Consider the following 114192-nt stretch of genomic DNA (forward strand, 5'->3'; position numbering starts at 1 on the left):
CGCAGGAACTCGATGTACAGCCACACCAGCGTGACCATCAGGCCGAACGCGCCGTACCACTCCATGTGCTTGGGTGCGCCCTGCTCGACACCGCTTTCGATGAAGTCGAAATCCAGCACCAGGTTCAGTGCCGCCACTACCACCACGAACAGGCTGAAGCCGATGCCGACCAGGCCCGAGTCATGGATGAAGGGAATCCGCACGCCGAAAAAGCCCAGGACAATCGTCGCCAGATACACCAGCGCAATGCCGCCGGTCGCCGCCACCACGCCCAGCTTGAAGTTCTCGGTTGCCTTGATCATGCCGCTGCGGTACGCGAACAGCAGCGCGAACATGGTGCCGAAGGTCAGCAGGACCGCCTGGAATACGATGCCGTTGAAGCGTGCTTCGTACACGGCCGATATCGACCCCAGGAAGAAACCTTCCACCAGTGCGTACAGCGGCGCGGTGATCGGCGCCCAGGTCGGCTTGAAGCTGGTCGCCAGCGCGAACACCAGTCCGCCGATCGCACCGGCAATCATGTAGATGCGCGCGGCCGGCAGCGGGACGCCGTCGGCGCCAAGCGATTGCGACCATGCGAACGCGGCGGTGAGGACTGCCATCAGCAACAGCAGGCCGGTCTTGTTGACCGTGCCGTTGAGTGTCATCGCCTGACCATCGCGGGTGACCACCGAGCCGGAGCCGAGGTCGAGGAACGTGGATTCCCGGAGGGCCGGGTTACCGCTACGCATGCGTGTTCTCCATGAAAGTAGGGGCTCGTCGAGTTGGCGAGCGTTGTTGCGAGGATACCGGATCGCCCAATTTACACAGGGTGATTGACAGCGAGGCCAATCGTTCCCAAAATAGCCGACCTTTCCAGCCTTCGGGATTGAAAGGTCCCGCCGGGGTATAGCGCAGTCTGGTAGCGCGCCTGCTTTGGGAGCAGGATGTCGGGGGTTCGAATCCCTCTACCCCGACCATTCCGAGCTCCTGACGGCGTGGGAATGCGAAGTTCGGTCCGGGCGCCCGTAGCTCAACCGGATAGAGCACCGGCCTTCTAAGCCGGCGGTTACAGGTTCGAGTCCTGTCGGGCGCGCCATCGGCGGTACGGTAGGAAGCAGGTTTTCAGTGGTGGCTGTAGCTCAGCTGGTTAGAGTACTGGATTGTGATTCCAGATGTCGGGGGTTCGAGTCCCCTCAGCCACCCCACTGAATGACAGGCAAGTGCAGGAAAGTTTGACCCGATGCGTCGCGGGGTGTTGCAACGAAGCAAAAACGCACATACAATGTGCGACCAGTTTCAGGGCCGTTAGCTCAGTTGGTAGAGCAGTTGACTCTTAATCAATAGGTCCAAGGTTCGAATCCTTGACGGCCCACCAGACAGGCAGCCACTCAGCGCAAGTTGAGTGGCTGTTTTTCTTTACGCGGATGCCTGCGCAGACGCAGGCAATCCTGGCCTGCGTGGCATCCGGCGCGTCTTGCTGTGTGCAACGACCGCCGGCGCGTCGGGCGCCAGAATCAGTGGCGCCCGGCTTTTCATCCTGGCAACGGCATCGTCGCTGTGCAGGCGGCGGCAATGCGCGGCGCGCCGTCCTGGTATTGCGTGCGTCCCGGGCCGCTGTGCGCAAGCGCCTGCGCTCAGCGTTGCTTGTCCAGCAACTGCTGGCGCACGGCGATCATGCAGCTTTCCTTGCTGGCCAGATGTGCCAGGGCATCGTTGTCGGCGGGATCGCCGCTGCCCACATCCACCACCGAGACCTGCGTGCTGCCGCGGCGCTTGAAGGCGTCGATGGCGGTGCTCGCGTTCTTCAGTGGCACGGTGGCGTCATTGGAGGAGCCGCAGAGCAATGTGCGCGTCCGTGGCGTCCAGTCCAGCAGATCGTTGCGCACCAGGTCCTGGCGGAACCGGTTGTTGGGGTTACGCAGGAAGTCCTTGTAGAAGCTCGGCTGGAAATAGCTGCCGACCTTGTCGATCGTCGGCAACAGTCCGCCGACGGCCAGATCGATCAGATCGTTCTTGCCCGGGAAAAGGCCTTCGACTTTTCCCGCCCACGGGTCCTGGAACACCTGTGACGGCGAGAGGTAGACATTCTGGTAGGCGTGCTGCATGCCGACCAGGGCGTAGGTCACCAGCACCAGGCCGAAGGTGCTTTCGCCAACGGCATTGCGTCCGCTCCAGCTGTCCAGGAAGGTCTGGCTCAATGCATACGGGCCGGAAATCGGCGCGCTGGCGGCCAGCTTGAATTCGTTGGGATAGTGCGCCTCGATTTCGCGCTGGGTTGCCATGGCGGCGTGACCACCTTGCGAGTAGCCCGACAGCATCACCTTGCCCGACAGCGGGGTGTTCAGCCGTGCCAGGACCTGGCGGGCGGCGCGCATCGCATCGATGGTCGCGCTGGCTTCGCTGTCCGCGTGCAGGTAGGGGTGGAATGGATAGGTGGACTTGCCCAGGCCCAGATAATCGGTGCTGACCACCACGTATCCCTGGCCGGCCAGTCGGGTCACGAGCGGGTCATCGCCCTTTGCGTCACGAATCTCCTTGGCCTGCTCTGCGGCACGTTGCGGTTCGGTGCCTGGGTCCCAGCTCAGCAACGGATAGGGGCCTGTGCAACTGGCACCACCTGGCACGAGCAATACGCCAGACGCCGTGGTCGGTTCACCCTTCACGCCGACCGTTGCATAGGTGAACTCGGCCACCCTGACATCGCATTTGGGCAGGTCGCTGGCCTTGTCGTTGGGCAGCAATGCAGCAAGCGCGGTGCGGGTATAGCTGGTGAGGAAGTTGCTGTTGAGCAGGGTGCCACGCGCAGGCGATGCCATCGCGATCACGGGCAGGAAGGCCAGCGCAGTTCCAATGGCGGTGAACAGACGTGATGCATTGCGATTTCGTTTGTTTCCCATGGCGGATGTCCTGATGTGCGACCGCAGGTGAATGCGGCTGCGTGGGGGAGTGGTGGGACGCTTCAAGGTGTTAGCTGCCGACAGTGGTGGCATGGATCGCATGCGATCAGCGCTTTGTCCGCGGGGCGTGTGGATCGAGGCAAACGCGGTGCCCTGATCGGCAGTGACGGCGTTGCGACAGCTAATGGATGGGTGCTGGCGAGGCCCTGACTGTTCAGGAGGCCAGACTATGGGCCTGTGGATCAGGGCCGCATTCGGCAACAACGAAGCGCGCACTCCCGGCGCGAATGCGCGAGGTGTCACGCACCCCTTTGCCTCTATCGATTCATCTGATGTTGGGCGCGGCTGCCTGGATGCAGGCCTGCATCAGTGCGCCAGCGGCAGCCGCTTTCCGGGTGCAAGGGCCAGTCGGGACGAGTCGGCGTCACCAGACGGTTCGATCGCCATCCAGGCTGCGCGGCAAGTGACTGGCAAGGCTGCATCCGTCACAAAGTGGCTGGATGACTCTCAGCGCGAGCGCATGTCATCGTTGCAGACGTCCCGCCGACTTCTTGAAGTACATCCGCATGGTGCCGACATGGCCGAGGTAGTGCCGACGGGCGGCAGTAATCGGCCTGTGGCATCGGTGATGCGGTGCGCAACGGTATTCACCGGTATCTCACTTGCTTGCAGCGGGAATGCAGTGCGTCGGCTCCCGCACCCGCCGATCAGATGCTAAGCCTGATCCACGCGTGGAAACGCAAGCAGGAAGCGCGCGCCTTCACCCGGCGCCGAAATGACTTCGACAAAACCGCCTGCCTGCCGCACGGCGCTGTAGACCTGCGCCAGGCCCAGGCCGGCGCCGCGGTCTGCACCCTTGGTGGTGAAGTAGGCTTCGAACAGCCGTGACTGCACCTGTTGATCCATCCCATGGCCATTATCGGCGACGGCGATGGTGACGTAGGCCCCGGCGGGTTTGGTCAGGCTTGCGTCGGCCTCGGTCACGCGTGCGTAGCCCGTCTCGACACGGATGATGCCGCCGCTGTCGCAGGCATCGCGCGCATTGATGACCAGGTTCAAGATCGCGCGTTCCACCGTGTGTCGGTCGACCATCGCGCAGCATCCGCCCGCATCGCTGTGCAATTGCAGCTGCAGGTCCGCGCCGATCACCTGCTCCAGCAGCGGGTTGAGCTGTTCGGCCAGGGCGGCCAGGTCGACCACTTCGGGGCTGTACGGATATTGGCGCGAAAACCCGACCAGGCGCTGCGCCATGACCGAGCCGTGTTGAAGCGCCGCATCGGCGACGGCGAGCAGCTTGGCATCCTGTGCATCGATCTGCCCGCGTTGCACCACCAGATCGATCGCCGACGTGGCGGCCTGCAGCACGTTGTTCAAGTCGTGCACCACGCCGGCAAGCAATTGACCAACTGCCTCGCCTTTCTGCGCCTGCTCGGAAATCTTCTCCGCAGCGCCCTGCGCGGCACGCGCGATATCCAGGTCGCCTTCGGTGCGCTCGTGCAGGTCGCGCAAGGTATGCAGCTCGGTCGACAGCGAATGCTCGCGCGTGCGTGCCAGCATCAGCGCGCCGGTGGAGAATTCACGCTCTGCCTTCAGGGTGCGGTCCAGCGTGTGGAAGGCCGCCTCCAGTGCCCGGCGGTCAGAGATGTTCTTGCTGACCGCCAGGATGGCTTCGACGTCGCCGAACTCATCGAACAACGGGCTGGTGACCACCTGCCAGGTCTGCCGGACGCCAACGAAATTGACGCAGGTCGCCTCGAACTCGTGCACCGCGCCGTCGATCGATGCTGCCATTGCCGCATCCACCAGGTGCACGGACTCCGCCGGCCATAACTCGCGCCATGGGCGGGAGAGCAACTGGTCCTGGTGGCTGGCGCCAAGGACGGTCAAGCCGTTGACGTTGACTGCCGTGATCCGCCCGTCGAGGTCGATCTCTTTGATGCAGTCTCGCGACAGTGCCACGATCTGCCGATACCGATCTCTCATCGCGGCGGTTGTCTCTCTCGGCTGATTAACGGAATTTTCGCAAACATTGCCGTCGCCGTGCGCAAGAACACGGCATTGCTTCATCCTGCAGCAGGGCGCCACGCTGAACCATTCACCGGACTCTAGCGTACTGGTAGATGTCGGGAGCGCTGCGAAGAGGGAGCCAACGGCCGCCAGGTAAGGTCAGAAATGGCGCCAGACCGCCCTGGACAGGCAGCAGCGCTTTTTCTTTGCCAGCATCCCTGCAACAATGGCGGGCGCGTACAGCATTGCGAAAGTGGCGGAATTGGTAGACGCACCAGATTTAGGTTCTGACGCCGCAAGGCGTGGGGGTTCGAGTCCCCCCTTTCGCACCAGTGCAGCGCGGCCGTGAGTGTTCCGGCCGCCGCCGCCCATGTAGACCACAGGTTTTTCTCGCCAGGCGTGCCATTGCACGCATCCCGCTGGCAGCGGCCGCCGTTATCGGCGAAACTACAAGGCTCGGCGGCTTTCTCGCCATCCGTCAACCCGCATCTTCCATCTCGTGCCGACGCCGTGCGCTGTCGGTGGCAGGAGTCAACATGCAAGCATCGATCGAATCCACCGGCAATCTGGAACGCCGCCTGACCTTCACCCTGCCGCAGGAGCGCCTGGAGACGCATGTCGGTGGCCGCCTGCGCGAACTTGCGCGGACCACCCGCATCAAGGGCTTCCGTCCCGGCAAGGTGCCGACCAAGGTCATCGAGCAGCGCTTCGGTCAGCAGGTGCGTGCCGAAGCGATGGAAGGCCTGCTGCGGGAGACCTTCGATTCGGCGGTGCGCGAGCACTCGCTGCGCCTGGCCGGCAACCCGCGGATCGACCAGGGCGAGAGCGACTTCGATTTCGTCGCCACCTTCGAAGTGGTGCCGGATTTCGGCGACATCGACGTGAGCCAGCTGTCGGTGGTGCGTCATACCGCCGAAGTGACCGATGCCGACATCGACCAGATGATCGAAAACCTGCGCCTGCAGCGCCGCACCTGGAACCCGGTCGAGCGCGGCGCGCAGGTCGGCGACCTGGTGGCGCTGGAGACCTGGTCGCAGGCCGGCGACGAGCGTCTGCCCGCCGAAGGCGTGGAGACCGGCAGCAGCGTGCTGGGCTCGGGCGTGATGTTCGACCAGATCGAAAAGGGCCTGGAAGGCCTGACCAAGGGTGAAGACAAGACCCTGACCATCGATTTCCCCGCCGAGTGGCGCGTGCCGCAGCTGGCCGGCAAGACCGTACAGGTGCACGTCAAGGCGGTCGAGGTGTCCGAGCCGGTGCTGCCGGTAGTGGACAAGGAGTTCATCAAGAGCTTCGGCGTGAAGAGTGGCGATGCCGAGCAGTTCCGCGCCGACATCCGCACCAACCTGGAGCGCGAGCTCAAGGGCGCGCTGATGAATCGCCTGCGTCGCGAAGTGGGCGAGCAGCTGATTGCCGCCTATGCGCACGTCGAAATGCCGCCGCGTCTGGTCGAGAACGAAGCGCGTTCGATGCTGGCCCAGCAGGTTGAGCAGGTCCGCCGCAGCGGCCGCGATCCGGGCCAGGTGCCGGACGACGCGCATCAGGGCTTCATGGACGCGGCCGCCAAGCGCGTGCTGGTCGGTCTGCTGGTGGGCGAGGTGGCCCGTCGCAATGAACTGCGTCTGGAATCCAAGCGCGTCAGCGAAACGCTGCGTCTGATCGCCTCGACCTACGAAGAGCCGGAACAGGTCATTGAGATGTACCGCAACGACCCCCAACTGATGGGTGGGCTGCAGAGCCGTGTGATGGAAGAGCAGGTGATCGACTGGATCGCCGAGCGCGCCCAGCACACCGAGCAGCCGCTGTCGTTCCAGGACGCCATTCGGGTCTGAGGCGGTAGCAAGAGAACCGCGCCCTGCCGTCGTCAGGGTGCGGATATCGAACACGGGCGTCGGCACAGGCCGCTGCCACAACAGGAAGACCGATGAGCATTGTGACCAAAGCCCTGAACCTGGTGCCCATGGTGGTCGAGCAGACCAGCCGTGGCGAGCGTGCGTACGACATCTACTCGCGTCTGCTGAAGGAGCGTCTGATCTTCCTGGTCGGTCCCATCGACGACCATATGGCCAACGTCATCGTGGCCCAGCTGCTGTTCCTGGAAGCGGACAACCCGGAAAAGGACATCAGCATCTACATCAATTCGCCCGGCGGCGTGGTCACTGCCGGCATGGCGATCTACGACACCATGCAGTACATCAAGCCGGACGTGAGCACCATCTGCGTCGGTCAGGCGGCCTCGATGGGCGCGCTGCTGCTGGCATCGGGTGCCGCGGGCAAGCGTTACGCGCTGCCGAATTCGCGCGTGATGATCCATCAGCCGCTAGGTGGTTTCCAGGGCCAGGCGACCGATATCGACATCCACGCCCGTGAAATCCTGACCCTGCGTTCGCGCCTGAACGAGATCCTGGCCAAGCACACCGGCCAGTCGCTGGAAACCATCGCGCGCGACACCGAGCGCGACAACTTCAAGAGTGCGGTCGATGCGCAGGCCTATGGTCTGGTCGATCAGGTGCTCGAGCGTCGTCCGGAAGAGTCGATCCAGCCGTCTTGATCGCCAGGTCGCTGAAATTGCAGGAAAAACCGGCAGGGTCGGGTGGGGCGAATGTCCTCCCGACCCTGTGCTATTCTCGAAATCGAACCCCCGTACATCGGGTGGGGTAACTGGGTAACAGAAGCATGAGCGAAGACCGCCAAGGTCGTTCCGGCGACAGCAACAAGATTCTCTACTGCTCGTTCTGCGGTAAGAGTCAGCATGAAGTCCGTAAGCTGATTGCCGGTCCCAGCGTGTTCATCTGCGATGAGTGCGTTGAGCTGTGCAACGACATCATCCGCGAGGAACTCGAAGAGAAGGCGCAGTCGGCACGTTCCAGCCTGCCCAAGCCGCGCGAGATTCTCGAGGTTCTCGATCAATACGTGATCGGGCAGTTGCGCGCCAAGCGCACGCTCGCAGTGGCGGTGTACAACCATTACAAGCGCATCGAGAGCCGCAGCAAGAACGACGACGTCGAGCTGGCGAAGTCCAACATCCTGCTGGTCGGTCCGACCGGGTCGGGCAAGACGCTGCTGGCCGAGACGCTGGCACGCCTGCTCAATGTGCCGTTCACGATCGCCGATGCCACCACGCTGACCGAGGCCGGCTATGTCGGCGAGGACGTGGAAAACATCATCCAGAAGCTGCTGCAGAAGTGCGACTACGACGTCGAGAAGGCGCAGCAGGGCATCGTCTATATCGACGAAATCGACAAGATCTCGCGTAAGAGCGAGAACCCGTCGATCACCCGTGACGTGTCCGGCGAAGGCGTGCAGCAGGCGCTGCTGAAGCTGATCGAAGGCACGGTTGCCTCGGTGCCGCCGCAGGGTGGACGCAAGCATCCGCAGCAGGAATTCCTGCAGGTCGACACCAAGAACATCCTGTTCATTTGCGGCGGCGCGTTCGCTGGCCTGGACAAAGTGATTCAGCAGCGTTCCAACGACGCCGGCGGCATCGGCTTCGGTGCCAAGGTCAAGAGCAGTGAGCGCAAGCAGGAAGTCGGCAAGATCCTGGCCGAGGTCGAGCCGGAAGATCTGATCAAGTTCGGTCTGATCCCCGAATTCGTCGGCCGCCTGCCGGTGGTTGCCACGCTGGAGGAGCTGGACGAGCCGGCGCTGATCAAGATCCTGACCGAGCCGAAGAACGCCATCACCAAGCAGTTCAAGAAGCTGTTCGACATGGAAGGCGTGGAACTGGAGTTCCGCCCGGATGCCTTGTCCGCGATCGCCAAGAAGGCGCTCAAGCGCAAGACCGGTGCCCGTGGCCTGCGCACCATCGTCGAATCGGTCCTGCTGGACACGATGTACGAGCTGCCCTCGCAGGAAAACGTCAGCAAGGTGGTGGTGGACGAGTCGGTGATCGAGCACAAATCCGAGCCGTATCTGATCTACCAGGCGCAACCGGCCCCGGCCAAGGCCGCATCCGGCGACTAAGCCCTGCGGCCGCGTTGCCCGGGCCTGGCCCCGCTCGCGGCTAAAGGCTTTCCGAGCGCTACTTGCAACACCTCGCCGATGGCCCCATAACGGGGCCATCGGCTTTTTTGTGCCTCTAAACCCCCATTCCTGCGGAGCGCCCCATGGCCCAGTCCCAATCAGAAGTTCTCGATCTGCCGGTGTTGCCGCTGCGCGACGTGGTGGTGTTTCCGCACATGGTGATCCCGCTGTTCGTCGGCCGTGACAAGTCGATGCGCGCGCTGGAAAAAGCCATGGAAGCGGACAAGCGCATCCTGCTGGTAGCGCAGAAGTCGGCCGAAACCGACGACCCGGCGGCCGGCGATCTGTATACCGTCGGTACCCTGGCGCAGGTGTTGCAGCTGCTCAAATTGCCCGACGGCACCATCAAGGTGCTGGTCGAAGGCCTGTCGCGCGTCACTGTCGACAAGGTCGTCGAGCAGGACGGCGCACTGCAGGGCCAAGGCACCGAGGTCGAAGCCAGCGATGCCCGTGAGCCGCGCGAGGTGGAAGCGATTGCGCGCTCGCTGATGTCGCTGTTCGAACAGTACGTCAAGACCAACCGCAAGCTGCCGCCGGAACTGCTGCAGACCCTGGCCGGCATCGACGAGCCGGGGCGCCTGGCCGACACCATCGCCGCGCATATCGGCGTGCGCCTGGCCGACAAGCAGCGCCTGCTGGAGATCACCGATATCGGTGAGCGCCTGGAGCTGCTGGTTGGCCTGGTGGACGGCGAAATCGACGTGCAGCAGCTGGAAAAGCGCATCCGCGGCCGCGTCAAGTCGCAGATGGAAAAGAGCCAGCGCGAGTACTACCTCAATGAGCAGATGAAGGCGATCCAGAAGGAACTGGGCGACCTAGACGACGCGCCGGGTGAGCTGGAAGAGCTTGCCCGCAAGATCGCCGAGGCAGGCATGCCCAAGCCGGTCGAGACCAAGGCCAAGGCCGAGCTCAACAAGCTCAAGCAGATGTCGCCCATGTCCGCCGAAGCGGCCGTGGTGCGCAACTACCTGGACTGGCTGCTGGGCGTGCCGTGGAAGAAGCGTACTAAAGTGCGCAAGGACCTCAAGGTCGCCGAAGACACGCTGGACGCCGACCATTACGGCCTGGACAAGGTCAAGGAGCGCATCCTTGAATACCTGGCTGTGCAGTCGCGCGTGAAGCAGATGAAGGGGCCGATCTTGTGCCTGGTCGGTCCGCCGGGCGTGGGCAAGACCTCGCTCGGCCAATCGATCGCCAAGGCGACCAACCGCAAGTTCGTGCGCATGAGCCTGGGCGGCATCCGCGACGAGGCCGAGATCCGCGGCCATCGCCGGACCTACGTCGGCTCGATGCCGGGCCGCCTGGTGCAGAACCTCAACAAGGTCGGCAGCAAGAACCCGCTGTTCCTGCTGGACGAGATCGACAAGATGTCGATGGACTTCCGTGGCGATCCGTCGTCGGCATTGCTGGAAGTGCTGGATCCGGAGCAGAACAACTCCTTCAACGACCATTATCTGGAAGTGGATCTGGATCTGTCGGAGGTGATGTTCGTCGCCACCTCCAACTCGCTGAATATCCCGGGTCCGTTGCTGGACCGCATGGAAGTGATCCGCATCCCCGGCTACACCGAGGATGAAAAGCTCAATATCGCCATGCGGTATCTGGTGCCCAAGCAGATCAAGGCCAACGGTTTGAAGCCGGAAGAGATCGAGATCGGTGGCGATGCGATCCAGGATGTCGTGCGCTATTACACGCGTGAGTCGGGCGTGCGTAACCTTGAGCGGGAAATCGCCAAGATCTGCCGCAAGGTGGTCAAGGAAATCGCGCTGGCCGGCCCGCAGCCGGCGGGCAAGAAAGCCGTGGCCAAGAAGGGCAAGCCAAAGGCGCTGGTAACGGTTAGTTCGAAGAATCTCGACAAGTATCTGGGTGTGCGCCGTTTCGACTTCGGTCGCGCCGAAGAAGAAAACGAGATCGGCCTGGTGACCGGTCTGGCATGGACCGAAGTCGGCGGCGAGTTGCTGCAGGTCGAATCCACGCTGGTGCCGGGCAAGGGCAACCTGATCCTCACCGGTCAGCTTGGCAACGTCATGAAGGAATCGGCATCGGCTGCGTTGTCGGTGGTACGTTCGCGCGCCGAGCGGCTGGGCATCGACGTGGATTTCCTGCAGAAGCAGGACGTGCACGTGCACGTGCCCGACGGTGCCACCCCCAAGGATGGCCCGAGCGCGGGCATTGCGATGGTGACTTCGCTGGTGTCGATCCTGACCAAGGTGCCGATCCGTGCCGATGTGGCGATGACCGGCGAGATCACCCTGCGTGGCCGCGTCTCGGCGATCGGCGGGTTGAAGGAGAAGTTGCTGGCGGCATTGCGCGGCGGTATCCGCACGGTGTTGATCCCGGACGAGAACCGCAAGGATCTTGCCGACATCCCGGCCAACGTCACCCGCGATCTCAAAATCGTGCCGGTGAAGTGGATCGACGAAGTGCTGGACCTGGCGTTGGAGCGCCCGCTGGCACCGAAGAAGGCCGGCAAGGAAAAGGCGCGCAAGACCGCATCGCGCGTTGCCGTCCGCGGTAAGTCGCGCACCACTCCCGGCACGCGCGTCAAGCACTAACGCGCGCTGTCTAGGACATCCCGAAACAAGCCAAAACCCGCGTCGTTATTGGGTTTTGGCTTGCGTGCTGTTGGGGGCGCTGGTATAAATGCACGACTCGTGGGCGCGGCAAAATGTGATGCGTCACGCGATACCACTTGTGTCGGGTTCTTCGCTAACGGCAAGAGCGCCGATTGTCGATTCCGCGGCATCTGCCGCAAAGGGAGTTTCAAGAATGAATAAAACCGAATTGATCGATGGCGTTGCCGCTGCCGCTGACATCTCCAAGGCTGAAGCTGGCCGTGCTGTCGACGCGGTTGTGAGCGAAATCACCAAGGCGCTGAAGAAGGGCGACGCCGTCACCCTCGTTGGCTTCGGCACCTTCCAGGTCCGCGAGCGCGCTGAGCGTACCGGCCGCAATCCGAAGACGGGCGACAGCATCAAGATCGCCGCTTCGAAGAATCCTGCATTCAAGGCTGGCAAAGCCCTGAAGGATGCAGTAAACTAATCGACTCGCTAGGGTGCTTAGCTCAGCGGTAGAGCGTCTCCCTTACACGGAGAGGGTCGGGGGTTCGAAACCCTCAGCACCCACCACTAAGCACCAGGCAAAGTTTCAAGCGCGGAGCGGTAGTTCAGCTGGTTAGAATGCTGGCCTGTCACGCCGGAGGTCGCGGGTTCGAGTCCCGTCCGCTCCGCCAGTTACACCGAAGCCCCTGAGCAATTGGGGGCTTCGTTTTCTCCACAACATTCGCGCTGCGAATGCGGTGGGGAAGATGTCCAAGTTTAAAGCGGAGCGGTAGTTCAGCTGGTTAGAATGCTGGCCTGTCACGCCGGAGGTCGCGGGTTCGAGTCCCGTCCGCTCCGCCAGTTGTACCCGAGCCCTCGGCCTTGTGCCGGGGGCTTTTTTTTGGCGTTTGTCGTGCGGTGGGTTTGGCGGTTGCAGCGCTGCAGACAGATGGCCTGGGCATGGCGGAGTGGGTGCCATGTCTGTCCTTCTCTCCACCACGTCCAGGGCGCCACGGCTTTTGCGCCGGGATCCAGTTTATGCATCGCCTTTATGCATCGCCGCGCTGCGGCAGCGGGCGTCGGGCGTCGGGCTGGGTGCTTGGCGTCAGGCGGGTTACACTGCGCGGCTCGCCCACAGGCCGTGATTTGCCAATGCTGCAGAAACTTCGCGACAAGACGTCAGGCTGGATCGCTACCGCCATCCTGGGGTTGCTGATGATTCCGTTCCTGTTCGTCATCGACAACAGCTACCTGGGCGGCATTGGCGCCAACAACGTGGCCAAGGTGCAGGCGCCACCGACGTGGTGGAAATCGGCACCGTCATGGTGGCCGGTCTCGCTGCTGTGGCAGCACCATGAAATCAGCACGCAGGATTTCCGTGCACGCTTCGAGCAGGCGCGCATGCAGGAACGTCAGCGCCAGGGCGAGAATTTCGACCCGCGCACGTTCGAATCCCGCGAGAACAAGCTGCAGGTGCTCGACCAATTGGTCGACGAACAAGTGGTGCGTCTGGGCGCGGAAGATGCCGGCATCGTGATCGGCGATGCGACGGTGCGCGACTACATCACCAACATCCAGGCGTTCCAGGTCGACGGCAAGTTCAGCCCTGACCAGTACCGCGCCGCGCTGGCACAGGGCACGCCGCCGCGCACGCCTGCGCAGTTCGACGCGCTGGTACGCGACAGCCTGCAGCAGTCGGTGATCCCGCAGGCCGTGGCCGAATCGGGGTTTGCAACCAAGGCCGAGTTCGAGCGCCTGCTCAAGCTGATGGGTGAGACGCGCGATGTGGAGTTGGCAATGCTGCCGGCGCCGGCGGCCGATACCGCACCCGTCAGCGATGCGCAGGTCAAGCAGTGGTACGACACGCATGCGCAAGACTTCCGTCAGCCCGAGACGGTGACCATCGAGTATGTGGAGCTCAATGCCGCCACGATGCCGCCTGCCACGGCAGCCGACGAGGCGACGTTGCGCAAGCGCTATGAGGAAGAGAAGGCGCGCTTCGTCGAGCCGGATCAGCGTCTGGCGTCGCATATCCTGATCAGTGCCGGCAGCGATGCTGCCGCGCAAAAGGCGGCCGAGGCGAAGGCGGCAAAGCTTGCAGCGGAAGCCAAGCATCCAGGCGCCGATTTTGCGGCACTGGCCAAGGCCAACTCGCAGGACCCCGGTTCCAAGGCTGCCGGTGGCGACCTGGGTTGGGTCGAAAAGGGCACCATGGTTAAGCCATTCGAAGACGCACTGTTTTCGATGAAGGCGGGCGACGTGGTCGGGCCGGTCAAGAGCGAATTCGGTTATCACGTGATCCAGTTGCGTGAGGTCAAAGGTGGCCAGGGCAAGTCGTTCGAGCAGGTGCGTGACCAGCTGGCCGCCGAGCAGCTCAAGGCAGACGCCGACAAGGCATTTGCGGACGTGAGCGGCAAGCTGGTGGATCAGGTCTACAAGAACCCCACCGCGCTGGAGCCTGCGGCCAAGCAGGTCGGCCTGCCGGTGCAGACGCTGGGCCCGTTCTCGCGGACCACGGCCAGCGGCATTGCCGCCAACCCGGCGGTGCTGCGTTCGGCGTTCTCCGAAACGCTGGTGCAGGACGGCACGGTGAGCGACCCGATCACCATCGCGCCCAACCACAGCGTGGTGCTGCGAGTGACCAATCACACCGCCGAACAGGCGTTGCCGTTGGACAAGGTACGCGACAAGGTGATTGCCGCGGTCCACGCCGATCGCACTGAAAAGGCGGCTGCTGCTGCGGCCGATGCGCTGCTGGCGCGCGTGCAGAAGGGCGAGACCCTGCAGGCACTGGCTGCAAGCGAGAAGCTGCAGGTGCAGCCGATCCCGGGATTGCCGCGTACCGCGCCGATTCCGACGCCGGCTGCAAACCGCGCAATCTTCAGTGCCCCGCGTCCGACTGCAGGCAAGTCGTCGGCAGGGAAGGTGGAGCTCGATGGCGGTCGTTTCGCGGTCTTCGTCATCAGCAAGGCGACGCCGGGCGACCTCAAGCAGATGCCGGCCGAACAGCAGACGATGCTGCGCGAGCAGCTGAGCCAGATCGATGGCAACAATGCCGCCCAGGCCTATGTCAAAGAAATGCGCAAGCGGTACAAGATCCAGATCGAAGAAGCGCAGCTGTAAGGTCGCGCTTTCGAATGGTGTCAGGAACGAGCCCGGGTAACCGGGCTTTTTCTTTGCCTGTCACTGTGCCGCCCGAACAGTCTGAAGGTGTGGTGGTGTGTTCGCCTGTGCCAGCGTTTGGCGCATGCAGGGTCCGCTGCCTGGATTCGGAAAGACGTTTCCAGGCAAGGCCGTTCAGTGGCAATGGCGCGCATGGCCCGCGCTCGGGCGGCGTTGCAAGCTATCCAGTGCAGGATTGCCGGCACGAGCGGCCGGCCGGGTCGTTACGCACTGCGCGTAGTGTCGTGGTGGTAGTGGCTCTGGCCGCGAGGGGACTGTTCCCGGGAACGTCCCCCTCGCGGCCAGGGCCGCTTCTGCAAGAGCGTGATGGCTATGGCGGTTGGGGAGTTCGGCACCCGGAACGGTGGGGGCGCCCGACCGGTGCGCCCTCAGGGTGCGTCGTTGAACGACAGCACCATGCCCGGCTTCAGTACCGCGCGCTTGTCCAGACCATTGCTGGCAAGCAGGGTGGCCACGGTGATGCCGTAGCGGCGGGCAATTGCCCAGGCAGATTCGCCGTTGCGAACCGTGTGGGTCCGGGCGGGCGCGCTGGACGCCTTGGCTATCGCAGCACTGGTGGTGGCAGCGGCGCCGTTATCCGTTGCCATCATCGGAGTCGTCGAGGCGACGACGGCACCGCTGGATCCGGGTTGCGCGGGCGCTGCCGGAGCCAGGACATGGACGCCCCTGGGGGCCGCGCGCGCTCCTGCCACCGCAGGGTTCAGGCGAGCCAGCAACTGCGGCTCGATGGCACGTTGCCCGGCCCAGGTGTTGAGGCTGGTACCGGCGGGGAGTGCGTGCTCGGTCAATACCGGCACCTGGCGGTCCAGCGAAGTCAGTAACGTGCCCTGTTGTTGCGCGTGGTCCAGGACACAGGCCAGCGCGTGCAGTTTTTCGACGTAGTCGTAGGTGACCTTGGACATGCCGGGCAGTTGCGACGGGCTGGCATTCTGGGCATTCACCCCGGCGCTGCGCATCGCCTGCAGCACGCGGTACTCGCCGGCGTTGTACGCCATCAGCGCCAGTCGCCAGTCGCCCCCGAACATGCCGTACAAGGTCTTGAGATAGCGCACCGCCGCAGTGGTGGAATCCACCGCCGACAGGCGGCCATCGTATTGCGCGCCGACCGGTACATGGTGGTTACGTGCAGTGGTGGCGACAAACTGCCACAGGCCCGCAGGGCCGCTGCCGTTACGTGCACCGGGGCGATAACCGCTCTCGACGAAGGGGATCAGCGCGAATTCCGTCGGCATGTCGGCGGCGCGCAGTTCATCGACGACATAACCGAACAGCGGCAGGACATCCTGTGCATCGTCGGCCAGGCGAGCCGGGGCGCGTGAGAAGTGCTGCTCCCAGCGCGTGTCACTGTGTTCGCTGTCGCAGCCGGGATCGGCGCGGCCGTCCAAGAATGCCGAAAAGATCTCCCGCCCGTTACGCATGCTGGGGGCGGTGGGCGATGCGGTGGGGCCGTCTGCGGGTTTCAGGCGGGCTGCGTCGTTGGACGAGGCCGCCGCCGGTGCAGTGGCCGCAAACGCGGCCAGCACTGCCAACACCAACCGCCTCATGCGCGAAATTCGTCTTTCCAGCGCCGAAGTTCGGCGAATACGTCTACTTCGGAGGATACCGCTGCAGTCGCGCGCAGTGTGACTGCGGCGCGGATCTCGGGGCGGTTGGTGCGTAAGAACGGATTGGTGGCCAGTTCACTCTTGAGCGAAATCGGCAGGGTAGGACGGGCTGCATGACGCATGGCCTGGGCTTCCTGTTGACGGCGCTGCAAGGCAGCGTTGGTGGGATCGACATGCAGCGCAAAGGCCGCGTTGGCCAGGGTGTATTCGTGGCCACAACACACAAGCGTGTCGCCGGGCAGGGAGGCCAGGCGCTGCAACGAGTCGAACATCTGCGGAGCGGTACCTTCGAACATCCGCCCACAGCCTAGGCTGAACAGGGTATCACCGCTGAACAGGTGGGTGTCCGTTGCAAACGCGATGTGGGTGCGGGTGTGGCCGGGAACCTCCAGCACCTCGAATGCCGTCCCCAGTAGCGCCAGGCGCTCGCCCTGACCAACCCGATGCGCGTTGCCGGGAATGCGCTCGTCGTCAGGCCCGAACACCTCCAGGTCCGGCCAGCGCTGCTGAAGCGTGGCCACGCCGCCGACATGATCGGCGTGATGGTGGGTCAACAGGATGGCCGTGGGTACCACGCCATCGTGCTGTGCGGCGGCGATGACCGGCTCGGCCTGACCGGGGTCGACAATGATGGCGCGGCCATCCGCGGCGACCAGCGCCCAGATGTAATTGTCATCGAATGCGGGCAGGGCGATCAGTCGCATAGAATTGGGACCATGCCTGCCCCGCCATTCTCCCGTCAAGCTGGTGTCTCATCCTGGTTTGATACGGGGGCAGGACGCGGCCTGCTCCAGTCCGAGCGTCGCCTGGCACTGGAGGCGCTGCAGACGCGTCCCTCCCAGCCGTGGTTGTGGCTGACGCCGACCAGGGATCTGCCACCACGCGAGTCGCTGGATGGGCGCGGGCTGCGCCTGTTCCGCAGTGCGGGGCGGTTCGCCGGCGATGCCCGCTGCGCCATGCCGTTCCCGCTGCCAACCGAAAGCCTGCAGGCCATCGTGGTGCAACATGCCGTGGTCGGCGGTGCGGCGGATTTCCTGAGCGAGTGCGAGCGGCTGTTGATGCCGGGTGGCCGACTGTGGCTGTTTACGCTCAACCCGCTGAGCCCTTACCGGTTTCATTGGGCGCGCCGCGGCCCGGTGGCCTTGCGGCCGGATCGCTGGCGGTTGCTGGCGCAGCGCGCCGGCCTGCAATGCGTGGAAACAGAGCGCTACCTGGGGCCGATCTGGCGTATCGGGCGCGGCTCCTCCGATCCTGGCCGCGCTCCGTGGCGCGCGGTGTATTTACTTGAAGTGGAAAAGCGCGCCTCGGCACCGATCGCGCCCACACCGATTGCGCTGCCGTCGCGTTGGCCGCAACCGGTGGCCACGATCTGACCTTTGCCTCATTGCAACTCTTGGAAACTGATGAAATCAATTGAAGTGCATACCGACGGCTCCTGCCTCGGCAACCCCGGGCCGGGTGGCTGGGCAGCGCTGCTGCGTTACAACGGCCGCGAAAAGGAACTGGCCGGCGGAGAAGCGGTGTCCACCAACAATCGGATGGAACTGATGGCGGCGATCATGGCCCTGGAAACGTTGACCGAGCCGTGCCAGATCGTGCTGCATACCGATTCGCAATACGTGCGCCAGGGCATTACCGAATGGATGCCCGGCTGGGTGCGCCGCGGATGGAAAACTGCCGGCGGCGATCCGGTCAAGAACCGCGAGTTGTGGGAGCGGCTGCACGCGGCAACCCAGCGCCATCGCATCGATTGGCGCTGGGTGAAGGGGCACAATGGCGATCCGGACAACGAGCGCGTCGACGTGCTCGCCCGCAACCAGGCCATCGCCCAGCGCGGTGGCGCTGCAACTGCGTAAGAGGATTCATGCGTCAGATCATTCTCGATACAGAAACCACCGGCCTGGAATGGCGCAAGGGCAACCGCGTCGTCGAAATCGGTGCAGTGGAGCTGCTGGAGCGACGGCCCAGCGGCAACAATTTCCATCGCTATCTGAAGCCTGATTGCGACTTCGAGCCCGGGGCACAGGAAGTGACCGGGCTGACCCTGGAATTCCTGGCCGACAAGCCGCTCTTCAGCGACGTGGTGGAGGAGTTTCTCGCCTACATCGACGGTGCGGAGCTGGTCATCCACAACGCCGCATTCGACCTGGGCTTTCTGGATAACGAGCTCTCGCTGCTGGGCAGCGGTTATGGCCGCATCACCGATCGCGCCAGCGTGACCGATACCTTGATGATGGCGCGCGAGCGTTACCCGGGGCAGCGCAACTCACTGGATGCCTTGTGCAAGCGCCTGGGCGTGGACAACTCGCATCGCCAGCTGCACGGCGCCCTGCTCGATGCGCAGATCCTGGCCGATGTCTACATCGCGCTGACCTCCGGGCAGGAAGAGATCGGCTTTGCCAGCGCCGATGCCGGCCAACGCTCCGAGGACGGCAGCGGCATGATCACCTTCGACCCGGCCTTGTTGTTGCCGCGGCCGCGGGTCGTGGTCACCGCGTCGGAAACGCAGGCGCACGAAGCGCGCCTGGCGCAGTTGCGCAAGAAAGCCGGTCGTGCACTGTGGGATGCGCCGGTTGAGGAGGTTGCTGCGGCAGGCTAGGACGGCTGCGCCGGGGGCGTCTGCCGTCACGCGCTCGCGGCATACGCCATGGTGGGCCTGTGCCGGGTGCAGCACGGCGCTGTGTTAGGCGATCAGCGCCGACGTCCGAGGCCGACGGCGCGCAGCCTTGCTCAGTAGCTGCGCACCAGGATGGCGGTGATGTTGTCCGAGCCGCCGCCATCCAGTGCCGCGGCCACCAGGCATTCCACGCACTCCTGCGCGCTGCAGTCGGCCTGCGACAGGGTTGCGGCGATGGCGGCATCGTCCACTTCCTCGGTCAGGCCGTCGCTGCACAGCAGTAGCTGCATGCCGGATTTGAGTTCGCCCTGCATGGTGGCAACGTTGAGGTGCGCCGGGTCGGTGACGCCCAACGCCTGGGTCACCACATTGCGATGCGGATGCGCGCGCGCCTGCTCGCTTGTCAATGTGCCCTGGGCGATGAGTTCCTGCACATAACTGTGGTCCTGGCTCAACTGCGCCAGCCGGCCGTCGCGCCACAGATACGCGCGGCTGTCGCCGACCCAGGCCACTTCGAAGCGCTGGCCCAGCACGCGTGCGGCGACCACGGTGGTGCCCATCGGCAACGTGTCGTTGCAGCGGCGCGAGGTCTTGATGATTTCTTCGTCGGCGATGCGCACGGCCTGGGCGAGCGGGGTGCCGGCGCGGACTTCGCGCACGATGGTCTCGCGCGCCAGCGCACTGGCCACCTCGCCGCAGGCGTGACCGCCCATGCCGTCGGCCACCAGCCACAGCCCCAGCTCGCTGTCGCCGTAATAGGTGTCCTCGTTGAGGTCACGGCGCAGGCCGACGTGGGTGAGGTGTCCGAATTCGAGCATGGGGCCGGTCGCCAGGGAGAAGATGCGCCACCATCATCGCGGCCGGGACGGCCAGCAGCAACCGAGCCATTGCCGGTGCCGCAGCGCCGGTTCACGCCGGGCCGGCAGGCGGTGACACCGACGCTGGCCCAGGCCGCTTGTGGCCTGGCGCGTGTGCCCGTATGATGCACGGCCCCAGGACACTGGGGACCATCTGGAGAGGTGGCAGAGCGGTTGAATGTACCTGACTCGAAATCAGGCAGGCGTTTATAGCGCCTCGGGGGTTCGAATCCCCCCCTCTCCGCCAGATTAGGGCGAGCAGTTGTGCCAGTGCCGCGTGAGTTTCGCCGGCGGCGTTGGGGGGGTGAGAAGCCCCGGGTTCGACAGACAGCGCAGCTGTCTGCACGGCGAAGCCGCCCGCAGGGCGAAGGCACGTAGTGCCGAGTGAATCCCCCCCTCTCCGCCAGATTCGCATCAGCCCCCGCAAGGGGGCTTTTGTTTATGTGTCGCAACCGGCTGTGGCTGCGATGACTACAATCCGCTCGATCCCCGTTGGAGGCCTGTCATGTCCGAGATCCTGGTGCCCGTGTCCTTTGGTGAGCTGCTCGACAAGATCGCGATCCTGCAGATCAAGTCCGAGCGCATGAGCGATGCGGCCAAGCTGGCGAATGTGCGCAACGAGCTGTCCGCGCTGGAAAACAGCTGGATGGCGCATCCGGCCGCCGGCCACGACATCGTGCGTCTGCGCGCCGAGCTCAAAGCCGTCAACGAGCGGCTGTGGGTGATCGAGGACGACATCCGGCTCAAGGAACAGGCGCAGACCTTCGACGACGGCTTCGTGCAGCTGGCACGCAGCGTGTACATCGAAAACGACGAGCGTGCGCGGATCAAGAAGCAGATCAATCTGGCGTTAGGCTCGTCGTATGTGGAAGAGAAGTCCTATCAGGATTACCGCGCAACCGGCGCCTGAGACGTGATCGGGTGATCACGCTGGCGTATGTCAGTGGGACCGCAGGGCTGGCGGTGCGTGTCCCGGCGACTGGCGATCAGGGCGTTGCCCATTGCCTCGCGGGACGATGAGATCGCTGTGTCGCGTTTGCGCGCCGCGCAGGCTCACCGCGCAACACGCCGGTGCGCGCGTGGCTGCAGCGGCCAATGCTCAACGCGGATGATCGGCGCGATAGCGTTCGAATGCGGCAATCGCATCGTCGACGGTGATCAGCGACATCACCTCGTCGAACTCGATCTTGGTGCCCCAGCGGAGCTGCTCGGCCGGTTTGCCCAGGTGTTTGCGCGCGGCCGCGTCGTAGCGGTCCACGCAATAGCGCACATCCGAGTAAGGCCCGCTACGTCTGGGGTTGCTGGCCGCGTGCAGGCCAAGCACCTTGGTGCCCATCGCGTTGGCGATGTGCATCGGCCCCGAATCGGGGGTGACCACCAGGTCTGCGCGGGCAAGCAGCGCAGGCAGCTGCTTGAGCGTGTCCTTGCCGACCAGGTCCAGCACCGGTGCACGCGTGGCGGCTACGATGGCGTCGGCCGTGCTGCGTTCCAGTGCACTGCGGCCGCCGCACAGCACGATGCGCCAGCCTTGCGCGGCCGCGTGATCGGCCAGCGCCGCGTGGCGCTCCGGGTACCAGTTACGTCGCACATGGCTGGAGCAGGGCGAAATCATCAGCACCGGGCGGCCGTCGTCGTCCCACTGCGCGCGAGCCCAGGCGTGCGCCTCGGCGGGAACCGGCAGGTCCCAGCGAACCTGCGTCTGGCGCAGGCCCAGCGGCTCGGCGAAGCTGCCGATGGCATCGAGTACGTGGATGCCCGGGCGGTCGGGGATGCGTTCGTTGACGAACAGCCCGTGCAGATCCTTGGAGCGGCTGCGGTCGTAGCCGATACGCCGGCGTGCCGGCACGAACGCCGACAACACGTTGGCGCGAAAGGCCACCTGCATTTGCAGCAAGGCGTCGAAGCGCCCCAGCGGCGCCAGTGACCGGCGTAATGCGCGCATGCCGGCCACGCCGCTGCGTTTGTCGTAGGCATGGAACTGCACGCCGGGCAGGCCGTCGAGCAGCTTGAGGCCCGCCTGGTCGATGATCCAGTGCAGCTGCGTCTGCGGGAAACCCACTTGCAGCGTGCGCACCAGTGGCACTACATGGGTGACATCGCCCAGGGCGGACAAGCGCAGCAGACACAGCGATGCAGGCGTTACAGCCATGGTGTTGTTAGACTCGATAGATGGTTTCTTTCGACGCCACCGAAGCACTGACGCCGTACCGCGAGGGCCGCGGGTACGGCGCCATTCTGTTCGACCGCGAACGGCTGCGGCAAGCCGACGCCGGGCTGTTTTCGCCGCAACGCTGGGGCGACAGGGCGCGGCCGGTCGGTGAGGGCGGCCGCGGCGGGGCCTGGTTTGTGGATGCGCCATTCGGCCGCAGCGTGTTGCGCCAGTACCTGCGTGGCGGCATGGCGGCGCGGGTGAGCCATGACCGGTATCTGTGGAAAGGTGCCGGACGCACGCGCAGCTTTGCCGAGTTCCGGCTGATGCGCGAACTGATCAAGCGCAAGTTGCCGGTGCCGCGTCCGCTGGCGGCCTGCTATCTGCGCGAAGGCCTGGGCTACCGCGCGGCCTTGTTGATGGAGCGGCTTGAAGATGTGCGCTCGCTGGCCGACCACGCGCAGGTGGCCGGGCGTGGCGCACCGTGGGAGGCCACCGGCCAACTGATTGCGCGGTTTCATCGCGCCGGGCTGGATCACGCCGATCTCAACGCGCACAACATTCTGTTCGATGCCGGCGGGCATGGCTGGTTGATCGATTTCGACCGCGGTGTGCTGCGTATTCCGGCCACCCGCTGGCGCGAGCGTAACCTCAAGCGGCTGCATCGTTCGCTGCTGAAGCTGCGCGGCAACCGTAGCCGCGAAGAGGTCGACAAGGATTACCAGCGGCTGCACCGCGCGTATGAGCTGGCCTGGGGCCGGGGCTACTGATGCATTGGGCGTTGCGGGTGCAAGGGGTCGGCAATGCGTCGGCGGTGGCGCTCGGTTCGCCGATGGCCACCATCGAGCGCGCCGGCGCGCCGTGGTTGACCATCGATTGCGGCAGCGAGGGGCTGACTGCCTATCAGGCCCATTACGGCCAGCTGCCGCAGGCGATCTTCATCACCCATGTGCACCTGGATCATGTCGGCGGGCTGGAGCGGGTGTTCGTCGACAGCTATTTCTCCGAGCGGCGCGGGCGCACGCGCCTGTATGTGCCCGCGCCGGTGGTGCCGCTGTTGCAGCGGCGCATTGCCGATTACCCGAACGTGCTGGCAGAAGGCGGGGCGAACTTCTGGGACGCATTCCAATTGGTGCCGGTCGGCGATGCCTTCTGGCACGACGGGGTACGGCTGGAAGTGTTCCCGGTACGCCACCACTGGCCCGAGACCGCTTACGGGCTGCGTCTGAAGGGCGCGCTGGTGTGGACCGGCGATACCCGGCCGATCCCGGAAATGCTGAAGCGTTACGCCGACGACAACGAGCTCATCGCGCATGACTGCGGTGTTCACGGGAACCCGTCGCATACTGGCGTGGACGATTTGGAGCGGGAATACCCGCAGGACCTGTTGAGCCGCATGCTGCTGTACCACTACGCCAGCGACGCCGATGCCGATGTGCTGCGCGCGCGCGGCCATCGTGTTGCCGTGCCTGGGCAGCATCTGGCACTGGCGGACTCGACCGCTGCCACGGTGCGCTGATGGGCGCCCTGACCCTGCCCACCCTGGCCGGTGCGCCCATGCAGGACCGCTACGGCCGCCCGCTGCGCGACCTGCGCCTGTCGGTGATCGAGGCCTGCAACTTCCGCTGTGGCTATTGCATGCCGGCCGATCGCGTGCCGGACGACTATGGGTTCGATGCGCAGCAGCGCCTGAGCTTCGAGCAACTGGAAACCCTGGTGCGGGCCTTTGTTTCGGTGGGCGTGACCAAGGTCCGCCTGACCGGTGGCGAGCCACTGCTGCGGCGTGACCTGCCGGCCCTGATCGCGCGTCTGACGGCGATCGACGGCATCGAGGATCTGGCATTGACCACCAATGGCGTCCTGCTCGCGCGCCAGGCTGTGGCGCTGCGCCAGGCCGGGCTGCGCCGCATCACGGTCAGCATGGATGCGTTGGAGCCGGCATTGTTCAGACGCATGAGCGGCGACCGCGGCGATATCGCCCAGGTGCTGGCCGGGATTGCGGCTGCCGAGCAGGCCGGCTTCACGCGGTTGAAGATCAATTGCGTGGTGCAGCGTGGCGTCAACGAGGATCAGGTGCTGCCGCTGGTGGAGCACTTCCGCGGTACCGGGCACGTGCTGCGCTTCATTGAATTCATGGACGTGGGGAGCTGCAACGGTTGGTCACCGGAGGCGGTGGTGAGCTCTGCGCAACTGCACGCGCGCATCCATGCACGCTGGCCGCTGGTGCCGCTGGATGCCAATTACACCGGTGAAGTCGCGCAGCGCCACGCATTTGCAGATGGCGCCGGCGAAGTGGGGTTCGTCAGTTCGGTCAGCGTGCCGTTCTGTGGCGACTGCCAGCGCGCGCGCGTTTCGGCCGACGGCCATCTGTATACCTGTCTGTTTGCCAGCCAGGGCCATGATCTGAAGCCAGCCTTGTCCAACGGCGAGCACGGGTTGGCGGACCACCTGCGTCAGCGCTGGAGCCTGCGTGGCGACCGCTACAGCGAGGTGCGTGCGGTGGCGGCGCCGCGTCGGGGTAAACCGGTGGAGATGTTTCTGATCGGCGGGTGAGTGCGGGCGTGCTCCTGGCGCTATGCGCGCCGCACGCGTGCTTGCGCGATTTGCCGATGCGCGCGCGTTGGCGCATTGCGCGGCACCGACTGGACGTCACCGCGTCCGGGCGTGCTGCAGTCGCAGTGGACGATGTGCAGCGATCGCTGCGCCAGTGCAGATTTCGCTGTCGATGAGCGGGTCGACGGCGTTTAAAACGTTGTTTTCTTGCAATCCTGCGCCGCCGGATCATCGGTCGACCGCCGGGTGACTGCCGGATTGCGTGCTGTAGCGCGTCGCACGCTGGCGCAAGGATGCACACTGCTGACAGCTGCTGTTCCATCAAGGCGCCTCGTTCACCGAGAATGCCGCATCCTGCCTGCCTGTCACCGTGTAGTTCTCCATGCCTCCCAAATCACGTTCCGCGCGCCTGACCCACCTGGATGATGCCGGGCTCCCCACCATGGTGGATGTCTCGGACAAGGCGCTCACCGCACGCAGCGCCACGGCCGCCAGCCGGGTGCGTTTTCCGGTTGCGGTCGCAGCCCAGTTGCGCGCCAGCGGCCTGCGCAGTGCCAAAGGTGGCATCGTCGAGACGGCAGTGATCGCCGGCACGATGGCGGTCAAGCGCACGCATGAGCTGATCCCGTTCTGCCATCCGTTGCCGATCGACGCCTGCCGTTTCGAGATCGATTGGGCTGGAGAGCAGGTGCTGGACATCCAGTGCACGGTCCGTTGCGTGCATCGCACTGGCGTGGAGATGGAGGCCCTGACCGGCGCCAGCGTTGCGGCGTTGACGGTGTATGACATGTGCAAGGCGCTGTCGCACGCCATGACCATCGGGCCGACCAGGTTGGTCTCCAAGCGTGGCGGCAAGCGCGACATCGGAGCGGCGCGATGACTGCCACGGTAACGGTGTTGTATTTCGCCAGCCTGCGCGAGGCGGCAGGGGTGGCCGACGAGCGCGTGCAGTCCAGTGCCCAGGACCTGCGGGGCCTGTATGCCGAGCTCGATGCACGGCACGGCCTGCGCTGGACGCCGGCGCAGTTGCGCGTCGCCGTCGATGGGGCGTTTGCGCGCTGGGAGGATGCGGTGCGCGACGGCAGCGAAGTGGTGTTCATTCCGCCAGTGTCGGGAGGTTGAACGTGAGCGAGCAGACAACCGCCGTATTTGCGCTGTCCGACATTGCGTTGCCGGTCGATCACTTGCGTGCAGGGATGGAACATCCGCACGCCGGCGCCTTCGCCAGTTTCGAGGGCTGGGTGCGCGACCACAATGAAGGCCGCGGCGTTGCCGGCTTGCGCTACGAAGCCTATGCCGCACTTGCCCAGGCCGAAGGCCAGCGCGTGCTTGATGAGGCAGTCGGCCGCTTTGCCATCGTGCAGGCGCAGTGCGTGCATCGTGTGGGTGAGTTGCGTATCGGCGAGATGGCGGTGTGGGTCGGTGTGAGTGCGGCGCATCGCGGCGCCGCGTTCGACGCCTGCCGTTACATCATCGACGAGGTCAAGGCGCGCGTGCCGATCTGGAAGCACGAGCATTACCTGGAAGGGGATGCGGGCTGGCTGCATCCGGAGGCCTAGGGTGAAGGCAGCGTTGTGGCGTGCCGAGCACCGCAAGTCTCATGCTGGCGATGGCGCGCGGCTCGAGGGCGTCTGCAGCGCGCGTCAATGCGCTTGTGTAGTGCCCGGCCTTGCGCACGCCGCGTCGGTCCGCAACGCGGCACTCATTAGTGCAACTGCAGCTGGTCAGGAGCGGGTACGCGTTGAAGCTCCGATGATGTGCCGCCCGCTGATCTAGGCGGGCGCGTTGAGCGTTTCACGCCCAGCCGGGCGTCGCAGCGCGTTGCATCAATCCGCGTCGTAGGCGCTTTGGCGCGCAGCTTCCTGGTGCGGGCGCTCGGCTGTCGCCGAGGCCGCCATCACGGATGGATGAGGGGTATGCATGCGGTGCGAAGCACGACACTGACGGCCTGCACGGCAACATCGCCAACAACAGCGCACTGATGTTCCTGCAGACGCCAATGGAACTGCAGAGCGTGGTCGCCGCGTGATGCAGGCAAGCGTACCGTACCGCTGTGGCGGCGACTGGCCGGCCCGGCGCGTGCTGGAGGTTGGGGTGGTGTCCCCGCCGGTTGACCTCGGCGCCCGCATCAATCGATACCGTTGCTGCCTTCCGGCCCTGGCGGGATTTTCGATCTAGCGTCGCGAGGGACCGACGGGGCCACCATAAGACGTGGGCCACTGGCGTGGCCCGGGATCTGCTGCGACGGTGTCATCGCGCACATCATGAAACTGGCGGAGAGAGGGGGATTCGAACCCCCGAAGCGCGGTTTAGACGCTTACACACTTTCCAGGCGTGCTCCTTCAACCACTCGGACACCTCTCCGTACCTGCACGACCGGGGCCTTACAGGGCCGCAAATTCTAGCGGTCGCCGGGCCATACCACAAGCTGAATCTTGCAGGCACAGTCGATGAGACGGGCCGTGGCACAATATCGGCTCAGAACAAGCTGGTTGCCCGATGTCTTATCTCGTTCTCGCCCGCAAGTGGCGCCCGAAGCGTTTTGCCGAACTCGTGGGCCAGGAACACGTGGTCCGCGCGCTCAGTAACGCGCTCGACAGTGGGCGCGTGCACCACGCGTTCCTGTTCACCGGCACCCGCGGCGTGGGCAAGACCACCATTGCGCGCATCTTCGCCAAGTCGCTGAACTGCGAGACCGGCACCAGCGCCGACCCGTGCGGGACGTGCCCGGCCTGCCTGGACATCGATGCCGGCCGCTATATCGACCTGCTGGAAATCGACGCCGCTTCCAACACCGGCGTGGACGACGTGCGCGAGGTGATCGAGAACGCCCAGTACATGCCCTCGCGCGGCAAGTTCAAGGTCTATCTGATCGACGAAGTGCACATGCTCTCCAAGGCGGCGTTCAATGCGTTGCTGAAGACGCTGGAAGAGCCGCCGGAGCACGTGAAGTTCCTGCTGGCCACCACCGACCCGCAAAAGCTGCCGGTGACCGTGCTGTCGCGCTGCCTGCAGTTCAACCTCAAGCGGCTGGACGAGGATCAGATCCAGGGCCAGATGACGCGCATTCTGGCGGCCGAAGAGATCGAATCGGATCCGTCGGCGATCGTGCAGCTGTCCAAGGCGGCCGATGGCTCGCTGCGCGATGGTTTGTCGCTGCTGGATCAGGCGATCGCCTACGCCGGCGGCGCGCTGCGCGAGGACGTGGTGCGCACCATGCTGGGCACGGTCGACCGCACCCAGGTCGGGGCGATGCTGCAATCGCTGGCCGATGGCGATGGCGCGCGCCTGCTGCAGGTGGTGGCCGCGCTGGCTGAATTTTCGCCCGATTGGAGCGGCGTGCTGGAAGCCCTGGCCGAGGCGCTGCACCGGGTGCAGGTGCAGCAGCTGGTGCCATCGGTGGCCTTTGTGGGCGATGGGATCGACCCGACCCCGTTTGCCGCGCAGCTGCGCCCGGAAGTGGTGCAGCTGTGGTACCAGATGGCGCTCAACGGGCGCCGCGACCTGTATCTGGCGCCGAGCCCGCGCGCCGGGTTCGAAATGGCGGTGCTGCGCATGCTGGCCTTCCGGCCCGCGGCGGCGGTGCCTGCCGGTAGCAGCGACGATGGCCGTGGGGCCAGTGCCGGCGGTGGCACACGCGTGGCGGGTGCAGGCGTGCAAGCTGCTGCGCCTGCTGCTGCGGCCGCAGCGCCTGCAGCGATGCCGGCAGCGGCGATGGAAGCAGTGGTTGCGCCAAACGTGGCAGTCGCCGCCGCTGCGCCAGCTGCCGTCGCGGCAGCGCCGGTGGTCTCGCTGGCTGCTTCGGCGGTTCCTGCGGGCGCTGCGCCTACGCGCACTGACGACAGCCCACCCTGGGCGGTGGACGACGCACCAGTGAGGACGCCTGCCGCAGTGACGGAGACCTCGGCTCCCGCATCCGGGGCGGCCATTGCCCCGTCGATCGCGTCGCCCTCGGTCATGGCCACGCCAGAAGCGGCCATGGCGCCTCCCCTGGACGCTGCGGACCCGGCAGCGGCAACCGAAACGATGGCGGCGACACCGCCGTCGCACGTTGCAGCAGCATCCCCGGCGCGTTCCACCGATGCGGCGGCGCCGATCGACGATGGCCGCATCGCCGATGCCGAGCAGTGGCTGGAACTGGTCACGCGCAGTGGCTTGAATGGCCCGTCGCGTCAGCTTGCTGCCAACGCGGCATTCATTGGCCATCGCGACGGCGTGCTGCGGCTGGCGCTGGCGCCGGGCTTCGAATACCTCAACTCCGAGCGCTCCATCGCCAACCTGGCTCAGGCGCTGGCGCCGGTGCTGGGCGACACCCCGCGCATCGTGATCGAAACCGGCAACGCCGATATCGAGACCTTGCACGAGCGGGCCAACCGCCAGAAAGGCGAGCGCCAGAGCGCAGCCGAAATCGCCTTCATGAACGACCCCAATGTGCAGCAGCTGATTCAGCAGCAGGGCGCGCGGGTCGTCCCCGATTCCATCCGCCCTTACGACGAGTAACGCCCCATGCGTGGAAACATTGCCCAATTGATGCAGCAGGCGCAGAAGATGCAGGAAAACCTGCAGCGCGCCCAGGAAGAACTGGCCAAGCTGGAAGTCACTGGCACCGCCGGCGGCGGCATGGTCAGCGTGACGCTGACCGGCGCCAAGGAGTGCCGCAAGGTGCGCATCGACCCGAGCATCCTGTCCGACCAGGAAATGGCCGAAGACCTGATCGCTGCCGCGTTCAACGACGCCTCCAACAAGATCGACGCCGAATCCAAGGACCGCATGGGCTCGGCCACCGCCGGCATGCAGCTGCCGCCCGGCATGAAGTTGCCTTTCTGAAAGGCGGGGAATCGGGAGTAGGGAATCGGGAATCGTAGAGCGAGCTGGCTTTGCTGTTGCGATTCCCCAATCCCGATTCCCGATTCCCGACCGATGTCCACTCTGCTCGAACAACTGATCGAGGCCTTCCGGGTGTTGCCCGGTGTGGGCCAGAAGTCGGCGCAGCGCATGGCCTACCACGTGCTCGAGCGCGAGCGCGAGGGCGGGCGGCGCCTGGCCGCGGCGCTGGGAAATGCGGTGGACAAGGTCGGGCATTGCGTGCAATGCCGCGATTTCACCGAGTCGGAAGTCTGCACCATCTGCGCCAGCAGCAGCCGTGACCGCCAGCAGCTGTGCGTGGTCGAGTCACCGGCCGATCGCTTGGCGATCGAGCACGCCACCGGCTACCGCGGTCTGTATTTCATTTTGCAGGGGCGCTTGTCGCCGCTGGATGGTATCGGCCCGCGCGAGCTGGGGCTGGACCGCCTCGGCGAGCGCCTGGCCGCTGGCGAAGTGACCGAAATGATCATCGCCACCAACGCCACCGTGGAAGGCGAGGCGACCGCGCATTACCTGGCGCAGTTGGCACGACAACATGCCGTGCGGCCCAGCCGGCTCGCGCAGGGCATGCCGCTGGGCGGCGAGCTGGAATACGTCGACCGCGGCACCCTGTCGCACGCCTTCGGCACCCGCAGTGAGGTGCTTTGAGGGCGGGGATTGGGGAGTCGGGATTTGGGATTCGCTAAAGCAGGCTGGCGCGCGCGGTAAGCTTTGGCCAATCCCGAATCCCGAATCCCGAATCCCGTCTATGACCGACACCATCTTCGGCAAAATCATTCGTCGCGAAATTTCGGCCACCATCGTTTATGAAGACGATGACGTCCTGGGCTTCGAGGACATCGCACCGCAGGCGCCGGTGCATGTGCTGTTCATTCCCAAGCAGCACGCCATTCCCACCCTGGACGATGTGCCGCCGGAGCAGGCGCTGCTGGTCGGCAAGCTGGCCATTGCGGCGGCGGCCTACGCGCGTGCGCAGGGACTGGCGCAGGACGGTTACCGCATCGTGATGAACTGCCGCGAGCACGCGGGCCAGACCGTGTTCCATATCCATCTGCACCTGCTGGCCGGTGCGCCGCTGGGCCGCTTCGGCACCCCCTGACGGGACGTTGCCACCGATGTAACCGAACAGGTGGTCGAGCGGCAACGGCAGGCCAGGTTTGAGCATGGCCGGTCGTCGCTACTGCGGTCACGAGCCGATGCACACCAGTAGGCGCTCATGGCAGCCGTGTAGCCGCGCAGTCGCGATTCCGGCAGGCTTGTTGCGCCTGCGTAGCGCCGGGGCCGGCGAAATGGCGAAGTAACGATCCAGCCGAAACGCGCTGATGCAGGCGGCTTGACCCGCACCAACAAAAACGCCGCTCCTTCAGGAGCGGCGTTTTGCATCACGGCTGACTCAGCGATGGATTACCACCAACCGCGGCCCCAACCCCAGCCGCCGCCCCAGCGCGGACCCCACGGGTCGCCCCAGGGGCCGTACGGGTAGGCCGGAATCACGTCGACGTCGCGCACTTCCGGCCACAGGTAGACCACGTCGGCAGCCACCTTGGGCAGCTTGTAGTCGTACTCGCCGATCTTGGTGGTTTCATAGCCTTCGATCTTGCCGATGAAGGTGACCTCGCGGCCCGGCTCGAACACGGCCGGATCATAGAAGCCCGAGCGGCATGCCAGGAAGCGGCCATCGCTGGCATCCACCGCATTGCGGTCCGGACGGCCACTGGCGTTGAGCGGACGCGAGATCAGCTCGAAGCAGGTCTGGCCCTGGGCGGGTTTGGTCTGAATGATCTTGCCGCCCCAGCGCACCGAGGTGCCCAGTTGCGCGCTGGCAGTGGAATCGCTCGGGCTGACCGTGGGGAACTGGCCCTGCAGCGGCTTGGGCGCGGTCGCGCAGGCTGCGAGCCCGAGCACAGCGACAATGGGGAACAGAAAACGGGTACTCATGAGGAAGCTCCGGTTCGCGGGCGATGCTGCAGCAGGTCTTTCAGGAGAGTGGCGCTGTCGGAATCAGCGCCAGCGTATCGCGCGGCAGCGAAACGTTGGCTGAGCGCCAACAGTGCCGTGTCCGGGTGCGAACGGGCGACGCGTTGCGCCCAGTCAATGGCCGGTTCGTGGGGTTCGCGGGCCAGGCCCAGCTTGCCGTAGCGGCGACTCAGCCGATGCCAGGCGCGCAGTAGCGGGTCGCGTTCGCGCTCGCCGCGAGCCAGCAGCCAGCCCATCCAGGCCAGGGCGCTGACGGCAAACACGCCGAAGATGGCAGCCAGTTGCGTGGGCTCCAGGCGGTCGATACCGAACGGCTGCAGCAGGCGCTGCTGGCGGTCGGCATTGAACGACAGCACCAGGTCGTTCCAGCCGCGCCGCAGCCAGTCGCCGACCTGGCTCAGGCCGGCCCAGGTGCCGAGCTGGGCCAGGCCGGCGCCGCCATCGGTCTGCAGGCGATCTTCCAGCGTATCGTAGATGCGTTCCGGCGCCACCGCGGCAGTCGGGTCCACGCGCACCCAGCCGCGGCCGGCCAGCCACACCTCGGTCCAGGCATGGGCATCCATGCGCCGCACCACCCAGTAGTTGCCCAGCCCGTTGTAGGTGCCGCCGGCATAGCCGGTGACCACGCGCGCCGGGATGCCGGCCGCACGCATCAGCACCACGAATGAAGAACTGAAGTGCTCGCAGAAACCGGCCTTTTGCTGGAACAGGAATTCATCCACGCTGTTGCGGCCGAGCAGCGGCGTATCCAGCGTGTAGGCGAATTCGCGGGTGATCCACCCCAGCGCGCGCTGTACCACCGCATCGTCGTTGCTGCCGGCCTCCGCGCGCCATTGCCGGGCCAGGGTGAGCGTGCGCGGATTGAAGCCTGGTGGCAGCGCGAGCGCGCGCTTGCGTAGCTGGTCGGGCAGGTCGGTATCGAAACGGGTGGGCGGTGCCGATTGCAGCTCCCAGCGTGTCAAGGCGCTCAACGGGCGCTGCGCGAACAGTTCGTAATCGGGTGAGAGCTCGGCGTTGGCAACGCCCCGGGTCGGCAGGTCCAGCGACACCAGTTGACGACGATCGGTGGGCTCGTAATCCAGTCGGTAACGATAGGTTTGCGGGCCTGCGGTAACCGAGGCGGGCTGGCCGCGGCCGGTCCAGCGCGCGCGCTGCCAGGTGCGGCCGTCGAAGTCCCACATCACCGGTCCGCGCCAGTAGCGTTGCTGCGGCGGTGGCGCCTTGCCGGTGAACTGCACGCGCAAGGCCGGGCTGTCGTCGGCCATCAGGTCGATCCATTCGCCCGGGGACATGTTGTCCGACAGGCCGGGCCGCGACAGTGCGCGCTCGGGCACGCCCCACAAGGGCGAACTCAGGCGCGGCAGCAGCCAGAAGGTGACCAGCGCCAGCGGCACGCCGATGGCGACCAGTTTGCCGATGCTGCGCAACTGCAGGCGCAGGCCGGGCGTGCCGGTGCGGTGCTCTTCGTCGGCCAGCCGCTGCATGCTGATCAGTGCGCTGACCACTGCCAGCAGCGCCAGGCCCATCGTCGTCGGGCCCTGGTCGAGCAGGAAGGCCGCAAACGGCGCAAACAATGCAAAGCCCAGCAGGCTGCGCGCATCGCGCAGGGTGCGCAGTTCGGAGGCCTTGATCGCCAGCATCGCCGCCAGCACCGCGCAGCCGGTGTCGCGCCCGAAACGCATACCAATTTGCCAATACACCGCCGCCAGCATCGCGATCACCAGCAGGACGCGCACCGGTGCCATCAGGGTGCCGCGCCAGCTCATCACGCCCACCAGCAGTGCGGCGATGGCGATGGTGGAGGCCAGCAACCCGGGCAGCTGCAGCAGCAACGGCGTGAGCGCCAGCCAGCTGGTGGCCAGCACCCAGCCACGGCCGGCCTGGGAAATGGGAAGGGCGGGCTCAGTCATGCGGCAGCAGCGCCAGCGCGCGCAGGCAGAGGTGATGGTGCGAAGGCCCCTGTGCAGGGCCCAGCGGAGGTTGGCCCGGCAGCAGCAGCCGGTAGCGTCGCCCGTCGCGCTCTGCCAGATTGACCCAGCGCGCCAGCCGCGCGATGCGGCGCTCGTAGGGCAGCGCGTGGAGGCTGCGCCAGTCCAGTGTCACTTCGATACCGAGCGGTTGTTCGTACTCGCGCACCAGCAAGGTGTCGCGCCGCGCCGAGTGCTTCCAGGAAATCGTGCGTGGCGCATCGCCTGCGCGGTACGGGCGCAGCTGATGCAGTTCCTCGCCTTGCGCGTGCAGCCGGGTCTGGTTGGGCGACCCGGCGCCCTCGGGCAATGACGGTCCCTGTTCTTCGGGTCTGGGGTAGGCCAGCAGCGGCGTTTCCGGCCACACCCACGACCATGCCCGTACCAGCCCCAGCGGTAGGGTACTGGACAGGCGGATGCGTTCGATGTCCTGCCAGCCGCGGTGCGCGGTGGGCACCAGCAAGTCGATCTCGGCCATGTCGTGGTCGACCAGCGAACAGAAGCCGCTGCTGTCCAGGTGATCCAGGCGCACACCGCGGCGTGCGCGGGTGTCGCGGCGTGCCAGCGACACCCGCATGCGCAGCGGCTCGCCGGCCACCACCGGCTCGGCCGACACCGCCTCGATACGCAGCGCCGACAACTGCAGGTGCGCCATGATGCTGCTGGCGACCCCGGCGGTGGCCAGCAGCAGGGCCAGCAGCAGCGCGGGGTTGTTGTTGTAGTTCAGCGCGCCCAGCAGCATCGCCAGCAACAGCGCGGTGACGAACAGTCCGAAGCGGGTGGGCAGCACATAGATGCGCCGCCGGTCCAGCACGATCGGCAAGGCTTCGGCTCCCCGCGGACGCGCCAGCAGGCTGAGCCGGCGGCCGATGCCGCGCAGTGGCGCACGCACCTGGGTCAGTCCACCGGCACGCTGTGCAGCAGCGCCTTGGCCAGCGCCGGCCCGGACGAGGATTCGGCCTCCGGCACCAGCCGGTGCCCGGCCACGGCGACAAACAGCGCCTGCACGTCTTCCGGCAGCACATGTTCGCGCCCCAGCAGCAGCGCGTAGGCCTTGGCGGCACGCAACAGCGCGATGCCAGCACGTGGCGACAGCCCCACGCGCACCCCGGCGTGCTGACGGCTGCGCAGCAGCAAGGCCTGCACATAACCGATCAAGGCATCGCTGGTGTGGACCTGGCCGACCACTGCGCGCAGCGCCACCACGTCGGCGTCGCTGAGTTGCGGGGCGGCCTGGGCGATCAGCTCGCGTCGGTCGGTGCCCGACAGCAGCGCGCGCTCGGCATCGGCGCTGGGGTAGCCCAGGCTCAGCCGCAGCAGGAAGCGGTCCAGCTGCGAATCGGGTAGCGGGAACGTGCCGGACAGATCGACCGGGTTCTGCGTGGCGATCACGAAGAACGGCTCCGGCAACGCATGCGTCACGCCGTCCAGTGTCACCTGCTGCTCGGCCATGGCTTCGAGCAGCGAGCTTTGCGTGCGCGGCGGAGCGCGATTGATCTCATCGGCCAGCAGCACGTTGGTGAACACCGGGCCGGGATGGAACTGGAACTGGCGCGAGGCCGCGTCGTAGACCGACACCCCCAGCACATCGGCCGGCAGCAGGTCGGAGGTGAACTGCACGCGCTGGAAGCCCAGCCCCAGGCTGGACGCCATCGCGTGGGCCAGGGTGGTCTTGCCCAGGCCGGGCAGGTCCTCGATCAACAAATGTCCACCGGACAGCAGCGCCACGAACGCCAGCCGCACTTCCTGCGCCTTGCCCAGCAGCAGCGAATTGACCTGGTCTTGCGCGCGCCGCAGCGATTGACGCAGCGCATCGGTTAGCATTTCCGTGGAACGCAGCGGTGTCGACATCACAATTCCGTAGGTGAAAAGAAGAGTGCACAGGGCAATGCAGGGGGACCAACGCGCACATCGCACCTTCGTGATCCTGTGGACACTGGCGACGGCCGTCAAGCTATTGATCGCTGCACGCTTGCCGCTATTCGTGGACGAGGCGTTTTACTGGCAGGAAGGCCAGCATCTGGCCGCAGCCTATTCGGATCTGCCGGGCCTGACCGCCTGGCTGGCCCGGCTGGGCGTGGAGCTGGGCGGGCATCATCTGCTGGCCTTGCGGCTGCCGTTCCTGGCCATCGCCGCGCTGGTTCCCTGGTTGATCGCGCATATCGCCACGCGCTGGTTCGGCTCCACCCTGGGCTGGCAGGCCGGCAGCCTGACCCTGCTGGTGCCGCTGTCGGCCACGCTGGGCATCCTGGCGGTGCCGGACGTGCCGATGGCCCTGGCAGCGGTGCTGTGCATGGACGCCGGCGCGCGCTTGCTGCGCGAGGTCGATGCCACCAGTGCGCTGGAGCTCGCCATTGGCCTGGTGATCGGCGCGCTCAGCCATTACCGCTTTGCCGGGGTGATTGGGGTGGGCTGCATCGCGCTGCTGTGCATTCCGCAGGGGCGCGCGGTGATGCGCGACCCGCGCATCTGGATGGCGCTGACGGTGGGTGCGGTGAGCTGGCTGCCGCTGCTGTTCTGGAACACCGATCATGACGAGGCCGGCCTGCGCTTCCAGTTGGTCGACCGGCACCCGTGGCGCTTTCAGATCACCGGGTTGTGGTTTCTGCTGATCCAGGCGGCACTGGTGACGCCGTTGCTGGCCTGGGCAATGGTCAAGGTGGGCCTGGCCGGCACGCGGACCGGGGGCGGTTCGCGCGCGCAGTGGCGTTACTTCGGTTTGCTGGGCGGCATTTCGACCGTGGCGATCTTCGTGCTGGGCTTCTTCAGCGATGCCGAGCGGATCAGCTTCCATTGGCCACTGCCGGGGTATCTGGCGCTGCTGGTGGCAGTGCCGGTGATCCTGATGCGCTGGCCGCATCCGCTGCGCCGTGCAGCGTGGCTGATCGCGCTGCTCGGCACGCTTGGTGCGTATGGCTATTACCTGGCCGTCTCGGTGCCGTCGATCCGCGCGCACGCGGCTGGCGAAAAATACTACCCCCGCAACTTTGCCGGCTGGAACGATCTGGCGCGCGCGGTCAAACGTCAGCTGGCGCAGATGCCGCCGGGCACGCACGTGCTGGCAGAGAACTTCAAGGTCGGCGCCGAGCTCGGTTTCCAGTTGCACGACGCCAATATCGAGGTGCTGCGCGCCGACTTGAACGACAAGCACGGGCGCAGTGCGCAGTTGCTGCAGTGGGGGTTGCTCAGCGATGGCACGCGGGATGGGCCGCGATTGCTGGTGCTGTCGCCCAGCGATCAGCGTTACCGCGATCTGCTCGTGCGCTACCACGACATCTGCAAGATGGTCGGGCCATTGCCATCGCCCACCGTCGTCTCCACCGATCACGGCTATCAGCGCTTCCTGCTGCTTGCACTGCCGGCGCAGCGCGCGCCCGGGGCGTGCGTCACCCCGGCGATGGCCTGGATCGACACGCCGCTGCCGGACGCGGCGGTGTCCGGCCAGGTCCAGGTGCGCGGTTGGGCGTTCAAGGACGGCGTCGGCCTGGCGACCGTGGAGCTGCTGCTGGACGGTCGCCCGGTCGAGCAGGCCGCTTACGGCAGCGTGCTGGACGTGCGCCCGTACTGGAAGATTTCCACCGACCCGCAGCACCCGAACGTCGGCTTCTCCGCCACGCTCGATACGCACGCGTTGCCGCCCGGCACGCATTGGCTGGGACTGCGCCTGCACGGCCGCGACGGCAGCGTCGAGGACTGGTGGGAGCAGCCCGTCACCGTTTCCGCACCCTAGATCGCCCAATGACGCAATCCTTGCCCGTTACCCATCCTGCACCGCTGTCCGGGATTCGAATCGCCGTGCTGGTGCCTTGCCATGACGAAGCGGCAACAGTGGCCGAGGTGGTCGGCGCGTTTGCTGCCGCCCTGCCGGGCGCGGTGATCTACGTGCTGGACAACAATTCCAGCGATGCCACCGCAGCAGTCGCCGCGGCGGCAGGTGCACAGGTGTGCCGCGTTGCACTGCAAGGCAAGGGCAACGTGGTGCGGCGTGGATTTGCCGACGTCGAAGCCGACATCTACGTGCTGGTCGACGGCGACGCCACCTACGACGCCGGTGCTGCGCCCGCGCTGGTGCGCAAACTCATCGACGAGCGCCTGGACATGGTGGTCGGCGCGCGGCGCGATCAGCAGCAGGCCGCCTATCGCCCCGGCCATCGGCTGGGGAACGTGCTGCTGACGCGGTGCGCCGGGCTGCTGTTCGGGCGCAGCTTCGATGACATGCTGTCCGGGTACCGGGTGTTTTCGCGGCGCTATGTCAAATCCTTCGCGGCCCATGCCCATGGTTTCGAGACCGAAACCGAACTGGCCGTGCACGCTTTGCAGTTGCGCATGCCGGTGGCCGAGGTCGAAACCGCCTACGGCGTGCGCCCGGAAGGCTCGCAAAGCAAGTTGAATACCTGGCGCGACGGCTGGCGCATCCTCACCACGATCGCCAAGTTGTTCAAGGCCGAGCGGCCGCTGTTGTTTTTCTCGATCGGCTTTGCCCTCAGTGCCGCGTTGTCGATCGTGCTGGCGATTCCCCTGTTCAAAACGTACCTGCAGACCGGGCTGGTGCCGCGTTTTCCGACCGCGATCCTGTGTGTGGCGCTGATGCTGCTTGGCTTTCTGCTGCTGGCCTGCGGGCTGATCCTGGACACAGTCACGCGTGGTCGCGTCGAAGCCAAGCACCTGGCTTATCTGGCCGAGCCGTGCGTGGGCACGTTGGCGGCCACTTCGCAGGCCAGGGAAGCGCACTAATGGCGGCCATGCTCAACGCAACGTCGGTTGCGCGCCGCCAGCGCCTGTTGCATTGGGCAGACCGCCACTTCGGTTTTCATTCGCAGCGCCAGGTCGTTGCCTCGGTGATTGCGGTGGTGTCGATCGGGGCACTGCTGTCGCTCGGCCTGGGTCAGGATGCCAACTGGGATTTGCGCAACTACCACCTGTACATCGGCGACGCCTGGCTTAATCACCGCCTGGGCGTGGATCTGGCCCCGGCGCAGATGCAGAGCTATTTCAGCCCATTGCTCGATGCCCTGCATGCCGGGTTGATGTTGCATTTGCCCGGGCCGGTGGTCGGCGCAGTGCTGGGTGCGCTGCATGCGCTGGTATTCGTACCGGTGGCGGCCGTGGCGTGGCGCGTCCTGTCCAGCGCGCCCCGGCGCGCTCAGTGCGCGCCGTTGTTTGCGCTTGCCGGTATGTGCAGTGCGGTGTTCCTGTCCGAGCTCGGCGGCACCATGGGCGATACCGCCAGCGCGCTTCCGGTCCTGGCGGCATTGGCTGCGGTGTTGTGGGCGCAGGCCAGGGCGCGGCAGGGCATGCGCGTTGTGCTGTTGTGGGTGGTGGCCGGGGCACTGATCGGCCTGGCAGTGGCGCTCAAGCTCACCAATGCGCTTTACGCGCTGGCGCTGGCGCCGGCGGTGCTCTGCGATGGCGGGCAGCTGCGTTCGCGCGTGCTGGCACTGGCCGGGTTATCGGCAGTTGCGGCAGTGGTCGTAGCCCTGGTGGCCGGGCCCTGGTACTGGCAGGTCTGGCAACATCTGGACAACCCGCTGTTTCCGCAATTCAACGGCTTGTTCAAATCGCCGCTGGCCGCACCGGTGTCGATTGCCGATGTGCGCTGGTTGCCGCACAACCTGGGCGAACAGCTGATCTGGCCGCTGCTTTTCACGTTCAAGCCGCAGCGGATCGGCGACCTCGGTCTGGTGCAGGCAGGCTGGGCGGTGTTGTATGCGGTGGTGGTGCTCGCTGTTGGACGTCGCGTATTGCGCCGCCCGCCGCGCGAGCCGGGCACGCTGGATCGCTCCAGTGGTGTGTTGGTGGTCTTCTTCGCTGTTGCCTATGTGCTGTGGCAGGCGATCTTCAGCATTCATCGCTATCTGTTGGTGCTGGAACTGCTGGCGCCGCTGGTGCTGTGGATCATGTGCCGGCACGCCTTTGCAGCACAGGCCGATCGGAGGGCTGCCTGGTTGATCGGGGCATGCGCGCTGGTTGCCGTGGCGGGATGGAAGGACTGGGGCCACGAATCGTGGGCGCGCGACAGTTTCCAGGTCGAGCAGCCGACGATGGTCAATCCGGCTGCGTCCAGCGTGTTGCTGGTCGGCGACGAGCCGCAATCCTGGCGGGTGCCGCTGCTGCCAAGGCAGGCGCGCTATATCGGTGTGGCGACCAATATTTCCGAAACCGATCAGTACCGCCAGCGTGTCCGTACGCTGATTGCCGAGCGGTCGCGGCTGTACGCGATGTTGGGCGCCGCGCGCGACAAGCAGCAGGTGCGGATCGACCGGATGAACCGCTTGGTGAAACAGCTCGGCTGGGACACCCAGCCGCAGTGCACGCGGCTGCGCTGGCTGATTGCGCGGGGCCTGCGTGCCGAACTGCAGGCCCCGCAATCAGGGCGCTGCATGCTCACCGTACCCGAGGCCAAGGCGCTGGACATCGCGGTGGCCGATCGCGCGATACGCGAAGCTGCGCAGCAGCGTCTGACCGAGTACGGACTGACGCTGGATCCGGCACGCTGCCGCACCATGTCATCGCACGTCGGGCAGGCCGAGTACCCCTACCAGTTCTGCGAATTGGTGCGTCCGGATTGACTGTATGTAGTAACGACTCGCGGCCCAGCCAAGGGTGCGCGCTCGGCCTGGGTGTATGGCTTGTCGATCGCACGAATGATCTGCCAGGCGGGCGTAAGCCAGGCGCGCGGCACGCAGCATCGCTCTCTTTGTCTGACGCACTCTCAGGGAAGCGCAAACCCCGCCTGGCGCAGTAACCGCGCCAGCGCGATCAGCGGCAGCCCGACCAGGGCCGTGGGATCCTCAGAGCGAATCGCATCGAACAGGCTGATGCCCAGGCCTTCGCATTTGAAGCTGCCGGCACAATCCAGTGCGGGTTCGGCGGCCAGGTAACGCGCGATCGCGTCGGGCGTCAGCGGGCGAAGCTGGACTTCGGTCAGGTCCAGGGCGTGAAAGGCGCCCTCCGGGCCGATCAGGCTGACCGCGGTGTGGAAGCGCATCGTGCGCCCGGACATGGCGCTCAACTGCGCGCGTGCCTGGTCCACGGTGCCGGGCTTGCCCAGCGCCTGGCCGTCGAGGTCGGCCACCTGATCCGAGCCGATCACCCAGGCGTCGGGCGTGTGGGTCGCGATGGCGGCGGCCTTTTCGGCAGCCAGGCGGCTGGCCAGGGCGCTCGGAGCCTCACCCGGCTGCGCCCGCTCATCGACCTGCGGGCGTGCGGTGGTGAAGTCCAGTTGCAGGCGGCCAAGCAGCTCGCGCCGGTACACGGAAGTGGAGGCTAGGATCAGGCGTGGCATCATGGACGCTGCTGGAAACGGGCAGGGCAGTCTGCCAGTCTGCACCCGGTGCAGCACACTGAATGGGTGCATTTGACATGGCCACGGCGGGTCTTTAACATTCTGCGGCTTATGTCCGCGAACGTACCCGAAATGCTGGATGCTTGGCGGATGGTCGCAGCGCGCAGGCGCTTCGATGGCCGCATCCCGCTCTCTGCGATGACCCGTCTGCAGGGGAGTCTGGTCGATACCGAAGGCGAGTGTGTCTATTCGCTCCAGTTCGATCAGGACGCTCTGCTCAAGGTCGCCTATGTCGAACTCAGCATCGATGTCGAGCTGCCGCTGGCCTGCCAGCGCACCTTGCAGCGTTTTCTGTACCCGGTGCAGATCAGGCAGCGTCTCGGCCTGATCCGCGACGAGGACGAAGAAGCCGCGTTGCCGCCGGATTACGAGGCCTTGCTGGTGCCAGACGACGGCATGTTGCGGGCGGCGGACCTGGTGGAGGACGAACTGGTGCTGTCGGTGCCAGTGGTGCCGATGGCGCCGGGCAGCGAAGCGATCGATGCCGAATGGGTTCCGACCCAGGAAGAGCAAGACAAGGCCAGTCCGTTCGCGGCGCTGGCAGCGTTGAAGAAACAGTAACCGCCGCTGTTAAGGGCGGAAAGACAGGTCGACGCGGGCGTAGAGCGTGCTGTTCGACTCAACAGACAAGTTATCGAACTAAAGTTGGAGCAATCCCATGGCTGTGCAGAAATCCCGTGTCACCCCGTCCCGTCGCGGCCAGCGTCGTTCGCACGACGCCCTGACCGCCAAGCAGCTGTCGACCGACCCGACCAGCGGCGAGATCCATCTGCGCCACCACATCACCGCTGACGGTTACTACCGCGGCAAGAAGGTGATCGCGACCAAGTCGTCGGCCATTCAAGAAGATTGATTCGTGGCACCCGGCGCCTCTGCGCGACCGGGTGACTCTCGCTTCTTCCGGAGCCGCCGGTCACCGCGGCTCTTGCACCAGGAAACAGTATGAGCAAGCGGATCTATTCCAGAATCGCGGGCACGGGTAGCTATTTGCCCGAAAAGGTGTTGACCAACGACGACATGTCCAAGATCGTCGACACCAGCGATGAATGGATCTTCTCGCGCACTGGTATCCGTGAGCGTCACATCGTTGCCGACGACCAGACCACCAGCGATCTGGCGTACTTCGCCTCGCTGAAGGCGATGGAAGCGGCTGGTGTCACCGCCGACGAAATCGATCTGATCGTCATCGGCACCACCACCCCCGACCTGATCTTCCCGTCCACGGCCTGCCTGCTGCAGGCGCGGCTGGGCAACGTCGGTTGCGGCGCGATGGACGTCAACGCGGCCTGCTCGGGCTTCGTCTACGCGCTCAGCGTGGCCGACAAGTTCGTGCGCAGTGGCGACGCCAAGACCGTGCTGGTGGTCGGCGCCGAGACGCTGACCCGCATTGTCGACTGGACCGACCGCACCACCTGCGTGCTGTTCGGCGACGGTGCCGGTGCGGTGATCCTCAAGGCCGATGAAGAAACCGGCATCCTCAGCACCCATCTGCATGCCGACGGCAGCAAGAAGGAACTGCTGTGGGATCCGGTGGGCGTGTCGGTCGGCTTCGGCGAAGGCAAGAACGGCGGCGGCGCGTTGCTGATGAAGGGCAACGACGTGTTCAAGTACGCGGTCAAGGCGCTGGATTCGGTGGTCGATGAGACCCTGGCCGCCAACGGCTACGACAAGCACGACCTGGACTGGCTGATCCCGCATCAGGCCAACCTGCGCATCATCGAGGCCACCGCCAAGCGGCTGGACCTGCCGATGGAACAGGTTGTCGTCACCGTGGATCGCCACGGCAATACCTCCTCGGCCTCGGTGCCGCTCGCGCTGGACGAAGCGGTCCGCTCGGGCCGCGTGCAGCGTGGCCAATTGCTGCTGCTGGAAGCCTTCGGTGGTGGATTTACCTGGGGCTCGGCGCTGCTGCGCTACTGAGTCCCGCAGACCCGGCCGCGTCCGCCGGCTGGGTCCGACTGCGTCGAAGGACGGGCCGTCATGGCAGAACCCATCGTCATCGCCGGCCAGCGTGTCTGGCTCAAGCAGTACCGCCGCAGCGATCGGGCGGTCTCGCTAGGCGCACTCAACTTTGTCGCACGCCGCTGGGGCCTGGATGCACTGCGTCCACCGCCGCACCGTGGCGGCGACGCCGCGCGCGACCTCGAAGCGCGCCGGCTCGGCGAGCTGCATGCGCAGTCGGTCAATGTGCCGCGCGTGGTCGGCTGCGGGCAGGCGGCCCTGATCCTGAGCGACAACGGCCGCTCGTTTGCCACCTGCCTGCGCGAAGCTGACGTGCCCGAGCGCGACCGCCTGGTGGCGCTAGCGGTGTCGGCCATGGTCCATGCGCATGGTCATGGCGCCTATTTCGGGCAGCCATTGCCACGCAACATGACCTTCGATGGCCAGTCGGTCGGTTTTATCGATTTCGAAGAAGATCCACTGGAAGTGATGGACCTGGCGCAGGCCCAGGCGCGCGACTGGCTGGTGTTCGGCTATGGCGTGGCCAAGTACTACCGTGGCCGGCGCGAGGTGCTGCAGCGCCTGCTGGCGCGTGCCTTTGATACCGCCGGCCCGGCGGTGGTCGAGCATGCGCATACGGTCACCGGGCGCCTGCGGCGTGTTGCGCAGGTGGCGCTCAGGCTGGGCCGCTCGGCAAGCGCGCTGGGGCGGGCGATCCAGGCCATCCATGCGGCCAGTGCCTTCGGCGTGGTGTTGGTGCTGGTGCTGTGCGTGGACTGGTTTGCCGACGGCGAAATGGACCTGCTCGAAGCCTTGCTGTAAGCGTGCCGGCCGCTGCGTCGGTGCCGGCTTGCATACGCGGCAGTACAGACGCCAGGGCGATTTCGCACGTATCATCCCGGCTCGATTTTTGCAGGCAGCAGCGCGTGACCGAATCCACTCTCGCCTTCGTGTTTCCCGGCCAGGGCTCGCAGTCCTTAGGGATGCTGGCCGAACTGGCCGAACTGCATCCGCAGATCCGTGACACGTTTGCCGAAGCCTCCGAAGGCGCCGGTGTCGATCTGTGGGCCCTGTCCCAGGGCGGCCCGGAAGAGATGCTCAACCGCACCGAGTACACCCAGCCGGCCTTGCTGGCCGCTGGCGTGGCGGTGTGGCGGTTGTGGACCGCCCAGCGCGGGCAGCGCCCGGCGCTGCTGGCCGGGCACAGCCTGGGCGAATACACCGCCCTGGTCGCCTCCGGCGCCTTGTCGCTGCATGACGGTGCGCACCTGGTGCGGCTGCGCGGCCAGTTCATGCAGGCCGCCGCGCCGGCCGGTGTTGGTGCGATGGCGGCGGTGCTGGGTGCCGACGACGCGCTGGTGCTGGAGGTCTGCGCCGAGGCGGCAGGCAGCCAGGTAGTGGTGCCGGCCAATTTCAATTCGCCCGGTCAGATCGTGATTGGTGGCGATGCCGCTGCAGTGGACCGCGCCCTGGCCTTGCTGGCCGAGCGTGGCGTGCGCAAGGCGGTCAAGCTGGCGGTGAGCGTGCCCTCGCATACCCCGCTGATGCGCGATGCCGCCAATCAGCTGGCTGAAGCGATGGCCGGGCTGAGCTGGCAGGCGCCGCAGATCCCGGTGGTGCAGAACGTCGATGCACGCGTGCGCGAGGGCAGCGCCGCGATCCGCCAGGCGCTGGCCGAGCAGCTGTACCTACCGGTGCAATGGACCGGATGCGTGCAGGCGCTGGCCTCCCAGGGCATCACACGGGTTGCCGAATGCGGCCCGGGCAAGGTGCTGAGCGGGCTGATCAAGCGCATCGACAAGAGCCTGGACGCGCGCCCGCTGGCCACGCCGGCCGACTATGCCGGCGCGCTCGACGCGTGGGTGCACTGATCCACTGCATATGCCGGTCGTGCCGGCCTCCCTCGACGTTCGCGGCCACGGTTGCGACGTCCCCCTTCGAGGAACAGCATTCATGAGCAAGCCTCTGCAGGGCGAAATCGCCCTCGTCACCGGTGCCAGCCGCGGGATCGGCGCGGCCATTGCCGACACGCTGGCCGCCCAGGGCGCCACCGTCATCGGCACCGCCACGTCGGCCTCCGGCGCTGCGGCGATCGGCGAGCGCCTGGCCGCCCACGGCGGGCACGGTCGCGAACTCAACGTCACCGATGCAGCCGCGGTCGATGGCCTGATCGATGCGATCGGCAAGGAATTCGGTGCGATCTCGATCCTGGTCAACAACGCCGGCATCACCCGCGACAACCTGTTGATGCGGATGAAGGACGACGACTGGCAGGCGATCATCGACACCAACCTGACCAGCGTGTTCCGCACCTCCAAGGCGGTCATGCGCGGCATGATGAAGGCACGCAAGGGCCGCATCATCAATATCGCCTCGGTGGTCGGGGTGACCGGCAATCCGGGCCAGACCAACTACGCCGCGGCCAAGGCCGGCATCATTGCGTTCTCCAAGTCGCTGGCCAAGGAAATCGGCTCGCGCGGGGTCACCGTCAACGTGGTGGCGCCCGGTTTCATCGACACCGACATGACCAAGGCGCTGCCGGACGAGGCCAAGACCGCCTTGCTGCAGCAGATCGCACTGGGCCACCTGGGCGCCCCGGAAGACATCGCCAATGCGGTGGCATTCCTGGCTGGCCCGACCGCACGCTATATCACCGGCGAGACCCTGCACGTCAACGGCGGCATGTACATGCCGTGAGCGTGCGGCGCCGGGAGGCGCTAAGTGGCTGATCGGCCGGGACTTGTGATGCAATGCAAGGCTCGGGCGCTTCCACTACACTATCCAACGCGGCCATCGCAGCCCGATGGCGTTTTTTTGTACCACCACTACTCCATCTGGAGCGATATCCCCAATGAGCACCATCGAAGAACGCGTCAAGAAAATCGTCGTCGAACAACTCGGCGTCAAGGAAGAGGAAGTCACCACCAGCGCATCGTTCGTCGATGACCTGGGTGCCGACTCGCTGGACACCGTCGAGCTGGTGATGGCGCTGGAAGAAGAGTTCGAGTGCGAGATCCCGGACGAAGAGGCCGAGAAGATCACCTCGGTCCAGCAGGCGATCGACTACGTCAAGGCTCACGTCAAGAGCTGATGCGTTGTTCCTGACGGCGGTGGCGCGCATCATCACGCCGCTGCTGCGTCAGACATTCCATGGGGCCGCTGATGCGGCCCTGTGTTTTTAGGCGTCACCCGCAAACCGCAAGCACCGTTCGTTCCGTGGTGAGGAGATCTGCAATGAGTCGTCGTGTTGTCGTTACCGGCATGGGCATTGTGTCGCCGCTGGGCAATGATCTGGCCAGCAGCTGGGATGGAATCATCCACGGGCGCTCCGGCATTGGCCCGATCACGCAGATCGATGCCTCGCAGTTCACCACCAAGATCGCCGGCGAAATCAAGAATTTCGACCCCACGCTTTTTGTGTCCGCCAAGGACGTCAAGAAGATGGACTCGTTCATCCACTACGGTGTCGGCGCCTCGTTCATGGCGCTGGACGATTCCGGGCTGGAGATCGACGAAAGCAATGCCGAACGCATTGGTGCCATTCTTGGCTCCGGCATCGGCGGGCTGCTCGGTATCGAAGAGCAGACCATCAAATTCCATGAGGGCGGCGCGCGCAAGATTTCGCCGTTCTACGTGCCCAGCACCATCATCAACATGTTGCCGGGCCAGGTCAGCCTGATCAAAGGCCTCAAGGGCCCGACGTTCTCGGCCGTGTCCGCGTGCGCCACGTCCAACCACTCGATCGGCACCGCAATGCGCATGATCCAGTACGGCGATGCCGACGTGATGCTGGCCGGCGGCGCCGAGCGCGGCTCCTCGCCGAGTTCGGTCGGCGGTTTCTGCGCCATGAAGGCCATGTCCACCCGCAACGACGATCCCGCTGCGGCCTCGCGCCCGTGGGACAAGCAGCGCGACGGCTTCGTGCTGGGCGACGGTGCCGGTGTGCTGGTGCTGGAAGAGTACGAACACGCCAAGGCGCGTGGCGCACGCATCTACGCAGAGCTGGTCGGCTTCGGTGCCAGCTCGGATGCGTTCCACATGACCGCCCCCAGCGAAGACGGCGAAGGCGCGGCGCGCAGCATGCTGGCCGCCATGCGTGATGCCAAGCTCAATCCCGAGCAGATCGGCTATCTCAATGCGCACGGCACCTCCACGCCGCTGGGTGATCTGGCCGAAACGCTGGCGATGAAGCGCGCGCTGGGCGACCACGCCTACAAGACCATGGTCAGCTCGACCAAGTCGATGACCGGACACCTGCTCGGCGCGGCCGGCGGCGTGGAAGCGATCTTCTCGGTGATGGCGCTGCACACCGGCTTCATTCCGCCGACCATCAACCTGGAAGAGCCCAGCGAAGGCTGCGACCTGGATTACGTGCCCAACGTGGCGCGCGAGGTACAGGTGGATGCGGTGATGTCCAACGGCTTCGGCTTTGGCGGCACCAACGGCACGCTGGTGTTCAAGCGCGTCTGAGTCGATGCGCCGTTTTCTTCGCTGAAAACGGTGTGCGGTGCCTCAGCTGCTGCGCGTGACGCGTCCGCGCGGCAGTCGCTGCTGACGTTTCCGATTGACAGCCGATCCATCTCATCGCGGACGCTGCGTTTACCGCAGCGGCCCGCGTCTGCACCTCACGCCACGCCGGACCGATGACGCTCACCCGATCACTGCATGCGGACATCGACCTGCTGGCGCTGCATCGGCTGGCACCGCAACGCTATCCGGCCCTGCTCGAATCCACTGCTTCCGGAACCGCCCACGGGCGCTGGGATGTGCTGCTGCTGGCAGAGGGCGCAAGCCTGCGGCTGGACGGCGATGGGCGCACCCGCGATGGCGATGGCCGGGTGCTCGAAGGCACGTTTCTGGACGCGCTGGATGCCGCCTGGCAGGCCGAGCGCGTGCCGCACGATACGACCAGCCCATGGCCGTTCCGTGGCGGCTGGGCGGTGCTGCTGGATTACGAACTGGCCGCGCAGGTCGAACCGATTCTGCAGCTGCCCGCCCGCAGCGATGGCATGCCGACCGCGCTGGCGTTGCGCGCGCCGGCAGCGGTGCTGCGCGACCGCGTGGAAGGGCGCTGCGTGGCGCTGGCCGAGCCGGGGCGTGAGGATCTACTGACCCGCGTCGCCGAAGACATCGCTGCCTGCGCCGCATTGCCGCCGTTGCCTGCGTGGAGCGGGCCGGTCGCGGTGGAAGAAGACGCGCCCGAGCGCTTCACCGCCGCGGTGGAGCGGGTGCTGGATTACCTGCGGGCCGGCGATGTGTTCCAGGCCAATATCTCGCGTGCGTGGCAGGCCACATTCGCCAACTTGGTCGACCCGGCCGCGCTGCATGCGCGCCTGCGCGCGGCCAACCCTGCACCGTTTGCCGGCCTGTTCGTGGCGGCCGGGCGCGCGGTGGTGAGCTCCTCGCCCGAGCGGCTGGTGTCGGTGCAGGGCGATGCGGTGCAGACCCGCCCTATCGCCGGTACCCGCGCGCGCTTCGCCGGCGACGACGATGCAGCACGCATCCGTGAGCTGGTCGGGCATCCCAAGGAGCGTGCCGAGCACGTGATGCTGATCGATCTGGAGCGCAACGACCTGGGCCGCATCTGTGCGCCCGGCACCGTGGAAGTGGACGAACTGATGGCCGTGGAGAGCTACGCGCACGTGCACCACATCGTCAGCAACGTGCGTGGCCGCCTGCGCGCCGGGGTGACCCCGGGCGCGGTGATCGCGGCGGTGTTTCCCGGCGGCACGATCACCGGTTGCCCCAAGGTGCGCTGCATGCAGATCATTGCCGAGCTCGAACAGACCGCGCGCGGCGCCTACACCGGTGCGTTCGGCTGGCTCAATCGCGATGGCGACATGGATCTGAATATCCTGATCCGCACGGCCGAGGTGGCCGGCGAGCAGGTGCGCTTCCGCACTGGCGCCGGGATCGTGGTGGACTCGGACCCGCAGCGCGAGCTGGACGAAACCCGCGCCAAGGCGCGTGGCGTGTTGCGCGCGATCGAGCAGACATGAGCGCTTCAACGGGACATCACCGGCGCGCGGTATCCTGCGCGGCGCTGGGGCAATGACGAGGTGGGTGTGGCGGTGACTGGCAAACGCGGATGTCTGGCCGTGCTGGGCACGGCATTGCTGCTCGCAGCGCTGCTGGCGATTGCCGCGGTGGTGGCGTGGCGGCATTACCTGCACTTCGCCGATACCCCCGTGCCTGCGAGCGCGCCCAGTGTGGTGATTGCGCCCGGCGATTCGCTCAAGGTCACGCTGCGCAAATTGCGCGCAGCCGGCCTGGAGCAGGGCACCGATCTGGAATGGCAGCTGCTCGCGCGCCAGGTGGATGCCGCCGGCAAGCTCAAGGTGGGCGAGTACGCATTGGCGCCGGCACTGTCGCCACGCGAGGTGCTGACGCGCATGCGCCAGGGGCGTGTGATCCAGTACCGTTTCACGATCGTGGAGGGCTGGAATTTCCGGCAGCTCCGCGCCGCACTCGCCACCGCCACGCCGCTGCAGCACTCCATCGACGCGCTGGACGATGCGGCGCTGATGGCGCGGCTGGGATTTGCCAAGCAGCATCCGGAAGGGCGATTCCTGCCGGAAACCTATGTGTATCAGCGCGGCGATAGCGACCTCGACGTGCTCAAGCGCGCACACGCCGCCATGGACAAGGCATTGGCGCAGGCCTGGGAACAGCGCGCCCCGAACCTGCCGCTTAGCTCGCCGGAACAGGCATTGATCCTGGCATCGATCATCGAAAAGGAAACTGCCCTGGGCTCCGAGCGGCCGTTGATCGCGGGAGTGTTCCTGCGCCGCCTGCAGCTGGGCATGAAGTTGCAGACCGACCCGACCGTGATCTACGGCATCGGCAGCAGCTACGACGGCAATATCCGCCGCCGCGACCTGACCACCGACACGCCATACAACACCTATACGCGTACCGGCCTGACGCCGACGCCGATTGCCATGCCGGGCCGCGAGGCGCTGCTGGCGGCAGTGCAGCCGGCGCCCGGTGAGGCGCTGTATTTCGTGGCGGTGGGCGATGGCACCGGCGCGCACGCATTCTCGGCCACGTTGGCCGAACATAACGCAGCGGTGGCGCGCTATCTGCAGCGCCGCCGGCTGCCGAGCACGCCGCAGACGGAGACCACGCCATGACCGCCGCATTTTCGCCCTGGCAGCAGCGCGCCTTCGACCAGACCGTGGCTGCGCTGGATGCGGGGCGGCTCGGACATGGGTTGCTGATCTGCGGCCCGGAAGGGCTGGGCAAGCGCGCGGTCGCCCTGGCCCTGGCCGAGCACGTGCTGGCCAGCTCGCCGGACCCGGCACTGGCGCAGCGCACGCGGCAGTTGATCGCCGCCGGCACCCACCCCGACCTGCAGCTGGTGTCCTTCATTGCCAACCGTACCGGCGACAAGCTGCGTACCGAGATCGTCATCGAGCAGGTGCGCGAGATTTCGCAAAAGCTCGCGCTGACCCCGCAGTACGGCATCGCCCAGGTGGTGATCGTGGACCCGGCCGATGCGATCAATCGCGCCGCCTGCAACGCCTTGCTCAAGACGTTGGAGGAACCATCGCCCGGCCGCTACCTGTGGTTGATCAGCGCCCAGCCGGCGCGGTTGCCGGCGACCATCCGCAGCCGTTGCCAGCGCCTGGAATTCAAATTGCCGCCCCCGGACGAGGCACTGGCCTGGTTGCTGTCGCAAGGGGTCAGCGAGCGCGCTGCGCAGGAGGCCTTGGACGCCGCCCGCGGCCATCCCGGCCTTGCCGCGCAATGGCTGCGCGAAGACGGCCTGGCGGTGCGGCGTGCGGTGGCGCAGGACCTGGAGCAGATTGCCAGCGGCCGCGTCGGCGCGGTGGAGGTTGCGCAGCGCTGGACCAATGATGGCCAGGCCGATCAACGTCTGCGGCATGCCGCCGATCTGGCATTGGCGCAGGCCTCGGCCGGCTTGACCGATCCATCGCGGTTGCACAAGCTGGCGACCTGGTTCGACGCCGCCAACCGCACCCGCGACCTGCTGCGCACCACCGTCCGCGCCGACCTGGCAGTGACGGAATTGTTGCTGGCCTGGCGCGAGGGAGAGCGCCAGCCACGTTCTAGGGGAACTCGATGAGTGCAATGAATGCACGCCAGGGCATTTTGTCGCTGGCGTTGAAAGACAAGCCGGCGCTCTATAGCGCCTACATGCCGTTCGTGAAAGGTGGCGGCATCTTCGTGCCGACCCCCAAGCGCTACATGCTGGGCGACGAAGTCTTCCTGCTGCTGACCCTGCCCGATTCCAGCGAGCGCCTGCCGGTGGCCGGCAAGGTGATCTGGACCACGCCGGCTGGTGCCCAGGGCAACCGCGCTGCCGGCATCGGCGTGCAGTTCCCCGACGGCCCGGAAGGTGAGGCAGTGCGCAACAAGATCGAGACCCTGCTGGCAGGCCTGACGACCTCGGACAAACCGACGCATACGATGTGAGGTAGTGCGGTGCGGTTGCTCGGGTGATTGCCGTCGTATTGGAAGCGGGTCGTCGAAGGGCGTAGCGGGCATTTGAATGGCGCCGAATCGATTTATCGCCATGGCGGCGCCAGACCGCTGGCACGGCGCGCCCAGTCATTGGATCGGGACGTTTTCGACCAGGTCATCGCCGTCGCGGATGTACCTGTTGACGATTGCCGCAGCTGCCCTATAATGTGCGGCTCGCGTCACCGGGCGGTTAGCTCAGCGGTAGAGCATTGCCTTCACACGGCAAGGGTCACAGGTTCGAACCCTGTACCGCCCACCATAGAAATCCTGCACTCCACGGGATTCGACGCGAAGAAAAAGCCGGCCATGTGCCGGTTTTTTTGTGTCTTGCCTCCCCTGCGGAAGGCTCAAGGACGCAGCAAAGCGCGGGACGTCATGGGTGACACCTGCTGCAGGCGGTTGCGGTGGGCGAATTTGGTTGAATGCACGTTGCCGCTACGGGAGTGATAGCGCACCTTGCAATCAGCAGAACGTCGTTCCCGGTCTTGCAGACATGTCCGTTGGCGACCGGAGAGTCGAGCCTGCGCCCCGTGACCGTGGTTTCCGGGTGTTCTGTCTCGTCGCTTGTGCCTGCTTGTTGCGGGCTCAGCAAGGACTTGCCATCCTGCGAGACCCCCGCGTTGAAGAAGGTATGGCGATGAAAGCACTGCTTGGAAGTGCCCTGATTGCGATGGCGCTGCTAACCGGCTGCGCGCGCGATGTTGGCGAGCAGTACGTGGGCAAGTGGGTCAATGTGAAGTCGCAGAAGAATGTGCTGAGCATCGAGCACAACGGCGAGAGCTTCATCATCCGCGACACCTCGCCGGAGATGTTCGGCAATGGGGTCAAGACCCGAAATTACCCGGCGTTGTTGACCAAGGGCGTGCTGCAGGTGTCCAGTGGCAATGGCACGGTCAACTATGCGATCGACGAGGCGAGCGGTCGTTTGAGCACCGGCGATACCGAGTACACGCGGGTCAAGTGAGCCTCTGCGCGCCTGGGCGTGCGCCTTGCAGTCGTCGCGTCCGTTTTCTAGGTAGCTTGCGCCTGCATCCAGCGCCACAGTGTCGTGCGCGAAACGCCGAGCGCCTGTGCGGCGAGGGCGCGATTGCCGTTTGCGCGATCGAGCGCCGCGCGGACGGCGGCAGCGGTGAGCTGCAGGCGGGACGCCGCCAGGTCGCTGCGTGCGGATGTCGCTGCGGTATCGCCGATCTGCGTGTCGAACAATTCCGGTGCCCACCAATGCAGTTGCTCAAGGCTCAGGCTCTCGTGCGCCTGCGCCTTCCAGTGGATGCACAGGCGTTCGACCAGGTTGCGCAGCTCGCGCACGTTGCCGGGCCAGGTGTGTAGTTGCAGTCGTTGCAATGCAGCCTCCGACAGCGGCGAGGCGATATTGCCAAGTTGCTGGAAGTAATGCGCCAGCAGCAGTGCGATGTCGTCGGGGCGCTGACGCAAGGGGGGCAGCGCGATGCGTAACGCTGCCAGGCGGTAGAACAGGTCGCGACGGAATCGCCCTTGTTCGACCAGCGCGTGCAGCGCCTGCAGGCTGGCGGCCACCACGCGCACGTCGATTGCGACGGGCAGGGTTGCGCCAACGCGCAACACTTCGCGTTCTTCCAATACGCGTAAGAGCCGTGTCTGCAACGGCATGGGCAATTCGCCGATTTCGTCGAGGAACAGCGTGCCATCCTGCGCGGCTTCGATCAGGCCGGTGTGCCCGCCGCGGCGGGCACCGGTGAAGGCGCCATCGCTATAGCCGAACAGCTCTGCCTCCAGCAACGATTCGCTGATGGCCGCGCAATTGATTGCCACGAAACGGCCGCGTCGACGGCTGCCGGCATGCAGTTGTCGGGCGACCAATTCCTTGCCGGTGCCGGTTTCGCCGCTGATCAGCACGGTGCCGGCATGCGGGGCATACAGCTGCACCAAGGCACGCACCTGCGCCATGGCGGCGGCGTCGCCAAGCAGCGCATCGCTACGTCGGGGGCGCCTTGAGTGACTACGCGCGGAGGGCCGCTCCCGGCTCGATGCCGTGCCCAGTGCGATGGCCTGCTCCAGCGCCTGACGCACCGACCCTGCCGAATACAGCAGCACGCCGGGCAGCCCGGCCTGTTCGGCGAAATCGATCGCCATGCCGGTGCCCACGATGACCTGGATACCGGCGGCGCGCAGGTCGGCAATGCAATCGCGCGCGTCCTCGGCAGTGACGAATCGGCGGTGCTCGATATCCAGGTCGAAACTGGTCTGGAAGGCATGAAACGACGGGACGTCGCTGGCATGGGTCACCACGCCGATGCGCGGGGCGATGCGGCGCGCGCGCGCCAGCGCTTCCATCAGGTCGAACCCGGTCGCCTGGATTGGTGCCAGTGGCAATGCCAGGCGGCTGCGCAGATAGGCGGCGTTGGAGCCGCCGGCCACCAGGGCGTCGCAGCGTTCGCGGCGCAGTCGCTGGCCGATGACCTCCACCGCTTCGGCAAAGCCGAGGTTGATCTGCTCGATGCGCGCGCGCTGGTCGAACTCGGGGATGACGTCGGCGAGCAGCCCGGTCAGTCGGGACACGCTGACGGTCCAGATCACCGGCAGAGAGGTGCCGGTCGCATCGGAGGTGCTGGAGCGGCGCGGGAAGTCGAGCTGTTTCGTCATGTTTCATGATGTTCCAAAAGTTCCAAAGCCGCAACAATAGTGTCTTCGGTTCGTAGCAGAATCAGACAATTGCGATTGGCACGACGTTTGCTGACCAGCTAACCATCTCATCCAGGGAACTGTCATGACGTCCTCCTATCCAGCCTCTGCCGGCGCGCGCTTTCGCGCAGCGCTGGCTGCCGAGTCGCCGCTGCAGGTGATCGGTGCGATCAATGCCAACCACGCGCTACTGGCCCAGCGTGCGGGCTACCAGGCCATCTACCTGTCCGGCGGCGGCGTGGCGGCTGGCTCGCTGGGCTTGCCGGATCTGGGGATCAACACGCTGGAAGACGTGCTGGTCGATGTGCGCCGCATCACCGACGTGTGCGAACTGCCGCTGCTGGTGGATGTGGATACCGGCTTCGGGCCGAGTGCCTTCAATATCGAGCGCACCATCAAGTCGCTGATCAAGGCCGGCGCGGCCGGTTGCCATATCGAAGACCAGGTTGGCGCCAAGCGTTGCGGGCATCGGCCGGGTAAGGAGATCGTGAGCCAGGGCGAGATGGTCGACCGGGTCAAGGCGGCAGCCGATGCCAAGACCGATCCGGCGTTTTTCTTGATTGCACGCACCGACGCCATCCAGATGGAAGGGGTGGATGCAGCGATCGAACGCGCCATCGCCTGCGTGGACGCGGGCGCCGACGGCATCTTTGCCGAGGCCGCCTACGACCTGGAGACCTACACGCGCTTTGTCGATGCAGTGAAAGTGCCGGTGCTGGCCAACATCACCGAGTTCGGCAAGACCCCGCTGTTCACGCGCGACCAACTTGCGCAGGCCGGTGTGGCGATCCAGCTGTTCCCGCTGTCGGCGTTCCGTGCAGCCAACAAGGCCGCCGAGGCGGTCTATACGGCGATTCGGCGCGATGGCCACCAGCAGGCCGTGCTGGAAACGATGCAGACCCGCGAAGAACTCTATGAGCGCATCGGCTATCACGGCTACGAACAGCGCCTGGACGCGTTGTTTGCGCGCAAGGGCGCATGATCGCCGCTTGCTGGGTCCATCTGGTCAATCCTTCGTGACATTGCAACACGCCACAGCTTTGGAGCTCATCGCATGAACGACACTGCCATTCCCGGTTTCAAGCCGAAAAAATCCGTCGCACTGTCAGGCACTGCCGCAGGCAACACCGCGCTGTGCACGGTGGGGCGCAGCGGCAACGATCTGCATTATCGCGGGTACGACATCCTGGACCTGGCCACCACCAGCGAGTTCGAGGAGATCGCCTACCTGCTGGTGCACGGCAAGTTGCCCAACAGCGGCGAGTTGCGCGGCTACAAGGCCAAGCTGCGCTCGTTGCGTGGTGTGCCGGCGGCGGTGAAAACCGCGCTGGAACAGCTGCCGCCATCCGCGCACCCGATGGATGTGATGCGCACCGGTGTGTCGGTGCTGGGCTGCCTGCAGCCGGAAAAGGACGATCACAACCATCCCGGTGCGCGCGATATCGCGGACAAGTTGATGGCCTCGCTCGGTTCGATGCTGCTGTACTGGTATCACTACAGCCACAACGGCAAGCGCATCGAGGTGGAGACCGACGACGACTCCATCGGTGGGCATTTCCTGCACCTGCTGCATGGCTTTGCGCCGAAGGATTCGTGGGTGCGCGCAATGCACACCAGCCTGATCTTGTACGCCGAGCACGAATTCAATGCCTCCACGTTTGCGAGCCGCGTGATTGCCGGTACCGGCAGCGATATGTACAGCGCCATTGCCGGTGGTATCGGCGCGTTGCGCGGTCCCAAGCATGGCGGCGCCAACGAGGTGGCCTTCGAGGTGCAGAAGCGCTACGACACGCCGGACGAAGCCGAGGCGGACATCAAGGCACGTGTGGAGCGCAAGGAAGTGGTGATCGGCTTCGGGCATCCGGTGTACACCGTGTCCGACCCGCGCAACAAGGTGATCAAGGACGTGGCGCGCGAGCTGTCCGAGGAGCAGGGCAGCCGCAAGATGTACGACATCGCCGAGCGTCTGGAAAGCGTGATGTGGGACATCAAGAAGATGTTCCCGAATCTGGACTGGTTCAGTGCAGTGAGCTACCACATGATGGGTGTGCCGACAGCGATGTTCACCCCGCTGTTCGTGCTGGCACGCACGGCGGGCTGGAGTGCGCACGTCATCGAGCAGCGCGTGGATGGCAAGATCATTCGGCCTTCGGCCAATTACACCGGGCCGGAAGATCAGGTGTTTGTGCCGTTGGATCAGCGCGTCTGAAAAGTGCCACTTGCGAGCGGCCCTCATCCGCCCTTCGGGCACCTTCTCCCGCGTTGCGGGAGAAGGGAGCGTGGCGAGTGGCACGTGGTGAGCGGGAATACGAGCAGCAACAGCAACAGCAACAGCAACAGCAACAGCAACAGCAACAGCAACAGCAACAGCAACAGCAACAGCAACAGCAACAGCAACAGCAACAGCAACAGCAACAGCAATAGACCCCGCCCGCCTTGTGATATCGCCAGCCATGAATAGCCAGTACCGCAAGCCCTTGCCGGGCACCGCGATGGATTACTTCGATGCACGAGCCGCCGTGGATGCGTTGCAGCCCGGTGCATATGCAGGCTTGCCGTACACCGCACGCGTGCACGCGGAAAATCTGGTGCGGCGCGCCGAGCCGCAGATGCTGGAGGCGTATCTGCGCCAACTGATCGAGCGCAAGCGCGAGCTGGATTTCCCGTGGTTTCCGGCGCGCGTGGTCTGCCACGACATCCTGGGCCAGACAGCCTTGGTGGATCTTGCCGGACTGCGTGATGCGATTGCCGAGCAGGGCGGCGATCCGGCGCAGGTCAATCCGGTGGTGCCGGTGCAGCTGATCGTCGATCACTCGCTGGCGGTGGAATACGCCGGCTTCGACAGGCAGGCCTTTGTCAAGAACCGCGGCGTGGAAGACCGTCGCAATGCCGACCGCTTCCATTTCATCGAATGGACCAAGCGCGCGTTCGAGAACATGGAAGTGATTCCGCCGGGCAACGGGATCATGCATCAGATCAACCTGGAGAAGATGTCGCCGGTGATCTACACGCTGGACGGCGTGGCGTTTCCGGATACCTGCGTGGGCACCGATAGCCACACTCCGCATGTGGATGCGTTGGGCGTCATCGCAGTGGGCGTGGGCGGCCTGGAGGCAGAAAACGTGATGTTGGGACGCGCCTCGTGGATGCGCCTGCCGGACATCATCGGCGTGGAACTTACCGGGCGTCCGGCACCGGGAATGACTGCCACCGATATCGTGCTGGCCTTGACCGAATTCCTGCGCCAGCAACGCGTGGTGGGCGCCTATCTCGAATTCTATGGTGCAGGCGCCAGTGCGCTGACCATCGGCGACCGCGCCACCATTTCCAACATGACGCCGGAATTCGGCGCGACCGCGGCGATGTTCTACATCGATCAGCAGACCATCGACTACCTGCGGCTCACCGGGCGCGACGACGCGCAGGTGGCATTGGTGGAGAACTATGCACGCCATACCGGGCTGTGGGCCGACGATCTGGCCACCGCACAGTATGAGCGCGTGCTGCAGTTCGATCTGTCCAGCGTGGTGCGCAACATGGCCGGGCCCTCTAACCCGCACAAGCGCGTGGCCACCAGCGAGCTGGCTGCGCGCGGCATTGCCGGCGCCTGGGACGAAGTGCCGGGGCAGATGCCCGATGGCGCGGTGATCATTGCGGCAATCACCTCGTGCACCAACACCTCCAACCCGCGCAACGTCATCGCGGCCGGTCTGCTGGCACGCAATGCCAACGCGCGTGGCTTGACCCGCAAGCCGTGGGTGAAGAGTTCGCTGGCGCCGGGTTCCAAGGCAGTGCAGCTGTACCTGGAAGAAGCCGGTTTATTGAGCGAACTGGAACAGCTGGGCTTCGGCATCGTGGCGTTCGCCTGCACCACCTGCAATGGCATGAGCGGTGCGCTCGACCCAACCATCCAGCAGGAAATCATCGACCGCGATCTGTATGCCACTGCGGTGCTGTCGGGCAACCGCAATTTCGACGGGCGCATCCACCCGTATGCCAAGCAGGCGTTTCTCGCCTCGCCGCCGTTGGTGATCGCCTATGCAATCGCCGGAACCGTGCGCTTCGATATCGAAAAGGACGTGCTGGGCATCGATGCCGATGGCGTGTCGGTAACGCTCAAGGATCTGTGGCCGAGCGATGCGGAGATCGACGCGGTGGTGGCGCGCAGCGTCAAGCCTGAGCACTTCCGTCGCGTGTACGACCCGATGTTTCAGCGCAGCAGTGGGCAGGGCATCAGCGTGAGCCCGTTGTACGACTGGCGCCCGACCAGCACCTACATTCGCCGCCCGCCGTACTGGGAGGGCGCATTGGCAGGGGCGCGCAGCCTGCACGGCATGCGGCCGCTGGCCGTGCTCGGCGACAACATCACCACCGATCATCTGTCGCCGTCCAATGCGATTCAGGCCGGCAGTGCGGCTGGCGAGTACCTCGCGCACATGGGCGTGCCCGAGGAGGATTTCAATTCATACGCCACCCATCGCGGCGACCATCTCACCGCGCAGCGCGCCACCTTCGCCAATCCCAAATTGATCAACGAAATGGCCGTGATCGATGGGCAGGTCACGGCAGGCTCGCTGGCGCGGCTGGAGCCGGAAGGGCAGGTCATGCGCATGTGGGAGGCCATCGAAACCTACATGACCCGCAAGCAGCCGTTGATCATCGTTGCCGGTGCCGATTACGGGCAGGGCTCCTCGCGCGACTGGGCAGCCAAAGGCGTGCGTCTGGCCGGTGTGGAGGTGATCATGGCCGAAGGCTTCGAACGGATCCACCGCACCAACCTGATCGGCATGGGCGTGCTACCACTGGAGTTCAAGCCGGGCAGCGATCGCAAGACACTTGGCATCGATGGTAGCGAAACCTTCGACGTCACCGGCCAGCGCACGCCGGGGGCCACGCTGACACTCTCGATCCACCGGCGCAACGGCGAGCAGCTGCAGGTGCCGGTCACGTGCCGGCTGGATACTGCAGAGGAAGTATCGATCTACGAGGCCGGTGGTGTGCTGCAACGGTTTGCGCAGGATTTTCTGGAGAGCCGGGAATCGGGAGTCGGGAATCGGGATTCGTTGAAAGCGAGATCTGCACCGCAAGCGCACTAACGTCACTGGCTGCTGCCATCGCACTGCCGCTTTAATCCCTAATCCTGGCCTCCCATGACCCATTTCCCCCAACTCCGTATCCCCGCTACCTACATGCGTGGCGGCACCAGCAAGGGCGTGTTTTTCCGCCTGCAGGATCTGCCGGAGGCCGCGCAGCAGCCGGGCGCTGCACGCGACGCGCTGTTGCTTCGGGTGATCGGCAGCCCGGATCCGTATGCCAAGCAGATCGATGGCATGGGCGGGGCGACCTCGAGCACCAGCAAGAGTGTGATCGTCTCTGCCAGTACGCGTGATGGGCACGATGTGGACTATCTGTTCGGGCAGGTGTCCATCGATAGCGCGTTCGTGGATTGGAGTGGCAACTGCGGCAATCTTTCCGCAGCGGTGGGGCCGTTCGCGATTGCCAGCGGATTGATCGACGCCACACGCGTTCCGCGCGATGGCATGGCCACGGTGCGGATCTGGCAGGCCAATATCGGCAAGACGATCGTGGCGCATGTGCCGATGACCGATGGGCTGGTGCAGGAAACCGGCGACTTCGAACTGGATGGGGTGACCTTCCCGGCGGCCGAGGTGCAGCTGGAATTTCTCGACCCGGCCGATGACCCCGAAGGCGAGGGTGGGGCGATGTTCCCCACGGGCAATCTCATCGATCGATTGGAGATTCCCGGGCTGGGCACGCTGGATGCCACGCTGATCAATGCGGGCATTCCGACCATCTTCGTCAATGCGCGCGATCTGGGCTACACCGGCACCGAGTTGCAGGAGGCCATCAATGGCGACCCGCGTGCGTTGATCATGTTCGAAACCTTGCGCGCGCATGGCGCGGTGCGGATGGGTTTGATTGCGAAGGTGGAAGACGCCGCGACGCGGCAGCACACGCCCAAGGTGGCCTTCGTGGCGCCGCCGGCCGACTACACCGCCTCCAGCGGCAAGCCGGTGCACGCGGCCGAGATCGATCTGCTGGTGCGTGCGATGTCGATGGGCAAATTGCACCACGCGATGATGGGCACCGCAGCGGTGGCGATTGGCACCGCTGCGGCGGTGCCGGGCACCTTGGTCAACCTGGCGGCCGGCGGCGCGGCCCGCTCGGCGGTGCGCTTCGGGCATCCGTCCGGCACCTTGCGCGTGGGCGCCGAGGCAACACAGGTCGATGGGCAGTGGCAGGTGACCAAGGCGCTGATGAGCCGCAGTGCGCGCGTGCTGATGGAGGGTTGGGTGCGGGTGCCCGGCGGCATCGCCGAAGGCGAGTGAGCAGAAGCTGGCACGGGTGGTGTGCTTGCGGCAGGTGCGCATGTTCGGGATGGACAACGCGGCTGCGTAGATTTGCGCCGTAGTTGTCATGTCCAGGGCTTCGGTGCGCCGTCCGGGTCGAGTGTCGCGATGGCGCGGCGGGTGCGCTTCCGAATCGGTAAGGTGCTGGTGCAGGGGCGCGTCCCCTGACGTCTTGTCATGCCAGGGCGTGCTCCTAGCGATGCGGCTGGGTCGCGACTTGTGTAGCCGACCATGTGAATGCCGAAGTTGGCAGTTGCCGGCCACGGACCGCCTCTGAGACTGACAGGGCTCCGACGCACAAATTGCACGCCCGTGTTGCATTAATTAGAACGCCAATGCGAATTATGGAAACTTTTCCGTACGGGCTCTGCCATATTTGTGTAAATCGTGTTAATTCTGTTGCACCGCGGCATGCAGGCCAGGCCGCCCCGCCACCAGAATTTGGAGTGCTTCCCATGTCAGCTAGCCGGTCGCTCAAGATCAGCGCGCTTGCCGTTGCCGTCGTTTCGCTTCTTCCGTTTCACGCTGCTGCACAGCAGGCGCCCAGCGACGACGGTGTCGTGCGTCTGGATGCGGTCAAGGTCACGGTCGAGCGTCGCTCGGAAGACTCCAAGGATGTGCCGGTTTCCGCCAGCGTGCTGCGCCCGGAATTTCTCGATGCCATTTCCACCAGCGGCTCGGACATCCGCGTGCTGGCCGGCAAGGCGCCGAGCCTCAACATCGAATCGTCCAACGGCCGTGTGTTCCCGCGCGTGTATATCCGCGGCTACGGCAACACCGACTTCAACACCTACGCGTCGCAGCCGGTGTCGTTGATCTATGACGACGTGGTGCAGGAAAACGCGTTTTTGAAGGGCTTCCCGATCTTCGATCTGGAAGGCCTGGAAGTGCTGCGCGGCCCGCAGGGCACGCTGTTCGGCCGCAACACGCCGGCCGGCGTGGTCAAGTTCAACTCGGTCAAGCCGACCATCGGCGCCAATGACGGCTACGCCAGCCTGTCGTACGGCACCTACGGCACCATGACCCTGGAAAGCGGCCTGAGCATCGCGATGGGCGACCATTGGGCAGCGCGTCTGTCCACCTTGGGCCAGCGCCGCGACGATTGGGTGGAAAACCGCGACGGCCGCGATCTGGAAGGCTATACCGACTCGGCCGTGCGTCTGCAGCTGCTGTACCAGGCCAGCGACGATTTCAGCGCGTTGTTCAACGCGCATGCACGCCATCTGGACGGCACTGCGCGGCTGTTCCGCGCCAACATCATCCAGCCCGGCACCAATCAGCTGGTGGATGGCTTCGACGAAGAAAAATCCTTCATCGACGGCGCCAACACCCAGGAACTGCAGACCTATGGCGGCAGCGCCAACCTGACCTGGGACCTGGGCGATATCGCGCTGCACTCGATCACCGCGTACGAAGGCATCGGCAAGTACTACAGCCGTGGCGATATCGACGGCGGCTTCGGCGCGGTGTTCGCACCGCCGTCCGGCCCGGGCGTGATTCCGTTCCCGGTGGAAACCGCCGGCGGCATCAAGAGCCTGGACCAGTACAGCCAGGAAGTGCGTGCCGAATCGCAGTACGAGGGCCCACTCAACTGGCAGGCCGGCCTGTACTACTTCCACGACGATGTGGAAGGCGAAAACTACACCTACAACACCTTCAGCGGCGGCGACCTGGCCAGCTACCAGTTGACCCGCCAGCGCAATACCTCATGGGCGGCATTCGGCTCGCTGAACTATGCGGCCACCGACCGGTTGAACCTGCGCGCCGGCATCCGCTACACCTACGACAAGAAGACCTTCGACGTGCTGGCGCTGGACCGCGTCACCCTGGTCGAGCCGTCCAGCGGCGAGACAGATAACTCCAAGGTCACCGGCGATCTGGCCGCGACGTTCTCCATCAACGACGACGTCAACGTGTACGCCCGTGCGGCGCGCGGTTTCCGTGGCGCCAGCTTCGGCGTGCCCTCGGGCACCGCGCCGCTGACCGTGGCCGAGCCGGAGACGGTGGATTCGTTCGAGATTGGCATCAAGTCGGATCTGTTCGACAACCGTGCGCGCCTGAGCTTCGACATCTACGATTTCCGGGTCAAGAACCAGCAGCTCACCGCAGTGGGCGGCGAATCCAACGACGTGCGCCTGCTCAATGCCGACAAGACCAAGGCGCGCGGTGCCGAGTTCGACTTCGAAGCGTTGATCACCCAGAACCTGCGCGTCACCGCTGGCGGCGCCTACAACTGGACCCGCATCGACGACCCGAGCCTGTCGGTGGGCGTGTGCCGCACCTGCACCGTGACCGACCCGCTCAACGCGGCCGGCCGCGCGCTGATCGACGGCAACGACCTGCCGCAGGCGGCCAAGTGGATGGCCAACGCGACGCTGCGTTACGGCATCCCGATGGGCAACGACGGCGAGCTGTTCTTCTACACCGACTGGTCCTACCGCAGCGAAGTGAACTTCTTCCTGTACGACTCGCGTGAGTTCACCGGCCAGCCGCTGGTCGAGGGCGGCGCCAAGATCGGCTACACCTGGGGCGCGGGTGCATACGAGTTGTCGGTGTTCTGCCGCAACTGCTCCAACCAGATCCGCGTGACCGGTGCGATCGACTTCAACAACCTCACCGGCTTCATCAACGACCCGCGCATCGTTGGCGCGCAGTTCCGCGCCAACTTCTGATCGGCGTTGTGGTGTAGCACTATCGAACCGCCGGCCAACATGCCGGCGGTTTTTTTATGGCGGCAGGAGTAGATGCATGCGGCGGATCATTCGAAATGCGTGGTTGATTGCTGTGTTGTGCTGTGCGGCTGCCGTGGCGCAGGCGCAGGCGCAGGCGCAGGCGGCTGCGGCGACGACAGCGCGGGCCACGCAACCGCCCGCGGCCACCGAGCTGCTGGTGGTCTCCACCGACATTGGCGACGACATCGACGATGCGTTTGCGCTGGGGCTGCTGTTGCGCAGCCCGCAGTTGCAGGTGCTGGGTATCGCATCGGCATGGGGCGACACCACGTTGCGTGCGCAGCTGTTGCAGCGGTTGTTGCAGCAGGCCGGGCGCAGCGAGATTCCATTGGCGGTGGGGGCACGCACGACCAGCACCATTGCCTTCAGCCAGGCACGCTGGGCCGCCAAGGAACAGTTGCCCGGCAAGCTGCCGGATGCGGCGGCAATGATCCTGCAGCAGGCGCGCCGGCACCCGGGCGAGGTCACCTTGCTGGTGCTGGGGCCGATGACCGATGCAGCGTTGGCGCAGCAGCGCGACCCGGCCGGCTTTGCCAAGCTCAAGCGCATCGTGGCGATGGGCGGCTCGGTGCGGGTGGGTTACGGCAAGTCTGCCTATCGGCCGGCCAGCGCACCGGCGCCGGAGTACAACATCCTCTCCGATGTGCCGGCGGCGCAACGCGTGTTCGCGGCCGGCGTGCCGATCGTGTTGCTGCCGCTGGATGCTACGCAGATCACGCTGGAAGAACCCGAGCGTATCGCCTTGTTCGCGCATGGCGATGGACTCACCGATGCGCTCACCCAGCTGTATTACCAGTGGCGCAACACCGACCAGCCCTGGGCCAATGCCACGCCGACGGTGTTCGACGCGGTACCGGTCGCCTGGCTGCTGAGCCCGGCGCTGTGCCCGACCACGCCGCTGCATCTGGATGTCGATGCACAGGGCTATACCCGCGAAGGGTCAGGCATACCGAACGTGCAGGCGTGCCTGCGTCTGGACAAGCCGACGTTCATTGCGTTGTACATGCGCCAGCTGCTGCGCTGAGACGCGTGCCGCGGCGTTGCCAGCAAGGCGCTTGGGTAGTTGGTGCTGTTGGTCCTACGCCGGGTCATTGGTCTGGGGCAGCGGCGTGTACCGCCCCTCATCCGCCCTTCGGGCACCTTCTCCCGTTGACGGGAGAAGGAACGGCTTGCGCTTCATGGTGTTGGTGGTACGGCTGGTGTGAGCGTTCGTAATGGCGTGAACCGTCCCTCATCCGCCCTTCGGGCACCTTCTCCCGTCGACGGGAGAAGGAACGGCTTGCGCTTCATGGTGTTGCTGGCACAGCTGGTGTGAGCGTTCGTAATGGCGTGAACCGCCCCTCATCCGCCCTTCGGGCACCTTCTCCCGTTGACGGGAGAAGGAACGTTTTGTGCTTCATGGCGTTGGTGGCACGGCTGGTGTGAGCGTTCGTAATGGTGTGAACCGCCCCTCATCCGCCCTTCGGGCACCTTCTCCCGTCTACGGGAGAAGGAACGTTTTGTGCTTCATGGCGTTGGTGGCACGGCTGGTGTGAGCGTTCGTAATGGTGTGAACCGCCCCTCATCCGCCCTTCGGGCACCTTCTCCCGTCTACGGGAGAAGGAACGTTTTGTGCTTCATGGCGTTGGTGGCACGGCTGGTGTGAGCGTTCGTAACGGCGTGAGCCGTCCCTCGTCCGCCCTTCGGGCACCTTCTCCCGTTGACGGGAGAAGGAACGGCTTGAGCTTCATGGTGTTGGTGGCACAGCTGGTGTGCGCGTTCGTAATGGAGTGAGCCGTCCCTCGTCCGCCCATCGGGCACCTTTTCCCACCAGTGGGAGAGCGGGGATCGACGAGCTTTTTGGTGCTGCCGGCACCGCTCAAGTGCCGACACAGCTTCCGCGGGTACTAGGCAGGCGAGCCGACGAACAGGTATGTACGTCGCTTGCGTGCGTACGGCGACCCAACGCGCGGTGCCAAGCATCACGCCGGCGGCCGAGACCCAGTCCACCCAGCCCTGGCACTCCTTCTCCCGCGTGCGGGAGAAGGTGCCCGAAGGGCGGATGAGGGGCTGTTGAGGACATCCCCGCCAGTCCAGCACAGGTGCATCGAATCTCCAGCTTGCCTGCGCGCAGCCGATCCAGCGGGCGCCAGGAGTCCTTGCCCGAGGCCACTGCAAGACGCATGGCGCGCAGCGCCAGGGGGTGATGCCTATGCTGCCGCGCAGCGCGTGCGGGCTGGGTGCGTCGCTATACTGGTCGTCTCAGTCATGGGATAGCACGAATGGACAGCCGGGAATCAGGGATGAGGGCATCGGGCACGCGGCGTATGTTGCTGTGGGTGGTACTGCTCACGGTGGCGATTGGCGCGGTGGCCTGCAAGCGCAACGAAAGCGGCCAGTTGCCTGCCGCCAGCGGCGAGGCGATCAAGGCTGACAAGCAGGCCATTACCGGCTTCGCGCTGGCGCGTGCCTATCCCGACCAGACCAGCGATGGTCTGTCGCTGGCGCTGGAATTCTCGCGGCCGTTGGTGGGCACGCAGGATTTCGATGCGCTGGTGCGCTTCGAAGAAAAGGTCGGTACCGGCGACAGCAGCTGGTCGCTGTCCGAAGACGGCAAGACGCTGCGCTACCCCTACGTGGAAGCGGCCAAGGACTATACGGTGCTGGTCGACGCCAACCTGCTGGCCGCCGACGGCAGCCGCCTGGGCAAGCCGCTCAAGCAGAAGGTCTACACCGGCGAACTCAAGCCTGTGGCCGGGTTCGCTTCGCAAGGCAGCGTGTTGCCGGCGCGCGAAAGCCGCGGCCTGCCGGTGGTGTCGGTCAACGTGCCGGAAGTGGACGTGGAGTTCCTGCGCGTGCGAGAGAAGTCGCTGCCGGCGTTCTTCCAGCAGTTCCAGCGCGGCGGTCGCCGCGGCAGCTGGGATCTGGAAAGCGAGTACAGCGGCAACGAGCCGCTGTCCAAGCTGGCCGACCCGGTCTACGTCAACCGTTTTATTTTGGGCGGCAAGCAGAACGAGCGTGTGCTGACCTACCTGCCCACGCAGGACATCAAGGAGCTGCAGGAGCCGGGCCTGTACTTCGCGGTGATGAAGCGTGCCGGCAGTTTCGAAAACGAATTCGATACCGCGTTTTTCACCGTCAGCGACATCGGCCTGCACACGCGCGCCTACAAGGACAAGCTGTTCGTGCACACCGCCTCGTTGCAGAGCGGCGAGCCGATCAAGAACGTGGAACTGCGCATCCTCGATGCCAAGGGCGAGTTGTTTCTCAAAGGTACGACCGACGGCAACGGCAACGCACTGCTCAACTACACGCTCGACGCCGGCCATGTGCTGACTGCGCGCAGCAAGACCGATGTGTCGTTGCTGCCATTCAATCAGCCGGCATTGGATCTGAGCGAGTTCGCCGTGGCCGGGCGCCAGAGCGCGTGGTTCGACGTGTTTGCCTGGGCAGGTCGCGATCTGTATCGCCCCGGTGAGACCATGCGGGTCTCGGCGATCCTGCGCGACAACGACGGCAAGCCCACCAAGCCGCAGCCGGTGTTCCTGCGTCTGAAACAACCAGACGGCAAGACGTTCCGCGAGACCAAACTGCAGCCCGGCGAGCAGGGCTATTTCGAGTTCACCCAGCAGATTCCGGCCGATGCGCCGACCGGCCGCTGGCAGGTGGAATTCCGCACCGACCCGGCCAGCAAGGACGCCGTGCAGGGCATGACCGTGCGTGTGGAAGAGTTCCTGCCCGAGCGCATGAAGCTGGACCTGGACAGCACGCAAAAGACCCTGGGCGCCGGGCAGCCGTTCAAGCTGGTGGCCAATGCCGCGTACCTGTACGGTGCGCCGGCCGATGGCAACCGCTTCACCGCAAAGCTGGCGGTCAGCGTGGAGCAGCATCCGCTCGAATCGTTGCCGGGCTGGTTCTTCGGCGACCCGACGCTGGAGCTGCCGCGCGAAGCCAAGGACGTGATCGATACTGAGTTCGGCAGCGACGGCATCCTGCGCGAAGACATCGCGTTGCCGGCCGAGGCCAAGCCGGTCAGCACGATTGCGGCAGTGGTCTCCGGCAGCGTGTATGAAACCGGCGGGCGCACCGTCACCCGCACGCTCAAGCGGGTGCTGTGGCCGGCCAAGGCGCTGGTCGGTGTGCGCCCGTTGTTCGACGACAAAGACGGCGCCGATGCCAACGCCAACGCGCGCTTCGAGATCACCCGCGTGGATGCCGATGGCAAGCCGCAGCCGGCCAAGGGCCTGAAGGTCACCCTGGTGCGCGAGCTGCGCGACTACCACTGGAACTACACCGACAACCATTGGGATTACGACTTCACCCGCCGCTTCGAGAACAAGGACACGCGCACGCTGGACGTGGGCAGCGCCAATGCCAAGATCGATTTCCCGGTGGAGTGGGGCGAATACCGCCTGGATGTGTTCGACCCGGCGAGTGGGCTGACCACGCGTTACCCGTTCCGTGCGGGCTGGAGCTGGAACGACGAAAACCGCGGCCTGGACGCGCGCCCGGACAAGGTCAAGCTGGCGCTGTACAAGACCGGCTACCGCGCCGGCGACACGCTCAAGGTGACGCTGACCCCGCCACATGCCGGCAAGGGCGTGCTGCTGGTGGAAAGTGACAAGCTGCTGTACGTACAGGACATCGACGTCAAGCCGGGCAGCACGTTTGAACTCCCGGTCACGGAAGCCTGGGAGCGGCACGACGTCTATGTCACCGCGCTGGTGTTCCGCGGCGGCACCGCGCCGAGCAAGATCACCCCCGCGCGTGCGGTGGGCGTTGCGCATGTGCCGATGGACCGCAAGGCACGGCGTGTGGCGGTGGGCTTGTCCGCACCCAAGCAGATGCGCCCCGAGCAACCCCTGCCGGTGACGGTGAGCGTGCCCGAGCTGGCCGGCAAGGCCGCGCACGTGACCATTTCGGCAGTGGACGTAGGCATCCTCAACATCACCCGTTTCCCGGTGCCCGACGCCAACGCGCAGTTCTTCGCGCAGCGCCGCCTGGGCACCGATGCCTATGACATCTACGGGCGGGTGATCGAAAGCTTCGAAGGCGCCAGCGGCAAGCTCAAGTTCGGCGGCGACATGGCACTGGAAGCCTTGCCGCAGGCCAAGCGCCCGACCGCGCGCGTGCAGACCGTGGACCTGTTCTCCGGCTCGGTGACACTCGATGCCAAGGGCAACGCGCGGGTGCAACTACCGGTGCCGGATTTCAACGGCACCTTGCGGGTGTCGGCATTGGTGTACTCGGACACGCGTTACGGCAACCGCGACATGGAAACCATCGTGCGCGCGCCGATCCTGGCCGAGGCCAGCATGCCGCGCGTGATGGCCCCGGGCGACCGCAGCACGGTGACGCTGGATGTGCAGAATTTCACCGGCAAACCGGGCGAGTTCAACGTGCGTGTGGAAGGCATCGGCCCGCTCGCCATCGCCGAGGCGGCGCGCAGCGTCAAGCTGGCTGTGGACGCCAAGCAGACGCTGAGCTTTCCGCTGAGTGCCACCGAAGGCTACAGCGTGGCCAAGGTGCGTGTGCGCGTGGATGGCAACGGCTTCAAGGCCGATCGCAGCTACGAGCTGCCGGTACGTGCCGGCTGGCCGCAGGTGTTGCGTGCGCAGACGCGTGTGCTCGACCCGCTGGCGCCGATCGCCCTGGACAACAGCTTCGCCGATGGCCTGATGGCCGGGTCGGTGACCGCACGCATGGTGGTCAGCCCGCTGCCGCCGATTCCGTTCGCCAGCGCCCTGCAAGGCGCGTTGGAGTACCCGTACGGCTGCGCCGAGCAGACCACCAGCAAGGGCTACGCGGCGCTGTTGCTCGACGATGCCACCGCCAGGGCGCTGGGGACCAAGGGGCTGGAAGCGGCCAAGCGCCGCGAGCGCATGGAAGGCGCGTTCGGCCGGCTGGCGTCGATGCAGATCGCCAGCGGGCATTTTTCGATGTGGGGCGACGATGGCTACGTCAACCCGGGGCTGACGCCGTACATCGCCGAGTTCCTGCTCGATGCCAAGGACGCCGGCTTTGCGGTGCCCGACAACGTGCTGCAGAAGGCGCTCAATCGTTTGAGCGAAGACCTGTTGTCCGGCGGCAACGAGTTCTATGGGCAGGACCGCCGCGACAACCTGAAGTTCGCCAATCAAGCCTGGTCGGGCTATGTCCTGGCGCGCGTCAATCGCGCCCCGCTGGGCACCTTGCGCGCGCTGTACGACAACCAGCGCGACAAGGCGCTGACCGGCCTGTCGCTGGTGCATCTGGGTGTGGCGTTGTCGCTGCAGGGCGACACCAAGCGCGGCGATGCGGCGATCAAGGCCGGCTTTGCCAAGGACAGCAGCGAGCGGCCGCCATATTTCGGCGATTACGGCAGCGCGATCCGCGACGATGCGTTGATGATGGCGTTGTTGCACGAGCGTGGCTTGTCCAAGCCCGAGTACGACACCCGTGCGGTGGCACTCGGGCGCGCACTGGATGCACGTCGCGCCACCGGCTGGCTGTGGCTGAGCACGCAGGAACAGGTCGCCCTGGCGCGCCTGGGCAAGGCGCTGATGGTGGGGCAGGGCAAGCAGGTGTCCGGCACGCTGACGGTCGGCGGCGATGCACAGCAGATCGCCCCTGCACGTTTGTTCGGGCGCAGCTTCGACAGCGCCGCGCTGGCGCGTGGGGTGCAGTTCGCACCGCAGGGCGAAGCCCCGATGTATGCCAGCCTGGAAGTGGCCGGCATCCCGCGCAGCGCACCGGAGCCGGACACGCGCCATCTCAGCGTGGAGCGCAGCTGGTACACCACCGACGGCAAGCCGTGGACACCGCAGGCCTTGAAGGAAGGCGAGGCGTTGATCGTGCGCGTCACCATCACCGCCAACAGCAACATGCCCGACGCCTTGCTCACCGACCTGTTGCCGGCCGGGCTGGAGATCGAGAATTTCAATCTCGGCGATGCCAAACAATGGGCCGACGTGGTGGTGGACGGCATCGGCATCAGCGAGCGTTCCAGCGCCGCAGACGTCAAGCACGAAGAGTTCCGCGACGACCGCTATGTGGCCGCGCTGGCGCTGTCCTCGGGCAGCAAGGCGCAGGTGTACTACCTGGTGCGCGCAGTCTCGCCGGGTACGTACACGGTGCCGCCATCGCTGGTGGAAGACATGTACCGCCCCGAGCTGCGTGGTGTAGGCCGCAGTACGCCGGCCACGATGACGGTGGTGCAGCCGTAGGTGATGCGTTGGTCCTTTCCCGTTGGGAGAAGAAGGATGGCCGGCCGCTGAAGTTACCCTTCTCCCGTTGGGAGAAGGTGCCCCGCAGGGGCGGATGAGGGTGCGTGCGAAGCACCGAGTGTTTGGAACGAGATGGGTGGCTTTGCCCCGTACCCTCACCCCAACCCCTCTCCCGGTGGGAGAGGGGCGATGTCCGATCGCTGAAGCTGCGCTTCTCCCGTTGGGAGAAGGTGTCCCGCAGGGGCGGATGAGGGTACGTGCGAAGCCCCGTGTGTTTTGGAACGACATGAATGGCGTTGCCCCGTACCCTCACCCCAACCCCTCTCCCGGTGGGAGAGGGGCGATGTCCGATCGCTGAAGCTACCCTTCTCCCGCTGGGAGAAGGTGCCCCGCAGGGGCGGATGAGGGTACGTGCGAAGCCCCGTGTGTTTGGAAAGACATGAGTGGCTTTGCCCCGTACCCTCACCCCAACCCCTCTCCCGGTGGGAGAGGGGTTTTTTATTGCAACCGCCGAGTTCTAGGTAAGTGCTGAGCTCTTGCTTCGCACGCGGCGACATCGCTGCGCGCTGTCTTTTCGGTGCGATGCGGCCGACACGCAGGGGTCATTTTTACGGGCTACGGTGGCGTGCTTTCTCATCGGCGCGGCGTGATTGCTGCGCGACTTACGGGATTCCATGCAGCGCTCCGATTCGTTCCGTGTGCACCTGTCCGTTCTCGTCGTGGCCATCGCGGCCTGTTCGCCTGCCCTCGCAGGCATCCGCCAACGAGCGCGCAGCGATTGCAGTCGACGCCTCGTCTCAGACGTCTTCTGCGGCGATGGCCACGGCCAGGAGCGCATCGGCAAGCGCAGTTACAGCGACAGCCGATAATGGCGAGGCAACCACGTCCGGCGCGGGGATTGCGACCGCACTGCAAGGTTCTTCGGTGTCAGCCGGTGCCTCTGCAGATTTCAGAGACCCTGCATCGTCGTCATCGATACAAGACGATGCAACCAACACCGACAGACCGCCCACCGCCGCATCAGGCTTACAAACCCTCGATGCAATGCAGGTCACCGGCGTGCGCCGCGCCAATGCGGCGGCGGTGGAGAGCAAGCGTGCGGCGACCAACATCACCGATGTGATCAGCGCCACCGACGTACGCGCCTTGCCCGACAGCACCATCGTCGAAGCGTTGCGCCGCGTGCCCGGCCTGTCCGTGCTGCCGGCCACCGACAACGAGCATCCCCGCGATGAAGCAGCCACGCCGGTATTGCGTGGCCTGGGGCCGTCGTACAACAACGTCACCATCGACGGGCTCACCATCGCCTCGCCCGGTACGCCGAACGGGACGCTCGGTTCGATCACCCGCGGCGTGCGCCTGGATTTGCTGCCCGCCTCGATGGTCAGCGAGTTGCAGGTGGTCAAGACGTTCACCCCCGACCTGGATCCCAATGCCACCGGCGGTGCAATCAACCTCAAGACCCGCAGCGCGTTCGAAAACGGCGGCAAGCCGTTCTTCAGCGCCGAGGCGGCGCTAGGCCACGCCAACGATGTAGGCAAACCGCGCGATCAGGACGAGCTGGGCTACCGGTTGAATGCCACCGGCAGCCGCACCTTTGGCAGCGAGCAGCAATATGGGCTCACGGTGTCGGCCAACTACCAGACGCTCAGCAGCTATACCGAAACCCATATGACCACCGACACGGTGCATTACGGGTTCTACGACAACAACGGCATGCTGCAGACCGGCGCCAATCTCGGCAATGGCTGGGCAGTACCGCAGCAGGACAAATATTGGTACGTGCAGAACCAGCGCGACCGATATGGTGTCACCGGCAAGTTCGAGATGCGGCCCAGTGCCGCGCTCGAAGCATATGCGATGGCCGGCTACTACTATTTCAAGGACAACATGGAGCGCAACGAGGTCATCATCGACCCGCGCAATCGCAACCAGGTGTTCAATCAGACTGCCACCTCCGGCAGTTATCCGGGCGGCGACATCGAGGTGGGTTACTCGAACCAGATCGTCACCACGCGCACCAAGGTCGCGCAGTTGGGCACCATCTGGCGGCCCACCGATCGGCAGCAGTTTTCCGCGCGCGGTGCGTGGTCGGATGCGACCTACGACGAGCCGATCCGCATGATCAAGTACGCCAGCGGCATCACCCGTGCCGCGCCGGTGCCGGTGGGCCAGACCGGCAGTGGCGTGACCATCAATGCCACGCCCGATTATGCGTTCAACTACGACACCTCCGGCTTCGATCAACGCTTCGCGTTATCGCCGCAGGCGTACAACACCCTCGACAACTACAGCCTGTCGTACTGGCGCCCGGACTATAAGCGCACCGCGGCCGATCGCATCCTCACAGGCCGGCTCGATTACGGCTTCAATCAAGGGGAAAGCGATCAGGGCGTCGGTTTTGCGGCGGGCGTGTCGTACACCACCGACAAACCGTCCTACGATATCTTTCGTGTCGAGTATCAGCCCAACACGACGGCGCCCGCGTTCGGCCTGGCCGATGTAGTCGGCACCGGCAGGGCGCCGATGCGCTACGCCGGTTTGAACCTGCTGAGCATCGACCCGAACAAGGCCAATCGCGTGCTGGCCGCCACGCCGTTGAGCGCGTTCAATAGTACCGACCAGCAGGCCTTCAGCAATCAGGACAACTTTAGCCATACCGAAAAAACCTTCGGCAGCTACGGCCTGGTCAGCTATCGCAGCGACCGCTTCAACGTGCAGGCAGGCGTGCATTTCGACAGCACCAGGCTCGACACGGTCGGCCGCCAGCGGCAGCTGGATGCAGCAAGCAATCGCTACGTGTACGTCGATAACCCAACCAGCGCGGACTACGACTACCTGTTGCCGTCGGCCATCATGACCTATCACCTGACCGATGCACTGGACCTGCGCGCCGGTGCAAGCCGCACGCTGGGCCGCCCACCGTACGACGCCTATGCGGCGCGCACCTCGATCGGCTTCGTCAATACGGCAGATGCCGGTGATCCGAATGCGCAGGGCGTCACTGTCACCATCGGCAACCCGGACATCAAGCCGCGCGTGTCCAACAACCTGGATCTTTCGCTGGAATGGCGCCTGCCCGGCGACTTCGATGCCTTCGCGTCCGCTGCCGTGTTCGACAAGCGCATCCAGGACGAGATCTTTACGCTCTCGCGCACCGACAGCTTCACTTTCGATGGCACCACTTACGCGAATGCGCTGATCAGCACGCCGGCCAATGCGGCCAAGGCGCGTATTCGCGGTGTGGAGCTCAACGGCATCGTTAATACGCTGGCGCCCATCGCGCCGTGGTTGAGCGGTGTCGGTTTCAGCGCCAATGTCGCGGTGCTCGAGGGCAGCCTGGATGTGCCTTACAGCGCTGGTGGCGGCAGCAGCCTGACCCAGCGCGAGCGCAAACTCGACAATCTGGTCGGTCAGCCGGACTACACCGCCAATGCCACGCTGTTCTACAACACCGGCGGGCTGGAGCTGCGTGCGGCCTACAACCGGCAAGGCAAGGCATTGCGGTCCATCGTCAGCAATATCGATTGGCAGGACCTGTACTGGTCGCCGCGCTCGCAGCTGGATTTCACTGCCACCTATGCGGTCAGCAAGCAATTGAGCCTGATCGGCCAGGTCAGCAACATCACCCACAGCCGCATCACCAGCGTGACCGGCCCGGGGCAGAACCTGCTCAAGGACAGTTACTCGGTGCCCACCACCTACTGGGTGGGTCTGCGGTTTACGCCGGCGTTGTAAGCGAGATCAGTTTGCGTTGGCAACGTTGTAGAGCTGTGCCATCCCGCCGGAGTGCTGCCATCCAGAAGCGCATCACTACAACCTACGCACGTCATCCATATGGGCATCTGCAGCGGCGAGCACGCCACGCGGCAATGCAGCTGCGCCGCTCAGTGGTTTTGCAAGTCACCCGATTGGAGTTGTTCGAATGACCTCACGTTCCATTGCCATCCTCGCCGCCTTGCTGTGCGCTGCCGTGGCCACCACAGCGAGCGCAGCGCCTGCGGGCGTCGCCGCGATCCAGGCACGCCTGGCCAACCCGCAAGGCGGCATTGTGGTGGTGGCGCACCGCGGTTGTCATGCCGCCGCACCACAGCACGGCTTCACCGATACCGCACCGGAGAACTCGCTTGCGGCACTGGAGCGCTGCATCGCAATCGGGGCCGATGTGATGGAAACCGATGTGCGGCGCGCGGCCGATGGCACGCTGGTGATGCTGCACGATGCCACCGTTGACCGCACCACCGACGGCACCGGCAAGCTGTCCGAGCTCACGCTGAGCGACCTGCAAAAACTGCGCCTGCGCAGCGATGAAGGTGGCGCACAGGCACCGCTGACCGACCAGCGCGTGGTCACGCTCGACCAGATGCTTGCCAAGGCCAAAGGGCACATCCTGCTCAACCTGGACGTCAAGGATGCGATCTATGTGCAAGTGATCGACGCGGTCGCGCGCGCCGGCATGCAGCATCAGGTGATCGTCAAGGCCGAGGCGGGCATCGCCACGCCACCGCTGGCAGCGATGGTGCCGTTCAACACCGTGTACTTCTTCCCGATCCTGATCAATGCACACGGCAATGCCGACCTTGCCGCTATCGCCACTGCACAGACCCGCAATGCACATCCGATGGCGTTCGAGTTGCCCAAGATGGCTGCGGCGCAATTACCGGCATTGGTGGCGGTGAGCAAGGCACACAACGTACGGCTGATGGTCAATTCGCTGTGGGATGGCTTTATCGCCGGCTATGGCGGCGATGCCGATGCCGAGCGCGACCCGGACAAGGTGTGGGGCCGGATGTACCGCGATGGCGTGTCGATCATCCAGACCGATGCACCGGAAGCCTTGTTGCGCTATCGCGCCAGCTTGGAAAAGCGCTGAGCGGAAGCGACCCGGCGGCCGTCCCACGCGGCGGCAACCAGGTGTAGCATGGCGCGCTGTGCATCAAACAACGCAACGACCGATACGTCACGTCAACCGAACTGTATTTGTAGGCATTGGCAGTGCCTGCCGACAATGCGTGCTGCTACCGATGGGCACCGACCACGCCCTTCGGTGTGAGTGGCCTGATCGTTGCAGGCACTTCATACGGCGGCCACGGATAAGATCAGACGGTTGATCGCAAGGATATCCACCTGTCGCTCAGGGTTTGCGCCTGGCCCTTGGGCCAGTAGCTTGTCCGGCTGTCGTGCAGCTGATCGCGCCAAGACGCCGGGCCCGGGCCGCATAGCAGTGGCCGAAACGCGTTTTGCCCTGCATGCTCTGCGCGATGGATGAACAGCCGCAGGTAAAAACAGGGATGGATCGGACGCAGGCGCACCCGAAAGCGCCGAACCATCAGGCTCGCGACGGGCGCCGCTGGCTGCGGTGGCTGCGCTTGAGTGCGGCTGCTCTGCTGAGCGCCCTGCTGCTGCTCGATCTGGCCTTCCCGTTGCCGTTGCCCAAATCCCGCGACACCTCCACCCTGGTGGTTGCGCGCGACAGCACGCCGTTACGTGCGTTTGCCGACCGCAATGGCGTGTGGCGCTATCCGGCCACGCCGCAGAGCGTATCGCCGCTGTATCTGCAGGCATTGCTCAATTACGAAGACCGCTGGTTCTGGCGCCATCCCGGCGTCAATCCGTGGGGTCTGCTGCGTGCCGGCGGGCAGTGGATCGCGCAGGGCCGCATCGTGTCCGGCGGCTCCACGCTGACCATGCAGGTGGCGCGCATTCTGGACCCGCACACGCGCACGCCATGGGGCAAGGCCAAGCAGCTGTTGCGCGCATTGCAGCTGGAAGCGCACCTGAGCAAGCGCGAGATTCTCAACCTGTACCTGGAGCGCGCGCCCTACGGCGGCACCATCGAAGGCGTGGAAGCGGCCAGCTGGGCGTATCTTGGTAAACCGGCGAAAGCGTTGTCGCAGGCCGAAGCCGCGTTGCTGGCGGTGCTGCCGCAATCGCCCAGCCGGCTGCGGCCGGACCGTCACCCGGAAGCGGCGCAACGTGCGCGCGACAAGGTGCTCGATCGCATGGTGGAGCTGGGCGTGTGGTCGCGCGCGCAGGTGGACGACGCGCGCATCGAGCCGGTGGTCACGCGCTCGCTCAAGCCGCCGTTGCATGCAGCCTTGCTTGCCCAGCGCCTGCACAGCGCTCAACCGCGCGCGGCGCGCATCGTGACCACGCTGGATGTGGAGTTGCAGCGCACGCTGGAAGAGCGCGTGGCCACGTATTTTTCGCAGCTGCCCGAGCGCACCTCGGCAGCCTTGCTGGTGGTGGACAACGCCAGCATGGAAGCGCGCGCCTATGTCGGCTCGGCCAGCTTCGGCGATCGTCAGCGGCTGGGGCATGTGGACATGGTGCAGGCCTGGCGCTCGCCCGGCTCCACGCTCAAGCCGTTCCTGTACGGCATGGCGCTGGACGATGGCCTGATCCACTCGGAGAGCCTGCTGGTAGACGCGCCGCAGAGCTTTGGCGACTACCGGCCGGGCAACTTCGATGCAGCCTTCAATGGCCCGGTGAGCGCAGCCACTGCATTGCGCTTGTCGCTGAACGTGCCGGCAGTGGATCTGCTCGATCGCATCGGCCCGGCGCGCTTTGCCGCGCGATTGGGCAATGCCGGCATCGCCCTGCATTTTCCGCGTGGCAGTACGCCGTCGCTGGCCGTGATCCTGGGCGGCACCGGCGCGCAATTGCAGGAACTGGTGGGCGCATTCGCCGCGCTCAATCGCGGCGGCATCGCCGGGCGTGTGCGCTATACGCCGGGCGATGCGCGCATCGAGCGCCGGCTGATGTCGCCGGGCGCGGCCTGGATCGTGCGCGAGATCCTGCAGAGCAATCCGCGCCCTGGCTACGGCAGCGGCACCTTCGATACCGCAGCGCGTCCGGGCGTGGCGTGGAAGACCGGTACCAGCTATGGCTACCGCGATGCCTGGGCGATCGGTGGCACGCGGCGTTACACCGTGGGCGTGTGGGTGGGGCGGCCGGATGGCACGCCGTTGCCCGGCCAGTACGGCGCGGTGACTGCGTTGCCATTGATGTTCGAAGTCATCGATGCCTTGCCGCGCAGTGCCGGCGACAGTGCGCCGCTGCCGATGCCGGCCACGGTGCAGCCCGTGCAGATCTGCTGGCCGCTGGGTGGTGCTGCCGACCAGACGCCACCGCCCTTGTGCGCGCGCCGTGCCGACGCCTACGCGCTCGACGGCGCGGTGCCACCCACCTTTGCCGAGCGCGATGCACGCCTGTGGCAAAGCGGGCAGCTGCAATTCGAGGTGGACGCGCGCAGCGGCCTGCGCCTGTCACAGGAATGCACCCAGCCGCACGCGCGTGCGGCGCGTGCATTGGCGCGCTGGCCGGCACTGGTGTCGCCCTGGCTCAGCGCCGCAGAACGTCACGCCGCGCAACTGCCACCATTGGCGCCGGACTGCCTGCCGGACGGGCGCATGACCGGCGGCGGTGTGCTGCGGATCGACGGCCTGACCGACCGCGCCACCCTGGCGCGCGCCAACGACACCGCACGCCCGGTGCGCCTGCAGCTGCGCGCACTGGGCAGCGAGGCGCGCATCGACTGGCTGCTGGACGGCCGCTGGATCGCGCAGACCCGCGGGCGCCAGGCATTCCAGCGCGACTTTGCCGAGACAGGTGCGCACACGCTGACCGCCATGGCCAGCGACGGCGCCTGGACGCAACTGCAGTTTCGAGTATTGCGCTAAGCGCCGCACCAGCGTGATCGATTGCCAGCTGACATATAGGAGCGCCCCGGGGGCGATGGGCGTTAACGGAAGGCCGGTCGCGCCCGAAGGCGCTCCACCAGAAGCGGTGGTATCGAGCTTGTGACTTGCTGGCGCGGTCGCGTTATCGTGCGGCATGCGCCAAAAACAGAAAGGGCGCACGTGGCGCCCTGTCTGTTTCGTCATCGCTGTCGTGGTGTTCGCGTCATGCCGATGCAGTCATCCCGCATGACGTAGCGCATCGCGGTTGCAGGCACGTGCAAATGATCGACATTGCCCGCGCGCTTGATGCATGCGGTGCGCAGCACCACACCGATCACCTCATTCGCCAATCCAGCCTTCCAGCATGTCGGCGAACTCGTCGGCGTGCTCTTCTTCCTGGGCCAGGATGCTTTCCAGGATGCGCTTGGTGGTGGTGTCCTTGTCGCCGATGAAATCGATCATCTCGCGGTAGCTGTCGATGGCGATGCGCTCGGCGATCAGGTTTTCCTTGACCATGTCGCGCAGGTCGGTGCCTTCCTTGTATTCGGCGTGCGAACGCTTGGTCAGGGTGTCCGGGTTGAGGTCCGGTTCGCCGCCCAGTTGCACGATGCGCTCGGCAAGCTTGTGCGCGTGCGCCTGTTCCTGCTGCGCGTGCTCCAGGAATTCGCCCTTGACCGCATCGGCCAACATGCCCTTGGCCATGAAGTAATGGCGGTAGTAGCGCAAGGTGCACACGTATTCGGTGGCGAGCGCGGTGTTGAGCAACTCGATCACCTTTTCGCGATCGGCATGGTAGCTCTCGGTGATGGCGCCGTCTTCGATACTCTGGCGTGCGCGGGCGCGCAGGGTGGCGGTATCGGTGATACCGGCGGGGGTGGTGCTGGCTGGCTGATCAGACATGGCTGGCCGTTTTCCTTCTGAGTGGACGGGGGACTTACGCTTCAATCGGGCAGGTGCTGCAGCACGTAATCGGCTGCAGACACCTTGAATTCGCCAGGCTCTTCGACGAACAAGGCCTTGACCACGCCGTCGTCGGCATACAGCGCGTAGCGACGCGAGCGCAGGCCCATGCCCGAGCCGCTCGCGTCGATTTCCAGGCCCAGGGCGCGGGCAAGTTCGGCATTGCCGTCGGGCAGCAGATGCAGGCCGTCGGGTAGCAACTGGCTGCGGCCCCAGGCCTGCATCACGAACGGGTCGTTGACGGCGGTGCACAGGACCTCGATACCGCGTTTGCGGAACGCTTCGAAGTGCTCCACGTAGCCCGGCAGGTGCTTGGCCGAACAGGTCGGCGTGAATGCGCCCGGCACCGCGAACAGCAGCACCTTGCGGCCGGCAAACAAGGTATGGGTGTCGACCGCCTCGATGCCTTCGCGCATGCGCTTGAGCACCACTTCGGGAATGCTGTCACCAACGGCGATGGTCATGGGGCTGTGCTCCTGTGGCTGAACGAATTCTAGAAAAGGGCAGGGGAAAGGCGCGTCAACGCGCTTGAAATCCGCAGCGCGACGCCTATCTGACGCACATGGCCGGCGCGGTGTGCGCATGCCGCCGCCGCCGGCCCCTTACCCAACCTTTTGGAGGCTCGCAATGAACATCGTTCGTTATCCCCAGTGGCCCACCCACGCCCTGCAAAACGAGATCAAGCATGTGTTCGACCGCTTCTTTGAACAGAACGGCGACACCGACGAATCGGCGGTGGTGACCGCGCAGTGGGTGCCGCGTGTGGACATCAAGGAAGAGGCCAATCACTTCGTGCTGTATGCCGACCTGCCGGGGATCGACCCGAGCCAGATCGAGGTGCAGATGGACAAGGGCATCCTGTCGATCAAGGGCGAGCGCAAGGGCGAGTCCAGCACCGAGACCGAGCGTTTCTCGCGTATCGAGCGCCGCTATGGCAGCTTCCACCGCCGCTTCGCGCTGCCCGATAGCGCCGATGCCGACGGCATCACCGCAGCCGGGCATAACGGTGTGCTGGAAATCCGCATTCCCAAGCGTCCGGCGGCCACCCCGCGTCGCATTCAGGTGGGCAACGGGCAGGACACCAGTGGCGGCACCGTGCAGTAAGCGCGCGCAGCGGTTGCGCTGAGGGAGTTGCCGGGTGAGTCGCCGGTTTGGTCTGAGCGCCGGTGCGCCCAGCCTTCGGCCCTCCGGCGACCACCGGCCGTGCAGGTGGCGCACCGCTGCGAGGCAACGGACCCTGGAGCGATGTCACCTGACTTCGCTCCCCGGCGACGACCGCGCCGTAGAATAGGCGCGGTCGCCCGCCCGGCTGCGAAGAGATCGGCCAGCAACCCCGTTGCGTGACCGTCATGCGGGTGCGGCTGGTGTTGCAGTGGCGGGTACGGCATGTACCCGCCACGTTTCGCCAGCTGCGCCGTCCATGGCTGTCCTGTGGGAATGCCCGCCCTCGAACTGGCTCGTGGCCTCGGCTGCGGGCCGTTTTTTTTCCAGAGGTGATTTGATGGAATTCAAGGATTACTACGCAACGCTGGGCGTGGAGCCCAGCGCGGGCGATGCGGAAATCAAGACCGCCTATCGCCGGTTGGCGCGCAAGTACCACCCCGACGTCAGCAAGGAAGCCGGCGCCGAAGACAAGTTCAAGGCGATCAACGAAGCCTACGAGGCATTGCGCGACCCGGCCAAGCGCAAGGCCTACGATCAGTTGAAGGCGCAGGGGTATCGCCCGGGCGACGAGTTCCAGGCCCCGCCCAGCTATGGTGGCGGGCAGGGCTTCGACTATGAAGAGGTGTTCGGCAACGGCGGCGCCGGCGGCGGTTTCAGCGATTTCTTCGAGAGCCTGTTCGCCGGCCAACGCGGTGGCCGTCCGCGCGGCCCGGGTGCCGGTGCGGGCGCAGGTGCCGGCCCACAGACGCGCGGCGACACCCGCGCCAAACTCGCGGTACCGCTGGAAGCGGTGCACTCGGGTGACAGCGTGCGCATCACCATCAACGGCAAGCAGCTGGACGTGCGCGTGCCCAAGGGCGTGCAGCCGGGTCAGGTGATCCGCCTGAGCGGGCAGGGCAACGGCGGCGGCAACCTGCTGCTGGAGATCGAGTACGCCGCGCACCCGCAGTTCGAGGTGGACGGGCGCAACATTCTGTACACCCTGCAGGTCATGCCCTGGCAGGCAGCGCTGGGCACCACCATCAGCGTGCCGACCCTGGGCGGCTCGGTGGAACTGAAGGTGCCCGCCGACTCCGACGCCGGCCGCAAGCTGCGCCTGCGCGGCCGTGGCCTGCCGGGCACGACCCCCGGTGACCAGATCGTGGAGCTGGAGATCCTGGCCCCGGCTCCCACCGACGACGCGCAGAAGAAGGCGTACCGGAATCTCGCCAAGGCATTTGGCGAGACGGTGTGAGCCGGTCCGCACGAGTGCGCGTGTGACCTGGCCCCTCTCCCGGTGGGTGCAGAAAATAAGCCCCTCTCCCCGCGGGAGAGGGGTTGGGGTGAGGGTACGGTAGGTCAGCAATGCGGCAGTCGCCTCGACCTGCGCCATCGAGCCGCAGCCGTACCCTCATCCGGCGCTGCGCGCCACCTTCTCCCGGTGGGAGAAGGGAGAAGCCCCTCTCCTGCGGGAGAGGGTTGGGGTGAGGGCACGGTAGGTCAGCAATGTGGCAGTCGACCTCGACCTGCGCCATCGAGCCGCAGCCGCACCCTCATCCGGCGCTGCGCGCCACCTTCTCCCGACGGGAGAAGGGAGAAGCCCCTCTCCCGACGGGAGAGGGGTTGGGGTGAGGGTACGGTAGGTCAGCAATGCGGCAGTCGCCTCGGCCTGCGCCTTCGAATCGCGGCCGTAGCCTCATCCGATACTGCGTCCCACTTGCTCCCCACGCAGCAAGCAATGTCCGGTGCGAGAAGGGGGTCAGCGTCGCTGTCCGTCGATTCCTGCCTTGAATCCAACCGTGCCTTGGCCGACGTAGTACTCCAGCAGCCGCCTACAAAGAACGACTGCGCGTCAGTCCACTGCATGTCGCAACCTTCGCCAACTACCAACTACCAACTACCAACCACCAACCACCAACCACCAACCACCAACCACCAACCACCAACCACCCACCTGGCCCAGCTATCGAAAGCGCAGCCGGCGCACTACACTCGCCGCGCACACTTAGGGGAAACACATGGCACGCATTTTGATCGTCGACGACTCGCCGTCGCAGCTGCTGGGGATTCAGCGCATCGTCGAGAAGCTCGGGCACGAGACCATCACCGCCACCGATGGCGCCGCTGGCGTGGAAGCGGCCAAGGAGTCGCTGCCGGATCTGGTGCTGATGGACGTGGTCATGCCCAACCTCAACGGCTTCCAGGCCACGCGCACGCTCAAGCGCGAGCCCACCACCCAGCACATCCCGGTGATCCTGGTGACCACCAAGGACCAGGACACCGACCGCATGTGGGGCATGCGCCAGGGCGCCCGCGCCTACATCACCAAGCCGTTTTCCGAAGACGAACTGCTGGAGGTGATGGAGCGCGTGTTCAACCAGAAGGACGAATCGCCGACGGCGTGATCGCGGGGTGCCGCGCCGCGTGTGCAGCACCTGCGGCCGTTGCCGCACTACCGTGGCGTCCGGCGCCGCAGTTGCCGGCAGCGTCGGTCGCGGCTCCACATCAGCCAGCCAGGCAAGGCTGCCGCCGGGCAAGGCAGGCAGGTCAGCGCTGCGCGTCCGTCCTCGCGCATGCCCGGTGAGACCGGCAGGTACTTGTGCTGGCCATCCATCAACAGGGCACCGGCGCGCCAGCGAGGTCCCTCGTCCCCCGCACATGCCATGCTGCACAGCAATGCGCCCCAATCCGCCCAGCGGCTAAATCGCCGATGCACCGGACCGGGCCTTTCAAAACGGCCGGTCTGCCCCATCTAGTAGAATCGGCGAATCAAACAACACGGCGGCACTGCGGGACTGGCCCGCACAGCCCCTCGATCATGGAGCGTGCATGGCCTGGAACACACCCGGCAACAAGGGCGGAGACGGCCCGGATCCCAACCGTCGCAGGTCCTGGGGCCCGCGCGGTGGTGGCAACGGCGGCGGCTGGGGCAATCTGCCCGCCCCGCTGAAAGAGCTGTTCGACGGTGGTGTGGGGCGCTGGATCCTGGTCGCGGTGGTGCTGATGGTGCTGTTCTCCAGCTTCCAGCTCATCGGCGAGCAGCAGCGTGGCGTGGTGCTGCGCTTCGGCCAGTTCTCGCGCATCCTGCAGCCCGGCCCCAACTTCAAGCTGCCCTGGCCGATCGAGTCGGTGCGCAAGGTCAATGCCACCGAGATCAAGACCTTCAGCAACCAGGTGCCGGTGCTGACCCGCGACGAGAACATCGTCAACGTCTCGCTCAACGTGCAGTACCAGATCAGCGACCCGCGCAAATACCTGTTCGGCTCGCGCAATGCCGACCTGGTGCTGGAGCAGGCCGCGCAAAGCGCCGTGCGTGAGCAGGTGGGTCGTTCCGATCTGAATACCGTGCTCAACAATCGCGGCCCGCTGGCGATCGCCTCCAAGGACCGCTTGCAGGCGGCGCTGGATGCCTACAACACTGGCCTGGCCGTCACCGGCGTGACCCTGCCGGACGCGCGCCCGCCGGAAGAAGTGAAGCCGGCCTTCGACGAGGTCAACGGTGCCCAGCAGGTGCGCGAGCGCCTGATCAACGAAGCCCAGGCGTATGCCGCCAAGGTGGTACCGGAAGCACGTGGCCAGGGTGCACGCACCCGCACCGGCGCCGAAGGCTACAAGCAGGCGGTGATCTCCAAGGCCGAGGGCGACGCCGACCGCTTCACCCTGCTGCAGGAGCAGTACGCCGGCGCGCCCGAAGTCACGCGCAAGCGCCTGTGGCTGGAAACCGTGCAGAAGGTGCTGTCGGAGAACCGCAAGGTGATCGGCAGCGATGGCCGCCAGGTCATTTACGTGCCGCTGCCGGCCGATGCCAACAAGGCGTCCGCGAGCAGCGGCAATACCGGCAACAGCGGTATGCCGTCGATGGTGCCGCAGGACGTGCTGTTGAATCCGCCGCAGAATTCCAGCAGCGAGGCCATCCGCAACCCGGAGCGCGGCCCGCGCCCGACCGGCCGTGAGGGAACCGAATAATGAAGAATTCGCTAGTCATCGGCCTCATCGTCGCCGTGTTGCTGACCCTGATGGGCTCGGTGTTCGTGGTGCGCGAAGACCAGACCGCCATGGTGCTCAACCTGGGCCGTGTGGTGCGCGCCGACCTCAAGCCCGGTCTGCACTTCAAGATTCCGGTGGTGGAATCGGTACGCGTGTTCGATCGCCGCTTCCAGGTGCTGGATACCGCCCCGGCGCGCTATTTCACCGCCGAGCAGAAAGACGTCAGTGTGGACTTCTTCGCCATCGGCTACATCTCCGATGTGCGGGCGTTCTATCGCGCTACCGGTGGTGAGGAGTCGGTGGCCAACTCGCGCCTGGCCCCGATCATCACCGACTCGCTACGTAACCAGATCAACTCGCGCACTCTGCAGCAGCTGGTCTCCGGCGACCGTAGCGAATTGATCGCCAGCCAGCTCAAGGGCATCAATGGCGCCATCAAGGGCCTGGGGATGCAGATCACCGACCTGCGCATCAAGCAGATCGACCTGCCGACCGACAGCCAGGTGATCACCGACGTCTACGAGCGCATGCGCGCCCAGCGCAAGCAGGAAGCCAGCAAGTTGCGCGCAGAAGGCGAAGAGCAGGCCCTGACCATCCGTGCTCAGGCCGACCGCGAAAGCACGATCATCAAGGCCGATGCCGAGCGCGATGCCCAGAAACTGCGCGGCGAAGGCGATGCCGACGCGGCCCGCATCTATGGCCAGGCCGGCGCAAAGGACCCCTCGTTCTACGCCTTCTACCGCAGCCTGGAGGCGTACCGCGAGTCCATGACCGACGGTAACGGCGTGGTCGTACTCGACAAGAACGACCCGTTCCTGCAGTACCTCAAGAGCGATCGTTGATCGCTCTGCCTTGAAACAAAAGCGCCCGCGTAATGCGGGTGTTTTTGTATGTGCCTGTTACTGCCGGGCAGACAGACGCGCCCCCACCGTAGGAGCGCACCCGGGCGCGCCGGCCTTACCGGCAATGCCCGTCGCGCCCAGGTGCGCTCCTACGCAGGGCACAGGTGGCCGATAGATCGGGCGCATGGCACTTCGTGCGCTGCGATGCTGATGGGCATGTCCGGAATCCGCAGCTGCCTGGGACGCGTCTCCCGTCGTTTTGGCCAGACTCGGTCCTACGCTTTGCGCGTATGGATTGGGTGCATGGCCTTTCGTGGACTGCAATGTGCGTCTGGAATCCGCAGGTGCCTGACGCCACTCCCGTTTTATTAGCCAGACGCGGCGAGGTAGGAGCGCACCCGGGCGCGACGGGCCTTACCGGCGGACCCGCTGATCTCCCCTGGCAGTCAATCGCCACAGAGATCCCCTAGCGCAGAACGCGGCAACCGCCGATATCCCGCGTCGCCCAAGGCCGTCAGCATCACGCCATGGCCGATATCGATTCTCCTGGGCATCGCGCGTTGCGCCGCGGCAGGCAGTCTTTGCCCAACAGCGCATACCTGCTGACCACCGCGACATGGCAGCGTCGCGCCGTGTTCGCAGATTTTCTGCTTGCAGCAACCGCCTGCCGGGCATTCACTGCCGCCACGCCTTGCGATGCCACGCTGCTGGCCTGGGTGTTAATGCCGGATCATGTGCATTGGCTGTTGCAACTGGGGAGCGTCACCTCGTTGGCCGACGCCGCTTCACGCATGAAGGCGTGCGCAGCGCGTGCGGTGAACGAGCAGCGCCAGCATCACGCACCGGTCTGGAGTCACAGCTATCACGACCACGCGTTGCGCAAGGACGACGACCTGCACGCAGCCGCGCGTTACCTCATCGCCAATCCCCTCCGTGCCGGGCTGGTCAGCCGCGCGGGCGATTACCCATTCTGGGACGCAATCTGGCTTTGAGAGGTGACCAAACCCCGGCATCCTCGTAGGAGCGCACCCGGGCGCGACCGCTTTACCGGGAATGCCCGTCGCGCCCAGGTGCGCTCCTACGAGGTGTGGTGTGTCCGGGTGTCGATCCGGTGTCTTCGTGGATCGAATGATCGTGCGTCGGGCGATCTGCAGATCTCGCGAGGCACGCCACCCTGCCATGTAGGAGCGCACCCGGGCGCGACCGCTTTACCGGCAATGCCCGTCGCGCCCAGGTGCGCTCCTACGGTGTGGCGTGTCGGGCTGCCGAACCGGGCACACTGCAGCTCCCACGTTGTCCTGGTGTTGCTGATGCACGAGTTCCTGTCCGCGTTATGCCTGATCGCCGTCATCGAAGGCCTGCTGCTGTTCGCCGCGCCCGCCGCCTGGAAGCGGATGGTCGAGCAGCTGTTCAGCCTGCCCACGGCCCAACTGCGTGCCATCGGCGGTGTGACATTGGTGCTGGGCGCGATCGCGCTGTGGATCGTGCGCCACTGAGTGGGTGGTCCATTCCGACCGAATGGGCAGCGTAGGAGCGCACCTGGGCGCGACAGGCGTTACCGGTGAAGCAGTCGCGCCCGGGTGCGCTCCTACGACCCGCGATGGGGTTTGGAATTGCTAGGGGGCCGGCAGCGCCCGGAGCACCGCGCGACCGATGGCCAGCGGCAATCCGGCTAGCCCTCGATCCGCCGTTTGCCGGGGGTAGTGCACGCCACCGGAAACCCGGATAATGCACAAAAGCCGGCCGGGCACGCTCCACGCAGAGCACCCCGTTCGGCTTTTTCCGTGTCAGGGCTGGTCGCCGCTGCAACGCTCCCCGATGGAGCCGCGCGCACGGTGGCGCCGCCAGCCCGAACCGGTCCCATCCCGCGGCCCCGATGGCTGCAGCAAAACTCAGGAGTTCACCCGTCATGGGTCAATCAGTTGTCGTGCTCGGTGCCCAGTGGGGCGATGAAGGCAAAGGCAAGATCGTCGATCTGCTCACCGAAGAGATCGGTGCAGTCGTCCGCTTCCAGGGCGGCCACAACGCTGGCCATACCCTGGTCATCAACGGCAAGAAGACCGTCTTGCATCTGATTCCGTCCGGCATCCTGCGCGACGACGCGCTGTGCCTGATCGGCAATGGCGTGGTGATCTCCCCGGCCGCGTTGATCAAGGAGATCAGCGAGCTGGAAGGCGCCGGTGTGGAAGTGCGTTCGCGCCTGAAAATCTCCCCGGCCGCGCCGCTGATCATGCCGTACCACATCGCCCTGGACCAGGCGCGCGAGAAGGCCGCCGGCGGCAAGGCCATCGGCACCACCGGCCGCGGCATCGGCCCGGCGTATGAAGACAAGGTAGCCCGCCGCGGTATCCGCATCGCCGACCTGCACTACCCGCCGCAGCTGGAAGAGCTGCTGCGCACCGCGCTGGACTACCACAACTTCGTGCTGACCAAGTACCTGGGTGTGGAAGCGGTGGACTTCCAGAAGACCTTCGACGAGGCGCTGGCCTTCGGCGACTACGTGCAGCCGATGAAGTCCGACGTGGCCGGCATCCTGCACGACCTGCGCAAGCAGGGTAAGCGCGTGCTGTTCGAAGGCGCGCAGGGCGCGTTGCTGGACATCGACCACGGCACCTACCCGTATGTCACCAGCTCCAACACCACCGTGGGCGGCGCATTGGCCGGCACCGGCGTGGGCGCCGACGCCATCGACTACGTGCTCGGTATCGCCAAGGCCTACGCCACGCGCGTGGGCGGCGGCCCGTTCCCGACCGAGCTGGACGACGAAGTGGGCCAGGGCATCCGCGACCGCGGTGCCGAGTACGGCGCGTCCACCGGCCGCCCGCGTCGTTGCGGCTGGATGGACATCGTCGCGCTCAAGCGTGCGGTGGCCATCAACGGCATCTCGGGCCTGTGCATCACCAAGCTCGACGTGCTCGACGGCATGGAAAAGCTCAAGGTCTGCATTGCGTACGAATACCGCGGCAAGCGCACCGAATATGCCCCGCTGGACGCGCAGGGCTGGGAAGAGTGCACCCCCGTGTACCTGGAGTTCCCGGGCTGGACCGAAAACACCCACGGCATCACCGAGTGGGACAAGCTGCCGGTGGCCGCACGCGCCTACCTGCGTGCGCTGGAAGAACTGGCCGGCTGCCCGATCAGCATCGTCTCCACCGGCCCGGACCGCGACCACACCATGGTGCTGCAGGACCCGTTCGCCTGATCGGTTGATCTCGCGTCGTCATACCCAACGGCCCGGCTTGTCCGGGCCGTTGGCGTTTGAGGATGCAGGTGCGGTCGCTTCCGGGCGGGCCGGCAACCGCATGCGGTGTGACGACACGATGGTGTGACACACCTGTGCTACATTCGCGCGTACGAAATGCACACGCTTGAGGGTTTCATGAGCACCACCACCATCCGTCTTCCAGACGAACTCAAGATGCGTGTTGCTGCGGCAGCGAAGCAGGGCGGCACGACCGCACATAATTTCATTCTGGAAGCGATCGCCGAAAAGGCGGAGTCGGTCGAACGTCGTGCCGATTTCGATGCGGTTGCCGAACAGCGTTATGCCGGCATCGTGGCGTCCGGGAAGACCATCGCCTGGGACGACATGCGTGGCTATCTGGAAAAGCGCATGGCTGGAGAGCCGGCAAAGCGTCCCGCGGCCCGCAAATTAGCCCGGTAGCGTGGCGCGTATCGAACTGGCACCGGAGGTTGCACAGGATCTTGAGCGGATCTTCGACCACCTCCATCGCCATGAAGCCGCACATGTCGCAGCACGCCTGCACGAGATCATCGCGGCAATCGATGTGCTGGCAACCAATCCGCTGATCGGCCGGCCGGCTGGTGGCGACAAGCGCGAACTGGTGATCGGTCGCGGCACGCATGGCTACCTGGCGCTGTACTGCTATGTCGCGCAGATCGACACGGTGTTTGTGCTGGCCGTTCGCTCGCAACGTGAGGCGGGCTTTGCGGGGCCGTGATGTTCGCAGTTGCCTCATTGCCGTAGCCCGGCGTCCCTGTTATTCGATGCACTGCCACCCGACCCGCGCAAGCCGGTGCTGGAGATCGTCGCGCGCCACGCCGACGTTGCCAACCGGTATCGCCGGCACGCCATTGCCCAGAAGCCGCCGCAATGCCTTGCCACCCGCCCAGCGCCGTTATCCCATGCGCATCGACGCACTCTCACGCTGCCGGTTGTCCGTTTCCTGCTGCTGGCTCTGCGCCAACGCCTGCTGGCGGTCGGCACTGGCCACTTCCAGCTGCTGCAGCGACTGCTCCACCGGCGTCTGCACGGCCACATCGGTCGGCATGTGGGCGCGCAGGTGCGCCGGGTTGTTCAACTCGCCCTGCACCACGAACACGTTGCGGCCGGCCGGGCCGTCGGCGGTCTGGTGGCTTAGCACCACGTGGTCGGCCCGGTCCAGATTGTTCTGGCGGGCGAGGGTCATCACGCTGGCGATCAGGCGCTCGCTGCTTTCGTCCGGCGTGCGCCCGGCGTGCGCATCGATCGCGCTTACGCCCGCACGCACCTGCTGCAGCAGTGCGTAGTCCCGGTGATCAGGGCCGATATCGGCCAGCTTGGTGGGCGCCTGCATCCGATCGGGCAGGCCGTCCGTCGATGCAGTGAACGGGCTGCGGGTGATGGAGCGGTACGGATCGTCTTCGTGGAACTGCGTGGCTTTCTGCTGCCGCTCCAGGCGCACGGCGCGGGCATCATCGAGTTCGGCGATACGGCCGGGACTGGTTTCTTCGCGCATGGACAGATGCCCGCCGCCTGCGCTGACGTTCATCCACTTCTGTTCTTTTTCGAAGTACATCGCATAGAAGCTGTTGCTGCCGACCACATTGGGGTCGACGGCGGAGCGGCCCTCCAGCATCTGGATCGCTTCTGTAGTGCCGAGCTTGGCCAGGTACTCGCTGCCGGCCGCCAGTCCCATCTGCGCAAAGGTCTCGTAGCCGGTATTGCTGATGCGAGTGGCGCCGACGTACTCATTGTCGAGCATGTTGGTCCAGATCTGTTCCAGCTTCTGGGGGCCGCTTTTTTCCAGGGCCGCTTGCAGGAGCACGCGGGGTGTCCAGCAGTTGGGGTCCAGCTCATGGTCCAGGAAGGCTTGGTCGTGCGCCAGCATGACGTCAGCACCGGGCAAGTTCTGCGCAAGGTCCGGGCGGTGTTCGCTCATCCAGTACCGTCTGACTTCAAGATCCTTTTTGAGCAGGGTTTGCCCAAATGCTTCCCATTGCCTCTCGCTCAATTCAGCGTTGGCAAAACGCGAGCCGTTGTCGTGTTGGGTCCTGGCGTAATCCTGTGCGTAACTATTTGCGACCCGACCGGGCAAGCTGTCGTTGCGCACCACGCCTAGCGCCAGCGTTCCGTAGCCATCTGCACCATCTAGTTGCGAAAGGTAGTTCCAGTACAGCTCGCGGTTGCCCGCGTCCGCGTAGCTGGAAAGAATCTTCAGATCCTGCTCGCTCAATCCGCTCATGTCCTGCTCCTGGTAGTCGCGCTGATCACTTCACCTTGGTGCGTGCCAGCACGTTCCGTACCGCGTCTTCCATGTGTTTCCAGTCTTTCAAGAAGGCGCGCTTATAGTTCAGGGTGATGGAAAGCTTGTTCTCGATATCAGAGAAGTAGTGGACACAACTTGCAGCAACAGCACCTTTCTCGTGTATTACTTCAGATCCCTCCAGCCGTACGCCGTCTCCACGAAATTTGGTGCTATCGCACTTGATGAAGGTGACAAGCCCACCGTTTGAATCGCGGGCGACGTACCAGTCGTCTTCGTAGGCGGGGTTACGAATCGGCGGCTTTCCATAGCGGTCCTCGTACTCTTTTGAGTACGCCAGCATTTTCGCCTCGTCTATTGCGTAGGGCGTCAGGCCCAAGGTGTCTTGCTGGGCAAGGCGGAGATCGAGGCGCTGCCTCGGATCTCGGCGTTCCACCGAATTGGCTTCGGTAATTGCCTCATTGGAGGAGTGTCGCTCCAACGATGTCTCAATGGGGACCCGGTCGATGTAGTTAATCCGAACAGAAATCTCCTTCCGGAAATCATTCGTACGCGGGTTAGCCCGTGCACCGGGCGGGGTGGGGGTCATGTCCGGCCATTCAATGACCAGCGTCACGCCTTCGCCCGGCCATGGCGCGATCTGGCTATCCAGGTAGTTGGCGGGGATGCGGAAGGTGTTCGGCCCCAGCTTTACGTCAACCGGAGCGTCCGAATAAGTGTGCCCGTTGATGGTGCGGCCTGTGGTGACGGTGTCCGACATGGGGGAAGTCCTTTTGTGTTCGGGTGATGGCGTCCGTGCACAGGCACTGCCGGTCACAGCGACGGCGAGTGCAAGGGCCAGGCACCGGCCGGATGACATCATGTGCATTGGTCAGTCCATTGCAGGGTTCGTCACGAACTATAGGCAACTCAGGGTCAACACGACAGCAAGGTCCAGGCAGCCATTGCATGTGCAAGCGCCGCATGACATCCGAGTGCGATCACGCGCCGCCAGCAGGCTAAGGCGCGTGGATCACGATGCTGGCGGTGCAACGGCAGCTCGCCATGCGTGTTGACGGAGGGCGTTTGCGGCCATCCGTCGCGCCACCTGGCAAGCTGCAGTGCCATCAATCCAAACGTCGCCGCGTCATGCCCCGAATGCGCCGTCGATCGTATGCATCGCGCCAGTCACAAAGCCCGCTTCCGGGCCGGCAAGCCAGGCCACCATGCCGGCGACTTCCTCGGCGCGGCCATGGCGCTTGATCGCCATGAAGCTGTGCATCAGGTCTTTCATCGGCCCGTTTTCCGGGTTGGCGTCGGTATCGATCGGGCCCGGTTGCACCACGTTGATGGTGATGCCGCGCGGCCCGAAGTCGCGGGCCAGCCCGCGCGCCAGCCCCTGTAGCGCGGATTTGCTCAGCGCGTAGGACGCCATGCCGGGCAGCGGCATGCGGTCGCCGTTGACCGAGCCGATCACGATGATGCGGCCGCCGGGCGGCATCTGCCGCGCGGCCTCCACGGCCGCGTGGTAGGGCGCGTGCACGTTGATGCGGAACAGCCTGTCCACCGCATCCGGATCCTGTTCCAGCGCATCGCCGAACAAGGCGATGCCGGAGTTCACCACCAGCACATCAAGCGGCCCACTGCGCCGTACCGTGTCGATGACCGCATCGCGGTCTGCGCTATCGGCCAGCACCGCGCTGCTGCCGGTGTCGCTGGCCAGGCGCTGCGCCGCCTCGGCAGAGCCGGCATAGGTAAACGTCACTCGCGCCCCCTCGGCCACAAAGCGCCGCACGATCGCGGCCCCAATTCCCCGGCTGCCGCCGAGCACCAACACCGACTTGTCTTTGAACGCTGACATGCACCCATCTCGCAATTAATGTAGCGAGCAATACATAATAGATTTCGTCTGCCGTCAAGAATTTTGTAACAATGACTACAGAAAACTCCAGGGCCCGCGGCCGGCAGCGTGCATTCGACCCGGACCAAGCGGTCGCCACCGCGCAACAGCTGTTCCATGCGCGCGGCTACGACGCACTGAGCGTGGCCGACCTCACCAAGGCGCTGGGCATCAACCCGCCCAGTTTCTACGCCGCCTTCGGCAGCAAGGCCGGCCTGTATGCGCGCATCCTCGACCGCTACGCGCAGACCGGTGCCATCCCGCTGCCGCAGATTCTGGACGCCAACCGCCCGCTGGCCGACGCCCTGGCCGATGTACTGGAGCACGCCGCCCGCTGCTACGCCGCGGACCCCGCTGCTACCGGCTGCCTGGTGTTGGAAGGCACGCGCAGCAACGACCCGCAGGCGCGCGAGGCCGCCTGCGGCTTTCATGTCGCCGCACAGGAGTTGATCCGCGCCCACATCGTCAAGCAGTGCCCGCACGACGCAGACCGGCTGGCGGATTTCATCAGCACCACCATGGCCGGGCTGTCGGCCAGCGCGCGGCATGGGCAGAGCCTGGAGCGCCTGTTGGCGAGTGCGCGGTTGGCGGGGGAGGCGCTTCGGGTGGCGCTGCGGGGAATTGGGTGAGCGTGTCTGGCTTCCGCCGTTGAGCGATAGACCCTCGTTTAGTCAGGGCACTTAGCGACGACTGCTTGCAAAAACAGCTCGTTGGCTGGATATTCCATATTCCGGAATATGGAATAAGGCGAGCTTGGCCGTGGAACTGAAGCCCCAGGATCTGGTGGTGCTGTACAAGCAGGTCGCCCAGGCTGGCCAGGCCTGGACCTATGCATCCCTTGGAGAAGCGCTGGGCATGAGCGCCTCCCAGGTGCATCGCAGCGTCAAGCGCGCTGTGGCATCCGGCCTGGCGCTGGAAAAAAGCCGCGGCGAGTGGGAAACGGTGCGCACGGCGCTGCACGAGTTTGCGGTCCACGGCGTGCGTTACGCCTTTCCAGGCGTCATCGGGCCATTAAAGCGTGGCATTCCTACGGCCTTTGGCGTGCTCCCGCTGTCCACTGCGATTGCCAGCGCACCAGGGGATGCACCGGTGTGGCCAAGCGCGCAGGGCACGGCCAAAGGCCCAAGCTTGTTGCCGTTGTCGACCGGTGTGCCCAACGCTGCGCTTGCCGACCCTGCCTTGCACCAACTGCTGGCGCTGCAGGACGCCCTACGCAGCGGGCGTGCCCGCGAGCGCACGCTGGCAGCGAGCTATCTCAAACAATTGCTGAGGCTTGGCGATGCGCTCTGACGATCCTAATTTGCCGCACCTGCTTGTGATTGCGAATGCATTGGGCGAGCTTTGCGAACACGTAGTCTTCCTCGGCGGAGCAGTTGTTGGCCTGCTGGTATCCGATCCATTGGCGGAAAGCGTCCGCGCCACCTATGACGTCGATGCGGTGGTCAATCTTGATTGGTCCCGGTTCCGCGGTATCGAGGCGCGTGTGGAGTCGCAGGGCTTTGCGCGCGAGATGCAGAGCGGTGTCGTCTGCCGCTGGGTACACGAAGCGTCGGGCGTCATCTTCGACCTGATGCCGGTGGATGCCGGCGTGCTTGGCTTCTCCAACCGCTGGTATGCCCATGCTGTAGAGACGGCCCAAGTGGTGGCCTTGAGCGATCGCCTGTCCATCCGCGTGGTGACAGCGACAGCATTCGTGGCGACCAAGCTCGAAGCCTTCGTTACCCGAGGCAACAGCGACTTTCTTTCCAGTCACGACCTGGAGGACGTCCTCAATGTCGTCGATGGCCGGGCCGAGCTGGTGGAAGAGTTTGCCGTGGAGCATGCAGACCTTCGGCATTTGGTTGCCGACGTGTTCGTAGGGCTGGTGGATAACCCCGCTTTTGTGAACGCGCTGCCGGGATTGGTGGCCGAGCCGGCGCGCGCAAGCGTTGTGCTTCAGCGTCTAGGTGCCATTGCAGCAGCGTAGCTGCGACATCGTCGGCTTAGGTCTGCAAAGAAAACCTTGAAGCACCGTCACTCGCTTGCGATGATGCATCGCAATTGCAACGCACTGGGCCTGCCATGAAATCCGCATCTCTTCCATCGCTCCGGGTAGACCCGGCGCTGCGCGAAGCGGCCGAAGCCGTGTTGCAGGAGGGGGAGACGCTGTCCAGCTTCGTCGAGCACTCCGTGCGCGCTCAGGTGCAGCAGCGACAGCAGCAGGAAGCCTTCATTGCACGCGGGCTGGCCTCGCGTGACAGCGCCAAGGCATCCAACCAGTACATCGACGCGACCGACGTGCTGGCTGGGCTGCAGTCCCAACTGGACCAGGCGCGCAAGGGCTAAGGCAAGGTGGGATTTTCCGTCCGCTTCACTCAGCAAGCGCGCGACGATCTCGCGCGTCTTTACGACTGGCTGCTACAGCGTGCCGAAGGCGACTTCACCTTGGCCGAGCGCGCGCTGCAGGCAATCGGCGACGGCGTCACCGTACTTGAACTGGCCCCGTTGAGCTGCCGCAAGGCGGGGGTGGCAGATCCGTTCTTGCGCGAGCTAGTGATCGGCTTCGGCGCCAGCGGCTACGTGCTGCTGTTTGAGGTGGAAAGCGATCAAGTCGTCACCGTTTTGGCAGTCAGGCATCAGCGTGAAGACGACTATCATTAAGCACGGCGTTAGCGCCAACGCCGCGCCACAGGGGAAGTAGATGGCCAATGTCAGCAGGCACCGAACGGGTGAACTGACCCGAGCGCTGTTCCATATCCTCAAGGCCTAACCGGAAGGCATGCTTGCGTGTGGCGCACATTGGGTATTGATGCCGTTGTGCAAGCCGCTAGCTTGAGGCACTTGTATTGTATTGAAGCTTGCAGTTGGAACTGCGCGGCTTCTAATCCCAGCTCTGGCTCAGTCATTAGTGCTTGAGCGAGGTAGTGCTGCACTGACTTCGCGGAAAGACAGCAGTGCCGCTTCCAGGTGGTCAATGATCTCAAGTGCCAGCACATCCGGTGGCGGCAGATCGTCCAGGTTGTCCAAGCTCTCGTCCTTCAGCCAGAAGATGTCCAAGTTGGCTTTGTCGCGCTTGGTCAGCGTTTCGTAGTCGAAGTATTTGAAGCGCTCCGACTCTTTGCGTTTATGACGATTAGCCGGGTTGTAGCAGTCGACAAAATCCTGAAGGTCATCGCGCTTGAGCTGCCGCGTTTTCAGGGTGAAATGCTTGTTGGTGCGCAGGTCGTAGATCCACACGCCTTTTGTATGCACCTTGCCGTCTTTCGGCTTGTTGTCGAAGAACAGCACGTTCGCCTTGACGCCCTGCGCATAAAAAATACCGGTCGGTAGGCGCAGCAGGGTGTGCACATCGCAGGTCTGTAGCAGCTTACGGCGGATCTTCTCGCCGGCCCCGCCCTCAAACAGCACGTTGTCCGGTAGCACCACAGCGGCCTGTCCCGTAGTTTTGAGCATCGAGACGATGTGCTGCAGGAAGTTCAGCTGTTTGTTGGAGGTCGTCTGCCAGAAATCCTGCCGCTCGTAAGTCAGGGCGTCACGATCTTCTTCGCCGTCCTCATTGGTAATCGTCATGCTGCTCTTCTTGCCGAAGGGCGGATTGGCGAGCACGTAATCGACCCGTTGCGAGGGCTCGCCGATCAATGCATCCGAGCGTTCAACGGCAGGAGTTCCATCCAGCTCGCCGATGTTGTGCAGGAACAGATTCATCAGGCACATGCGACGCGTGCCAGCCACAATCTCGTTGCCGTGGAAGGTGTCGTGTCGTAGAAATTTCGCCTGTGACGGGTTCAGGCGGTTGCCCGGACGTGTCAGCCATTCATGCACACCCAGGAAGAATCCGCCCGTTCCACAGGCCGGATCCGCAACGGTCTTCTTGGGCTCGGGCTGCACGCATTCCACCATCGCCTGGATCAGCGGGCGGGGCGTGAAGTACTGGCCGGCGCCACTCTTGGTGTCTTCGGCATTCTTCTGCAGCAAACCTTCGTATAGCTCGCCTTTGACATCGATATCCAGGCTCAGCCAATCCTGTGCATCGATCATCTGCACCAAGCGCGCAAGCTTTGCGGGATCTTGGATCTTATTCTGTGCCTTGAAAAAGATGGCGCCCAACATTCCGGATTCTTCGCCTAGCTTGTGCAGCACTTTGAGGTAATGGGCCTCCAGCGGCTCACCTGTGAGCTTTTTCAAGCTGTTCCAGTTGCAGCTCCGCGGGATGTGGGTATCGCGGCTATGCGGCGGCAGCGTGTATTCATGCGCTAGCTTCAGGAATAGCAGATAGGTCAGCTGTTCCAGATAGTCGCCATAGCCCACGCCGTCATCGCGCAGCGTGTGACAGAAGTTCCAAAGTTTCTGGACCAGGGTATTGCTGTTCATTGTTTTTTATTGCCTTTGTTCTTTTTGCCTGGAAGCAGCTTGGCCGCTTCGGATTCAAGGTGTGCCAGGTCGGCGGCGGCCTCCTGCTCGGCAGCAAGCCGCTCTGCGTCGCGTCGGCGGTTATCGAACGCGGTGAACCGTTCGCCGATGACCGATTCCATCTGGTCGTGAGAGGTCTGGCCCGCATTGCTCAGGATCGGCCGTTCGTCAAATGCCAGAAAGCGGTCGGTCTGTGCAATCCAGTCCGCCATGCGGGTTTCCATGCGGCGCAGCGCCCGGTCCTCAGCAAAGTCCAGGAACCGTGTCACCAGCCGGTTGAGCTGGTACAGCTCGTCGGCGTGCAGGTAGTTCTTGGATACCATGGCGTCGGCCTTGCGGATGCGCGGAGTCGGCCAGTTGGTCAAGCCCATGTTCTCCGCCTCGGCATTGGCGCGGCTCACGATCAGGTCGGCGGCCGTCTTGCCGGTGATGGCAAAGACCAGCTTGTTCTGGATGGTGGCAAAGAAGGTCTTGGCCATCTGCGCCGTGCCGTCATAATCGCTGCTGCTTTCCTTGAACAGGTCGCGCAGCTTCTGGTAGAAGCGCTTCTCCGAGCTACGGATATCGCGGATCCGCGCCAGAAGTTCCTCGAAGTAATCGACCCGCTCGGCGTCCTTCAAGCGGGCGTCGTTCATAGCGAAACCCTTGACGAGGTACTCGGCCAGCACCGTGCTGGCCCAGCGACGGAACTGTGCACCGCGGGGAGAGCGTACCCGATAGCCCACTGCAAGGATCATCTCAAGACGGTAGGTCTGTACCACCCGACTTACCTCGCGCTTGCCCTCGGTTTGAACTGTCAAGGATTCCTTGACAGTTGCCTCGGCGGTCAATTCCCCCTCGTCCAGCACGTTGCGGATATGCAGGCTGACGTTCTGCTTGGTGGTGTCGAACAGCTCGGCAATCTGGGCTTGATTCAGCCACACGGTGCCATCTACTGCCCGTAGCTGGATATCAGCCTGGCCGTCCTCTGTGCGGTACAGGATGAGTTCGCCCTGGCTGTCACTCATGTGCGCTCCTTGGTCTTTCGCGCAGTTTTGCCTGTACGTTTCGCATCGGCTGCGACGCGCTCGGCGCGGATGCGTTTCAGCAGCACACTGGCTGGTTCGTCGTTTGGATCTTGTGGGACAAGCTCGCCACTGAAAGCGGCTTTGAGAATATTTTTGCGTTGGGCACTGGACTGCCTTTCAGCAATCACTAATGAGTCCTGAAGCGCTTGGAAATCATCTGCACTGCGATCTAAAACTGTCAATATTTTGTCCTGTTCCGAAATTGGAGGAATAGGAACAACGACTGAGATAATATCTGGTTGGGAGATTTTGTATATCCCGGCGGAGGTGCGCGCCCGCGCTTCCATATGGCCTCGCACTAAAGATGAATCCCACAGGGCAGCTACCCATCGTGTTCTTACTACTGAATCGACGATGCGCAAGCGGATCATCGTATCCGGATAAGCTACTTGCTCGGTAACACTAGTGACGATTCCTGCTCTGCCTACCAGTGATAGTGATCCATTGCCGCGGATGATCAGCAGATCTCCTTCGGCGACAAGAAATTGTCGGGCTTCGTCATCAGACCAGTTGCCGTGTTTGAATTCAGAAAGGTCGATTTTTCCTTCTTTGACGGAAGTGAGTCTTAGGACTTTGGCGCCTGAAATTGAGCTGGGGACTGACCTGCCATTTGCTAGGTCGTCTGGGGACAATTGATCAACGCTCGCCCAGGTCCAACCATCTGGCAATGCAGGAAGATTGTCGACGTTGGGAGCAATGGGCTCTAGATACTTTATCCGCCAACCATTGGGTGGTGCCTTGCCTTGCTTAGCAAATTTGGCGAGTTGCTTGGCTTCCCAGCGGGTGCGGCGTTCGGTGAGGATGCGTTGCAGGAGCTCGGCGCCAGTTTCCTGCGTTTCGCAGTTTTGTGCGTAGGCAGCACGCCAGTCGGCGGTGAGGGTGCCTTCTACGGCAGCCTTCAGCAGCGATTGGCGATACTTCGCTAGTTTGCGCTGCGCCGACTTCATTTCGGCTATGCCGGCATCGAGATAGGACAGTAATTCTTCGATCCTATCGACGATGCGGCACTGCTCCCTTGCGGGCGGCACTTTCAACGGGAACTCCTTGACATGCTCAAGTCGTATGCCCTTTACAGTGGTTCCCGACCCATGAGATTTAATCATCTGATCGTTCGCCATAAACCAATATAAAATAAACTTTGGAGGCACGTCGCGGCCTAAGTACAAAGCTTTCAAATCTTGATTGATTGCACAGCGAACATTTGGAATTATTGCTTTTCCGAGTGCGATTCGTGTTGCTATTATTAGAGTGTTTGCCTCAATCAGGCTAGTGGCACTGCGGAGTATCGCGTCATCAGAAATGTGCTCTTCAGCATCTGTGGGGTAAAGAGACTTTAAGTCCTTGACTGTGAACCAAGGAGTGTTTCCATCGAAATACGCTGCAACATTTCTTGATGGCGTTCCTCCACCAACGATCAAAGTAATTAGATCGCCGAGTGTCGCTTTGTTCCATCCATGTGGAAGCTCGGCACTACTGTTCTTCAAGCTACGAGTTCCTCATTCATTTCATCAAGCAGCTCATCGAGCTGTTCCCCAAATACATTCCACGCCTTCTGTAGGCCGCCCTTGGCAGCCAGCTGGGCGTAGTCGAAATCTTCGCGGCTGACCGCGCAGCTGGATGCAATCTGGTCCTTGATCAAGCGTAGCCATTCGGTCTGCTCTGCCGTAAAGGAAGTGGTGCGGCGCGCATTGTGCCGGAAAATCCATGCCTGGAAGCGTTTGTCTACGCTGTCGGCATAGGGGCGCAGTTCATCGTCAAAGCCAAGCGCAAAGCGCACCAGCGACACGAGATCGGTCAGCTGTCGGCGCGTATTAGCACCCGCCACCTTGCTGGTCTGCACGCGCGCATAGGCCGACCACAGGCGGTCAGTCGTCAGCATCAGTGGCGGGCGTTCCAGGGCTTCGTGCAATTCTTCGATCATGGCGAAGGTTAAGGGCCGGCGCTGATAGGGCTGGGCGTAGAAGAAGCTCAGCGCGGCAATCTCATCCTTATGCTGCTGTAGGTAAGCCTGGAAAGCTTTTACGGTCGCTTCCGCCTGAGCTTCGGCCTGTGCGCTGTAGCCGCTGAAGGTGACTTCATCCAGATTGATGTGGTCGATCAACTGTTCGCGCTCACGGCGTGCCGATTCGATTGCGTCACGCAACGCTGGGTCATCCAGGGGGCGACAGGCGGCGGCGATGCGCTTGGCGCGGGCAGCGTTAAGTTCATCGGGGGTGATCGTCTCTGCGCTGCGAGTGATGCCCGCAGCCTTTGCCGTATCCAGTGCGTCGGCCAGGACCAGGTCCGGGTTTACGGCGTTCACCAACTGACGCGCCAACTCGGGCAGGCTGAGGCCCTTGGCGGTCTGCTTGATGCGCGCCAGTGCCTTGTCATCCAACTGTTTGTTGAGACGGACGAGCCGATTGCCAAGGCTGAGCACGGTGTCCTCGTCCTGACCGCCGACGGCAATGCTCTTGAGCAACTGGTCCAGGCTAACGCCGGGCTTCATCTCCAACTGACGGGTTTCGGTCTTGAGCGTTTTTTCTACGCCCACCGCGTCGATCAGGACGAAGCGGGTCTTATCGCTGTCTACGCTATTGCTGACCTTCTTGAGCGACTCTTTATCCAGGCTACGAACACCGCGCCCCTTCATCTGCTCGTAGTAGCCCTTGCTGCGGACGTCGCGCATGAACAACAGCACTTCCAGCGGCTTTACGTCGGTGCCGGTGGCAATCATATCCACGGTCACCGCAATGCGCGGATGGTAGTCATTGCGGAAATTGGACAGGACGGTATCGGGGTCTTCATCAGCCTTGTAGGTAACCTTTTTGCAGAAGGCGTTGCCCTCGCCGTAGATCTCACGCACGGCCTTAATGATGTCGTCGGCATGGCTGTCAGTCTTGGCGAAGATCAGCGTCTTGGGGACTTCCTTGCGGTTGGGAAATATGCTTGTCTCGACCGCAGTTCTCATGGCCTCGACCACCTTGCGGATCTGGCTGGGGTTGACCACAGAGCGGTCAAGTTCTTTGCTGGTGTAGGCCACGTCTTCATCAGTCGCTGCCCAACGCTTCTTACGGGTTTCGCGGTGGCGATGGTCAACCCACTGCTTGGCCTTGAGCTCGGCGCCAGCCTTGGTGATCTTGGTGTCGATCTCGTACACGTCGTAACCAACGTTGACGCCGTCCACAACGGACTGCTCGTAGCTATATTCGGCCACGATGTTTTCGTTGAAAAAACCGAAGGTGCGTTTGTCTGGCGTGGCGGTCAGGCCGATCAGGAAGGCGTCGTAGTAGTCGAGTACCTGTTTCCACAGGTTGTAGATGCTGCGATGGCATTCGTCGATGACGATGAAGTCGAAGGTCTCGATAGGAACCGATGCGTTGTACACGACGGGCCTGGGTTGCTTGATCGCCGAGGGGAGCTCGGCCATCGAGACGTCCTCAGCCGATTCGTCAATTGGCTGCCCGGACAGGATGGAATACATGCGCTGGATGGTGCTGATGCACACCTGGGCATGGGGGTCGATGTGGCTGCTGGTCAGACGCTGGACATTGTAAAGCTCAGTGAATTTGCGGCCGTCGTCTGGTGGCGTATACGCCATGAATTCCTGGTGTGCCTGTTTTCCAAGATTGCGCGTGTCCACGAGAAACAGGATGCGCTTGGCTCCACCGAACTTGAGCAGCCGGTAGACGGAGGTGATGGCGGTGAAGGTCTTGCCTGCGCCGGTTGCCATGTGCACCAGGGCGCGTGACCTGTTCTGGGCCAGGGAGCGCTCCAGCCCCGTGACCGCGCTGACTTGGCAGTCGCGAAGATTCTCTTCGGGCAAGGCAGGCATGCACTCCCGCAGCCGGTGGCGCAAAGTGTTGCTCTCGGCCGCCCAGTCGGCGAGCGTTTGAGGCTGGAAGAAATGGAACAGCTCACGGGCGCGCGGGTTTGGATCGCGCCCGTTTGTGAAATGGATGATCTGGCCAGTACTTTCGTAAAGGAACCATAGCGGCTGAGTGCCCTTGCGCCATTTGAGGGCAGCTTTGGCATAACGCTCGGTCTGGGATTCGTGCACGGTCAGGTTTTCGCCGGCTTCGTCGCGCTTGGCCTCGATGACGCCGACCGGGTCTCGATCGACAAAGAGAACGTAATCGGCCGGCCCGCTGTCGGTGGGGTACTCCCGGATGGCGACCCCGCGCGCGGTGCCCAGGTTGATCTTGTTGGCGTCCTGAACGACCCAGCCGGCTGCCTCAAGCTTGCCGTCAATCAGCTGCCTTGCCTTGATTTCCGGCGTCATGCCTCGTCTCCGATTGGCTCAATCTCGTGAAAAGGCATTGTAGTAGGTGCACTCTATTCGTAGGGACTTGTGCGGGTCGCAGGTTCACTGATTCGTGGGGTCGAGTCCCATCCGGTCTCTCGCGCCGGGACGTTCATCAACTGAGGTCAAGGCCTGTGAGGTGCGCGGCTCAGATGTCTTGACGCGCCTTGAAACCGGTAGCACGATCTCAGCACGGAGCCTCGGAACTCCTCGTGCAGCGGCCCGCCACCTCCGACAACGGTGGTTTCGCTTTATTTTTGAATGCGGGAGATCCAATGACCGAGGCTCATCGTCACTTAGATGCGAACGCTGGCTACTACCTGCCAGAAGGTGCGCAATACCGCTTGCAGCAGCTGCGCGACCACATGCGATTTTTGGCGCGTCTGGCGCAGCCACGCACGCAGGCCGAAGAGCAGGCAAGGCAGCCAGCCATCTGCATGGACGAGTTGGCGTTTTGTCTGGAGCTGCTTGCCGATCAGATGACCCATGCGCTGAAGCAAGTGCAGTGGCCGGCGAGTCTGGAAGAATCAGGCGGAAAGAAGTAGCGCTACTACACCGGCGCAGACTTCAAAATCCCCGACAAACTCTCGCGCAGGATCAGCTGCAGATGCATGCGGTTGAGTTCCATGCCGCTGGTCATGACGTTGTGCAGGCCGCCGCACATGGCGGCGACGGCGAAGACGCGGGCCTGGAATTCCTGTTCGCTGCTGGCCGGGTCGGCGTGGCCGCGCAGCAGGCGCTTGAGCAGGGCGCTGAGGTGTTCGATCAGCGATGCGCTCTGCCGGCGCATGAAGGCGGCCAGCACCGGGTCGCGCAGGGTGGCCAGGTGCAGTTCCAGGTCGATGCGGGTGCGCTTGATGTTGATTTCCTGCAGCAGCCAGTCTTCGAGCAGGCCGGCGATGAAGTCCACCACGTGCACGTTGGCCGGGCGTTCCACCAGCCACATCTGACGGATGGCGCGCATGTAGTTGCGCTCCAGCAATGCGCGCACCAGGGCGTCCTTGTCTTCGAAGCGCTGCAGCAGGCTGCCGCAGGAGACCTTGGCGCGCTCGGCAATCAACTCGAAGCTGGTGGCGCCCAGGCCAATCTCGTCGATGCACTGTTCGGTGGCGTCCAGCACCTCTTCCAGGCGCAGTTCTTCGCGCTCTTTCGCCGTGCGTAGCAGCAGAACGTTGGACATGGGGAGCAGGTAGGCGGGGGTCTGCAGTATAGCGGCGTTGCGTTAGTCGTCCGTTGCGTTCGCTTGGCTGTAGGCCATTGGTCATGGGTGCTGCGTGCGCTGCGTTGCAATTAGTGCAGATGCGGTGATCGACCGTTTTTTCACGGCCGCTGTGCGACACGTGATGCTCGGTTGCGGGAGATGCATGTGAGTGAGAACAGTGCGGTTGCAGGGGTGTCGGCGCAGTGGCCGGCGCGGTTGTGGGTAGTGCGGCATGGGCAGAGCGCGGGCAATGTCGCGCGCGATGTGGCCGAGTCCAATGGCGCCACGTTGATCGACCTGGAGCACCGCGATGCGGATGTGCCGTTGTCGGAATTGGGCGAGCGCCAGGCCGAGGCGTTGGGTGCATGGATGGCCGGGTTGCCCGAGCACGAGCGGCCGACCTTGATCTTGAGCTCCACCTATGTGCGTGCGCGGCAGACAGCTGCGGCGGTGGCGCGGGCGCTGGGCCAACCGGACGCTGCGGTGAGCGTGGACGAGCGGCTGCGCGAGAAAGAGTTTGGCGTGCTCGACCGCTACACCACGGCCGGCATTCTTGCGACCTTCCCGGAGCTGGCCGAGCAGCGCAAGTTGGTGGGCAAGTTCTACTTTCGCCCGCCCGGTGGCGAGAGCTGGTGCGATGTGATCTTCCGCCTGCGCAGCATCGTAGGCGATTTACAGCGCAACCATGTGGGCGCGCGCGTGTTGATCGTGGGGCACCAGGTGATCGTCAATTGCTTCCGTTATCTGATCGAGCGGATGGACGAGGCCACCATCCTGGGCATCGATCGCGAGGGCGATGTGCCTAATTGTGGGGTCACCGAATACGCCGCTGCGGCCGACGGGCAATCGCTGGAGTTGGTGCGGACCAAGTTCGTGTCGCCGGAGCTGGCACAGGAGCCGGTGACCACCGAATCCGACCGGCCGGCCGGAGCGCGCTGATGGCCGCCGCTCGCCTGCGCACCTTGAACGCTACTGCGCTGCGCGCGATGCCGCTGCCACCGCCGGGCGGCGACAAGGAGCAGCGTGGGCGCGTGTTGATCGTGGGCGGCTCGATGCGTGTGCCGGGTGCGGCCTTGTTGGCGGGCGAGGCGGCCTTGCGTGCAGGCGCGGGCAAGTTGCAGATCGCCACGGCGGCGAGCGTGGCACCCGGCATGGCGTTGGCGGTGCCGGAAGCCTTGGTGCTGGGGCTGGCGCAAAACGGGCAGGGCGAGATTACGCGTGGGCATCGTGCGCTGGAGGCGGCGTTGGCTGCATGCGATGCAGCAGTGATCGGGCCGGGTATGGCATCGTCTTCGACAACCGCTGCACTCGTGAAGCTCGCCGCGCAGAAGGCAGTGTGCACGCTGGTGCTGGATGCCGGCGCGTTGTCGCGCACCTTGCTTGCGCCGCCTGGCCGCCCGTTCGTGCTGACGCCGCATGCCGGTGAGATGGCGACATTGGCTGGCGACGACAAGGCCGCGGTGGAGGCGGCGCCCGGTGAGTACGCGCTGGCATTTGCGAAGAAGATGCGCAGCGTGGTCATCGTCAAGGGCCCGGACAGTTTTATCGCCGGGCCAGACGGTGCGCTGTGGGTACACCGTGGTGGCGTGCCAGGTCTGGGCACGTCGGGCTCTGGCGACACCTTGGCCGGGATGATTGCAGGGTTTGCTGCGCGCGGTAGCGATGCGCTGACCGCGGCACTATGGGGTGTGTTTGTGCATGCGGCTGCGGGTAAGCAGTTGGCGAAGCGGATCGGCACGGTGGGATTTCTGGCGCGTGAGATTCCGCCGGAAGTGCCAGGCATCCTGGATCGTTTGTCGCGCGGGTGATTAGCCACTCTCCCTGCGGGAGAGGGGTTGGGGTGAGGGTGCGGTTGCTGGCATTGGTGCGGATTGCAATCTTCTACTTCAGGTTGTTGGCGATGCATTGCATGCGTGGCTGGCACTGCTGCGTGTGCACGTACCCTCATCCGGCGCTGCGCGCCACCTTCTCCCAGAGGGAGAAGGGGAGGTTGATGCGCGCTTGCGCTCGTTTGCTGTGTCATGTTGCGGCGCGCTGCTCGGTTAGGCTTGCGCGATCTACCTGGGAGGGTGCGCAGTGAAGCGAGCGATGACGTGGTCGGTGGTGGGAATGCTGGGGATTGGGCTGGGCACGGTGAGCAGCGCGAGTGCCGCAACGGCGGCCGCGGCGCTCGCGGCGACCCCAGCAGCGTCAGATGCGACCTCGCCAGCGACGCGCAGCGATGGCGCGTTGCGCATCTACACCAGCTCTCAAGGCGCCACGCAACAGATGCGCGCCAGTACAGCGGCCGCTCCTGTCGCCGGGCATGTGTTGACCGAGAAGGAGAACTCCATCTTCGTCAATCCGCAGCGGCAGTTTCAGGAGTTGCTGGGGATTGGCGGGGCCATCACCGATTCCAGCGCAGAGACCTTTGCCAAGCTGCCCAAGCGTGCGCAACGCGCGCTGCTCACCGCCTACTACGATCCACAGAGCGGCATTGGCTACACGTTGGCGCGCACCACCATCCACAGCTCGGACTTCAGTAGCGGCAGCTATACCTACATCAAGGAGGGCGATGCGGCGCTGAAGAGTTTTTCGGTCAAGCACGATGCCAGGTATCGCATCCCGATGTTGCGCCAGGCCATCGCTGCCGCAGGCGGTACGCTCACCACGTTTGCCAGCCCGTGGAGCGCGCCGGCCTTCATGAAAGACAGCAAGACCATGCTCAAGGGCGGCAAGCTATTGCCGGAGTATGCGCAGGCCTGGGCGAGTTACTACACGCGGTTTATTGCGGCGTACGAGAAGGCGGGTATCCCGATCTGGGGCATCAGCCTGCAGAACGAACCGATGGCGGTGCAGACCTGGGAGTCGATGCTGTTCTCTGCCGAAGAAGAGCGCGATTTCTTGAAGAACCACCTGGGGCCGACCATGGCGAGCGCCGGCTACGGCGATCGCAAGATCATCGTGTGGGATCACAACCGCGACATGATGGTGCACCGCGCGCATGTGATCTTCGACGATCCGGAGGCGGCCAAATATGCCTGGGGCATGGGCTTCCACTGGTACGAAACCTGGGCCGGATTTGAGCCGATGGTGGAGAACGTGGCGGCAGTGGCGCAGGCCTACCCGGACAAGCATCTGTTGCTGACCGAGGCGGCGGTGGAAAAGTTCGATGCCGCCAAGTTGCAGTATTGGCCCAATGGCGAGCGCTACGGCACCGCCATCATCAACGACCTCAATCATGGCGCTGTGGGCTGGACCGACTGGAACATCCTGCTCGACCAACACGGCGGGCCCAATCACGTGGGCAATTACTGCTTTGCGCCGGTGCATGCAGATACGCGCACCGGTGAGGTCACGTATACGCCGAGCTATTGGTATATCGGCCACTTTTCCAAGTTCATCCGGCCGGGTGCGCGGCGGGTGAGTGCGGCCAGCAGCCGTAGTAATCTGATGACCACCGCATTTGCGAACCGCGATGGGTCACTGGCGACGGTAGTGATGAATGCCGGCGACGTGGCGATTCGCTACAACCTGTATGTGGGTGAAGCGTCGAGCGAGTTGGAGATACCGGCGCATGCGATCCAGACAGTGGTGATGGCGCGGTAGGTGGGACGCCGATGGCCGGTTGGATCGCGAGCAAGCGTGCCCTCATCCGCCCTTCGGGCACCTTCTCCCGGTGGGAGAAGGGGAGGCCTCTCGGTAGTTTAGAGCGGCTAAGAAAGCGACTGCGCTCACCGCCAGGCGGGCGCCGCCGGTGCGCGGATTCGGTATATGCCATTCATACTGCGTTTGCTCCGGGCCGTACATCTTCGCCTGACGACTGCTCGCCAGCTTTCGTGCGCCGCACTTATTCCGGCGCACGGCGTGGGTTGCCACTTCGGGGGGGCCTATATGCCATCCACAGCGAGCGCTGCATGGATCAGTGCAAGATGACTCAGGCCTTGCGGTAGATTGCCCAAGGCTTCACCGGTGGCGGCATCCACCATTTCCGGCATCAGGTGGACGTCGTTGCCTTGCTGCTCCAGCAGGCACTCGAACAAGCGTCTGGCTTCCTGGCGATCGCCGAGTAGGCCGTAGGCTTCCACCATCCAGAAGGCGCAGGCGGTGAAGCTGCCTTCGCGGGTTTGCATGCCGCTGTAGCGGTGCACCAGTGCGCCGGTGGCGAGTTCCTTGCGGATGGCATCGCGTGTGGCAATCATGCGCTCGCGGCGTGGGCCGCCCAGGCCGAAGCGCGATGCCAGCAGCAGGCTGGCATCAAGATCCTCGGTGCCGGCGTAAAACGTGTACGACTGCTTTGCGTCCGACCAGCAATGGGTGTCGATCCAATCGAGGATGCGCTGTTGTTCGCGCTCCCAACGCGGCAGCATGGCGCTGGACAAGTGCCCGGCCCTTGCAAGCTCGCTGGCGCGGCGCAATGCAAGCCAGCATTCCACCTTGGACATGGTGTAGTGCTCGTTGGCCTCCAGTTCCCAGAAGCCGGCGTCCTTGCGCATCCAGCTGTTGACGCATTCGTTGCCGAGTTCGAACAGCTGGCGGGCAGTCTCCTGGTCCAAGATGTGGCCGGCATCCAAAAAGCGCGCTGCCATCTCGAAGATGTCGCCATACAGGCACAGCTGCAGTTGGTTATTGGCGGTGTTGCCCACGCGCACCGGGCGGGTGTTGCGGTAGCCGGGGATGTCGATCTCGCGTTCGTCCGGCACCAGGTCGCCATCGAGCGTGTAGCACGGCCGCACGCCGGGGCGGTGGCGGCGGATGGTGCGCATCAGCCAGCTGAAAGCGGCCTTGGCGTCGGCCAATGCACCCACGCGCAAAAACGCCTTGGTGGTGTATGCCGCATCGCGCACCCAGGCGTAGCGGTAGTCCCAATTGCCGTTCTCGCCGATCTGCTCGGGCAACGAGGTAGTCACCGCCGCGGCAATTGCGCCGGTGGGCGAAAACCACAGGAACTTCAGTGCCAATGCCGAGCGGATCACCTCGCTGCGATAACCGTTGTCGTAGCGCAGATTTCCGCTCCATTCGCGCCATTCTTCGTCGCTGCGGTCGATGCGCCCATCGATATCGGCCAGCGACGGCACTGGCAGGGCATCGTCTTCGGCAGCCAGCAGGGCGACCACATGCGTCTCGCCCGCGCGTGCGCTGAGCGTTGCATGCACGCCGCGATCGTCGCAGTGGGTGACATCGACGGCTGCGCTGTCGAAGCGCAGCATCGTCATCAACGGGCCGATGTGATGTACGCGGCCGTTGGGCGTTTCGCTTTGCCAGGGCGTTGCCTCGCCGGCGCGGGTGCCGGGGCGGTAAACCAGATCGAACAGCACCTCGCCGTCGATGCCTTCGATACGGCGTGCCAACTCCGACCACGGCAGGCGGCCGGCTTCGCCGCTATTGAGCGACTCGGTCAGGCGCGCGCTGCCGGTGTCGGTAGTAAAGATGGTTTCCAGAATATTGCTGCCGTCGCGATAGCGGCGGCTTACCTGCTGCAGGGTGCGCGGCGTCAAGGCGAAATAGCCGCCTGCGCCCGCATCGAGCAGGCGATCGAACAGTGGAGGTGAGTCCATCGTCGGCACGCACCACCAGTCGATGCTACCGTCGGCGCCGCACAGGGCGACCGAACGCCCGTCGCCGACCGCTGCATAGGCAGCGATCGGCAAGGTGTCGCTGGCATCGCGTTTGAACTGCGCGTCGGGCCGGCTCAAGACAACAGCAGGCCGCCGGTGGCGCCGAACACTTCGCCGGTAACGTAGCTGGATTCCTGCGTGGCCAGGATGACGTAGAGCGGGGCCATTTCCACCGGCTGGCCGGCGCGCTTGAGTGGCGTTTCTGAGCCGAAATCCGGGATCTTTTCCGGCGGCTGGCCACCGCTGGGCTGCAACGGCGTCCATACCGGGCCGGGTGCGACCGCGTTGACGCGGATGCCTTTGTCCGCAACCTGCTGGGCCAGGCCCTTGGTGAAGTTGACGATGGCCGCCTTGGTGGAGGCGTAGTCGAGCAGGGTGGGCGAGGGCTGGTAGGACTGGATCGAACCGGTGTTGATGATGGACGCGCCCGGCGGCAGATGCGGAATGGCCGCCTTGCACAACCAGAACATCGCGTACACGTTGGTCTTGAAGGTCGCGTCGAACTGTTCGGTGGTGATGTCGGCAATGTCCTTGATGGCGGTCTGCCTGCCGGCGATATTGACCAGCAGATCGAGCCCGCCCAGTTCGGTGACCGCACGTGCCACCAGCTCGTTGCAGAACGCTTCGTCCTTGAGGTCGCCGGGGATGGGGATCGCCTTGCGGCCTTCGGCCTTGATCAGTTCCACCACTTCGGCGGCGTCCTGTTCTTCTTCGGGCAGATAATTGAGCACGATGTCGGCGCCTTCGCGCGCATAGGCAATGGCGGTGGCACGGCCGATGCCGGAATCTGCGCCGGTGATCAGCGCCTTGCGGCCGAGCAGGCGACCAAAGCCTTTATAGCTCTGCTCGCCGTGGTCGGCCTTGGGTTGCAGCGCATGGATGGTGCCGGGCGCGTCCTGGGTTTGCTCCGGGAACTGCGGCTGCGGGAATTGGGTCAGGGGGTTTTGCATTTCGTACTGGTTCTTCGCGCTGGACATGCACGGACTCCTGCAGTGGGGGATGGCGCGGTACGCGCGGACACAGCGCACCGATGCCGCCCAGTGTGGGAACGCCGCTGCTGTGCACGGGTGAAAAAAACTTGTGCATCATGTGAACGCGTGACGCGACGACGCTGTGTGCGCGTCACTCCAAGGTCACCTCGTCCATCTTTCACACAAGAGAATCTGTCGCCGTGCAACAACCTTGGTGTGTGGGCGTCGATGGGGCGCGCAGTGGCTGGATTGCCGTGTGGGACAACGGCGACCTGCTGGCATTTGCCTATTACCCAAGCGTGGCTGCGCTGGCAGTGGCCCTGCCTGCGGTGGACGTGCTGGGCGTGGATATCCCAATCGGGCTGAGCGAGCACGCACCGCGCGCGGCGGATGCGCAGGCGCGCCGATTCGTGGGCGGGCGGCGTGCGTGCAGCATCTTTGCTGCGCCGTTGCGCGGCATCTTGCAGGCACGCACGCAAGCGGAAGCCTCTGCGCTGCATCGCGTGCTGGATCATGAGAAGCAGCGTGGTTTTGGCGTGCAGTCGTTTGCGTTGCTGCCCAAGATCCGCGATTGGGACGACGCCCTGCGGACAGACCCCGCCTGGGCCGCACGGGTGTTCGAGGTGCATCCGGAAGTCTCGTTTGCGGCGCTTGCCGGCGGGCCGGGCCTGGCTGCAGCGAAGAAAAGCAGCGAAGGGCAGCGGCAACGCTGCCGGTTGCTAGGCGACCACTACGGCGCGGCGCGCGTTGCCTCGCTGCTGGAGCGCGTGCCGCGTGCCTGCGCGCAGCCAGACGATGTGCTGGACGCCCTGGCGGCCTGCTGGAGTGCGCAGCGGATTGCGGCAGGCACCGCCGGCAGCCTGCCGGCGGTGGTCGAGCGCGACGCCTGCGGGCTGCGCATGGGCATCTACTTCTGAATCAGCGGGGCTGCGCCGACATCGAATACGGCCGTTGCGCCGGGTCCGTTGCCCACTGCTGGTTCGGCGTGGCCTGCATGCGGAAACGCAGCTCGCCGCCGGCCTGAATCTCCTGATGCGTGAGGTAGGCGCGGTTCAAGGCCTGGCCATTGAGCGTGGCGCTGCCGATATACGGGCGTGACGCGCTCAGGCCATCGGCGACGATGCTGAAGCGCTTGCCATTGGGCAGGTTGAGCGCGGCGCGCGGCAGGAACGGACGGCCGATGATGTATTGATTGCTGCCCGGCGCCACCGGATAAAAGCCCAGCGTGGTGAACACGTACCAGGCCGACATCTGGCCAAGGTCGTCGTTGCCAGCCAGACCTTCGGGGCCGGCGTGATACTGGCTACCGATGATCTGGGTCAGGCGCGCCTGCGTGCGCCAGGGTTGGCCGGCGTAAGCGTAGAGATAGGCCACGTGGTGGCTGGGTTCGTTGCCATGCGCATACCAGCCGATCAGCCCGGTGATGTCTTCCATGTGCTCGAAGACCTTGGGGTCTACCTTGGCGTCGAACACCGCATCCAGGCGCGCGAGCAGTTTGTCTTCGCCGCCATGCGCGGCGGCCAGCCCGGCCACATCTTGCGGCACGTACCACGAGTACTGCCATGCATTGCCTTCGGTGTAGTCGCTGCCGTAGCCGCTGGCGGAGGGATCGAACGGTTCGCGAAAATTGCCGGCGCGGGTGCGTGCGCGCATGTAGCCGGTGGCCGGGTCGAAGGCGTGTTTCCAGTTGCCGGCGCGTTTGTTGAATTCGGCGGCGATCTCTGGCTTGCCGAGCGCCTGGGCCATGCGCGCGATGGTCCAATCATCGAAGGCGTATTCCAGCGTCTTGGACGCCGCTTCGCCTTCTTCGTCGATGGGCACATAGCCGAGCTCGCGGTATTGCGCGATGCCGTCGTACGGGCCGTAGTCGGCGCTGGCCACCATCGCCTGCAAGGCGTCGTCGGCGTCGAAACCACCGATGCCCTTCATGTACGCATCGGCAATCACCGGCACCGCGTGGTAGCCGATCATGCACCAGGTTTCCAGGCCGTGGAATGCCCACACTGGCAGGATGCCGTACGGGCTGTCGCGGCGTGCGGCCAGCAGCGAGTTGACCATGTCACTGCTGCGTTGCGGCGGCTGCACCAGCGTCAATAACGGGTGCAGGGCACGATAGGTGTCCCACAACGAGAACGTGGAATAGTTGGTCCAGCCGTGTGTGTGATGCACGGCGTTGTCCGGCCCGCGATAGTGCCCATCGCTGTCCATGAACAATGTGGGGCCGAGCAGGGTGTGATACAGCGCGGTATAGAGCTGGGTGCGTTGTTGCGGCGTGCCTTGTGCATCGATCGCTGCCAGCGCCTGCGTCCATTGCGTGCGTGCATCGGCGCGCACGCGGTCGAAATCGAAGCCCGGCACTTCCGCATCGAGATTGGCGATGGCGCCGGCTTCGCTGACCGGCGATAGCGCGACCTTCACCACCAGCGGGGTGCCATCGTTGGCCACATCGAACACGCCCACCAGTTGCCGGCCTTCGATCTGCGCGCGTTGCGCCGGGTTGTTCGCGCCGGGCGGTGGGAAGCCCTTGTACGCCATGTCCTGCTCGGTGTCGTGCAGTTGCGTGGCGGTGAGCGGGCGCGAAAACCGCATGGCGAAATACAGTTGCCGGCCGGGCGCCCAACCGCGCGTTTCACGAAAGCCGGTGACGGTGCCATCGCTGCGCACGCGCAACCGCGACCACTGCACCTTGCCCGGGTAGTCGTACAGGCTGGTGCGCAAATCGACCAGCACATGCGCCGGCGCACCCTTCGGAAAGTGATAGCGATGCACGCCCACGCGCGCGCTGGCGGTGAGTTCGGCGCGGATGTTGCGGTCTTTCAGGGTGACCGCGTAATAGCCGGGCTGTGCCTGTTCGCTGCTGTGATCGAACTGCGCGGTGTAGCCGCTGCCGGGCGTGTTCGCGTCGCCACGTTCGAGCTTGATCTCGCCCACCTGCGGCATCAGCAGGATGTCGCCCAGGTCCGAATGCCCGGAGCCGGAAAAATGCGTATGCGAGAACCCGACAATGGTGGTGTCGCTATGCCGATAACCCGCAGCCCAGCCATAGGCTTCCTTGCGCGGTTTGATCTGTGTGTCCGGGCTCAGCTGCACCATGCCGAACGGGACCGTGGCGCCGGGATAGGTGTGGCCTTCGCCACCGGTGCCGATGAATGGGTCTACGGCGGCAAAGGCAGACTCGGCCGTGCGGCCTGCCGCGTTGCCGGTGAAGGCCGCAAGACTGGCCAACAGCAGCAGCCAGCGCAGACGAGGAGATGCGATCAATCGATGCGGCATGCGAACGGCTCCGGCGGATGCAGCGCCGGACCGTAGCACAGCGCCCTGGCGAGCCACAGGGGCGCGGCGCAGGCAGCAGTGCGCTGTCGGTTGGGTTCGCCACACGACAAGACGCCGGGCAGATTTGTTCAGCACGGACCGGCAGGCACGCCGTTGTAGGCAACGCTGCCGGCCGGGTATCCGTTGCACACGGTTGGTGTGCAACTGCCAGCCAATCGCCACTACCGCCTATCGCATGCAACGCGTTGCCCAGCCATTGCGGCGGCAGGATGGCGGTGCCTCAACGTCGCCGCAGCGCCAGTACGGCCAGGGCCGCAAGCCCCGCTGCTGCCGCGCCGATCACCAGCGTGTTGCGGGGCGAGCGTGGATGCGCTGCCGCGCGCCTGCGGTAGCCGCCGTCGATGCCTCCTGCAATGGCCGGCGGGCCGAGCACATTGCCGCTGGATTGCAGCACGCGTGGTGCCTGCGCGAAGTAACGCGTAAACACGCGATGGGTGAGGCGGGCCAGCAGATTGGGCGCCAGTGCGTGTGCGGCGCGCATTGCGTGCACGGGCGCGCCCAGTACGACGGTGGCGCGCGGGCGGTCGAGCAGGCGCAGCACCGCTGCAGCCACGGTGCGGGTGTCCAGCATCAGCGGCGGGCCGCCCAGACGCCGGCCCACGTAGTTGGCGCCGTGGGTGAGGCCGGGCGTGTCGACAAAATACGGGTACACGTCGCAGACATGGATGCGCGGGTAGTCGGCCAGCTCGGCACGCAGCGCTTCGGAAAACCCGCGCTGGCCGAACTTGCTGGCGCTATACGCTGCCGCATACGGCGTCGGTGCAAAGCCGCCGGAGGAAATCATGTTGACGAAAACGCCATGGCCCTGCGCGATGAAGATCGGGATCACCGCGTGCGCATCGTGCATGCGCCCCAGCAGGTTGGCGTGGATGACCGCAGCGCTGGCGTCGATCGGCACCTCGTGAAATTTGCCCACCGCGCCAACACCGACATTGCCGAACCACAGATCGATGCGGCCCAGGAAACTCTGTGCGGCGGTGGCCAGTGCCTTGACCTGGTCGGCATGCTTGACGTCGGTGGGCACCACCAGCACGGTGGCGCCGCGTGCGCGGCAGCGTTCGGCAACGGCCTGCAGGGCGTCTTCGCCGCGTGCAGCCAGTACCAGGCGCGCGCCGCGTTCGGCAAAGGCTTCGGCAGTGGCCTGGCCAATGCCGCTGGAGGCGCCGGAGATCACCACGTGGGCAGGAAAAGTGCGATGCATGCGAGAGCTCCACAACGTTGGACAGGCATGCTTGATCGCCCGGCGTGAACACGACGCGGCTGTTTGCGTACCGCTGCGTGAAGCTGAACTGGTCGGGTTGCTGCACGGCGTGACGCGGACGTGGTGCTGAAATCGCCTGCGCCAGCCCGCATATGGCAGCGATGGATCTGTTCGACACTGCCGCCACGCCCTTGCAGGTGCTGGACGATGCCGAAGGCGGCGTACGCTATTG

Annotated in this window: 97 protein-coding genes, 11 tRNA genes and 1 other RNA gene (2 of these 109 only partly in view); 79 read left to right on the forward strand and 30 right to left on the reverse strand. The window is 64.8% G+C overall.

The features are described from left to right. A protein-coding gene (locus tag RZV17_RS05385) for a Bax inhibitor-1/YccA family protein (RefSeq protein ID WP_039403972.1) crosses the window boundary here: on the reverse strand, positions 1-731 show its 5' portion. Its footprint begins 31 nt before the window's first position; the window shows 731 of its 762 coding nt (coding positions 1-731); the start codon lies at positions 729-731; its stop codon lies beyond the left edge, outside the window. A 151-nt stretch (positions 732-882) separates the two neighbouring features. Here RZV17_RS05385 and RZV17_RS05390 point away from each other — a divergent pair. The 4 genes from RZV17_RS05390 to RZV17_RS05405 all read left to right on the forward strand — a co-directional run bounded on the left by RZV17_RS05390 (position 883) and on the right by RZV17_RS05405 (position 1357). Continuing rightward, positions 883-959 (forward strand) — tRNA-Pro (locus tag RZV17_RS05390). Between the two features lie 42 nt (positions 960-1001). After that, positions 1002-1078, forward strand: a tRNA-Arg gene (locus RZV17_RS05395). Between the two features lie 32 nt (positions 1079-1110). Continuing rightward, positions 1111-1187: transfer RNA gene (locus tag RZV17_RS05400), tRNA-His, on the forward strand. A 94-nt stretch (positions 1188-1281) separates the two neighbouring features. Then, positions 1282-1357 (forward strand) — tRNA-Lys (locus RZV17_RS05405). A gap of 259 nt (positions 1358-1616) precedes the next feature. Here RZV17_RS05405 and RZV17_RS05410 read toward each other — a convergent pair. Together RZV17_RS05410 and RZV17_RS05415 are read right to left on the reverse strand one after the other, a co-directional pair. Next, positions 1617-2879, reverse strand: coding sequence for a lipase family protein (locus RZV17_RS05410; RefSeq protein ID WP_355607743.1), 1263 nt, complete (start codon positions 2877-2879; stop codon positions 1617-1619). Positions 2880-3593: 714 nt separating this feature from the next. Further along, positions 3594-4862, reverse strand: coding sequence for a nitrogen regulation protein NR(II) (locus RZV17_RS05415; RefSeq protein WP_104581081.1), 1269 nt, complete (start codon positions 4860-4862; stop codon positions 3594-3596). 271 nt (positions 4863-5133) lie between these two features. Between RZV17_RS05415 and RZV17_RS05420 the strand changes: the two genes are divergently transcribed. From RZV17_RS05420 to RZV17_RS05465, 10 genes are all read left to right on the forward strand, one after another. Further along, positions 5134-5218, forward strand: a tRNA-Leu gene (locus RZV17_RS05420). A 204-nt stretch (positions 5219-5422) separates the two neighbouring features. After that, a complete protein-coding gene (tig, locus tag RZV17_RS05425; protein ID WP_104581082.1) occupies positions 5423-6715 on the forward strand; it encodes a trigger factor in 1293 nt (430 codons plus the stop codon). 92 nt (positions 6716-6807) lie between these two features. Then, positions 6808-7434, forward strand: a complete 627-nt coding sequence (gene clpP / locus RZV17_RS05430; RefSeq protein ID WP_002806026.1) for an ATP-dependent Clp endopeptidase proteolytic subunit ClpP — start codon at positions 6808-6810, stop codon at positions 7432-7434. 125 nt (positions 7435-7559) lie between these two features. Continuing rightward, positions 7560-8846, forward strand: a complete 1287-nt coding sequence (clpX, locus tag RZV17_RS05435; protein ID WP_003483788.1) for an ATP-dependent Clp protease ATP-binding subunit ClpX — start codon at positions 7560-7562, stop codon at positions 8844-8846. Positions 8847-8989: 143 nt separating this feature from the next. Then, positions 8990-11461: an endopeptidase La gene (lon, locus tag RZV17_RS05440; protein ID WP_104581083.1), complete on the forward strand. Its 2472-nt coding sequence runs from the start codon at positions 8990-8992 to the stop codon at positions 11459-11461. 214 nt (positions 11462-11675) lie between these two features. Continuing rightward, positions 11676-11948: an HU family DNA-binding protein gene (locus tag RZV17_RS05445; RefSeq protein ID WP_002806049.1), complete on the forward strand. Its 273-nt coding sequence runs from the start codon at positions 11676-11678 to the stop codon at positions 11946-11948. A gap of 11 nt (positions 11949-11959) precedes the next feature. Further along, positions 11960-12034 (forward strand) — tRNA-Val (locus tag RZV17_RS05450). Between the two features lie 27 nt (positions 12035-12061). Further along, positions 12062-12138: transfer RNA gene (locus RZV17_RS05455), tRNA-Asp, on the forward strand. A 92-nt stretch (positions 12139-12230) separates the two neighbouring features. Then, positions 12231-12307: transfer RNA gene (locus RZV17_RS05460), tRNA-Asp, on the forward strand. A gap of 291 nt (positions 12308-12598) precedes the next feature. Beyond that, complete coding sequence (locus RZV17_RS05465; RefSeq protein WP_355607751.1) at positions 12599-14569, forward strand: peptidyl-prolyl cis-trans isomerase; 1971 nt, start codon at positions 12599-12601, stop codon at positions 14567-14569. Positions 14570-14997: 428 nt separating this feature from the next. On the opposite strand, the gene RZV17_RS05470 is transcribed toward RZV17_RS05465, so the two are convergent. Both RZV17_RS05470 and gloB read right to left on the reverse strand, forming a co-directional pair. Then, on the reverse strand, positions 14998-16173 hold the full coding sequence (locus RZV17_RS05470) for a lytic transglycosylase domain-containing protein (RefSeq protein ID WP_166744013.1): 1176 nt from the start codon (positions 16171-16173) through the stop codon (positions 14998-15000). Continuing rightward, positions 16170-16937 carry a hydroxyacylglutathione hydrolase gene (gloB, locus tag RZV17_RS05475; RefSeq protein WP_355609198.1) on the reverse strand — a complete coding sequence of 256 codons (768 nt, stop codon included), beginning with the start codon at positions 16935-16937 and terminating at the stop codon, positions 16170-16172. Before gloB ends, RZV17_RS05470 begins: the two co-directional genes overlap by 4 nt. A gap of 12 nt (positions 16938-16949) precedes the next feature. On the opposite strand from gloB, the gene RZV17_RS05480 reads away from it, so the two are divergent. Genes RZV17_RS05480 through dnaQ form a run of 3 tightly spaced genes read left to right on the forward strand, consistent with a single transcriptional unit; the run spans position 16950 to position 18832 of the window. Then, a complete protein-coding gene (locus RZV17_RS05480; protein WP_355607755.1) occupies positions 16950-17606 on the forward strand; it encodes a hypothetical protein in 657 nt (218 codons plus the stop codon). 30 nt (positions 17607-17636) lie between these two features. Next, the gene (gene rnhA, locus RZV17_RS05485; protein ID WP_355607758.1) at positions 17637-18089 is read left to right on the forward strand and encodes a ribonuclease HI; all 453 of its coding nucleotides are present in this window, start codon (positions 17637-17639) and stop codon (positions 18087-18089) included. Between the two features lie 8 nt (positions 18090-18097). Further along, positions 18098-18832, forward strand: a complete 735-nt coding sequence (gene dnaQ, locus RZV17_RS05490; RefSeq protein WP_104581089.1) for a DNA polymerase III subunit epsilon — start codon at positions 18098-18100, stop codon at positions 18830-18832. Between the two features lie 131 nt (positions 18833-18963). Here the strand turns inward: dnaQ and RZV17_RS05495 are convergent, their stop codons facing one another. Beyond that, on the reverse strand, positions 18964-19668 hold the full coding sequence (locus RZV17_RS05495) for a PP2C family serine/threonine-protein phosphatase (RefSeq protein WP_039404013.1): 705 nt from the start codon (positions 19666-19668) through the stop codon (positions 18964-18966). Between the two features lie 195 nt (positions 19669-19863). Here RZV17_RS05495 and RZV17_RS05500 point away from each other — a divergent pair. Then, positions 19864-19954, forward strand: a tRNA-Ser gene (locus RZV17_RS05500). 258 nt (positions 19955-20212) lie between these two features. Continuing rightward, positions 20213-20617: a DUF6165 family protein gene (locus RZV17_RS05505; protein WP_039404016.1), complete on the forward strand. Its 405-nt coding sequence runs from the start codon at positions 20213-20215 to the stop codon at positions 20615-20617. A gap of 189 nt (positions 20618-20806) precedes the next feature. On the opposite strand, the gene RZV17_RS05510 is transcribed toward RZV17_RS05505, so the two are convergent. Then, complete coding sequence (locus RZV17_RS05510) at positions 20807-21856, reverse strand: glycosyltransferase family 9 protein (RefSeq protein WP_104581090.1); 1050 nt, start codon at positions 21854-21856, stop codon at positions 20807-20809. A 20-nt stretch (positions 21857-21876) separates the two neighbouring features. Between RZV17_RS05510 and RZV17_RS05515 the strand changes: the two genes are divergently transcribed. From RZV17_RS05515 to RZV17_RS05545, 7 genes are all read left to right on the forward strand, one after another. Then, positions 21877-22626 (forward strand): 3-deoxy-D-manno-octulosonic acid kinase, encoded by a 750-nt coding sequence (locus tag RZV17_RS05515; protein ID WP_047695414.1) that lies wholly within the window; start codon positions 21877-21879, stop codon positions 22624-22626. Continuing rightward, the gene (locus tag RZV17_RS05520; protein WP_047695415.1) at positions 22626-23375 is read left to right on the forward strand and encodes an MBL fold metallo-hydrolase; all 750 of its coding nucleotides are present in this window, start codon (positions 22626-22628) and stop codon (positions 23373-23375) included. The genes RZV17_RS05515 and RZV17_RS05520 overlap by 1 nt, the downstream gene beginning before the upstream one ends. After that, positions 23375-24409 (forward strand): GTP 3',8-cyclase MoaA, encoded by a 1035-nt coding sequence (moaA, locus tag RZV17_RS05525; RefSeq protein ID WP_355607764.1) that lies wholly within the window; start codon positions 23375-23377, stop codon positions 24407-24409. The genes RZV17_RS05520 and moaA overlap by 1 nt, the downstream gene beginning before the upstream one ends. A 382-nt stretch (positions 24410-24791) precedes the next feature. After that, positions 24792-25289, forward strand: a complete 498-nt coding sequence (moaC, locus tag RZV17_RS05530) for a cyclic pyranopterin monophosphate synthase MoaC (protein ID WP_179454980.1) — start codon at positions 24792-24794, stop codon at positions 25287-25289. Then, positions 25286-25531 (forward strand): molybdopterin converting factor subunit 1, encoded by a 246-nt coding sequence (moaD, locus tag RZV17_RS05535; protein WP_047695418.1) that lies wholly within the window; start codon positions 25286-25288, stop codon positions 25529-25531. The genes moaC and moaD overlap by 4 nt, the downstream gene beginning before the upstream one ends. Next, positions 25528-25968 carry a molybdenum cofactor biosynthesis protein MoaE gene (locus RZV17_RS05540; RefSeq protein ID WP_047695419.1) on the forward strand — a complete coding sequence of 147 codons (441 nt, stop codon included), beginning with the start codon at positions 25528-25530 and terminating at the stop codon, positions 25966-25968. The genes moaD and RZV17_RS05540 overlap by 4 nt, the downstream gene beginning before the upstream one ends. 344 nt (positions 25969-26312) lie before the next feature. Next, a complete protein-coding gene (locus RZV17_RS05545) occupies positions 26313-26438 on the forward strand; it encodes a hypothetical protein (RefSeq protein ID WP_355607770.1) in 126 nt (41 codons plus the stop codon). A gap of 71 nt (positions 26439-26509) precedes the next feature. On the opposite strand, the gene ffs is transcribed toward RZV17_RS05545, so the two are convergent. Both ffs and RZV17_RS05555 read right to left on the reverse strand, forming a co-directional pair. Further along, an RNA gene (gene ffs, locus RZV17_RS05550) (signal recognition particle sRNA small type) lies at positions 26510-26606 on the reverse strand. Between the two features lie 74 nt (positions 26607-26680). Further along, positions 26681-26773, reverse strand: a tRNA-Ser gene (locus RZV17_RS05555). A 135-nt stretch (positions 26774-26908) separates the two neighbouring features. Between RZV17_RS05555 and dnaX the strand changes: the two genes are divergently transcribed. The 4 genes from dnaX to RZV17_RS05575 all read left to right on the forward strand — a co-directional run bounded on the left by dnaX (position 26909) and on the right by RZV17_RS05575 (position 30374). Then, positions 26909-28909, forward strand: a complete 2001-nt coding sequence (gene dnaX / locus RZV17_RS05560) for a DNA polymerase III subunit gamma/tau (RefSeq protein WP_355607773.1) — start codon at positions 26909-26911, stop codon at positions 28907-28909. 6 nt (positions 28910-28915) lie between these two features. Next, positions 28916-29236 (forward strand): YbaB/EbfC family nucleoid-associated protein, encoded by a 321-nt coding sequence (locus RZV17_RS05565; RefSeq protein ID WP_005913896.1) that lies wholly within the window; start codon positions 28916-28918, stop codon positions 29234-29236. Positions 29237-29329: 93 nt separating this feature from the next. Further along, complete coding sequence (gene recR / locus RZV17_RS05570; protein WP_166750139.1) at positions 29330-29923, forward strand: recombination mediator RecR; 594 nt, start codon at positions 29330-29332, stop codon at positions 29921-29923. A 100-nt stretch (positions 29924-30023) separates the two neighbouring features. Beyond that, the gene (locus RZV17_RS05575; RefSeq protein ID WP_179454974.1) at positions 30024-30374 is read left to right on the forward strand and encodes a histidine triad nucleotide-binding protein; all 351 of its coding nucleotides are present in this window, start codon (positions 30024-30026) and stop codon (positions 30372-30374) included. Positions 30375-30679: 305 nt separating this feature from the next. On the opposite strand, the gene RZV17_RS05580 is transcribed toward RZV17_RS05575, so the two are convergent. Genes RZV17_RS05580 through RZV17_RS05595 form a run of 4 tightly spaced genes read right to left on the reverse strand, consistent with a single transcriptional unit; the run spans position 30680 to position 35070 of the window. Then, positions 30680-31213 (reverse strand): Slp family lipoprotein, encoded by a 534-nt coding sequence (locus RZV17_RS05580; RefSeq protein ID WP_039404052.1) that lies wholly within the window; start codon positions 31211-31213, stop codon positions 30680-30682. After that, the gene (locus RZV17_RS05585; protein ID WP_355607778.1) at positions 31210-33162 is read right to left on the reverse strand and encodes a DUF3488 and transglutaminase-like domain-containing protein; all 1953 of its coding nucleotides are present in this window, start codon (positions 33160-33162) and stop codon (positions 31210-31212) included. The genes RZV17_RS05580 and RZV17_RS05585 overlap by 4 nt, the downstream gene beginning before the upstream one ends. Next, positions 33155-34111, reverse strand: a complete 957-nt coding sequence (locus tag RZV17_RS05590) for a DUF58 domain-containing protein (protein ID WP_355607781.1) — start codon at positions 34109-34111, stop codon at positions 33155-33157. The genes RZV17_RS05585 and RZV17_RS05590 overlap by 8 nt, the downstream gene beginning before the upstream one ends. A gap of 5 nt (positions 34112-34116) precedes the next feature. Continuing rightward, positions 34117-35070 carry a MoxR family ATPase gene (locus tag RZV17_RS05595; protein WP_039404058.1) on the reverse strand — a complete coding sequence of 318 codons (954 nt, stop codon included), beginning with the start codon at positions 35068-35070 and terminating at the stop codon, positions 34117-34119. Between the two features lie 37 nt (positions 35071-35107). On the opposite strand from RZV17_RS05595, the gene RZV17_RS05600 reads away from it, so the two are divergent. Genes RZV17_RS05600 through RZV17_RS05610 form a run of 3 tightly spaced genes read left to right on the forward strand, consistent with a single transcriptional unit; the run spans position 35108 to position 39788 of the window. Beyond that, complete coding sequence (locus tag RZV17_RS05600) at positions 35108-36949, forward strand: glycosyltransferase family 39 protein (protein WP_355607784.1); 1842 nt, start codon at positions 35108-35110, stop codon at positions 36947-36949. An 8-nt stretch (positions 36950-36957) separates the two neighbouring features. Next, positions 36958-37953 carry a glycosyltransferase family 2 protein gene (locus RZV17_RS05605; RefSeq protein ID WP_104581100.1) on the forward strand — a complete coding sequence of 332 codons (996 nt, stop codon included), beginning with the start codon at positions 36958-36960 and terminating at the stop codon, positions 37951-37953. Next, positions 37953-39788, forward strand: a complete 1836-nt coding sequence (locus RZV17_RS05610) for a glycosyltransferase 87 family protein (RefSeq protein WP_184372169.1) — start codon at positions 37953-37955, stop codon at positions 39786-39788. Before RZV17_RS05605 ends, RZV17_RS05610 begins: the two co-directional genes overlap by 1 nt. 143 nt (positions 39789-39931) lie before the next feature. Here the strand turns inward: RZV17_RS05610 and RZV17_RS05615 are convergent, their stop codons facing one another. Then, positions 39932-40507, reverse strand: coding sequence for a nucleoside triphosphate pyrophosphatase (locus RZV17_RS05615; RefSeq protein WP_104581102.1), 576 nt, complete (start codon positions 40505-40507; stop codon positions 39932-39934). A gap of 108 nt (positions 40508-40615) precedes the next feature. On the opposite strand from RZV17_RS05615, the gene RZV17_RS05620 reads away from it, so the two are divergent. The 14 genes from RZV17_RS05620 (at position 40616) to RZV17_RS05685 (ending at position 51956) form a co-directional block, all read left to right on the forward strand. Next, entirely contained in the window at positions 40616-41125 is a 510-nt protein-coding gene (locus RZV17_RS05620) for a YceD family protein (RefSeq protein ID WP_039564560.1), read from the forward strand. A gap of 97 nt (positions 41126-41222) precedes the next feature. Beyond that, on the forward strand, positions 41223-41417 hold the full coding sequence (gene rpmF / locus RZV17_RS05625) for a 50S ribosomal protein L32 (RefSeq protein WP_039404068.1): 195 nt from the start codon (positions 41223-41225) through the stop codon (positions 41415-41417). 89 nt (positions 41418-41506) lie between these two features. Beyond that, complete coding sequence (locus RZV17_RS05630) at positions 41507-42484, forward strand: beta-ketoacyl-ACP synthase III (protein ID WP_005995227.1); 978 nt, start codon at positions 41507-41509, stop codon at positions 42482-42484. 60 nt (positions 42485-42544) lie between these two features. Then, positions 42545-43327, forward strand: a complete 783-nt coding sequence (locus tag RZV17_RS05635; RefSeq protein WP_355607789.1) for a serine/threonine protein phosphatase — start codon at positions 42545-42547, stop codon at positions 43325-43327. A 104-nt stretch (positions 43328-43431) separates the two neighbouring features. Continuing rightward, complete coding sequence (fabD, locus tag RZV17_RS05640) at positions 43432-44376, forward strand: ACP S-malonyltransferase (RefSeq protein WP_355607792.1); 945 nt, start codon at positions 43432-43434, stop codon at positions 44374-44376. Between the two features lie 82 nt (positions 44377-44458). After that, positions 44459-45202: a 3-oxoacyl-ACP reductase FabG gene (fabG, locus tag RZV17_RS05645; protein WP_184552591.1), complete on the forward strand. Its 744-nt coding sequence runs from the start codon at positions 44459-44461 to the stop codon at positions 45200-45202. Between the two features lie 154 nt (positions 45203-45356). Continuing rightward, the gene (acpP, locus tag RZV17_RS05650; protein WP_002814322.1) at positions 45357-45596 is read left to right on the forward strand and encodes an acyl carrier protein; all 240 of its coding nucleotides are present in this window, start codon (positions 45357-45359) and stop codon (positions 45594-45596) included. Positions 45597-45739: 143 nt separating this feature from the next. Next, positions 45740-46975 (forward strand): beta-ketoacyl-ACP synthase II, encoded by a 1236-nt coding sequence (gene fabF / locus RZV17_RS05655; protein WP_355607796.1) that lies wholly within the window; start codon positions 45740-45742, stop codon positions 46973-46975. 173 nt (positions 46976-47148) lie between these two features. Then, a complete protein-coding gene (locus RZV17_RS05660) occupies positions 47149-48504 on the forward strand; it encodes an aminodeoxychorismate synthase component I (protein WP_355607799.1) in 1356 nt (451 codons plus the stop codon). Positions 48505-48564: 60 nt separating this feature from the next. Further along, positions 48565-49638 (forward strand): endolytic transglycosylase MltG, encoded by a 1074-nt coding sequence (gene mltG / locus RZV17_RS05665; RefSeq protein WP_355607803.1) that lies wholly within the window; start codon positions 48565-48567, stop codon positions 49636-49638. After that, entirely contained in the window at positions 49635-50594 is a 960-nt protein-coding gene (locus RZV17_RS05670; RefSeq protein ID WP_355607806.1) for a DNA polymerase III subunit delta', read from the forward strand. Before mltG ends, RZV17_RS05670 begins: the two co-directional genes overlap by 4 nt. Next, the gene (locus tag RZV17_RS05675) at positions 50591-50944 is read left to right on the forward strand and encodes a PilZ domain-containing protein (RefSeq protein WP_003483889.1); all 354 of its coding nucleotides are present in this window, start codon (positions 50591-50593) and stop codon (positions 50942-50944) included. The genes RZV17_RS05670 and RZV17_RS05675 overlap by 4 nt, the downstream gene beginning before the upstream one ends. Before the next feature lie 232 nt (positions 50945-51176). After that, positions 51177-51251 (forward strand) — tRNA-Val (locus RZV17_RS05680). Between the two features lie 378 nt (positions 51252-51629). Beyond that, positions 51630-51956 (forward strand): hypothetical protein, encoded by a 327-nt coding sequence (locus RZV17_RS05685; protein WP_047695464.1) that lies wholly within the window; start codon positions 51630-51632, stop codon positions 51954-51956. 47 nt (positions 51957-52003) lie between these two features. Here RZV17_RS05685 and prpR read toward each other — a convergent pair whose 3' ends face one another. Continuing rightward, on the reverse strand, positions 52004-53614 hold the full coding sequence (gene prpR / locus RZV17_RS05690; protein ID WP_355607810.1) for a propionate catabolism operon regulatory protein PrpR: 1611 nt from the start codon (positions 53612-53614) through the stop codon (positions 52004-52006). A 124-nt stretch (positions 53615-53738) separates the two neighbouring features. Here prpR and prpB point away from each other — a divergent pair, with 124 nt between their 5' ends. Beyond that, positions 53739-54635, forward strand: coding sequence for a methylisocitrate lyase (prpB, locus tag RZV17_RS05695; RefSeq protein WP_355607813.1), 897 nt, complete (start codon positions 53739-53741; stop codon positions 54633-54635). Positions 54636-54707: 72 nt separating this feature from the next. Further along, complete coding sequence (gene prpC / locus RZV17_RS05700; RefSeq protein ID WP_047695436.1) at positions 54708-55862, forward strand: 2-methylcitrate synthase; 1155 nt, start codon at positions 54708-54710, stop codon at positions 55860-55862. A 23-nt stretch (positions 55863-55885) separates the two neighbouring features. Here prpC and RZV17_RS05705 read toward each other — a convergent pair whose 3' ends face one another. Next, a complete protein-coding gene (locus RZV17_RS05705; RefSeq protein ID WP_355607817.1) occupies positions 55886-56074 on the reverse strand; it encodes a hypothetical protein in 189 nt (62 codons plus the stop codon). Positions 56075-56106: 32 nt separating this feature from the next. On the opposite strand from RZV17_RS05705, the gene acnD reads away from it, so the two are divergent. The 8 genes from acnD to pbpC all read left to right on the forward strand — a co-directional run bounded on the left by acnD (position 56107) and on the right by pbpC (position 77622). Then, positions 56107-58749: a Fe/S-dependent 2-methylisocitrate dehydratase AcnD gene (gene acnD / locus RZV17_RS05710; RefSeq protein ID WP_355607820.1), complete on the forward strand. Its 2643-nt coding sequence runs from the start codon at positions 56107-56109 to the stop codon at positions 58747-58749. Between the two features lie 54 nt (positions 58750-58803). Continuing rightward, on the forward strand, positions 58804-60003 hold the full coding sequence (gene prpF, locus RZV17_RS05715) for a 2-methylaconitate cis-trans isomerase PrpF (protein WP_355607823.1): 1200 nt from the start codon (positions 58804-58806) through the stop codon (positions 60001-60003). Between the two features lie 476 nt (positions 60004-60479). After that, entirely contained in the window at positions 60480-62696 is a 2217-nt protein-coding gene (locus RZV17_RS05720; RefSeq protein WP_355607826.1) for a TonB-dependent receptor domain-containing protein, read from the forward strand. A 106-nt stretch (positions 62697-62802) separates the two neighbouring features. After that, positions 62803-63780, forward strand: coding sequence for a nucleoside hydrolase (locus tag RZV17_RS05725; RefSeq protein ID WP_355609201.1), 978 nt, complete (start codon positions 62803-62805; stop codon positions 63778-63780). A 1258-nt stretch (positions 63781-65038) separates the two neighbouring features. Then, the gene (locus RZV17_RS05730) at positions 65039-69940 is read left to right on the forward strand and encodes an alpha-2-macroglobulin (RefSeq protein WP_355607829.1); all 4902 of its coding nucleotides are present in this window, start codon (positions 65039-65041) and stop codon (positions 69938-69940) included. 1044 nt (positions 69941-70984) lie between these two features. After that, positions 70985-73678, forward strand: coding sequence for a TonB-dependent receptor (locus RZV17_RS05735; RefSeq protein WP_355607832.1), 2694 nt, complete (start codon positions 70985-70987; stop codon positions 73676-73678). 187 nt (positions 73679-73865) lie between these two features. Next, positions 73866-74813 carry a glycerophosphodiester phosphodiesterase family protein gene (locus RZV17_RS05740; RefSeq protein WP_355607835.1) on the forward strand — a complete coding sequence of 316 codons (948 nt, stop codon included), beginning with the start codon at positions 73866-73868 and terminating at the stop codon, positions 74811-74813. A gap of 418 nt (positions 74814-75231) precedes the next feature. Then, complete coding sequence (gene pbpC / locus RZV17_RS05745) at positions 75232-77622, forward strand: penicillin-binding protein 1C (protein ID WP_355607838.1); 2391 nt, start codon at positions 75232-75234, stop codon at positions 77620-77622. A gap of 339 nt (positions 77623-77961) precedes the next feature. Here the strand turns inward: pbpC and RZV17_RS05750 are convergent, their stop codons facing one another. Both RZV17_RS05750 and RZV17_RS05755 read right to left on the reverse strand, forming a co-directional pair. Continuing rightward, on the reverse strand, positions 77962-78522 hold the full coding sequence (locus RZV17_RS05750; RefSeq protein ID WP_039407977.1) for a bacterioferritin: 561 nt from the start codon (positions 78520-78522) through the stop codon (positions 77962-77964). A 41-nt stretch (positions 78523-78563) separates the two neighbouring features. Then, positions 78564-79046, reverse strand: a complete 483-nt coding sequence (locus RZV17_RS05755; RefSeq protein ID WP_039407975.1) for a peroxiredoxin — start codon at positions 79044-79046, stop codon at positions 78564-78566. 163 nt (positions 79047-79209) lie between these two features. Between RZV17_RS05755 and RZV17_RS05760 the strand changes: the two genes are divergently transcribed. The 10 genes from RZV17_RS05760 to RZV17_RS05805 all read left to right on the forward strand — a co-directional run bounded on the left by RZV17_RS05760 (position 79210) and on the right by RZV17_RS05805 (position 88516). Beyond that, positions 79210-79686: an Hsp20/alpha crystallin family protein gene (locus RZV17_RS05760; protein ID WP_039407972.1), complete on the forward strand. Its 477-nt coding sequence runs from the start codon at positions 79210-79212 to the stop codon at positions 79684-79686. A 397-nt stretch (positions 79687-80083) separates the two neighbouring features. Next, entirely contained in the window at positions 80084-80980 is an 897-nt protein-coding gene (locus RZV17_RS05765; RefSeq protein WP_039565242.1) for a DnaJ C-terminal domain-containing protein, read from the forward strand. Between the two features lie 763 nt (positions 80981-81743). Then, entirely contained in the window at positions 81744-82130 is a 387-nt protein-coding gene (gene pilH / locus RZV17_RS05770; protein WP_039407238.1) for a twitching motility response regulator PilH, read from the forward strand. 424 nt (positions 82131-82554) lie between these two features. Continuing rightward, positions 82555-83691, forward strand: coding sequence for an FtsH protease activity modulator HflK (hflK, locus tag RZV17_RS05775; RefSeq protein WP_184385968.1), 1137 nt, complete (start codon positions 82555-82557; stop codon positions 83689-83691). Continuing rightward, the gene (locus RZV17_RS05780; protein ID WP_047695448.1) at positions 83691-84554 is read left to right on the forward strand and encodes a protease modulator HflC; all 864 of its coding nucleotides are present in this window, start codon (positions 83691-83693) and stop codon (positions 84552-84554) included. The genes hflK and RZV17_RS05780 overlap by 1 nt, the downstream gene beginning before the upstream one ends. A gap of 527 nt (positions 84555-85081) precedes the next feature. Beyond that, a complete protein-coding gene (locus RZV17_RS05785) occupies positions 85082-85546 on the forward strand; it encodes a transposase (RefSeq protein ID WP_349775857.1) in 465 nt (154 codons plus the stop codon). 318 nt (positions 85547-85864) lie between these two features. Then, positions 85865-86050 carry a DUF2065 family protein gene (locus RZV17_RS05790; protein ID WP_039407247.1) on the forward strand — a complete coding sequence of 62 codons (186 nt, stop codon included), beginning with the start codon at positions 85865-85867 and terminating at the stop codon, positions 86048-86050. A gap of 413 nt (positions 86051-86463) precedes the next feature. Continuing rightward, positions 86464-87756 carry an adenylosuccinate synthase gene (locus RZV17_RS05795; RefSeq protein ID WP_024938603.1) on the forward strand — a complete coding sequence of 431 codons (1293 nt, stop codon included), beginning with the start codon at positions 86464-86466 and terminating at the stop codon, positions 87754-87756. A 177-nt stretch (positions 87757-87933) separates the two neighbouring features. Next, the gene (locus RZV17_RS05800; protein ID WP_047695821.1) at positions 87934-88218 is read left to right on the forward strand and encodes a CopG family transcriptional regulator; all 285 of its coding nucleotides are present in this window, start codon (positions 87934-87936) and stop codon (positions 88216-88218) included. A gap of 1 nt (position 88219) precedes the next feature. Then, positions 88220-88516 (forward strand): type II toxin-antitoxin system RelE/ParE family toxin, encoded by a 297-nt coding sequence (locus RZV17_RS05805; protein ID WP_355607844.1) that lies wholly within the window; start codon positions 88220-88222, stop codon positions 88514-88516. A gap of 177 nt (positions 88517-88693) precedes the next feature. On the opposite strand, the gene RZV17_RS05810 is transcribed toward RZV17_RS05805, so the two are convergent. The 3 genes from RZV17_RS05810 to bdcA form a co-directional block, all read right to left on the reverse strand. After that, a complete protein-coding gene (locus tag RZV17_RS05810; RefSeq protein WP_355607847.1) occupies positions 88694-90019 on the reverse strand; it encodes an XVIPCD domain-containing protein in 1326 nt (441 codons plus the stop codon). A 25-nt stretch (positions 90020-90044) separates the two neighbouring features. Further along, positions 90045-90908: a hypothetical protein gene (locus RZV17_RS05815; protein WP_355607850.1), complete on the reverse strand. Its 864-nt coding sequence runs from the start codon at positions 90906-90908 to the stop codon at positions 90045-90047. 258 nt (positions 90909-91166) lie between these two features. After that, positions 91167-91880, reverse strand: a complete 714-nt coding sequence (gene bdcA, locus RZV17_RS05820; protein WP_355607853.1) for an SDR family oxidoreductase — start codon at positions 91878-91880, stop codon at positions 91167-91169. 71 nt (positions 91881-91951) lie between these two features. On the opposite strand from bdcA, the gene RZV17_RS05825 reads away from it, so the two are divergent. The 5 genes from RZV17_RS05825 (at position 91952) to RZV17_RS05845 (ending at position 94559) form a co-directional block, all read left to right on the forward strand. Continuing rightward, positions 91952-92548: a TetR/AcrR family transcriptional regulator gene (locus RZV17_RS05825; RefSeq protein ID WP_355607855.1), complete on the forward strand. Its 597-nt coding sequence runs from the start codon at positions 91952-91954 to the stop codon at positions 92546-92548. A gap of 130 nt (positions 92549-92678) precedes the next feature. After that, complete coding sequence (locus tag RZV17_RS05830) at positions 92679-93209, forward strand: MarR family transcriptional regulator (RefSeq protein WP_355607858.1); 531 nt, start codon at positions 92679-92681, stop codon at positions 93207-93209. Further along, positions 93199-93885 carry a hypothetical protein gene (locus RZV17_RS05835; RefSeq protein WP_355607860.1) on the forward strand — a complete coding sequence of 229 codons (687 nt, stop codon included), beginning with the start codon at positions 93199-93201 and terminating at the stop codon, positions 93883-93885. Before RZV17_RS05830 ends, RZV17_RS05835 begins: the two co-directional genes overlap by 11 nt. Positions 93886-93980: 95 nt before the next feature. Continuing rightward, entirely contained in the window at positions 93981-94244 is a 264-nt protein-coding gene (locus RZV17_RS05840) for a YlcI/YnfO family protein (RefSeq protein WP_126214130.1), read from the forward strand. A gap of 6 nt (positions 94245-94250) precedes the next feature. After that, on the forward strand, positions 94251-94559 hold the full coding sequence (locus RZV17_RS05845; RefSeq protein ID WP_355607864.1) for a type II toxin-antitoxin system RelE/ParE family toxin: 309 nt from the start codon (positions 94251-94253) through the stop codon (positions 94557-94559). Between the two features lie 237 nt (positions 94560-94796). Here RZV17_RS05845 and RZV17_RS05850 read toward each other — a convergent pair whose 3' ends face one another. The 4 genes from RZV17_RS05850 to RZV17_RS05865 are packed head-to-tail and all read right to left on the reverse strand — an operon-like array spanning position 94797 to position 101636. Continuing rightward, complete coding sequence (locus tag RZV17_RS05850) at positions 94797-96269, reverse strand: class I SAM-dependent DNA methyltransferase (RefSeq protein ID WP_166750106.1); 1473 nt, start codon at positions 96267-96269, stop codon at positions 94797-94799. Beyond that, positions 96266-97315: a RhuM family protein gene (rhuM, locus tag RZV17_RS05855; protein WP_355607869.1), complete on the reverse strand. Its 1050-nt coding sequence runs from the start codon at positions 97313-97315 to the stop codon at positions 96266-96268. Before rhuM ends, RZV17_RS05850 begins: the two co-directional genes overlap by 4 nt. Further along, positions 97312-98859: a restriction endonuclease subunit S gene (locus RZV17_RS05860; protein ID WP_166750104.1), complete on the reverse strand. Its 1548-nt coding sequence runs from the start codon at positions 98857-98859 to the stop codon at positions 97312-97314. The genes rhuM and RZV17_RS05860 overlap by 4 nt, the downstream gene beginning before the upstream one ends. After that, positions 98856-101636 carry a type I restriction-modification enzyme R subunit C-terminal domain-containing protein gene (locus RZV17_RS05865; RefSeq protein ID WP_355607873.1) on the reverse strand — a complete coding sequence of 927 codons (2781 nt, stop codon included), beginning with the start codon at positions 101634-101636 and terminating at the stop codon, positions 98856-98858. Before RZV17_RS05865 ends, RZV17_RS05860 begins: the two co-directional genes overlap by 4 nt. A gap of 296 nt (positions 101637-101932) precedes the next feature. On the opposite strand from RZV17_RS05865, the gene RZV17_RS05870 reads away from it, so the two are divergent. Beyond that, on the forward strand, positions 101933-102202 hold the full coding sequence (locus RZV17_RS05870; protein WP_166750345.1) for an XAC0095 family protein: 270 nt from the start codon (positions 101933-101935) through the stop codon (positions 102200-102202). Between the two features lie 5 nt (positions 102203-102207). Here the strand turns inward: RZV17_RS05870 and RZV17_RS05875 are convergent, their stop codons facing one another. Then, complete coding sequence (locus RZV17_RS05875) at positions 102208-102837, reverse strand: TetR/AcrR family transcriptional regulator (protein WP_104581130.1); 630 nt, start codon at positions 102835-102837, stop codon at positions 102208-102210. A 180-nt stretch (positions 102838-103017) separates the two neighbouring features. Here RZV17_RS05875 and RZV17_RS05880 point away from each other — a divergent pair, with 180 nt between their 5' ends. From RZV17_RS05880 to RZV17_RS05890, 3 genes are all read left to right on the forward strand, one after another. Next, positions 103018-103797 (forward strand): histidine phosphatase family protein, encoded by a 780-nt coding sequence (locus RZV17_RS05880; RefSeq protein WP_166744052.1) that lies wholly within the window; start codon positions 103018-103020, stop codon positions 103795-103797. Then, positions 103797-104666 (forward strand): NAD(P)H-hydrate dehydratase, encoded by an 870-nt coding sequence (locus RZV17_RS05885; protein ID WP_166750102.1) that lies wholly within the window; start codon positions 103797-103799, stop codon positions 104664-104666. The genes RZV17_RS05880 and RZV17_RS05885 overlap by 1 nt, the downstream gene beginning before the upstream one ends. Before the next feature lie 301 nt (positions 104667-104967). Then, positions 104968-106446, forward strand: a complete 1479-nt coding sequence (locus RZV17_RS05890) for a glycoside hydrolase family 30 protein (RefSeq protein WP_355609206.1) — start codon at positions 104968-104970, stop codon at positions 106444-106446. A 281-nt stretch (positions 106447-106727) separates the two neighbouring features. Here the strand turns inward: RZV17_RS05890 and RZV17_RS05895 are convergent, their stop codons facing one another. Both RZV17_RS05895 and RZV17_RS05900 read right to left on the reverse strand, forming a co-directional pair. After that, entirely contained in the window at positions 106728-108533 is a 1806-nt protein-coding gene (locus RZV17_RS05895; protein ID WP_355607877.1) for a glycoside hydrolase family 15 protein, read from the reverse strand. Next, positions 108530-109432, reverse strand: a complete 903-nt coding sequence (locus RZV17_RS05900) for an SDR family oxidoreductase (protein WP_355607880.1) — start codon at positions 109430-109432, stop codon at positions 108530-108532. The genes RZV17_RS05895 and RZV17_RS05900 overlap by 4 nt, the downstream gene beginning before the upstream one ends. A 212-nt stretch (positions 109433-109644) precedes the next feature. On the opposite strand from RZV17_RS05900, the gene RZV17_RS05905 reads away from it, so the two are divergent. Then, entirely contained in the window at positions 109645-110343 is a 699-nt protein-coding gene (locus RZV17_RS05905; protein WP_047695845.1) for a DUF429 domain-containing protein, read from the forward strand. Position 110344: 1 nt separating this feature from the next. Here RZV17_RS05905 and RZV17_RS05910 read toward each other — a convergent pair whose 3' ends face one another. Beyond that, on the reverse strand, positions 110345-112699 hold the full coding sequence (locus RZV17_RS05910) for a GH92 family glycosyl hydrolase (protein WP_355607883.1): 2355 nt from the start codon (positions 112697-112699) through the stop codon (positions 110345-110347). A gap of 280 nt (positions 112700-112979) precedes the next feature. Next, positions 112980-113960 (reverse strand): SDR family oxidoreductase, encoded by a 981-nt coding sequence (locus RZV17_RS05915; protein WP_355607886.1) that lies wholly within the window; start codon positions 113958-113960, stop codon positions 112980-112982. Here RZV17_RS05915 and RZV17_RS05920 point away from each other — a divergent pair. Beyond that, entirely contained in the window at positions 113908-114090 is a 183-nt protein-coding gene (locus RZV17_RS05920; protein ID WP_166750097.1) for a hypothetical protein, read from the forward strand. The two genes, RZV17_RS05915 and RZV17_RS05920, sit on opposite strands and share 53 nt — an antisense overlap. Before the next feature lie 31 nt (positions 114091-114121). Beyond that, positions 114122-114192, forward strand: the start of a protein-coding gene (locus RZV17_RS05925; RefSeq protein WP_355607890.1) for an alpha-ketoglutarate-dependent dioxygenase AlkB. 559 nt of this gene lie beyond the right edge of the window; only the first 71 of its 630 coding nucleotides appear in the window; the start codon lies at positions 114122-114124; its stop codon lies beyond the right edge, outside the window.

Source organism: Xanthomonas cannabis (assembly GCF_040616535.1).
Taxonomy (GTDB): domain Bacteria; phylum Pseudomonadota; class Gammaproteobacteria; order Xanthomonadales; family Xanthomonadaceae; genus Xanthomonas; species Xanthomonas cannabis.

Excerpts from the sequence above, each read along its gene's own strand:
- RZV17_RS05495 (WP_039404013.1), bottom strand. The coding sequence starts at position 19,668 with ATGCTCGAATTCGGACACCTCACCCACGTCGGCCTGCGCCGTGACCTC.
- RZV17_RS05765 (WP_039565242.1), top strand. The coding sequence starts at position 80,084 with ATGGAATTCAAGGATTACTACGCAACGCTGGGCGTGGAGCCCAGCGCG.
- RZV17_RS05545 (WP_355607770.1), top strand. The coding sequence starts at position 26,313 with ATGGATGAGGGGTATGCATGCGGTGCGAAGCACGACACTGACGGCCTG.
- tig (WP_104581082.1), top strand. The coding sequence starts at position 5,423 with ATGCAAGCATCGATCGAATCCACCGGCAATCTGGAACGCCGCCTGACC.
- moaC (WP_179454980.1), top strand. The coding sequence starts at position 24,792 with ATGCCTCCCAAATCACGTTCCGCGCGCCTGACCCACCTGGATGATGCC.
- RZV17_RS05575 (WP_179454974.1), top strand. The coding sequence starts at position 30,024 with ATGACCGACACCATCTTCGGCAAAATCATTCGTCGCGAAATTTCGGCC.
- RZV17_RS05890 (WP_355609206.1), top strand. The coding sequence starts at position 104,968 with ATGCTGGGGATTGGGCTGGGCACGGTGAGCAGCGCGAGTGCCGCAACG.
- moaD (WP_047695418.1), top strand. The coding sequence starts at position 25,286 with ATGACTGCCACGGTAACGGTGTTGTATTTCGCCAGCCTGCGCGAGGCG.
- hflK (WP_184385968.1), top strand. The coding sequence starts at position 82,555 with ATGGCCTGGAACACACCCGGCAACAAGGGCGGAGACGGCCCGGATCCC.
- RZV17_RS05630 (WP_005995227.1), top strand. The coding sequence starts at position 41,507 with ATGAGCAAGCGGATCTATTCCAGAATCGCGGGCACGGGTAGCTATTTG.
- RZV17_RS05585 (WP_355607778.1), bottom strand. The coding sequence starts at position 33,162 with ATGACTGAGCCCGCCCTTCCCATTTCCCAGGCCGGCCGTGGCTGGGTG.
- RZV17_RS05920 (WP_166750097.1), top strand. The coding sequence starts at position 113,908 with ATGCCGCTGGAGGCGCCGGAGATCACCACGTGGGCAGGAAAAGTGCGA.
- acpP (WP_002814322.1), top strand. The coding sequence starts at position 45,357 with ATGAGCACCATCGAAGAACGCGTCAAGAAAATCGTCGTCGAACAACTC.
- recR (WP_166750139.1), top strand. The coding sequence starts at position 29,330 with ATGTCCACTCTGCTCGAACAACTGATCGAGGCCTTCCGGGTGTTGCCC.
- RZV17_RS05790 (WP_039407247.1), top strand. The coding sequence starts at position 85,865 with ATGCACGAGTTCCTGTCCGCGTTATGCCTGATCGCCGTCATCGAAGGC.
- RZV17_RS05815 (WP_355607850.1), bottom strand. The coding sequence starts at position 90,908 with ATGCACATGATGTCATCCGGCCGGTGCCTGGCCCTTGCACTCGCCGTC.
- RZV17_RS05810 (WP_355607847.1), bottom strand. The coding sequence starts at position 90,019 with ATGAGCGGATTGAGCGAGCAGGATCTGAAGATTCTTTCCAGCTACGCG.
- RZV17_RS05620 (WP_039564560.1), top strand. The coding sequence starts at position 40,616 with ATGTCCGCGAACGTACCCGAAATGCTGGATGCTTGGCGGATGGTCGCA.
- RZV17_RS05730 (WP_355607829.1), top strand. The coding sequence starts at position 65,039 with ATGAGGGCATCGGGCACGCGGCGTATGTTGCTGTGGGTGGTACTGCTC.
- RZV17_RS05720 (WP_355607826.1), top strand. The coding sequence starts at position 60,480 with ATGTCAGCTAGCCGGTCGCTCAAGATCAGCGCGCTTGCCGTTGCCGTC.
- RZV17_RS05875 (WP_104581130.1), bottom strand. The coding sequence starts at position 102,837 with ATGTCCAACGTTCTGCTGCTACGCACGGCGAAAGAGCGCGAAGAACTG.
- RZV17_RS05465 (WP_355607751.1), top strand. The coding sequence starts at position 12,599 with ATGCTGCAGAAACTTCGCGACAAGACGTCAGGCTGGATCGCTACCGCC.
- RZV17_RS05635 (WP_355607789.1), top strand. The coding sequence starts at position 42,545 with ATGGCAGAACCCATCGTCATCGCCGGCCAGCGTGTCTGGCTCAAGCAG.
- RZV17_RS05595 (WP_039404058.1), bottom strand. The coding sequence starts at position 35,070 with ATGTCGACACCGCTGCGTTCCACGGAAATGCTAACCGATGCGCTGCGT.
- RZV17_RS05840 (WP_126214130.1), top strand. The coding sequence starts at position 93,981 with ATGAAATCCGCATCTCTTCCATCGCTCCGGGTAGACCCGGCGCTGCGC.
- RZV17_RS05740 (WP_355607835.1), top strand. The coding sequence starts at position 73,866 with ATGACCTCACGTTCCATTGCCATCCTCGCCGCCTTGCTGTGCGCTGCC.
- prpR (WP_355607810.1), bottom strand. The coding sequence starts at position 53,614 with ATGACGAAACAGCTCGACTTCCCGCGCCGCTCCAGCACCTCCGATGCG.
- RZV17_RS05610 (WP_184372169.1), top strand. The coding sequence starts at position 37,953 with ATGGCGGCCATGCTCAACGCAACGTCGGTTGCGCGCCGCCAGCGCCTG.
- RZV17_RS05600 (WP_355607784.1), top strand. The coding sequence starts at position 35,108 with ATGCAGGGGGACCAACGCGCACATCGCACCTTCGTGATCCTGTGGACA.
- RZV17_RS05880 (WP_166744052.1), top strand. The coding sequence starts at position 103,018 with ATGCATGTGAGTGAGAACAGTGCGGTTGCAGGGGTGTCGGCGCAGTGG.
- moaA (WP_355607764.1), top strand. The coding sequence starts at position 23,375 with ATGGGCGCCCTGACCCTGCCCACCCTGGCCGGTGCGCCCATGCAGGAC.
- RZV17_RS05915 (WP_355607886.1), bottom strand. The coding sequence starts at position 113,960 with ATGCATCGCACTTTTCCTGCCCACGTGGTGATCTCCGGCGCCTCCAGC.
- RZV17_RS05605 (WP_104581100.1), top strand. The coding sequence starts at position 36,958 with ATGACGCAATCCTTGCCCGTTACCCATCCTGCACCGCTGTCCGGGATT.
- RZV17_RS05415 (WP_104581081.1), bottom strand. The coding sequence starts at position 4,862 with ATGAGAGATCGGTATCGGCAGATCGTGGCACTGTCGCGAGACTGCATC.
- clpX (WP_003483788.1), top strand. The coding sequence starts at position 7,560 with ATGAGCGAAGACCGCCAAGGTCGTTCCGGCGACAGCAACAAGATTCTC.
- RZV17_RS05865 (WP_355607873.1), bottom strand. The coding sequence starts at position 101,636 with ATGACGCCGGAAATCAAGGCAAGGCAGCTGATTGACGGCAAGCTTGAG.
- RZV17_RS05735 (WP_355607832.1), top strand. The coding sequence starts at position 70,985 with ATGCAGGTCACCGGCGTGCGCCGCGCCAATGCGGCGGCGGTGGAGAGC.
- RZV17_RS05660 (WP_355607799.1), top strand. The coding sequence starts at position 47,149 with ATGACGCTCACCCGATCACTGCATGCGGACATCGACCTGCTGGCGCTG.
- RZV17_RS05410 (WP_355607743.1), bottom strand. The coding sequence starts at position 2,879 with ATGGGAAACAAACGAAATCGCAATGCATCACGTCTGTTCACCGCCATT.
- RZV17_RS05580 (WP_039404052.1), bottom strand. The coding sequence starts at position 31,213 with ATGAGTACCCGTTTTCTGTTCCCCATTGTCGCTGTGCTCGGGCTCGCA.
- RZV17_RS05520 (WP_047695415.1), top strand. The coding sequence starts at position 22,626 with ATGCATTGGGCGTTGCGGGTGCAAGGGGTCGGCAATGCGTCGGCGGTG.
- RZV17_RS05835 (WP_355607860.1), top strand. The coding sequence starts at position 93,199 with ATGCGCTCTGACGATCCTAATTTGCCGCACCTGCTTGTGATTGCGAAT.
- rnhA (WP_355607758.1), top strand. The coding sequence starts at position 17,637 with ATGAAATCAATTGAAGTGCATACCGACGGCTCCTGCCTCGGCAACCCC.
- prpC (WP_047695436.1), top strand. The coding sequence starts at position 54,708 with ATGAACGACACTGCCATTCCCGGTTTCAAGCCGAAAAAATCCGTCGCA.
- RZV17_RS05445 (WP_002806049.1), top strand. The coding sequence starts at position 11,676 with ATGAATAAAACCGAATTGATCGATGGCGTTGCCGCTGCCGCTGACATC.
- RZV17_RS05480 (WP_355607755.1), top strand. The coding sequence starts at position 16,950 with ATGCCTGCCCCGCCATTCTCCCGTCAAGCTGGTGTCTCATCCTGGTTT.
- RZV17_RS05685 (WP_047695464.1), top strand. The coding sequence starts at position 51,630 with ATGAAAGCACTGCTTGGAAGTGCCCTGATTGCGATGGCGCTGCTAACC.
- RZV17_RS05565 (WP_005913896.1), top strand. The coding sequence starts at position 28,916 with ATGCGTGGAAACATTGCCCAATTGATGCAGCAGGCGCAGAAGATGCAG.
- RZV17_RS05850 (WP_166750106.1), bottom strand. The coding sequence starts at position 96,269 with ATGAACAGCAATACCCTGGTCCAGAAACTTTGGAACTTCTGTCACACG.
- fabG (WP_184552591.1), top strand. The coding sequence starts at position 44,459 with ATGAGCAAGCCTCTGCAGGGCGAAATCGCCCTCGTCACCGGTGCCAGC.
- RZV17_RS05750 (WP_039407977.1), bottom strand. The coding sequence starts at position 78,522 with ATGTCTGATCAGCCAGCCAGCACCACCCCCGCCGGTATCACCGATACC.
- RZV17_RS05870 (WP_166750345.1), top strand. The coding sequence starts at position 101,933 with ATGACCGAGGCTCATCGTCACTTAGATGCGAACGCTGGCTACTACCTG.
- clpP (WP_002806026.1), top strand. The coding sequence starts at position 6,808 with ATGAGCATTGTGACCAAAGCCCTGAACCTGGTGCCCATGGTGGTCGAG.
- prpF (WP_355607823.1), top strand. The coding sequence starts at position 58,804 with ATGACCCATTTCCCCCAACTCCGTATCCCCGCTACCTACATGCGTGGC.
- RZV17_RS05470 (WP_166744013.1), bottom strand. The coding sequence starts at position 16,173 with ATGAGGCGGTTGGTGTTGGCAGTGCTGGCCGCGTTTGCGGCCACTGCA.
- RZV17_RS05785 (WP_349775857.1), top strand. The coding sequence starts at position 85,082 with ATGGCCGATATCGATTCTCCTGGGCATCGCGCGTTGCGCCGCGGCAGG.
- pilH (WP_039407238.1), top strand. The coding sequence starts at position 81,744 with ATGGCACGCATTTTGATCGTCGACGACTCGCCGTCGCAGCTGCTGGGG.
- rhuM (WP_355607869.1), bottom strand. The coding sequence starts at position 97,315 with ATGAGTGACAGCCAGGGCGAACTCATCCTGTACCGCACAGAGGACGGC.
- gloB (WP_355609198.1), bottom strand. The coding sequence starts at position 16,937 with ATGCGACTGATCGCCCTGCCCGCATTCGATGACAATTACATCTGGGCG.
- RZV17_RS05755 (WP_039407975.1), bottom strand. The coding sequence starts at position 79,046 with ATGACCATCGCCGTTGGTGACAGCATTCCCGAAGTGGTGCTCAAGCGC.
- RZV17_RS05615 (WP_104581102.1), bottom strand. The coding sequence starts at position 40,507 with ATGATGCCACGCCTGATCCTAGCCTCCACTTCCGTGTACCGGCGCGAG.
- rpmF (WP_039404068.1), top strand. The coding sequence starts at position 41,223 with ATGGCTGTGCAGAAATCCCGTGTCACCCCGTCCCGTCGCGGCCAGCGT.
- RZV17_RS05515 (WP_047695414.1), top strand. The coding sequence starts at position 21,877 with ATGGTTTCTTTCGACGCCACCGAAGCACTGACGCCGTACCGCGAGGGC.
- RZV17_RS05910 (WP_355607883.1), bottom strand. The coding sequence starts at position 112,699 with ATGCCGCATCGATTGATCGCATCTCCTCGTCTGCGCTGGCTGCTGCTG.
- RZV17_RS05760 (WP_039407972.1), top strand. The coding sequence starts at position 79,210 with ATGAACATCGTTCGTTATCCCCAGTGGCCCACCCACGCCCTGCAAAAC.
- dnaX (WP_355607773.1), top strand. The coding sequence starts at position 26,909 with ATGTCTTATCTCGTTCTCGCCCGCAAGTGGCGCCCGAAGCGTTTTGCC.
- RZV17_RS05505 (WP_039404016.1), top strand. The coding sequence starts at position 20,213 with ATGTCCGAGATCCTGGTGCCCGTGTCCTTTGGTGAGCTGCTCGACAAG.
- dnaQ (WP_104581089.1), top strand. The coding sequence starts at position 18,098 with ATGCGTCAGATCATTCTCGATACAGAAACCACCGGCCTGGAATGGCGC.
- acnD (WP_355607820.1), top strand. The coding sequence starts at position 56,107 with ATGAATAGCCAGTACCGCAAGCCCTTGCCGGGCACCGCGATGGATTAC.
- RZV17_RS05885 (WP_166750102.1), top strand. The coding sequence starts at position 103,797 with ATGGCCGCCGCTCGCCTGCGCACCTTGAACGCTACTGCGCTGCGCGCG.
- RZV17_RS05795 (WP_024938603.1), top strand. The coding sequence starts at position 86,464 with ATGGGTCAATCAGTTGTCGTGCTCGGTGCCCAGTGGGGCGATGAAGGC.
- bdcA (WP_355607853.1), bottom strand. The coding sequence starts at position 91,880 with ATGTCAGCGTTCAAAGACAAGTCGGTGTTGGTGCTCGGCGGCAGCCGG.
- RZV17_RS05900 (WP_355607880.1), bottom strand. The coding sequence starts at position 109,432 with ATGTCCAGCGCGAAGAACCAGTACGAAATGCAAAACCCCCTGACCCAA.
- fabF (WP_355607796.1), top strand. The coding sequence starts at position 45,740 with ATGAGTCGTCGTGTTGTCGTTACCGGCATGGGCATTGTGTCGCCGCTG.
- prpB (WP_355607813.1), top strand. The coding sequence starts at position 53,739 with ATGACGTCCTCCTATCCAGCCTCTGCCGGCGCGCGCTTTCGCGCAGCG.
- RZV17_RS05780 (WP_047695448.1), top strand. The coding sequence starts at position 83,691 with ATGAAGAATTCGCTAGTCATCGGCCTCATCGTCGCCGTGTTGCTGACC.
- RZV17_RS05510 (WP_104581090.1), bottom strand. The coding sequence starts at position 21,856 with ATGGCTGTAACGCCTGCATCGCTGTGTCTGCTGCGCTTGTCCGCCCTG.
- RZV17_RS05675 (WP_003483889.1), top strand. The coding sequence starts at position 50,591 with ATGAGTGCAATGAATGCACGCCAGGGCATTTTGTCGCTGGCGTTGAAA.
- RZV17_RS05670 (WP_355607806.1), top strand. The coding sequence starts at position 49,635 with ATGACCGCCGCATTTTCGCCCTGGCAGCAGCGCGCCTTCGACCAGACC.
- RZV17_RS05800 (WP_047695821.1), top strand. The coding sequence starts at position 87,934 with ATGAGCACCACCACCATCCGTCTTCCAGACGAACTCAAGATGCGTGTT.
- pbpC (WP_355607838.1), top strand. The coding sequence starts at position 75,232 with ATGGATCGGACGCAGGCGCACCCGAAAGCGCCGAACCATCAGGCTCGC.
- RZV17_RS05825 (WP_355607855.1), top strand. The coding sequence starts at position 91,952 with ATGACTACAGAAAACTCCAGGGCCCGCGGCCGGCAGCGTGCATTCGAC.
- lon (WP_104581083.1), top strand. The coding sequence starts at position 8,990 with ATGGCCCAGTCCCAATCAGAAGTTCTCGATCTGCCGGTGTTGCCGCTG.